General features: G+C 41.8%; 86 protein-coding genes (2 of these 86 running past the window's edge). 43 read left to right on the top strand and 43 right to left on the bottom strand.

The window, feature by feature from the left end; genetic code table 11:
- The 14 genes from F2B13_RS12590 to F2B13_RS12525 all read right to left on the bottom strand — a co-directional run.
- Positions 1-304, bottom strand: the 5' end (the start) of a protein-coding gene (locus F2B13_RS12590) for a phenylacetate--CoA ligase family protein (protein ID WP_149273589.1). 1034 nt of this gene lie to the left of the window's left edge; 304 of the gene's 1338 nt are visible here — the first part of the coding sequence; it begins with the start codon at positions 302-304; its stop codon lies off the left edge, out of view.
- A 161-nt stretch (positions 305-465) separates the two neighbouring features.
- Positions 466-1710 (bottom strand): WcaI family glycosyltransferase, encoded by a 1245-nt coding sequence (locus tag F2B13_RS12585; RefSeq protein ID WP_149273587.1) that lies wholly within the window; start codon positions 1708-1710, stop codon positions 466-468.
- A gap of 9 nt (positions 1711-1719) precedes the next feature.
- Positions 1720-2133: a VanZ family protein gene (locus F2B13_RS12580; RefSeq protein WP_149304358.1), complete on the bottom strand. Its 414-nt coding sequence runs from the start codon at positions 2131-2133 to the stop codon at positions 1720-1722.
- A complete protein-coding gene (locus tag F2B13_RS12575) occupies positions 2130-2684 on the bottom strand; it encodes a WcaF family extracellular polysaccharide biosynthesis acetyltransferase (RefSeq protein WP_149273582.1) in 555 nt (184 codons plus the stop codon). The genes F2B13_RS12580 and F2B13_RS12575 overlap by 4 nt, the downstream gene beginning before the upstream one ends.
- Positions 2674-3882 carry a glycosyltransferase gene (locus F2B13_RS12570; RefSeq protein WP_232625232.1) on the bottom strand — a complete coding sequence of 403 codons (1209 nt, stop codon included), beginning with the start codon at positions 3880-3882 and terminating at the stop codon, positions 2674-2676. Before F2B13_RS12570 ends, F2B13_RS12575 begins: the two co-directional genes overlap by 11 nt.
- Positions 3875-5044 (bottom strand): glycosyltransferase, encoded by a 1170-nt coding sequence (locus F2B13_RS12565; protein WP_149304357.1) that lies wholly within the window; start codon positions 5042-5044, stop codon positions 3875-3877. The genes F2B13_RS12570 and F2B13_RS12565 overlap by 8 nt, the downstream gene beginning before the upstream one ends.
- A 162-nt stretch (positions 5045-5206) precedes the next feature.
- Positions 5207-6535 carry a hypothetical protein gene (locus F2B13_RS12560; protein WP_149273578.1) on the bottom strand — a complete coding sequence of 443 codons (1329 nt, stop codon included), beginning with the start codon at positions 6533-6535 and terminating at the stop codon, positions 5207-5209.
- A 56-nt stretch (positions 6536-6591) separates the two neighbouring features.
- Positions 6592-7737: a glycosyltransferase family 4 protein gene (locus F2B13_RS12555; RefSeq protein WP_149273576.1), complete on the bottom strand. Its 1146-nt coding sequence runs from the start codon at positions 7735-7737 to the stop codon at positions 6592-6594.
- A gap of 129 nt (positions 7738-7866) precedes the next feature.
- On the bottom strand, positions 7867-8901 hold the full coding sequence (locus tag F2B13_RS12550; protein WP_149304356.1) for a glycosyltransferase family 4 protein: 1035 nt from the start codon (positions 8899-8901) through the stop codon (positions 7867-7869).
- A 13-nt stretch (positions 8902-8914) separates the two neighbouring features.
- A complete protein-coding gene (locus F2B13_RS12545; RefSeq protein WP_149304355.1) occupies positions 8915-10042 on the bottom strand; it encodes a polysaccharide pyruvyl transferase family protein in 1128 nt (375 codons plus the stop codon).
- Between the two features lie 196 nt (positions 10043-10238).
- Positions 10239-11780, bottom strand: a complete 1542-nt coding sequence (locus F2B13_RS12540) for an MATE family efflux transporter (RefSeq protein WP_149273570.1) — start codon at positions 11778-11780, stop codon at positions 10239-10241.
- Positions 11781-11848: 68 nt separating this feature from the next.
- Complete coding sequence (locus F2B13_RS12535; protein ID WP_149273567.1) at positions 11849-14290, bottom strand: GumC family protein; 2442 nt, start codon at positions 14288-14290, stop codon at positions 11849-11851.
- Positions 14291-14452: 162 nt separating this feature from the next.
- Entirely contained in the window at positions 14453-15799 is a 1347-nt protein-coding gene (locus F2B13_RS12530) for an exopolysaccharide biosynthesis polyprenyl glycosylphosphotransferase (RefSeq protein ID WP_149304354.1), read from the bottom strand.
- A 594-nt stretch (positions 15800-16393) separates the two neighbouring features.
- Positions 16394-16867, bottom strand: coding sequence for a UpxY family transcription antiterminator (locus F2B13_RS12525; RefSeq protein WP_149273563.1), 474 nt, complete (start codon positions 16865-16867; stop codon positions 16394-16396).
- Between the two features lie 731 nt (positions 16868-17598).
- Between F2B13_RS12525 and F2B13_RS12520 the strand changes: the two genes are divergently transcribed.
- The 14 genes from F2B13_RS12520 to F2B13_RS12460 all read left to right on the top strand — a co-directional run bounded on the left by F2B13_RS12520 (position 17599) and on the right by F2B13_RS12460 (position 35962).
- Positions 17599-19431, top strand: coding sequence for a glycoside hydrolase family 2 protein (locus F2B13_RS12520; protein WP_198440123.1), 1833 nt, complete (start codon positions 17599-17601; stop codon positions 19429-19431).
- 81 nt (positions 19432-19512) lie between these two features.
- Positions 19513-21591 carry a beta-L-arabinofuranosidase domain-containing protein gene (locus tag F2B13_RS12515; protein ID WP_149304465.1) on the top strand — a complete coding sequence of 693 codons (2079 nt, stop codon included), beginning with the start codon at positions 19513-19515 and terminating at the stop codon, positions 21589-21591.
- Positions 21592-21651: 60 nt separating this feature from the next.
- A complete protein-coding gene (locus tag F2B13_RS12510) occupies positions 21652-22782 on the top strand; it encodes a glycoside hydrolase family 43 protein (protein WP_232625231.1) in 1131 nt (376 codons plus the stop codon).
- 82 nt (positions 22783-22864) lie between these two features.
- Positions 22865-23056, top strand: coding sequence for a DUF3823 domain-containing protein (locus F2B13_RS20815; RefSeq protein ID WP_198440121.1), 192 nt, complete (start codon positions 22865-22867; stop codon positions 23054-23056).
- A gap of 206 nt (positions 23057-23262) precedes the next feature.
- A complete protein-coding gene (locus F2B13_RS12505; protein WP_149304353.1) occupies positions 23263-24414 on the top strand; it encodes a glycoside hydrolase family 43 protein in 1152 nt (383 codons plus the stop codon).
- A gap of 27 nt (positions 24415-24441) precedes the next feature.
- Positions 24442-25530, top strand: coding sequence for a cellulase family glycosylhydrolase (locus tag F2B13_RS12500; RefSeq protein WP_149304352.1), 1089 nt, complete (start codon positions 24442-24444; stop codon positions 25528-25530).
- Between the two features lie 22 nt (positions 25531-25552).
- The gene (locus F2B13_RS12495) at positions 25553-27256 is read left to right on the top strand and encodes an arylsulfatase (protein WP_232625230.1); all 1704 of its coding nucleotides are present in this window, start codon (positions 25553-25555) and stop codon (positions 27254-27256) included.
- 190 nt (positions 27257-27446) lie between these two features.
- Complete coding sequence (locus tag F2B13_RS12490) at positions 27447-27692, top strand: hypothetical protein (protein ID WP_149273550.1); 246 nt, start codon at positions 27447-27449, stop codon at positions 27690-27692.
- Positions 27693-27873: 181 nt separating this feature from the next.
- The gene (locus F2B13_RS12485; protein ID WP_149304350.1) at positions 27874-29142 is read left to right on the top strand and encodes a Tm-1-like ATP-binding domain-containing protein; all 1269 of its coding nucleotides are present in this window, start codon (positions 27874-27876) and stop codon (positions 29140-29142) included.
- A gap of 60 nt (positions 29143-29202) precedes the next feature.
- On the top strand, positions 29203-30063 hold the full coding sequence (locus F2B13_RS12480) for a phosphoenolpyruvate hydrolase family protein (RefSeq protein WP_149304349.1): 861 nt from the start codon (positions 29203-29205) through the stop codon (positions 30061-30063).
- Between the two features lie 12 nt (positions 30064-30075).
- Positions 30076-30483 (top strand): cupin domain-containing protein, encoded by a 408-nt coding sequence (locus tag F2B13_RS12475; protein ID WP_149304348.1) that lies wholly within the window; start codon positions 30076-30078, stop codon positions 30481-30483.
- Between the two features lie 72 nt (positions 30484-30555).
- Positions 30556-33261, top strand: coding sequence for a PVC-type heme-binding CxxCH protein (locus tag F2B13_RS12470; RefSeq protein ID WP_198440120.1), 2706 nt, complete (start codon positions 30556-30558; stop codon positions 33259-33261).
- 29 nt (positions 33262-33290) lie between these two features.
- Positions 33291-34049, top strand: coding sequence for a ThuA domain-containing protein (locus tag F2B13_RS12465; protein WP_149304346.1), 759 nt, complete (start codon positions 33291-33293; stop codon positions 34047-34049).
- Positions 34050-34549: 500 nt separating this feature from the next.
- Positions 34550-35962: a purple acid phosphatase family protein gene (locus F2B13_RS12460; protein ID WP_149304345.1), complete on the top strand. Its 1413-nt coding sequence runs from the start codon at positions 34550-34552 to the stop codon at positions 35960-35962.
- A gap of 16 nt (positions 35963-35978) precedes the next feature.
- Here F2B13_RS12460 and F2B13_RS12455 read toward each other — a convergent pair whose 3' ends face one another.
- Both F2B13_RS12455 and F2B13_RS12450 read right to left on the bottom strand, forming a co-directional pair.
- The gene (locus F2B13_RS12455) at positions 35979-36866 is read right to left on the bottom strand and encodes a 3-keto-disaccharide hydrolase (RefSeq protein WP_149304344.1); all 888 of its coding nucleotides are present in this window, start codon (positions 36864-36866) and stop codon (positions 35979-35981) included.
- Between the two features lie 98 nt (positions 36867-36964).
- Positions 36965-39610, bottom strand: a complete 2646-nt coding sequence (locus F2B13_RS12450; RefSeq protein ID WP_149304343.1) for an MGH1-like glycoside hydrolase domain-containing protein — start codon at positions 39608-39610, stop codon at positions 36965-36967.
- A 526-nt stretch (positions 39611-40136) separates the two neighbouring features.
- Between F2B13_RS12450 and F2B13_RS12445 the strand changes: the two genes are divergently transcribed.
- Both F2B13_RS12445 and F2B13_RS12440 read left to right on the top strand, forming a co-directional pair.
- On the top strand, positions 40137-41672 hold the full coding sequence (locus tag F2B13_RS12445) for a serine hydrolase (protein ID WP_149273531.1): 1536 nt from the start codon (positions 40137-40139) through the stop codon (positions 41670-41672).
- Positions 41673-42036: 364 nt separating this feature from the next.
- Positions 42037-43605, top strand: coding sequence for a sulfatase family protein (locus F2B13_RS12440; protein ID WP_149273529.1), 1569 nt, complete (start codon positions 42037-42039; stop codon positions 43603-43605).
- Between the two features lie 7 nt (positions 43606-43612).
- On the opposite strand, the gene F2B13_RS12435 is transcribed toward F2B13_RS12440, so the two are convergent.
- Together F2B13_RS12435 and F2B13_RS12430 are read right to left on the bottom strand one after the other, a co-directional pair.
- The gene (locus tag F2B13_RS12435; protein ID WP_149273527.1) at positions 43613-44263 is read right to left on the bottom strand and encodes a bifunctional 4-hydroxy-2-oxoglutarate aldolase/2-dehydro-3-deoxy-phosphogluconate aldolase; all 651 of its coding nucleotides are present in this window, start codon (positions 44261-44263) and stop codon (positions 43613-43615) included.
- Positions 44253-45203 (bottom strand): 2-dehydro-3-deoxygalactonokinase, encoded by a 951-nt coding sequence (locus F2B13_RS12430; RefSeq protein WP_149273526.1) that lies wholly within the window; start codon positions 45201-45203, stop codon positions 44253-44255. The genes F2B13_RS12435 and F2B13_RS12430 overlap by 11 nt, the downstream gene beginning before the upstream one ends.
- Positions 45204-45364: 161 nt before the next feature.
- Between F2B13_RS12430 and F2B13_RS12425 the strand changes: the two genes are divergently transcribed.
- From F2B13_RS12425 to F2B13_RS12410, 4 genes are all read left to right on the top strand, one after another.
- Positions 45365-46402 (top strand): Kelch repeat-containing protein, encoded by a 1038-nt coding sequence (locus F2B13_RS12425; protein WP_149273525.1) that lies wholly within the window; start codon positions 45365-45367, stop codon positions 46400-46402.
- Positions 46403-46476: 74 nt separating this feature from the next.
- On the top strand, positions 46477-47538 hold the full coding sequence (locus tag F2B13_RS12420) for a pyridoxal-phosphate dependent enzyme (protein WP_149273524.1): 1062 nt from the start codon (positions 46477-46479) through the stop codon (positions 47536-47538).
- Positions 47539-47545: 7 nt separating this feature from the next.
- Entirely contained in the window at positions 47546-48619 is a 1074-nt protein-coding gene (locus tag F2B13_RS12415; protein WP_149304342.1) for a DUF1611 domain-containing protein, read from the top strand.
- Positions 48616-49677, top strand: a complete 1062-nt coding sequence (locus F2B13_RS12410) for a mandelate racemase/muconate lactonizing enzyme family protein (RefSeq protein ID WP_149273522.1) — start codon at positions 48616-48618, stop codon at positions 49675-49677. The genes F2B13_RS12415 and F2B13_RS12410 overlap by 4 nt, the downstream gene beginning before the upstream one ends.
- Positions 49678-49730: 53 nt before the next feature.
- Here the strand turns inward: F2B13_RS12410 and F2B13_RS12405 are convergent, their stop codons facing one another.
- The 3 genes from F2B13_RS12405 to F2B13_RS12395 all read right to left on the bottom strand — a co-directional run bounded on the left by F2B13_RS12405 (position 49731) and on the right by F2B13_RS12395 (position 54835).
- Complete coding sequence (locus tag F2B13_RS12405; protein WP_149304341.1) at positions 49731-52295, bottom strand: zinc-dependent metalloprotease; 2565 nt, start codon at positions 52293-52295, stop codon at positions 49731-49733.
- Between the two features lie 327 nt (positions 52296-52622).
- Positions 52623-54020, bottom strand: coding sequence for an AGE family epimerase/isomerase (locus F2B13_RS12400; RefSeq protein ID WP_149304340.1), 1398 nt, complete (start codon positions 54018-54020; stop codon positions 52623-52625).
- Between the two features lie 59 nt (positions 54021-54079).
- Positions 54080-54835, bottom strand: a complete 756-nt coding sequence (locus F2B13_RS12395; protein ID WP_232622880.1) for a sulfite exporter TauE/SafE family protein — start codon at positions 54833-54835, stop codon at positions 54080-54082.
- Positions 54836-54915: 80 nt separating this feature from the next.
- Here F2B13_RS12395 and F2B13_RS12390 point away from each other — a divergent pair, with 80 nt between their 5' ends.
- The 3 genes from F2B13_RS12390 to F2B13_RS12380 all read left to right on the top strand — a co-directional run bounded on the left by F2B13_RS12390 (position 54916) and on the right by F2B13_RS12380 (position 61855).
- On the top strand, positions 54916-56724 hold the full coding sequence (locus F2B13_RS12390; RefSeq protein ID WP_149304339.1) for a sodium:solute symporter family protein: 1809 nt from the start codon (positions 54916-54918) through the stop codon (positions 56722-56724).
- 117 nt (positions 56725-56841) lie between these two features.
- Entirely contained in the window at positions 56842-60639 is a 3798-nt protein-coding gene (locus F2B13_RS12385) for a transglutaminase domain-containing protein (RefSeq protein WP_149304338.1), read from the top strand.
- Positions 60640-60766: 127 nt separating this feature from the next.
- Positions 60767-61855, top strand: a complete 1089-nt coding sequence (locus tag F2B13_RS12380) for an acyltransferase family protein (RefSeq protein ID WP_149273517.1) — start codon at positions 60767-60769, stop codon at positions 61853-61855.
- 20 nt (positions 61856-61875) lie between these two features.
- On the opposite strand, the gene F2B13_RS12375 is transcribed toward F2B13_RS12380, so the two are convergent.
- On the bottom strand, positions 61876-62478 hold the full coding sequence (locus F2B13_RS12375; RefSeq protein WP_149273515.1) for a riboflavin synthase: 603 nt from the start codon (positions 62476-62478) through the stop codon (positions 61876-61878).
- A 95-nt stretch (positions 62479-62573) separates the two neighbouring features.
- On the opposite strand from F2B13_RS12375, the gene pdxA reads away from it, so the two are divergent.
- The 9 genes from pdxA (at position 62574) to F2B13_RS20475 (ending at position 70027) form a co-directional block, all read left to right on the top strand.
- Positions 62574-63620 (top strand): 4-hydroxythreonine-4-phosphate dehydrogenase PdxA, encoded by a 1047-nt coding sequence (gene pdxA, locus F2B13_RS12370; RefSeq protein WP_149273513.1) that lies wholly within the window; start codon positions 62574-62576, stop codon positions 63618-63620.
- A 598-nt stretch (positions 63621-64218) separates the two neighbouring features.
- Positions 64219-64749 carry a YceD family protein gene (locus F2B13_RS12365; protein ID WP_149273510.1) on the top strand — a complete coding sequence of 177 codons (531 nt, stop codon included), beginning with the start codon at positions 64219-64221 and terminating at the stop codon, positions 64747-64749.
- 8 nt (positions 64750-64757) lie between these two features.
- Positions 64758-64955, top strand: coding sequence for a 50S ribosomal protein L32 (gene rpmF / locus F2B13_RS12360; protein WP_149273508.1), 198 nt, complete (start codon positions 64758-64760; stop codon positions 64953-64955).
- 176 nt (positions 64956-65131) lie between these two features.
- The gene (locus F2B13_RS12355; RefSeq protein WP_149273506.1) at positions 65132-66127 is read left to right on the top strand and encodes a beta-ketoacyl-ACP synthase III; all 996 of its coding nucleotides are present in this window, start codon (positions 65132-65134) and stop codon (positions 66125-66127) included.
- 19 nt (positions 66128-66146) lie between these two features.
- Positions 66147-66632: an acetyl-CoA carboxylase biotin carboxyl carrier protein gene (accB, locus tag F2B13_RS12350; RefSeq protein ID WP_149273504.1), complete on the top strand. Its 486-nt coding sequence runs from the start codon at positions 66147-66149 to the stop codon at positions 66630-66632.
- An 82-nt stretch (positions 66633-66714) separates the two neighbouring features.
- Positions 66715-68067 (top strand): acetyl-CoA carboxylase biotin carboxylase subunit, encoded by a 1353-nt coding sequence (gene accC, locus F2B13_RS12345; RefSeq protein ID WP_149273502.1) that lies wholly within the window; start codon positions 66715-66717, stop codon positions 68065-68067.
- 41 nt (positions 68068-68108) lie between these two features.
- Complete coding sequence (locus F2B13_RS12340) at positions 68109-69221, top strand: NAD(P)/FAD-dependent oxidoreductase (protein WP_149273500.1); 1113 nt, start codon at positions 68109-68111, stop codon at positions 69219-69221.
- A gap of 66 nt (positions 69222-69287) precedes the next feature.
- Positions 69288-69746 (top strand): 3-oxoacyl-ACP synthase, encoded by a 459-nt coding sequence (locus tag F2B13_RS12335; RefSeq protein ID WP_149273498.1) that lies wholly within the window; start codon positions 69288-69290, stop codon positions 69744-69746.
- A gap of 119 nt (positions 69747-69865) precedes the next feature.
- Entirely contained in the window at positions 69866-70027 is a 162-nt protein-coding gene (locus F2B13_RS20475; RefSeq protein ID WP_198439689.1) for a hypothetical protein, read from the top strand.
- Positions 70028-70142: 115 nt separating this feature from the next.
- Here the strand turns inward: F2B13_RS20475 and pyk are convergent, their stop codons facing one another.
- The 5 genes from pyk to F2B13_RS12310 form a co-directional block, all read right to left on the bottom strand.
- Positions 70143-71585: a pyruvate kinase gene (gene pyk, locus F2B13_RS12330; protein WP_149273496.1), complete on the bottom strand. Its 1443-nt coding sequence runs from the start codon at positions 71583-71585 to the stop codon at positions 70143-70145.
- Positions 71586-71589: 4 nt separating this feature from the next.
- A complete protein-coding gene (locus F2B13_RS12325) occupies positions 71590-72054 on the bottom strand; it encodes an IPExxxVDY family protein (protein ID WP_149273494.1) in 465 nt (154 codons plus the stop codon).
- 102 nt (positions 72055-72156) lie between these two features.
- Positions 72157-72912, bottom strand: coding sequence for a ribonuclease III (rnc, locus tag F2B13_RS12320; RefSeq protein WP_149304337.1), 756 nt, complete (start codon positions 72910-72912; stop codon positions 72157-72159).
- A gap of 8 nt (positions 72913-72920) precedes the next feature.
- Positions 72921-74171: a beta-ketoacyl-ACP synthase II gene (gene fabF / locus F2B13_RS12315; protein ID WP_149273489.1), complete on the bottom strand. Its 1251-nt coding sequence runs from the start codon at positions 74169-74171 to the stop codon at positions 72921-72923.
- Between the two features lie 115 nt (positions 74172-74286).
- Entirely contained in the window at positions 74287-74520 is a 234-nt protein-coding gene (locus F2B13_RS12310) for an acyl carrier protein (protein ID WP_008269813.1), read from the bottom strand.
- Between the two features lie 159 nt (positions 74521-74679).
- On the opposite strand from F2B13_RS12310, the gene purN reads away from it, so the two are divergent.
- The 4 genes from purN (at position 74680) to F2B13_RS12290 (ending at position 78908) form a co-directional block, all read left to right on the top strand.
- Positions 74680-75243: a phosphoribosylglycinamide formyltransferase gene (gene purN, locus F2B13_RS12305; protein ID WP_149273487.1), complete on the top strand. Its 564-nt coding sequence runs from the start codon at positions 74680-74682 to the stop codon at positions 75241-75243.
- A gap of 5 nt (positions 75244-75248) precedes the next feature.
- A complete protein-coding gene (locus tag F2B13_RS12300; RefSeq protein WP_149273484.1) occupies positions 75249-75884 on the top strand; it encodes a ribonuclease H1 domain-containing protein in 636 nt (211 codons plus the stop codon).
- Positions 75885-76005: 121 nt separating this feature from the next.
- Positions 76006-76932: a PfkB family carbohydrate kinase gene (locus F2B13_RS12295; protein WP_149273482.1), complete on the top strand. Its 927-nt coding sequence runs from the start codon at positions 76006-76008 to the stop codon at positions 76930-76932.
- Between the two features lie 77 nt (positions 76933-77009).
- A complete protein-coding gene (locus F2B13_RS12290; RefSeq protein WP_149273479.1) occupies positions 77010-78908 on the top strand; it encodes an amidophosphoribosyltransferase in 1899 nt (632 codons plus the stop codon).
- A 1194-nt stretch (positions 78909-80102) separates the two neighbouring features.
- Here F2B13_RS12290 and F2B13_RS12285 read toward each other — a convergent pair.
- On the bottom strand, positions 80103-80711 hold the full coding sequence (locus tag F2B13_RS12285; RefSeq protein WP_149273477.1) for a superoxide dismutase: 609 nt from the start codon (positions 80709-80711) through the stop codon (positions 80103-80105).
- 75 nt (positions 80712-80786) lie between these two features.
- Here F2B13_RS12285 and F2B13_RS12280 point away from each other — a divergent pair, with 75 nt between their 5' ends.
- Positions 80787-83939, top strand: coding sequence for a UvrD-helicase domain-containing protein (locus F2B13_RS12280; protein WP_232625229.1), 3153 nt, complete (start codon positions 80787-80789; stop codon positions 83937-83939).
- Here the strand turns inward: F2B13_RS12280 and F2B13_RS20470 are convergent.
- A complete protein-coding gene (locus tag F2B13_RS20470; RefSeq protein ID WP_198439688.1) occupies positions 83936-84088 on the bottom strand; it encodes a hypothetical protein in 153 nt (50 codons plus the stop codon). The two genes, F2B13_RS12280 and F2B13_RS20470, sit on opposite strands and share 4 nt — an antisense overlap.
- Positions 84089-84209: 121 nt before the next feature.
- Between F2B13_RS20470 and kbl the strand changes: the two genes are divergently transcribed.
- From kbl to F2B13_RS12265, 3 genes are all read left to right on the top strand, one after another.
- On the top strand, positions 84210-85403 hold the full coding sequence (kbl, locus tag F2B13_RS12275; RefSeq protein ID WP_149273475.1) for a glycine C-acetyltransferase: 1194 nt from the start codon (positions 84210-84212) through the stop codon (positions 85401-85403).
- 113 nt (positions 85404-85516) lie between these two features.
- Entirely contained in the window at positions 85517-86857 is a 1341-nt protein-coding gene (locus F2B13_RS12270; protein ID WP_149273473.1) for an OmpA family protein, read from the top strand.
- Between the two features lie 68 nt (positions 86858-86925).
- Positions 86926-89673, top strand: a complete 2748-nt coding sequence (locus F2B13_RS12265) for a PD-(D/E)XK nuclease family protein (RefSeq protein ID WP_149304336.1) — start codon at positions 86926-86928, stop codon at positions 89671-89673.
- Between the two features lie 15 nt (positions 89674-89688).
- Here F2B13_RS12265 and F2B13_RS12260 read toward each other — a convergent pair whose 3' ends face one another.
- From F2B13_RS12260 to F2B13_RS12210, 11 genes are all read right to left on the bottom strand, one after another.
- Entirely contained in the window at positions 89689-90402 is a 714-nt protein-coding gene (locus F2B13_RS12260; RefSeq protein WP_149273469.1) for an SDR family oxidoreductase, read from the bottom strand.
- Between the two features lie 168 nt (positions 90403-90570).
- Entirely contained in the window at positions 90571-92337 is a 1767-nt protein-coding gene (locus F2B13_RS12255) for a RagB/SusD family nutrient uptake outer membrane protein (protein ID WP_149273467.1), read from the bottom strand.
- Positions 92338-92357: 20 nt separating this feature from the next.
- Positions 92358-95351, bottom strand: a complete 2994-nt coding sequence (locus F2B13_RS12250; protein WP_149273465.1) for a SusC/RagA family TonB-linked outer membrane protein — start codon at positions 95349-95351, stop codon at positions 92358-92360.
- Positions 95352-95589: 238 nt separating this feature from the next.
- The gene (locus F2B13_RS12245) at positions 95590-97368 is read right to left on the bottom strand and encodes an alkaline phosphatase (RefSeq protein ID WP_232622878.1); all 1779 of its coding nucleotides are present in this window, start codon (positions 97366-97368) and stop codon (positions 95590-95592) included.
- A gap of 207 nt (positions 97369-97575) precedes the next feature.
- Positions 97576-98667, bottom strand: coding sequence for an alkaline phosphatase family protein (locus F2B13_RS12240; protein WP_149273463.1), 1092 nt, complete (start codon positions 98665-98667; stop codon positions 97576-97578).
- Positions 98664-100262 carry a fibronectin type III domain-containing protein gene (locus F2B13_RS12235; RefSeq protein ID WP_149304335.1) on the bottom strand — a complete coding sequence of 533 codons (1599 nt, stop codon included), beginning with the start codon at positions 100260-100262 and terminating at the stop codon, positions 98664-98666. The genes F2B13_RS12240 and F2B13_RS12235 overlap by 4 nt, the downstream gene beginning before the upstream one ends.
- A 6-nt stretch (positions 100263-100268) precedes the next feature.
- Positions 100269-101642 carry a (R)-1-hydroxy-2-aminoethylphosphonate ammonia-lyase gene (gene pbfA, locus F2B13_RS12230; RefSeq protein ID WP_149304334.1) on the bottom strand — a complete coding sequence of 458 codons (1374 nt, stop codon included), beginning with the start codon at positions 101640-101642 and terminating at the stop codon, positions 100269-100271.
- Positions 101629-102900: a ComEC/Rec2 family competence protein gene (locus tag F2B13_RS12225; protein ID WP_149304333.1), complete on the bottom strand. Its 1272-nt coding sequence runs from the start codon at positions 102898-102900 to the stop codon at positions 101629-101631. The genes pbfA and F2B13_RS12225 overlap by 14 nt, the downstream gene beginning before the upstream one ends.
- Positions 102900-104564, bottom strand: coding sequence for an alkaline phosphatase family protein (locus F2B13_RS12220; RefSeq protein WP_198440119.1), 1665 nt, complete (start codon positions 104562-104564; stop codon positions 102900-102902). The genes F2B13_RS12225 and F2B13_RS12220 overlap by 1 nt, the downstream gene beginning before the upstream one ends.
- On the bottom strand, positions 104554-106107 hold the full coding sequence (locus tag F2B13_RS12215; protein WP_198439686.1) for a SusD/RagB family nutrient-binding outer membrane lipoprotein: 1554 nt from the start codon (positions 106105-106107) through the stop codon (positions 104554-104556). Before F2B13_RS12215 ends, F2B13_RS12220 begins: the two co-directional genes overlap by 11 nt.
- A 29-nt stretch (positions 106108-106136) precedes the next feature.
- Positions 106137-109313 (bottom strand): SusC/RagA family TonB-linked outer membrane protein, encoded by a 3177-nt coding sequence (locus F2B13_RS12210; protein ID WP_149304331.1) that lies wholly within the window; start codon positions 109311-109313, stop codon positions 106137-106139.
- 274 nt (positions 109314-109587) lie between these two features.
- Between F2B13_RS12210 and F2B13_RS12205 the strand changes: the two genes are divergently transcribed.
- Positions 109588-110154: a helix-turn-helix domain-containing protein gene (locus F2B13_RS12205; protein ID WP_149304330.1), complete on the top strand. Its 567-nt coding sequence runs from the start codon at positions 109588-109590 to the stop codon at positions 110152-110154.
- A gap of 50 nt (positions 110155-110204) precedes the next feature.
- Here F2B13_RS12205 and F2B13_RS12200 read toward each other — a convergent pair whose 3' ends face one another.
- From F2B13_RS12200 to F2B13_RS12190, 3 genes are read right to left on the bottom strand one after another with little or no spacing between them, the layout of a single operon-like run.
- Positions 110205-110885: a phosphonatase-like hydrolase gene (locus F2B13_RS12200; protein ID WP_149273446.1), complete on the bottom strand. Its 681-nt coding sequence runs from the start codon at positions 110883-110885 to the stop codon at positions 110205-110207.
- Positions 110878-112041: a TIGR03364 family FAD-dependent oxidoreductase gene (locus tag F2B13_RS12195; RefSeq protein WP_149304329.1), complete on the bottom strand. Its 1164-nt coding sequence runs from the start codon at positions 112039-112041 to the stop codon at positions 110878-110880. The genes F2B13_RS12200 and F2B13_RS12195 overlap by 8 nt, the downstream gene beginning before the upstream one ends.
- The gene (locus F2B13_RS12190) at positions 112038-113327 is read right to left on the bottom strand and encodes a DUF5690 family protein (RefSeq protein WP_149273442.1); all 1290 of its coding nucleotides are present in this window, start codon (positions 113325-113327) and stop codon (positions 112038-112040) included. The genes F2B13_RS12195 and F2B13_RS12190 overlap by 4 nt, the downstream gene beginning before the upstream one ends.
- A gap of 337 nt (positions 113328-113664) precedes the next feature.
- Here F2B13_RS12190 and F2B13_RS12185 point away from each other — a divergent pair, with 337 nt between their 5' ends.
- Both F2B13_RS12185 and F2B13_RS12180 read left to right on the top strand, forming a co-directional pair.
- Positions 113665-114684, top strand: coding sequence for a peptidoglycan bridge formation glycyltransferase FemA/FemB family protein (locus F2B13_RS12185; protein WP_149273440.1), 1020 nt, complete (start codon positions 113665-113667; stop codon positions 114682-114684).
- Between the two features lie 220 nt (positions 114685-114904).
- A protein-coding gene (locus F2B13_RS12180) for a GNAT family N-acetyltransferase (protein WP_149304328.1) crosses the window boundary here: on the top strand, positions 114905-115343 show its 5' end (the start). Its footprint extends 506 nt past the window's final position; 439 of the gene's 945 nt are visible here — the first part of the coding sequence; the start codon lies at positions 114905-114907; the stop codon falls past the right edge of the window.

Here is a 115343-nt window from a genome sequence, read left to right as displayed (position 1 = left end):
CTTTTAAGCGCTCAAAGTTATTGGCCAAATCGTCTCGGGTTACCGGGGGAAGCTTCAGAAAATCTTTTTCGCTGCGAATACGGAAATCCGACCCGAGAGCTTCGTATTTTTTATGATAATATGAAGTGTTTTTATAGGCATGTTTTACAATTCGTTTTCGTCTTTTAAAATTGAGCTTATCTATTTTTTTATATCTCAAATCTTGCTTCGCCTTCAAATGGGATTTAAAAATGCCAGGCCTTAAAATCTTGGTCTTTATATCAAAAACCAGTTTTTTAAAGCTCCAAGTTGTTGGTTTTTCCAAATTAAGAGGTTTAATACTAAGACTGATACTATAATAATTAACTGTAGGTTAGGTCTTTCAAATGTAAAGGGAAACTACAGTTCAATTCATTTTACATCGACGAGATTCATTGTTCTTGGATAAAGAACAAGTATAAAACAATTCTCTATACGCTATACTAGCTATACCAGAACTTTACTGTCTAGATGCTCCATGATTCGGTCAACATTTAGAAATTCTTTTGCATAGTCGTATGCATTCTCCTGTATTTCCGATAGGCTATTGCCCTCTATTAAGCCCGTAATGCCATTAATAAGTTCGTTTTGGTCTTCTGCCTCAACGAGATGTCCCATCCCGTATTTTGAAACTACATCGAACAACTCGGTGCCCTGGTTTGCCGTTATTAGTGCTATGCCGCCCACGGCCAGTATAGTGGTAAGCTTTGAGGGCATTACTAAATCACTTGCATTCTTTTTCTGAATTACGAGATGAACGTCCGCCATATTTAAAAAAAGGTTGAAATTTTCTTTTGGTTGTAGGGGAAAGAATGAAAGATTATGTAAAGCCATTTTCTCCGCCTTCTCCCTGAGAATTTCCTTATAGGGCCCGGAACCACAAACAATAAATTTGACGTTGCGCTTATTTTTCAAGGCTTCGGCTGCAAAAAGAATATTTTCCAACCCCTGTTTGGCACCGATACCTCCGGAATAGAGAATAAGCTTGTCATCGATATCAAAACCAAACTTGGGTTTTATCGAATTCCTATCCTCTAGTGGATAAAAGAACGAGGTGTCTACCCAATTGGGCAAAAATATCACCTCACGATTTGCCTTTTCCGCAATTCTCTTGATCATAGCGTCAGAGATGCTGCTAATAACGTCTGAATGCCTGAATATATAATTTTCTATAGACAATAAAAACGAGACCAATTTTTTTGATTTAATAAGTCCCAGTTCAAGGGCGGCCTCAATCTGAAGGTCTTGTATATGATGTAAATGTTTGGCTTTCTTGACCGTCTTGTATAGTACCCCAAGAAGGCCCGAGAGGAACGTGGGAGACACCGAAATGACAAATTCATATCTTTTCTTAAAAAAAAATACGTTCAACAGAAGTAAGGCGGAAATAAAAAATGTAAAATCGGAAATAATTCGTTTCCGTCCAGTAGGGTTTTCAGGAACGTACATAGGGCATCGATAAATAGTGAGCGAGCCACCATCGTCATACCTCTTTTTTTCCTTGGTAAACCAAAAACGTTTACTGCGATAGGGTTCTTGTATTTGCCACTGTGGATAGTATGGGTACCCCGTGATAACGGTACATTGATGGCCCCTTTTTGCCAACCATTCCATCATTTCTCCGCTGTATTTTCCAATTCCGGTCAATTCAGGGGAAAAGTTATAGCCTAGATATAGTATGCGCTTCACCATATATTTTTTCTAACGAAACAGCCGCAGGAGTTTTAAAAGTACGTAGTTGACAGCAAGGCCTGAAAAACCTCCGATACCGCCCCAAAAGATATCCTTTAGGTCTACATCTCTGCTGGGGATGAAATACTGACCAAGTTCTGCAACAGTTACGACGCCTATTAAGATTGCCCAAGCCATTACAAACTGGAAAAAGGAAGCCTTTCTTATAAGAAGCCAAAAGCCTATAATTGTGCCAAGCCCTAGAAAGGGAACGGCCGTACGAATGGCGCTAAACCGATAGGTATCTGCCCAACTATAGATCCATAAAGGCATAAACGGCAACCCTTTAAGGTTAGGGTCGCTTCTCCAACTCAGACCTAATATCAGTAGGATGCCCAAGATAAAAAGAACCCCGATTAGATATCCGCTTTTGATTTGCTTCATTTCCACCGTGCTTTAGTAGTATTCCCCGGGAATTTCGAAACGACTTTCTTTTCTTCCAGATCTGCTACAACTATTGAACCCACTGTCACCACAGTTTCTTTCCCGATGGTGACGCCGGGGCCTACAAAACAACAGGCACCCACCCAACAACCATCCTCAAGGGTTATTGGCCCATTTCTGTAGGGCATCGAAGGAACCCTATAATCGTGATTGCCCCCACATAAGAAGCTACGTTGCGATATGCATACGTTGTTTCCTATCTTGAGCACTTCGAAATTTAAAAGAAAAACTTCCTCTCCGATCCAAACATGGTCCCCTATCTCAAGTTTCCAAGGAAAGTGAATGTTGACCCTCGGTTTTATGATTACATTTTGGCCTATTTTCGCCCCGAGTTTTCTCAATATAAATACCTTGAGGCTACTTGGATAAGGTAGGGCGGAAAGGAAAAAACACACCTTTAACAAATACCAGAAGGCTTCTTTCATTTTACTCGCTCCGCGTTCAAGGCCTACCTTCGGGTCAAAATCGCCCAATGATACTTTAGAGCTCATGTTCGAATTTTTTTAAATGAGAGTAAAGATTTATTGCCGCTTGTTCAACAGTAAAATGATTTCGATATACCGTGTAGGCATTCTTCTTCATTTCAGCCACTTGAATTTGTGTCAAAAGTGAGAATTGTTGCAACAACGAGATCGTTCCTTCATGGGTGTCCTCGGTAACTATACCCCCGCTACCTTCTGCTATCTCTCTCCAGATGTTGACTTTATTGGAAATAAGAACCGGGCACTTACAAGCCAATGCCTCTGCGACCGCAATCCCAAAATTTTCTTGATGACTCGGTAGCACGAAAGCTTTAGAACCATAGAAGGCCGCCCATTTTGTCATACCTGTGACCATCCCAACGAAAAGAACATTTTTTCTAAGCAGCGTATCGTTTTGAACCATAGCATGAATTGATTGCCCATATTCAGTTTCTAACCCAGGCCCTGCGATCACTAATTTGGGAAAAATACCAGCTTTGCCATTGAAACATTCTGAATAGGCCTTGACTAAGTTTAACAATCCTTTTTTTGGATGAATTCGACTTAGGAACAACAAATACTCTTCATCGGCGGAAAGGCCATTTTTATTTCTGAACTGTTCGACATTCACACTTTTTTCCAAAGGGGGTGAAGGAATACCGTATCCAACATTAAGTTCCTTTCTGGGGCGATACCCCTTAAAGGTTTCCCTGGCGAGTAATAACTCTTCTTGACAGGTAAATAGGATCGCATCGGCAGCGCGTACCGTCTTTTTTTCGATAAGCTCCCAAAATATCAAGTTTCTCATCGCCTTGAGTTTTCGTTCCGGGGCTTTCTGAAAATAGGGGTCGAGCATACCGTGGGGCATGATATAAAACTTCGGAACTTTCAGGTTTTTAGTGCTGAGGTGCTCTATAGCCTTTCGAACGGCATACCCATAATATTGCCAGAGGCCATGAACGATTACTACATCATATTTCGATAAGTTTTTTTTGAGCCAACGGCTTAATTTAGGAGAATAACCCCAAGGGCCCTTTCCGGGGCCTGCTTTATGAATTCGAAATTCATCGTCACTGGGCCAACTGACGTTTTCGCCATCTACGGAAACAACCTCGTTAATTGCGCCCATGGCTCTGAGTGCCGGTATGGAATTTCGAATACCTTGGCATGGGCCGCCGTAGGCAGGATCCATACTTTCAATTACCCTAAGTATTCTTAAATCACTCATATTTTAGATGGTATGCTTCGAGGTAAAACTCATGTAATCTTGAGATAGTTTTGGCACTGTCGAACCTTTTAACATTTTCCAAGCCTTCTTGTTTGATATAATCTATTTCTTGAGGACTCTTTTTAAAGAAAAGCTCCACCTCGTCGGAGGCTTTCCGGGCCCAAGCATCTATAGTATCGAATTCCTTGGTATTTTTAATGTACAGGGCTGCTTTACCACCAACCTCGTTCATCGGCGCTTCGTTAGTGGTGATAACGGGACAACCACAGGCCATTGCTTCAGCTATTGGCCAACCAAATCCTTCGGCTAACGAAGGAAAGAGAAATAGGCTAGCTCCCTGATATGCAAACTTTACCATTTCATCTTCCAGACCAGGGCAGAAAATTATATCCGATCTAAATTTTGATTCGTTTTGAACACGAAATACTTCCGTATTTGGAGGTGTTCCGATGAGCACCAGAGGTAATTCGAGGTTGGAGGTTTCTCTCCATTTCGAATAAATTTTAATGACCCCCTTCCGGTTTTTATAGAACTGGTTTCCGCCTACATGTAAAATATATCCCTTGTCAAGCGAAAAACCAATTTGATTGCCCAGTTCTTTACGGGCTTTCAACGTGTCCCCTACCTGAAATAGAGCGTTAATACCGTTGTAAACATAGGTGTTGATGGTGGCATTCTTGTGTAATATGTCGCTAAGTTCTCGCTGTGTATTTTTCGAAACCGAAACGAAATTTTCACCCTTTGAGAAACCCTTTAAGATTAGTTTTTGATAAATTTTCCCCGTGAGGCCCACTTTATTGTCACTGATTTGCCCCTTGGCCGATTTCAAGGCCAAGAAATCGTGGCAGTGAATAAGATGGGCTTTGTTTCGAATCAAAGGTACCCAAAGGCCCAATGCTTGGTCAGAGACAATATATAAGCGCTTATCGGTCGTAAAATTTGTTTTAAAAAAAAGCCAAATGGAAAAAATAACGTATTGATCTATATAACCAAGCCATTTTTTCATAATACCCGTAACCGGAATTTTACTGAGCACGGGTCTCGGCCTCCATATTTCGACATCATGCCCTTGACCCTTCATTCCCGAGGCCAAATAATGGGCAAACCTCGGCATGCTAAAACTACCAAAGAATAAAGGATGTGATAGTATTGCTATTTTCATGATGGATACTTCAGCGTTTATTTTTTACTTTCAATAACATCGCAGTCCCGTATTGAGCCATAGTTTAGCAGGCCTAACAGACACCACGGTTACAAAAATGAAAAGGAGTGATCAAAAAATGGGTCATTTTCAAAACCGTTGTGACTATCGAATGCTTACTTATCATGAGGTGGGCCTATCTTTAAAACTTTTTATGAGGGCATAAGCCATTCCAATAATGAAAATTCCAAAACCTAGAATCGTCGGCTGCCACCATTGAGACTGAATCAAATTAACGAGTCCTACGCTCAATAATAGCCAAGCAAGAATTTCACCTCGTTTCAAGATATAAAAACTACCCAAAACCAATCTGCCCGCGAGAATGACCCTTATAAGAATCATTGCCGTACCAAGGAACATTCCTAATTCAGCAACAATACGATTCCACTCGAACTCCGCCAAGAGAAACGACCTTTCTCCTCGTATCAATTTACTGCCCACGTTGGTCCCCATACCTAGGCCGTAACCCCAGAATGGCACGTCGTCAGACGAGGTGTAGGCCCTAAACATATAACCAAAAACCCTGTCGATCAATGAATTTGAGACCCCTCCTTCTGCCTTACTGGCCGACTCAAGTCTTGCGGAAAAAACTTCAATCGCCACTTGGAAAAAATCAAACTGGAGCAAGATAACAAAAGCTACGGCCAGGCCTACGACAATAAAAAAAATATTCAAAAACTGTTTAGGATTGAATATAAGGCTGGATAAATAGAAAAGAACGGTAAGGCAAACAGAATAAAATAGTGTGCGACTAATAGATAGCGGAATGGCTACCAACAAAGCGATGGTGGCCAAAACCAGGATCACCCGATTCAATTTAGGTTTCATAGCCCAAAAATAGACTACAAAAATTGCCACTAGGCTAAAAAACAAGGTGTTGCCTACCTGAAACGAGAAGGTGCCAGGCGGCCGGAAGTAGCCCAAGGCGCCTTGAAAGCCTTCTGTTTCCTCACCTCCCAAGCCCAAGTTGACCCAAGCCGATTGAGGACTATAAAATTGAGCAGCAATCAATATTACCATGGGAATGGAAAGCCACAAGATAAATCTCCCGAAGCGAATTACATCCGCTCTATCCAAGACTTTGCCCATGACAAAAATCAACGGAAAATGAATTAATGTGATCCTGGCACCGAACAAGGCTACCCAGATATTTCCATGCCCAACCAATAAAGCGGTAATAAAGGCTATGATAGTTACCGTTGTCATGGAGATAATAAAGTAGTTATTGCGGAGAAGATTATATTTCCATGCTTTATAGACTAGCCAAATGGCCACAGGATCCCTGACTATTAATAGCGGATCCGACAGCCCGGGAAGCACCCACTTTCTAAGGGCCCCTTCGAAAATCAAAAGAATGAAATATAGCCATATCCCGTATTTCAGGTAATCAATTTTAATATTACCGGAAATATCTAAACTCGCATTCTGATTTGGTGAGATGTATTTTCTCAATAAATTTAATATCACCTATACCGCGTTTACTACTGTTAGTTCAAACTACAAAATTGTTACTTCTTGAAAACCCAGAGCCATTTTTGCTTAAAATTCGCGTAATCAATTTTTAGATCTTTTATGGATGCCTTGGCGTTGATTCCGTGCAGCTCAATACGTTCAGGCTTTTCCAAATAGTACAAAATGCCTTTCACGATATTTGCCGAGGTAGAACTTTCACAAACATAACCATTGACACCGTGTTCGATCAGCTCTGGCATACCTCCAGACCTGAAAATTATGGAGGGGGTACTGTATTTTTTCGCCTCGACTATCACGTTTCCCAAGGGTTCTTCTTTCATCGATGGTGTAACCAATATATCGATATGCTCGAAGAAGGTCTTAACATTGTCAATACTGCCCAAGAACACTATTTTATCTTCAAGATTATTCTCGATAACCAATTTTATTAGCATTTCGGAAAATTCTTTTGAATAGTTTAGGTCACCGGCCAAATAGAAGCGCGCCTTTTTTTTATCCTTCAATACGTTGACCGCAGCCTCTATAAAGAGATGCACTCCTTTATCCGCGATTATTTGACCTAAATATCCTATAGATATAGTCTGGTCATCAATCATTTTTTCACTAAGGCGGTCACTACTTTTTTGACGACTTGGCGGATAATTATAGATAACGATATCATTTGAACTGTCTCTACCCGTTACCTCGACCGTACTCTTGATAAATTCAGAGATATACACGAATTTTTCGGTCTTTTTGAGCACGATGTTTTTCCAAATCCAAGAGTTTACTTGGTAATTACTTAATTTAGGGTAAGCGGGCTGGTCCCCTATTCTATAAACCACTTTACTGGAGGAAAAGTAAACAGGAAGGGCAATATCATAGAAAATCCTTTCATCGTTCAGAAAGATAAAGTCTGGCCTAAACTTAAGAATTGTGTAGAGTAATTTTAGGTTCAGCGATAGACTCCTGAGAATATAGTTTATATATTTAAATTTTTTTTGGTTACGATCGGGGAACCGTACTTCGATGGTATCAAAATCTTGGAGGTATCTCTTGAGCTCATCCGAAGCCTCTGCATTCATTAAAACCTTGAGCGAAGCAGAAGCATGATTTTTCAAAAGATTGTAAACTTCAATATTCGACCTTTCCTTTCCGTAAAAATGTTTCGAACCGAGGATACACAGAATTTTTTTGGACATTATATCGTTTTCTTCCGGTTATTTTTGTTTAGGTACGTAAAGCAGGGCACAAAAGATTTTACAAGCGGTTCTTTTTGGTGCTGAGCCGATTCCTCATTGATTTTCAGGTTTTTACGTACGGGCCAGAAACTAATCGGCAATCTCCTGATACAGCTTGGCCAATCGGTCTATAATCACTTCCTTGTCGTGAAATTCTTCGACATAGTTTTTCATTTGGAGGCCCCATTCATCAAATACCTTTGGAGATATCTTTTTTAGAGCAACGGCCTTTTCGATGGTTTGGGTCAATATTTTTTTATGTTCTTTTTCATTGGAATAGGTATAATTTAAAAGAGCACTTTTGTCCTTTATGTCATTGATTGTACCGATATTTGGACAAATCACACTCTTGCCATAAGAAAAGCTTAACATCACAGCACCAGAGTTTAACACACTATCCATTTTATACGGTAATATGACCAGATCGCAATCGTACAAATATTCGATCAGCTCATTATTTTCAATAAACCTTAGATCATGCTCAATGTTCGGGACATTCGAAATCTTATCCCGTATTTCTTCTGCATACTCCTTGTTTTTCGGCTTTCCAACGATTAGTAACCTTACGTCTTTGCCAATGGTTTCAACAGAATCGATAAGTAACTCCAGGTTCTTGTAAGGCCTGACGAGGCCTACGAACAATAGCTTTAAAACGGGATCCTTTGGTTTCGTCACATCTCGATCATGAATAGACCCGTACATGTCGATATAGGCGGGGTGGGGCAGATAGAACGTTTTTTCGGCTATCCTTCTTCCCTTTTTCGCTAATATCTTTTTTGTATCCCAGGAGTGTATGATAATCTTATCGGCCAAAAAAATCAATAAATTAGTAAAAACCCGTTGTAAAAAAGGGTGTGCATTCTCGTGTGGTTCTTTATTGTGCATAGTCCAAAGAACTTTCTTCCCCAAGATCTTGTACACGATCAATTTTGTACTCTTATTCAAAAAGTTCAATAAACTTCCGATGTTCTCATACCAATTTAGGTGAATGATCTTCACCTCAAGAAAGTTTGACAAAAACCCCGAAAGTGGTAGAACCTCGAATTTTCTTTTTTTCAGACCATTAATGATCATGTCAATATATATGTTCTCTCCACCACTGATAGGATGATAAACAATCTTCATTTCTTCCTGTATATTACCGTGTCAGAATTTTAAAAAAATCGTCGGTTTTGGACTTCCAGTTTTCGATTTTTCCGTTAACCTCTCTCCAATCAATTCTATCGAACAGTAAAGAATTCAAATTTTTCTCGTCGAACTCATGGCTAATTCTACCACTGAGCCCTACCTTTTCCAATAAACTGATAACCCTTTCGTTCATACCTGCCTTGCTGCCAGTATTGGGCAACACGACGAAGTTCTTATTGAAAAGAATACTAAAGAGGGTGCCATGAAAGGAATTGGTAATAACAAAATCAGCATCAGAAAGCGTATGGATCCAATCTGGTATAGATGGATATGCATTGCCTGAGAAATCGTTATTGGCCGACACGTGAAAAACTTCAACGTCCTCCAAATTATTCGCGAAATCGATATATGACTCCCTCTCATTAATAGGACTATTCCCTAATGTATACAGAAAAAGCCTTTTATCTGCTTTTTTTTCTTCGGCTTTGCCGTTTGGAAATAAGTTCAACCAATCTTGTTTCTTGAAAAGCATGGTAGGATCAGGAACCCATATCGCCGATGGATACCCTAAAGTTTTGCAAATATTTAAACCACTTTTTTCGCGTACACCAACTGCGTCAAAATTATGGATGTGCTCATTGAACAGTTGCTCGGTCTCCAGTGGTAATTCCTTCATTCCGAAACTGGCCGCATAGGCGATACGCTTAGTAGTTGCATCGCCGAAGCCTAAAAGAAATGCCTCGCAGGACACTGAGAAGGAATTATTCCATACTTGATCACTTCCGCATATGTAGACATCAGCCTTTGGGGGGTTGGCATTAAGCTCCTCCAATGAATCATAGGTAATGTCCGAGAAATTTATATGAGTTTTCCGAAAGGAATCAAAATGCCGGTCAATTTTAGGCTTTGAGTCCGTTCTCGATTTTAAACTGGGGAATCTTGCTTCAAGAAACTTTTTTAAGTTGAAATTTTTGATGCGTTCTGTCAACGTTCTATGTTGAACGGATGCAATGCGCCTGTATTTGATTAAGAAGACTTCATTTCCCATATTCTGTAGATAGGTCTGAAGTGCAAAAGCCTGTAATTGTTGTCCGTAATTATCTTGACTTTCCCAAAAGGTTAATATTCCAATTCTCATGTTAAGACTTGATTAGTTTTTGAAAATATTTATTGTACCTACTTTAGTGCAACTCACTACCGAATTTTTTTGGTTTTTTGATGTGCTTTGACCATCTCATCTATTTTGGATAGAGCATTGAAGTGGTTTCCTTCCATGCCTTTTTAAAGAGGATACGTTATTTGTGACACCCCATATTCCAAATTCAAGCTTTACACTACGTCTTGTTTTGCCTCTTGTATATTTTATTCTTCGCTAACGTCAAAAATTGATGTACAAAAACCTTTTCATCCTCACATAGACCGAGTAAATATATACTCCCTGCTAAAATAATAGCGGATGCTATTCCCGTTAACAGAAACCGCAAACCAAAATCAAGGTTCGTTGTAATGAGATAACAACAAATTACGGACAGGAGTACGGGAAGGATTTCCCTTGCAAAAACCCGCTCTAGGTAGGTTCTTATGGTAAGCCCGGCAATTATTCTTGCAAAATATAACCTTAGAACTACGGCGACAACCTCAATGCTTAGGTAGCTAATGAAAACGGATTGAGGAGCATATCCCAACTTGAGGAATACATAGGCTAGCGGCAAAGTCAATAGGATAATACCACCGACCACAGATTGATACAGTTTGATTCGGCCAGTTGCCTGAAGCGCAGATTGAAGACCAATGGTCAACTGGTTAAGGAGGATCGACAACAAAATCAGCTGCGTAAAAATAACGGTGTAATCTGGAACCTCTTTTAACCACAATTCAAGAATTTCAGTCATTTCAAAAATAGCGGGAATAACGATAAGAGCGACTAAAAAGAAACCGAACTTACTAGCCATCATGGACAAACGCAACATTCTATCTCGATTACCAGAACCTTCACTTTTCATTATTTGAGGGTTCATGGCCCGTAGTAAAGTCGCCGAAAAAAAATTCATTTGGGCCGCTACTTGGTTCGCAATACCGTATGCTGCGTTGATCGCAGCCCCAAAGTATAGATTAAGAAGAATGGCCAATCCCTGGTTTCTGCCTAAACCGCAAAGAGATCCGAAAAGATTCCAACCGGCAAATGAGGTCAATTGCTTCACCTGCACTTTGTCAACTTTAAAGAAACCTTGAAGAGTACATTCGTCGAATTTTCTAAAACAATACCCCATATACAGAAGAAGGATTAAAAGGGCCAGAATTGCCGTTAACCATCCGTAAATGATTAGTCTATTGTCCACCAAAGAAATCAGTACAAAAGCAATTGCAAGTTTCAACAGGGATTCCAAAATATTGATGATTGCAACGACTATCATGTTTTCGTGGGCTATTAAAGAACCCATAAACGGTACATTTACCATGCTGAAAAATAGGGAAAATAACATGGTGCGGTATACGATCTTGGCAGCATATATCCGATTATCGGGGATATTTAAGAACTGTTCGAACAAGAAAGACTCAAGCGAAGCCAAAACCAAAACCAAGAACAGCCCTCCGACAAGGTGTATCAACAAACTATTTGTAAAAACAGACCTTTGGCTTTCTATATCGTTTTTGCCCTGATGGAAAGAGAGAAATCTTTGAGTCGAAGTGGCCATTGCATTTTTTAGGAACGCCAGCATTGCAATGACCCCTCCTACGAGTTGAAAGATACCATAGTCCGTACTTCCTAAGGCCTGTAAAATTAATCGGGTAGAATATAAGGAAACCCCGATGGTTAACACCATCCTACCATAGAGGATGGCTGTGTTGATGATAACCCTGTTTGCTGGTGTCATAAGGTAGGCTGTTCGAGCGGGGGCTTAATTTAATCGTTTCGTTTTGTATGAGCGTAACGGATGATTAATTAACCGGATTTACCAAGCCTCTTCTTTATTGATAGTGCCAGTCGATCAAAAAATGGTTTCACCATAATTGAAAAATCCCGGATTATTTTTTTACTGTTTTTAAGAATTTCTTTTCGAACTGACGCATAGTCTATGTTGTTTTCATCATAGCTATATCCATATGCTTTCCCTGAGGAGGTATCGTTGAAAAGGGCCATAGTGTTTTTTAATTTGCCATTTTGATGGATATTCCTAAGCGTCTTAAGGTGCTCTTTCTTTGTCATATCCTGCCGAACAACGTATATGGTACTATCGATATACTCATTTAGTGCGAACGCATCCGAGACACTTCCGATGGGTGCGGTATCTATGATGATCCGGTCAAAGTTGTTTTTTAATACTTCCATCAAATCTGCGATGCGTTTACTAAGCATTAGATTTCCAACCTGTGGTATCGTTGTACCTGAACCGACCAAATAGAGGTTCTTGATACTTGGATGCGGGGTTACGATCTGATTTAGACTGGTATCCTTTTCAAGTATGAAGTCGGTAATGCCCGGTTCATCTGGTAAACCAAGGTTTTGAAGAAGTTTGGGCTGTCTTAAATCAAAAGAAAGAAGCGCTACCTTTTCACCAAAGGAAGCCAAGGAAGCGGCCAAATTGGCGGCAATGAAGGTCTTGCCTTCTCCTTTAATCGTTGAGGTTACTAAAAGCGTTTGGTTTTTATCTGTTTTTTTGAGGTATTCTAAATTATAACGCATCAGCCTGAACAGCTCCGCTGTTGGGCTCCTTTTTTGGTGTGTAGTTACAATGGGACTTTTTTCTGTGCTATTTGCAATTTCCCCTAAAATAGGTGCGGCCGTAAGTTGATTAAGCTCTTCAAGAGAAGAAACCTTATTGTTCATTACTTCTTTCCCAAAAATGGTGGCAAAGGGGATAAAAAGGCCAAGTAGCAGCCCTCCTAAATAAAGGGCAATCTTATTGGGGCTTACCGGCCGCATATTAGCTTTTGGTAGACTTATTATTCGAGTTGATGAAACCGGAGCCGCTAATGAAAGCACTTCTTCTTCCCTTTTTTGCAAAAGATAAAGATAAAGTCCCTCTTTGGTATTCTGTTCACGGCTAATATCAAGAAGTTCCCTTTCCATGGCGGGCACCCTGGCAATTTGTGCATCATATTTATTGGCATTGGCCTGCAAATTACCTTGAGTGATCCTCAGGCCGTTCTTCGCGCTGCGCACGTTTTCAAGAATGGCCACACTTAAGTCTTCCAAGGTTTGGTTCAAATTGATAATTAGGGGATTGCTACTCGATGCTGATTGTAAAAGTTGCTTCTTCTTTTGTAAAGTCTGGTTATATTCCTCGATCATTCGAATCAGTGATGGGTCGTTTGCGCTCAAAGCACCCGGGATAGGGGTATTAAGATCCCCGTTTTTCATGTATTGCTCAATAGATTCAATGACATTGATCTGTGTTTGATATTCGGCTATTTTTTTCTTGTAATCATTGGCCTGTTCGATATATAGGTTTGCGTTACTCCTAACGTCGGTCAAATCATTACGTGACTTGAACTTTTCGACCGATTTTTCAACACCGCTTATTTCGCCCGAAAGGAGTTTTAAGCGCTCATCTATCATCTTAATCGTATTTTCGGCTAGTTCGTTTTCATATGAAATCATTTCCTCTACATAGGTTTCAATCAATGCCGAGACCACGTCTTCTCCTTTATTTTTATTGGAGCAGATAAAAGAAATATTCAAGAGGCCTCCATTCTTGTCCGTAAGCTCCACCGTCAAATTATCTAAAAATTGTTTTATCACCGCATCCTTATTTTTAACAATAAAGTAGAGCGGCTTTCCGTTGTCGACATATTTTGTGTCGGGCCTTTTTGTTACGGTAAAGGTTCCGAACGATTCCTGTACTAAATCTCCAAAGGCATATTCTGCTCGATAATCCTTGCCGCCATCAGTACTTGTCCTAAGTTCGTAACAATTGGAATCAAGGATTTCTATGTAGATGGGAAGGTCATAAATTGACCCTGAAGCCGTTTCATCGATTAAGACCCGAATAGGAGAATCTATGCCATAAACTTCTACGTCTCGGATGCTCCCCTCAATGTAGAAATTGATATTTAGGGAACGCTCTGAGATAACTTTTTCCATTATTCCGGTGGACCTCAGTATACCCATTTCATCTTCTACACTATGGGAATTCTTTATCAGACCAAGATTTTTCAAATTATTGGCTTCAAGTGATCCTTGCCCGGCATTTTTGTCCTTCACCAAAATTGTACTATTAATTTGGTACTGGGTCACTGACCAATACCTGATATAAAGGAACACAGCGCTCAAGCAGATAAATAAAGTTATAATGAATAAGCGCCAATATTTGAGGTAATTTGAGATTACCGTTCTAAGGTTTTTCTCCTCAAGTTCACCTGAATTTCTAGTGGAATCAAACATAAATTACAGAATAAGTGAATTGTATCGCTCTCCAAAAATAAGAATATGGTCTATGAGTTGCGGTATAAATCAGAGAGCATATACAGTATAAATTAATTTGAGACGGGTTTCCCATACGAGCAATTTTGACTTTGAAATTTTCATGGAGAGGATTTGAAACTTTTAATAGGCTTTTTCCTCTCCAGCAAAAACGTTGTGTATCGTGCGATAAATTATTCTCAAGTCTAGGGGCAGAGACCATTTCTCTACATAAAAAATATCAAAACGTGAGCGATTAATTATGTCTTTAGGTTTCATGATCTCTCCACGACAACCACTAATTTGAGCCAACCCTGTTATGCCCGGCTTCACAAAATGCCTTACTAAATATTTGTCGACCGAATTCTCATAATCATTGGTATGCAACTCCATATGCGGACGTGGGCCTACCACACTCATATCACCTAAAAATACATTGAAAAATTGAGGAAGTTCATCGATACTCGTCTTTCTTATGAACTTCCCTATTTTCGTTATTCTTTTATCATTTTTTGACGCCATCTTAAAATCGGAATCGGCGTTTTGTGCCATAGACCTAAATTTATAACACCAGAAGACTTTTTTCTTAAAACCATGTCTTCTTTGTCTAAAAAAAAGAGGGCCTGGAGATTCCATTTTAATTAAAAAAAATAGAAGAGGGGTTAACCATGATAAAATCAACACAATCACCAAGAAAGAGAAGGCAATATCGAATGCCCGCTTAAGTATTTTAGAGTATTCCGCATCTAAGGGAACCCTTCGCAGGTTCAAAACCGGAATGCTATCATACATTTCAAGAGACATCGAAGGGGTAAATACTTCTTTATTATCTGGAATTAGCTTCAACTTGATCAGGTTATTGTCGGCAAAATCAATCAACTTTCTGAGTTCGGTAAAGGAAAACTTTGAGACCAAACAGTAAACCTCGTTGATATCGTTTTTCAATATATAATCAAAACAATTGGAGATTTCGCCTAAATAGGTAGGGCTTACAGATGCTTTATTGTCAAAAAAACCTTTGTAACGATAACCAAGATAAGGGTCGTCAAATACTTTTCTGATTTTTTTTAGGTTCTTATCCCTGCCAATCGCGACCACATTGACATAATTTCCACCCATAAAACGGTATTTGCGTATAGACCAGTAAAAGAGTATTCGATATAACGTAAGCAAGCCATATATAATCAGTAATATTCTAATATGAAGCCCTACGTCTACTGCCATTCCTGCCCCTAGTCCGAAAATGGCAAAATAGGCCAATCCGAAGAGGGTATATACATTGAACATTTTATGGACATTTGTAAAAAAATGTTCTTTTCTTCCCGTCGGATAGAATTTAAGAGCACTAGTTATTAAGAGCCAAGAGAAAGAATAGTAAACCGCATTTAACTTTTCGAGATAGGTCTCTGGGGTCAATATGTAAAGGGCTATGTTGATGATGCACAGATGAATTACGACCGACAGAGGTATAATAAGCGACGATTTTTTCATGCTTGGTTTTCTTTGCGATTCATAGTTTCTAGCAAATAAGGCAGTGTGTTGATAGTGTCGGAAATGTTATGGCTTGTAGGTATTTCATAAACAGGATTGCCTCTATTGTTTTGGAAATCTCAAAGTGGTATGGTGTTGTTTTTCCAACGGGATTGATTTTAGTACAGGTCTTGCTAAATAGACAGACTTTACCTTAAACCATAGAAGACATTTTTCGCCATTTTTCATAGCTCCGCCGCTTGAGTCCCAAACCCAGGTTTATATTTTGGGGATGCTATACGCCATCCGACAACCCTAATTAAAGGGATGGACGGTTTTTAATAAGTCCAAAATCATTTAAAAGGCCTTATTAAAATTCAAAGGAACGTAATCTTTAACTCCCAAAAAAGCCCAGCTCGTGCTATAGTCGAATTCTTAATTTATCGAACTGTGAAAATGCTAAAATTAGTCTTGTTTCGTTATTTGAAACGCGAAAAAGAGCATGGTGAAACATAAATTTGGTAGTAGGTAAGCCCCATAATTATAGAGAATTGAATTAACACTTCATTAACGTTTTTGGCTTTACTTTATGACTGCTTAACTTTCTTGATGGAATTACAGCACATCTTTAATTTTGGCCGTTACAATAATGCCCAGTGGCTTTAGTATCATACTTAAGCGTTTACTACTTATTTCTTTGACTACGACTTTTTGATTTATCAAGGGCCCTTTTTTTATTTTGATTTCTTTTCCGGGAACGAGTCGTGAAAGCTCTAGGGTATCGATACGATCATCTTGGAGCCACTGTCGAATGGTCTGTATTTCTTCATCACGGACAACGGCAGGTTGGCCTAGCCAAAAGAGATAGCGAACAATACCAGGTACATCAAAGACCACTTGGCGATCTGTAGATGGAAGTCGAACAAACACATAGGATTTAAAGAGGGGGAGTTCTACTTTTTTTTTGCGATCGCTCCACTGCCGAATTTCGGTAATCATTGGGCAGAATACTTCCACCCCTATATTCTTGAGATTTTGAGCAACCTTTTTTTCTTGCTTAGGCTTTACATATAGTACATACCAAGTCATTTGGCAAAATACAGTTTTATCCGATGTATTTTTGTCAATTTCGTTTATATAAGGGAACAACACTTTTTCTAGGAGGTAAAAATCCAAAATTTAAACAAAAAGAGCGTATGCAATACATTTATTTCTTAGCGCAAAATATTATGAATTAAAACCTCATGTCAGTTTCTATCTCGTTTAAACAAGAAATTTTTATTTTCAAGGTAATCTAAATATTCGCCAAATAGAAACGACTTACAAGATGCTATTGGTGTAGAATGGTTAGGGAAGGTAACTGTGTAGCCTTTAAAATACTCGAAAAAGCGCCATACGATTATCACATATAACTTCTCAAATTCAGTGATAGGGCCCCTCAGTACCACCTAAGTGGTTCAAATAGCTTATTAAACTTCCTTATCACTGTTCATATATTCCGAGGAGGTCATTTCAAATTGCTTTTGAAAGTTTTTAACTAATTGTTGCGACCTTGTCGCCAACCTCTTGAATTCCATAGTTGGCTTGATTTAATAACTTGCCATATGTTTAATTGCCCAATATGAAGTAGTTTATAGGGTTAAAATTTGAAACTTCTTTGATTTCTGATACAACTAGCTTAAAGTTTTGCTAAGAATGGCATGAATGAACGATTAATTATTTAAATCTGAGTTTTGTGTCAAAATGGAGCGCAGTAAAGAATACATTTAAGGTTAATATTATTATTTTGGCAGTTCCGATTTTAAAATAAACTTAGTAAAATGAGCCAAATTCCTTTGAACAAAAACATCCTTATTGCCCTTCTAACAGTTTTTATGGGCACGAATATACTGGCCCAATGGGAACCTGCCGGCGACAAAATTAAGACCGAATGGGCCGAAAAGATATCCCCTGAAAATGTATGGCAAGAATACCCAAGACCGCTAATGGAAAGGCCGGATTGGAAGAACTTAAACGGACTTTGGGACTATGTCATCCAATCCAAAGGGAAGGCTGCCCCGGCCTCGTATACGTATAAGATTTTAGTTCCCTTTGCCGTGGAGTCGAGTTTGTCGGGTGTAATGCAAGAAGTTGGTGCTAATCAGGAGCTATGGTATAACACAGTTTTTGAGGTTCCGAGGGATTGGGAAGGAAAAAGCATACTGTTACATTTTGGGGCTGTGGATTGGAAGGCAGATATCTGGATGAACGACATAAAAATAGGCTCCCATAAGGGGGGATACACGCCATTCTCCTTTGATATTACTCCTTTCTTGAGTGAGAACCCGAAACAGAAACTCACTGTGAAAGTCTGGGACCCTACTAGTGATGGTCCCCAACCTAGGGGCAAGCAGGTGAATGACCCCAAGGGCATCTGGTACACCCCTGTAACGGGTATATGGCAGACCGTTTGGCTCGAACCTGTGGCAAAAAAACGTATTGTCAACCTACAAACGGTACCTGACATAGACGATGGTGTGCTAAAGATTACGACTGAAGTGCATGGGGCAGAATATGGCGATATTATTGAGGTTACCGCTTTTGATGGAACTTTGGCCGTAGCCACGGCCAAGGCGGTCGTGGGTGAGCAAATTGTTCTTCCCATAAAGAACGCAAAACTTTGGTCTCCCAAATCCCCTTTCCTGTATGATCTTAAAGTAAGCCTTCGCAGCAAGAACGTAATTTCCGATGAGGTAAAAAGTTATTTCGGTATGCGAAAGATTGGCATGAAAAAAGATGAGTATGGTATCGTTCGCATGCAACTCAATAATGAAAACTATTTTCAGTTTGGGCCGCTCGATCAAGGCTGGTGGCCAGACGGCCTCTATACCGCCCCAAGCGATGAGGCGTTACAATATGATATTATTAAAACCAAAGAGCTCGGGTTTAACATGATTCGTAAACATGTAAAGGTTGAACCGGCTCGTTGGTATACCCACTGTGACCGTTTGGGAATTTTGGTTTGGCAAGATATGCCAAGCGGGGATGAAGGCCCGCAATGGCAAAACCACAGCTATTTCAACGGGACCGAGTTTAAGAGGACACCGGAATCGGAACATATCTTTAGAACGGAATGGAAAGGTATTATGCACTTTCTGTACTCACATCCCAGCATCGTGGTCTGGGTACCCTTCAACGAGGCATGGGGGCAGTTCAAAACTGAGGAAATCACCGAATGGACTAAAACGTACGACCCTAGCCGTCTGGTGAATTCAGCAAGTGGCGGTAATTTTTACAGAACTGGGGATATTGTCGATTTACATAATTATCCTGGTCCGAAAATGTATCTGTACGATGCACAAAGAGTTAATGTCCTAGGAGAGTATGGAGGCATAGGGCTTCCACTTAAAAACCACTTGTGGAGACCTGACGATAATTGGGGGTATGTGAAATTTAAAAACTCAAAGGAAACCACTGCGGAATACGTGAAGTACGCGAAGGAACTCAAAAACTTGGTCAAAGCTGGTTTTTCGGCAGCAGTTTATACTCAAACCACGGATGTCGAGGGAGAGGTCAACGGTTTTATGACCTATGACCGTAAAGTCGATAAGATGGACATCCAAGAGGTAAAAAAAGCAAATCAGGAAGTTATTAATATGCTAAAGTCGAAATAGTGCCTTGTGTTAGCTCAACCAAACATAACCAAGGCTAGAACCAGAATAGGTTTCGCATTTATAATCCTTCTGCTGATTATAATGTCTTCTTGTAGGCAGGGCAGAGTAGATATTTCAAAAAAAGACGGTGTCGCATCCAATTATCTACAGAACAGACAACCACTGCGACCCTTGCCCTATCTTGAGTTGCCTTTAGGGGCGATTGCACCAAAAAGCTGGTTGAAAGAACAGCTTGAACGCATGGCGAGTGGAATGACGGGAAATCTAGATGATATTTACCCGGAAGTGGTCGGGGAGAGCAATGGATGGTTGGGAGGCGATGGAGATGGTTGGGAAAGAGGGCCATATTGGATCGACGGCCTGTTGCCATTAGCCTATATTTTAGATGACAAAGATTTGAAGGCCAAGGTCAGGCCATGGATTGAATGGACCTTGACACACCAAACCAAGGAGGGTTACATCGGCCCTATCCCTTTTAAAAACGAACCAGAGCCGATAGCTGGGTTACAAAGGGGGCAGCGAAAAGATTGGTGGCCTAAAATGGTTATGCTGAAAATATTGCAACAATACTACAACGCGACCGAAGACCATAGGGTCATCGAGGTGCTCACCAAATATTTCAAATATCAATTGCGGGAACTTCCGAAGCGACCCTTGGACGACCTTACCTTTTGGGCCAATAGAAGGGGTGCCGACAACTTGCAGGTTATCTACTGGCTTTACAACATTACGGGGGACGGATTTTTGTTGGAGTTGGGTGATATAGTACATCAGCAGACTTTTCCTTGGACTAGTGTTTTTTTGAACGGGAACAAAGGGAAAAATGATTCGGTGGCACCCTATGGTTACTTTCGAATAAAAAAATATCCTTTTGATTCCAGCGAAATACAAAATACAAACCTCTCCCAAATAGGGGGTATCCATACGGTCAATTTTGCACAAGGACTTAAACAACCTGGCATACGCTATCAAAGAGAGCCTGATGAAAGGTACATAAGGGCGGTCAAAAAAGCATTGGCCGATATCAAAGAGTTTCATGGCCAACCCCAGGGAATGTATGGTGGTGATGAGCCCCTGCACGGAACAAATCCTGTGCAAGGGGTAGAATTCTGTTCCGTTTCCGAAGCGATGTTTTCGTTGGAGAGCCTTTTGAAAATTACCGGGGATACGGGCTTTGCGGATATACTGGAGCGAATAGCCTACAACGCTTTACCGGCGCAGGCCTCCGATGATTTTTTGTCGCGACAATACTTTCAAGCGGCCAACCAAGTCGAACTTTCCGATCGTTTGGAAACTTCGTATGAGACCAAAGGCCATAAAGGGACTGATTTCGTTTTCGGTACCCTAACCGGATATCCGTGTTGCACTACGAATATGCACCAGTCGTGGCCCAAATACGTGCAAAATCTATTTTATGCCACCGCAGATGGTGGAGCAGCGGCCTTACTTTATGCCCCAAGTGAGGCCAAGTTAAAGGTCGCGGAGGAGGTAGAGTTGACAATTAGAGAAACTACTGGTTTTCCTTTTGAGGAGGAGATTCATTTTGAATTCGAACTGTCCCAATCGGCTACTTTTCCTTTTCACCTTCGCATACCGGAATGGACGGAGGACCCAAAGGTTACGATCAATGGTCTTCTAGAAGAAGGGACCATCAACGATAATATTCTTGTTTTGAATAGGCAGTGGAGTGATGGGGATACTCTAACCCTAACCCTGCCCATGAAGGTGTCGGCTTCGAAATGGCATAAGGGAGCAACCAGCATTGAAAGAGGACCGTTGGTTTATGCCTTGAAAATTAAGGGCGAAGAAAAAAGAAAAAATAGAAACGATGGATACGGACCGTTTACGGAAATCTATCCTTTGGAAGATTGGAATTATGCGCTTTTGGCTTCAGAGCTAGCACAGCTGCCAAAAGCAGCAAAGATTACGCGCAACGAATGGGAAGGAAGTTACCCCTGGAATTTGAACAATGCACCTATTGAAATAAGGATTAAAGCCCAAAAATTGCCCGAATGGCAGTTGACCAAGGGAGCACCCATTGTGTTGAATGACCAATATATGATCAAGGATGAACCTTCGAAACGGCAGATTGAAGAGATTGTTTTGATACCCTACGGATGTACGACACTGCGCATTACCGAATTTCCCATTATTGAATAAAATACTTGCGGCTTACAGCAATACGAAAACTATGGATTCCATAGTGATGACCTTAAAGAGATGATAAAAAGCACGAAAGAGATAGGCCCCATATTTTTGGGCCTTGTGGTTCTATTGACCAGTTGTAAGGAGTTTAAAACTTCAAAGGAACAGCAATCCATGATTGCCGAAGAAGCCGAGCCATTAGCGGGCACGTTTACAAATCCATTACTTGACAGCGGGGCAGATCCATGGACAATTTATCACCAAGGCAACTACTACTATATAAAATCAGGAGATAGGGCAATCACCCTGATGAGAACCCCGGATATCACGGATTTAAGAAACGCGGAGCAAAAGGTGATATGGAGAGCTCCTGATTCTGGAGACCACTCAAAGAACATTTGGGCTCCCGAAATTCATTACATTAACGATAATTGGTATATATATGTCGCTGCGGACGATGGCGATAACAGAAACCATAGAATGTTCGTTCTCGAAAACACTGAGCGTAACCCCTTCGAAGGCACTTTTAGGATGAAGTCAAAGTTAAAGACCGATGCAGGCGATAATTGGGCAATCGACGGAAGTATTTTCAGGCATAGAAAACAATTTTATTTTATTTGGTCGGGTTGGGAACAACCCAAACTAGAGGGGGGTGAAGAGACCCAGAACATTTATATCGCAAAGATGTCCAATCCTTGGACCGTGTCTTCTGACCGGGTGCTGTTGAGCACCCCTGAATTTGATTGGGAGCGTAATTGGAGCTACCCCGGCGTTTGGCGACCGGATGCTCCAGTCTATGTAAACGAAGGGCCACAGACATTGCCCCATGGTGATAAGCTTCACATCGTGTACTCCGCAAGTGGCTGTTGGACCCCATACTATGCGCTGGGATTACTTACCATGAACATGGATTCAGATCCTATGAACAAGAATTCATGGACTAAAGCGAAGGAGCCCCTCTTTCGACAATCGGAGGAAAATAGAGTTTTCGGAACAGGCCACAGCTCTTTTTTTAAAAGTCCGGACGGAACTGAAGATTGGATACTCTACCATGCCAATGACACCCCAACCGATGGTTGTGGCGGTAAACGTTCTCCGCGGGCGCAGCGCATCAGTTGGACAGCGAACGATATGCCGGTTTTAGGCGAGCCCTATCCTACCTCAAGAAGGCTACGCAAGCCTTCGGGCACTAAAGTTCAAAATTAGCTGCAAATAATAGTGTCCTTTCAGTATACTAATGAAGGCGTTCCGACCTGAGGTTTCGTTGTGACTTGAAATTACGAAACGAATGGAAATGGAGCATTACCTTTATAAAGTTCGATACCAAAGACATCTCAAACCTTATAAATATTGGCCTTTGTTTAGAGAAACCTACCGACGCAAATTTTCAGGACAAAATTATATTTTTGCGAGAATTGGTGTTAAGGTTGAAAGTATCGAAGGCATGATATACACGCAAGTGGAAAGAATAATTTTCTGATTCAATTTGAAACGGCTGAATAAAAAAAGGCAATGAAATTTATTGATTTATATTTAGGTGCAGGAAAGTAAGACTGAGTTTGTTAGAGTTAGTTTCATTGAGTATTACCGGGTTTTTCGATAAAGAAATCCGATAATTTTTGTTATTCATGACGAATTAATGCTTAAACTCGAAATTATTTAGCAAAATCCATACCTGTTGATGCAATGGAAAAATTAAGGACTATAGCACTATATGCAATTTTATCAGGCGTTTTTCTTTTGTGCGCATGCAAAAACAGGAAAAAACAAATCCAGAAAGAGAGAAGTGAGACCACCCACCTCACCTATACCAACCCTCTCGATGTTGAATTTGGCGACCCGTACATTCTGAACGATGGCCAAGGAATGTATTATATGTATGGCACAGGAGGTGTCAAAGATGGCTTTGCAACCTATTCTTCCCAAAACTTGGTAGATTGGAAGTTCGAAGGTCAGGTCTATCAAGGAAATACCAAAGATTCGTGGAATCTTAAGAATTTCTGGGCACCGGAAGTGTATAAAATCGATTCTAAATATTATTTGTTTTATAGTGCGGACAGAAAAAATAATCCCACAAATGAATTAGAGACTTTTGCCATTGGGGTAGCGGTTTCAGATAGTCCGAAAGGGCCATTTACCGATATTAAGAACGAGCCGCTCTTCGATCCTGGCTATCCGATTATAGATGCCAACGTATTCCAAGATGACGATGGGAAATATTATCTTTATTACTCCCGCGCTTGTTACAAACATCCTGTAGAGAGCGAAATTGCCGATTGGGCCAGAGATGAGGAAATTTACGATGAGATCGAAGAGAGTTGGGTGTATGGAGTGGAGCTGGCCTCTAATTTTACCGAGGTAGTGGGTGACCCTGTCCTGGTTTTAAGACCCCCACTTAAAATGGATGATAAAAACGCGGAATGGGAAAGTCGATCTGTGACTTCAAAGGAAATCAATAGAAGATGGACCGAGGGATCATTCACGTTCAAGAGAAATGGCACCTATTATATTATGTATTCTGCGAACCACTATGCGGGGCCCAATTATGCCGTTGGCTATGCCACCGCCGAAGATCCCTTAGGCCCTTTCACCAAAGCGGAAAACAATCCCGTCCTCGAAAAAAATAGCGATGAGGGCGGAAAGGTTACCGGAACCGGCCATAATATGGTACTCTTTCTAGAAAATGGAAGAAAGATGTATGCCGTATACCACGGAAGAACTACGGAAACAGGGAATAACCGAGTGGTATTTTTAGATGAAATGGAAATTTTGGAAAATGGTACGTTGGTGGTAAAAGGTCCGACTACGACCCCTGTACCCCATCCATTGGCCGAATAGAAAAATACACCAGAACAGTATAGAGAAATGAAGCATAAGAAAATGGTTTGGACCCTCATGGTCGTATTGGTTTCTACGGCCGTGTTAAAGGCCCAAACAGATGTATTGGATAAAAACAAATGGACCAAAGAAAAAGCGCATCAATGGTATGACCAGCACGATTGGATGACAGGGGCCAATTTTAATCCGAGCACCGCGATCAACCAATTGGAAATGTGGCAAGAAGGCACCTTCGACCCAGAGACTATGGACCGTGAGTTGGGGTTTGCGGAAGGTATTGGCTTCAATACCATGCGTGTCTATTTACATAGCCTTGCCTACAAATCGGATCCTGAAGGGTTTAAAAAACGCATGCATACTTATTTAACTATTGCCGACAAACACGGAATAAAGACGATGTTTGTGTTTTTCGATGATGTCTGGGGCAAAACACCCAAAGCCGGTAAGCAACCGGAGCCGGTTATCGGGACGCACAATTCGGGTTGGGTACAAGATCCTGGTGACCCTGCCTATAAAAACGAAGAGAACTACCCTGCTCTGGAAACCTATGTAAAAGATATATTGAAAACCTTTGCCGATGACAACCGAGTGCTCATGTGGGACCTTTATAATGAGCCTGGCAATACGGGTAAATTGACAAGTTCAATGCCGTTATTAAAAAAAGTCTTTCAATGGGCCAGGGAAGTAAACCCGACACAACCTTTAACAGCGGGTTTGTGGCGCTGGGATTTTCAAGAGCTCAATACTTTTCAAGCTCTTAATTCCGATATACTGACCTATCATCACTATGAAGATGCGGAAAAACATCAGCACGTCATCAATCTGTTAAAAACACATGGTAGGCCCATGATTTGTACAGAATATATGGCAAGAACGAATAACAGTCGATTTTCCAATATCATGCCATTGTTGAAAAAGGAAAATATTGGCGCTATCAATTGGGGGCTTGTCGCTGGTAAAACAAATACAAAGTACGCCTGGAATACACCTATTAAAGATGGCAGTGAGCCCATAGAATGGTTTCACGAAGTTTTTCGCAAAGACGGTACACCTTATCGTCAAGATGAGGTGAATCTGATCAAAAAATTGAACGAAGAACCCAACCCGAAGAACTAAAAGTTGAAACTTGAATACCCCTGTGACCAAAACAGTTATATTTTTCGTCATTGCAGCGCTCTTTTTGGGCTTTGGCCTTCATTCCGCACATCGAGAAACTGGAATCAACCAAAAGCCAAAAGGGAAGGGTTTTGATCCAAAGCCAAACATCATCATTATCATGGCAGATGATTTGGGCTTTTCCGATTTGGGCTGCTATGGTGGAGAAATCGACACCCCAAACCTAGACAGGTTGGCTTTGAACGGGGTCCGTAGCAATGCGTTTTATAATACATCCCGTTGTTGCCCGACGCGGGCATCTTTATTGACAGGCCTATATCCACATCAGGCGGGATTGGGGCGAATGACCATGGACGCAGGCCTACCAGGTTATCGCGGTAGTCTTCAACCCAATACTGTAACCTTGGCAGAGGTATTAAAAAAGCAGGGTTACCAAACGGGCATGGTAGGTAAATGGCATGTTTCTGAAACAGTCGACCTGGGAGGGGAGAAACAATTGAAATGGCTTTCCCATCAGGAAGAGAACGGCCCTTTTTCGAATTTGGATTCTTATCCTACCGCTAGGGGGTTCGATAAATATTATGGGAACCTCTGGGGGGTAGTCGATTATTTTGATCCCTTTAGCTTGGTCAATGGTACGGAACAGGTGAAGGACGTACCTGACGACTATTATCATACCAAAGCTATCTGTGATTCTGCCGTGGCTTATGTAGAACAGTTCTCGAGAAAGAGAAATCCTTTCTTTTTATATGTGGCCCATTGTGCACCCCATTGGCCTTTACAGGCACCGGAAGATGCGGTTCAAAAATACATGAAGGTTTACCAAAAAGGATGGAAAGCCATACGACGGGATAGGTATGAACGTCTTATCAATAAGGGAATTATTTCGAGAGAGACCGAACTACCTGACTTTATGTTTCCTAATAAAGAATGGAATACCAATCCGGATAAGGATTGGGATGCCCGTGCCATGGCAGTGCATGCGGCGATGGTCGATTTGTTGGATAAGTCGGTAGGCAAGCTTTTAGATGAACTTGAATCGAGTGGCGAGCTTGATAATACCTTGATTTTGTTTCTGTCCGACAATGGGGCGAGTGCCGAGCGACCTTCAAAATACGGACCAGGTTTCGATAGGGCAGGAAGTACACGTAATGGAGAGATGGTTAGTTTTCCTGTTGATAAAGAGGCATTACCAGGCCCGCAAACAGTGGTTTCGGGTATTGGCCCTACTTGGGCCCATACCGTGAATACCCCTTTTAGGTACTGGAAAGCACGGGTCTTTGAGGGAGGAATTAATACCCCCTTCATCGCCTTTTGGCCTAGGGGAATAAAGGAAAAGGGAGCAGTAAGGGAACTTCCGGCCCATGTAACCGACATAATGGCAACCTGTATCGATGTTGCGGGAGGGAAGTATCCTACTACCTTTAAAGGCCATGCCATTACACCTTCTCCAGGAAAAAGCATAATGCCTATCTTAAACGGTACAGCAAGGAGCGGTACACAAGCCACTTTTTTTTGGGAACATTTTGGTGCCAAGGCACTGAGAAAAGCAAATTGGAAATTGGTAAAGCTAGATGGACAAAGTCCTTGGGAACTATATGATCTTGCTGTCGATAAAACTGAAATTCATGATGTAGCAATGAAAAATAAGGAGTTGGTGAAACAATTACAGGAAGAATGGGAGCGTCTGGCCCATACCTATCAAGTGTACCCGGCTCCGAATTGATGAGGAGACAAAAGAATTTTTACAAATGCAACAATCACAAGGGATATCGTGTCTCTTACTCGTAATCACGCACACGGGGCTCTCACAGAAAGGGACATCCTATAGTTCGGACTGTACCTTTCTAGCCGACCTGACTATTTTCTCGGCAGCTGGTAGGTATTAATTGTAAGGAACTACCGGCAACCCAAAAATGGAATGGGATACGGGCTTCTTGGTCTATACGTCGCAAGATTTAAAGAATTGGCCAGTCACTGAGGGACCGACCGTTCTAAAACATAAGGGATTATATTATTTGATATATTCGGCGAACGATTTCAGAAATCCTGACTACCCTTTTGGTTTCGTCACGAGGCAAGCCAATTGGGCCTTGGAAGAATTTGGCAGACAGTCCATTCATTTCCCGAGAAGTTTTGGGGAAAGAGGGCTCTGGGCATAGGGATGTTATAACTGATAAAAAAGACGGTATGTACTATATTGCACACCCATTTTAATAACGGCATGGTACAGCCAAGGCGAACGGCCATTGTTAAAATACACTTTGTAAACAAGGGAAAAGATTACGACGGATTAACCATAGATAAAGACTCGTTCCGTTTTTTAAATCGGACAAAATAAAAATGAAAAACCCATCCAAAAAGCCGAAACGAAGAACAACCATTGCACCTCGTGTGGTGATGATAGGTTGTTTTGATACCAAAGCAGAGGATTTTGAATATTTATATCAAAGCTTGCTCAGCAATGGGGTTGAAGTAATTGCTGTTAATACTGGAGTTCTGGGGACGACCCAATTATTTCCCGTTACTTTTGAGGCAGAACAGGTTGCAATGGCAGGCGGCCAAAAGTTATCGGTACTCCGAGAAAAAAAAGATCGAGGCCACGCATTGGAGGTGATGGGGAAGGGTGCCTCTAAAATCGTTGCAGACCTAGAGCAGAATGATAAAGTGGACGGAATAATCGGAATGGGCGGCGGTGGCGGTACATTTGTAGCCATCAAGGCAATGTGCGCCTTATCCTTTGGTATCCCTAAACTATGTCTAAGCACCTTGGCCACAAAAGATCTCTCCGGGAAAATAGGGGATAAAGATATCACTTTGGTTCCCACAATCGTGGATGTGGCAGGTTTGAATCACATGAGCAGGGTCTTGATGAGCCAGTCTGCCGGGGCGATCTGTGGAATGATATCCGCAAAAATTAGAGGAAATACCGATGTCAAAGGAAGTGTCGCGATCAGCGTTTTCGGCAACACCTCTATTAGTGCCGATAGATGCAGTAAGCTTTTAAAATCGGAAGGGTATGATGTCTTATCTTTTCACGCGGTAGGTACTGGGGGTATGACTATGGAATCCTTGATTTCCGATGGGGTGTTCGATGCGGTTTTGGATCTGACCACCACCGAACTGGCCGATGACCTTTGCGGAGGCATTTGCAGTGCCGGACCTTCCCGTTTGACGGCTGCCGGTGCATCCGGACTACCACAGGTGGTAGTGCCCGGATGTCTCGACATGGTCAATTTCGGGTCTTTAGACTCGGTTCCCGAGAAATACAGAAGGCGGAAGTTATTCAGCTGGGCACCCGATGTCACTTTGATGCGTACCAATAAAGAAGAGAACCGGATTCTAGGAAAAAGAATGGCAGAAAAACTGAACGCTGCCAAGGGTCCTGTTTGTTTGGTCTTCCCATTGGGAGGACTTTCAAAAATAGGAGGAGAGGGTGAAATTTTCCATGACCCTGAAACCGATCGGGTTCTCTTTGAAGCGATTCGTAAGAACGTGGTCCGTGCGATTAAAATTATTGAGGTAGAGGCCAACATCAACACTCCCTATTTCGGGGATAAGGTGTCGAAAGAACTACTGACTCTTATCGAGCAAAGAAAAACAACACAGTAATTGTCAAAATCTAAAGTATACATTACGTACTATATTCATAAACCATAAAATAAGAACAATATGCCAAATAAGTGGACAGGTAAGGGAAACCCCTATACGAAGCAGGAAGTCAGGGATCGGTTGCAAAAAGTGGTCGATAGCAACAAAGCTATAATCGCTGCAGGTGCTGGAACGGGAATTAGTGCAAAATTCATCGAAAAAGGCGGGGCCGATCTGATCATTATTTACAATTCGGGCCGTTTTAGAATGTCGGGCCATGGGTCTACCGCCGGAATGATGGCCTACGGAGACGCCAATGCGGTCGCCATGGAGATTGGGGAGTTCGAAGTCCTTCCGATCGTGGAGGAAGTGCCCGTAATCTGCGGTGTGCACGGTAGCGACCCGCGTCGCAGGATGTGGCACTTTTTGGGGCAGGTGAAAGATATGGGCTTTTCCGGGGTGAATAATTTCCCCACACATTCGATTATCGACGGCCATTTTAGGAACGTGCTCGAAGAAACGGGTATGAGCTTCAAGAAGGAAGTGGCCATGGTCGACCTGGCAACGCGAATGGATCTCTTTTCGATTGTGTACGTGGCCAAACCTGAAGAGGCGGTACAAATGGCGGATGCGGGCGCCGACGCCGTTATCGCCCACGTGGGCACCACGGTAGGGGGATCGATCGGGGTCACCAATGCATCGGTATCCATGGATGCCGCACTGGAACGTACCCAGGCGATTATCGATGCCGTTAAAAAGGCCAACAAAAATACTTTTTTCCTGGCGCATGGAGGACCGATCAATACTCCTGACGACGTGCGCTATGCCTTGGAACATACCGATGGGCTACACGGATTCGTAGGGGCCTCCTCCTTGGAGCGGATGGGCGTCGAACAGTCATTGACGAACCTCACCAAGGAATTCAAGTCGATAACCCTCTAAAATCCACCAGCAATGCCAGAGCAATGGAAATTCAGCAAGGAAAAGGATCTGATGTTCGAACAGGCGTTTGGTAGGGACCACTATTGGCATTACCATCCTGACACAATCGAAGGGGTCCGCTCCTATATGGTCAAAGTGGTGGTGCCCGAAGGTAAGGGGCACGATTTCCACAGGCATCCCGAAATGCACGAGATCCTTTACATCCTGAAAGGAAGGGCCGAACAATGGATCGAAGGTGAAATGCAATATCTGGAGGAAGGTGACTCGATCTACATCGATGCCGATGTGGTGCACGGCACCTTCAATGCAGGCGAGGGGCCGCTCGAGTTTTTGGCCGTGCTCTCCCCTCCTGAGGGTTGGGCGGCCGGCACCCTCGATGTGAGCGACGAGGAGCCCTATGCCAGCTACCGATCGAAATAGGATGTAGGTGAGCGATAACAGATTGGGTAGCGGGCCGAGGAACGTTGCCGAGAAATGCAAAAAGATATAAAGATGAAAAAAATGAAAACCGATGTTCTGACCGTGCTTTGCGGAACGCTTTTTTTTATGGCCTGTACAGGAACGAAGCAGCCACCGCCCCCGTTGACCTATTCGGGCGATGAACCTAGGGTGCAGGACCCCTTGTCGCCCGAGGATTCCCAAAGACATATCCAGCTTCCCGAAGGCTTTAGCGCACATCTGTTCGCGGCCGAGCCAAATATCATCAATCCCATCGCCTTTACCTGGGATGAGAGGGGAAGGCTCTGGGTGGTACAATCAAAGGATTACCCACACGACCTGGCCAATGATGTGGGCGGTGACCGCATTACCATTTGTGAGGATACCGATGGCGATGGCAAGGCCGATATTTTCACCGATTTCGCGACCGAACAAAGTCTATCGACCGGTATAGTCTTGGTTAAGGGCGGTGCTATAGTATCCCAGGCACCGGAAATGGTTTTTTTGGAAGACACCGATGGCGATGACAAAATGGACAAGCGTACGGTGCTCTTTGACGGCTTCGGCACATTCGACACCCATGCAGGGCCCTCCAGCCTCCGTTACGGGATCGACAACGCCCTTTGGGGGGCCGTCGGCTATTCGGGCTTTGAGAACGATTTCGACGGGAACCCCGTAAAATTCGAAAGGGGGGTCTACCGTTTCGGCAAGGACGGTTCCTTTCTTGAGCCGGTGGGCCAGTTCGACAACAATACATGGGGGATGGGGTATAATGAGAATTTCGAGATTTTCGGTTCGACGGCCAACAACAACCACGCCTGTTATGTGGGTATTCCCTTGAAACACTATGCTTATTTGGAAAAGAGGCCCGAATGGGCGCTCAACGCAGACTTTATACAGGGGCATTATGAAATTTCCCCGGTCGGCACCGTTCCCTTGCAACAGGTTGACGTCAGGGGGGGCTATACCGCGGCGGCGGGCGCTAATTTTTATACGGCCCGGAACTACCCGGAAGCGTACCGCAACCAAATGTACGTCTGCGAGCCCACTGGCCATCTGGTGCATATCGCAAAGATCGTCACGGACGGAGCGGGCTATAAGGAAGTCGATGGGGGCAATATTTTTGCTAGTACCGATGCGTGGACGGCCCCGGTCTTCGCCGAGACCGGCCCCGATGGCAACTTATGGGTAGCCGATTGGTACAATGCGGTCATCCAACACAATCCCGATAAGCGGGGGATGGAAAATCAAATCTGGAACGCCGACAAAGGTGAGGGTAACGCCCATATCAACCCCTTGCGGGATTATGGCCACGGACGTATCTATATCGTTAAATACGATGATAGGGACGATTCTGAAATTACCAGACTGGATCGGAACGACAACGAGGCGTTACTTGAGGCGCTGCAGAGTGATAACCTCTTCTGGAGGATAACCGCCCAGCGACTAATCGTGGAAGAACATAAAGAGGAGCTGAGGCCCAATTTGCTCAGTCTGGCGGTGAACGGAGAAAACACTGACGGGAATGGCCTTAACGCACCGGCGTTGCATGCCCTTTGGACGCTGGACGGACTGGGCGCCTTCGATGGGCAGAACGAAGTCCACGAGACCCTGGTCAGAGGCCTAGAGAGCGAAAGTTTCGCCGTGAAACGTGCAGCCATGGCCCTGCTTCCAGAGACGACCTTGGGGAGCGAGACATTGGTCGAGTCCGGTCTATTGGCCCATAATAACCCACAGATTAGGCTGGCCGCCATTGTTAGGGCTAGCGAACTACCGGAATCGGCCGGCCTCTATACAGAAATGGAAAAGGTGTTGGCCGACCCCGACGTTATCTCCGATAAATGGCTTAAGTCGGCAGCGAAAATGTACTTCAGGGAGCTTAATTACGAAACTATTGACGAAGCATCCGTGGAGATGGTCATCCCTTCGGCCCAGGAGGGGAAATCCGTGTGGCATTACACCGAGAATGAACCACGAGAAGATTGGACGACAGCAGGTTTTGACGACACAGCGTGGGAAACGGGTGAAGGTATGTTTGGGGGCAAGAATATTGAGGAGGCCAAGACCCAATGGACTACCAAAGAGCTATGGTTGAGAAAAGAAGTTCAAATCGGTGAAGCCATAGATGAACCCGTTCTTAAAATAGCACACGATGATGACTATGAGATCTTTATCAACGGTCAGCAGCTTATGGCGGAGGCCGGTTCGAGCGGACGAGTGTATAAGTACATACGGCTTGACAAAGAAAAAGGCAAACTTTTTAAAACAGGGAAAAATGTGATAGCGGTGCGCTGTGTGAATACCGGAGGAGACCAATATGTTGATGTGGGCATAGGAAAAGTAGGTGATGTCAAAGCAGATATTGTTTTTGATATTAAAACGGTGCCACAGGAAATGGCATTCGATAAAACGGTTCTAAGGGCGAAAGCGGGACAAACCATCGAAATCAGATTGGAGAACAAAGATCAGATGCCCCATAATTTGGTGGTCATTTCGCCTGGAACCCTTGATGTTTTTGGTCCATTGGTCGATAAATTCGTAGCCACACCCGAAGCCGAAAAAATGGATTATGTGCCAAAATCCCGATACGTGTTGAAGGCTACAACGATGTTGGATCCGAACGAGAGCGAATCGATTATACTGACACTACCGGACGAGCCCGGCACATACCCGTTTGTTTGTACGTTTCCCGGGCATTGGCGGTTTATGCAAGGTGAAATTATAGTAACCGCACCCGATTCGTCCGATATAGAGGCTTAAAAAGTAACTGAAATAGATAAAAACACAAAATGAAAAGAAACATAATTGTATTGATTGTATTAGGTACATGCCTAGGCTGTAAGACCCAGAACCTACCCAACTCCTATACTACGGATAAATCGGCAGGACATTTTATTTCGCAAGACAAACAAGCGACAAAGATTGCTATTACTGGTGGAGGGGGCTCCCATGATTTTTTGAAATTTTTCGGAATTGCAGATGGTGAGCTGTTAAGCGAGAGCGGACAGCATACTGTCATTTACACTGAGGACGTAAAAGAAATCGGCGATTTAGTTCCCGTCGTTGATATCTTAATGTTGACCAATAACCAACCCTTGGGCGACGAGGTCAAGAAGACCATCTTCGAAGAAGTCGATCAGGGCCGATTGAATTTATTGATCAATCATCCAAGTACATGGTATAACTGGGAAGATTGGCCACAATACAATCGAGAACTTGTCGGTGGAGGTTCAAGGTCGCACGAAGCCTTGCAGGAGTTTGAGGTTATAGTTTCCAAACCTGATCATCCCATAATGAAAGGCGTTCCGAAAACATTTCGAATCGTCGATGAGCTCTACCGATGGGAGAGGGATCCCCAAGGTACCGATATCGAGGTGTTAGCGGTTGGCAAAGGCTTGGAGTCGGGGGAAGAATTTCCTGTGGTGTGGGTGGTCAAACATCCTAAAGCGACCATCGTAGGCAACACATTGGGTCATGATGAACGGGCCCATGATCTTCAAGCCTATCGGACGATTCTTAAAAATAGCCTCGAATGGGTAAAAAACTAACGAAGGTATTTTGGCCCTCCATTTCAAGGATCCTGTAATTTCAAGAAGTCAGTTTAATGAAAAAAGCGTTGGTTATAATATTCTTGTTTTTTGCCTTTTTGGTACGGGGGCAGATAGAAGTCCTATTGCCTAAAAATCTGAACGAAAATGATACCGAGATACGTATAGATACAGGTCGACTTGCAATTGCTTGGCCTGTGGATGGGACGAGGGTCCTAAGCTAATCTTGAATCTATGGCAAGAGGAATTATTATTCAAAGATATAACAGAGGTTTTCATGAAGACCTTAAGATTAAAACCATTAAAAGTGCACCAAAGCGTTCATTTTCAGTATTTCAGCACTTGATTTTTGGGACTTTCTTGAGATTGCAATTAATTACGTGATTCCGTGCTTCATGCTATGGATTGAGATTTTTTATTGGAATAACCCTGCAATGTTGTTTTTGATTGAAGTAAACAATAGCTTTGAATGCATTAAATATTCTACACTATAATATACTATGTTCAGACACAGCTTATACTATACCCTATTTTTGGTTATTTCAATTTTTACTTTTGGTAGAGCACAAGAAGAATCCCACACACATTCGCATTACGTTCCGAATCATTCCCATTACGCTGAGCATGATTCCCTTGTGCCGCATAAATTGCTTTTTCCCTCGAAGACGCCCGACAGGGTCATTGCGAATTTAACGGTGGATCCGGCCCATAGTTTTGCCGTTAATTGGCGTACGGAACAACAGGTTGACAATGGCGAGGTGCAGATTGCAATGGCAACCGACGGTCCAGAATTTTTACTTGACGGTGTACGTACCATAAAAGCGACTTCGGAAAAGTTTGAAAACCAGAACCGAAGAGAACCCTTGGTAAAAGCGACGTACCATTCAGCTTTGGTTACTGGCCTCCAACCACATACGACATATGTATATCGGGTAGGGAGTGGAGCGAACGATGATAGTTATTGGAGCGAGTGGTTTCAATATACTACCGCCTATACCGATATGGAAAAGCCTTTTAGCTTCATCTATTTTGGCGATGCCCAAAATAATGTCAAATCGATGTGGTCAAGGGTTATTCGAAATTCGTACAGACAGTTTCCTGAGGTAAATTTTATGCTCCATGCGGGGGATTTGATTAATGACCGGGATGCAAACCTCGAATGGGGCGAGTGGTTTTATGCGGGAAGTTTTATACATGCCACAGTACCTAGTGTAATGACCCCGGGAAATCATGAGTACCGTGATGGTGTATTGTCTGCTTTATGGAGACCCCAGTTTACATTGCCTGAAAATGGCCCAATTGAGGCGTTGAAGGAAACGTGCTACGCTTTAGAGTACCAAGACATGAAGTTGATTTCCATAGACGCAGAAGGCTTTGATGAAAGCAAGGAAGCCCGCGTGGCCCAAACCCAATGGTTGGATTCGGTGCTAAATGCGAACACAAAGAAATGGACTGCTATAACCATGCATTATCCGATCTATTCGACCGCCGTAGGAAGAGATAATAAAGAGCTTAGGGAAGCCCTGAAACCCTTAATTGACAAGTACAAGGTAGATTTGGTACTGCAAGGACACGACCATACCTATGCCAGAGGGTATATTGAAAACGAAGGTAAAGGCCTTACCAAGGTTAATGACGCTGGTACCGTGTATGCAGTATCGGTAAGCGGCCCCAAAATGTATGAATCACAGGACCAAGAATGGATGGTTCGCAGGGGAGAATATACCCAGCTTTTTCAAATCATAACAGTTTCGAAGGACAAGATAACATATGGGGCGTATACGCCTTTAGGAACTCTTTACGATGCTTTTGAACTTATTAAGAAGGGCGGTAAAAATGGTAAAAAGAAATTGATTAACAAGGTTCCTAAAACCCCGGTTCGTTTACGAAAAGATTTTATTAACCCGGAATGAGGGTGCGTTTGAAAGCTTAATACACGCAAGTAGTATTGTCGGCTTTAACGTAATACGATTTGTAGTTTTTCGCTTCTTTGTCCATACATCCACAGAGGTTCAATAGTTCTATGGACTTAAAGTCGATAGGATGCGTCTCCGCCTGTATGGATATGTACCCCTCTTTGACCGGTTTTCCTTCTTCATATACAGCTTCTTGATAACCACCTACATTGCCCCCGCCAATGGTTGGATTTCGATATTCCATAACGACCTTGTCCTCTAAAATATGTTGAATAAGGGAGTCGCCGAGCACAAGGGCCTCAACTTCGACCCACTGATCGCCTGGATAAGTCTTTGATGTAGAATTTATACAATGGGGGGTGAACAACGTATCACCAAGCACCACATTTGTTCCTGGGGTACATAAATTGGCGTTCGTTCGTTCGTGTTCACCATCTCCGCCCAATAATTGAAGTTCAAGTGAAATCGGAAAATCTTGGTCTAGGCCTAAAGTTTTGGGGTCTTGACAATGTAGCATCAAACCATTGTTTCGAAAGGCCCACCCTGGTCCGTTGGTTTGTTGATCGCCCACAAAACGATAAACAGCTTTAAGGCGATAGTAGGAGAACTTTTTGTTGTAATAAAGATGTCCAAAATCTTCTTTAAAAGTATCTTTTTTGGCGTAGCGAACGCTCAGAAGGCTGTCTTTGACTTGAAACCGATTTTTATAGTTTTCCCCTAATTTATAACCCGCAAACTTTGGGGTCCATTGATTCATGTTAGATCCGTCAAATAAGGTAATCCATTCTTCTTTTTCGCTAGTGTCGTTAGAGGGCTGCTTGCACGCTTTTAATAAAAAGGCGGTTACAAGTATAAATGCGGCCACGCGGGCCCCAGAAAATATTTTTGTGGATGGTTTCATGGCGAACTAAAATTTCCAGAAAGATACACATAATTGCGTATTCTCGAAGCTTTGTAGCAATCACGAAGAAGGCAATGAATCATCAACGTCAGTATAGATTATTTTTTCTCTGCCTCCTCTTCATTTTCCTCTTGGATTTCCATGATAAGGTTGGCGATCAAGGCAGTCCATCCTGTTTGATGCGAGGCTCCTAATCCTTTTCCGGTATCGCCATCAAAAAATTCGTAAAAAAGATGTTGGTTTCTAAAATGTTCGTCTTTTGTAAAAAGGTTGTTGGGGTCATCTGAATGATATTGAAATTTACCCTCGTCGTTACGTTCAAAAAGGGTAATGAGTCTCTTGCTCAGTTCATGGGCAATTTCTTTGAGGTTCATTTTAATTCCCGAACCCGTAGGAAATTCGTAAACGTATGTAGGGCCATAATACCTGTAATATTTACGAAGAGATTGAATAATCATGTAATTCAGGGGCATCCAAATAGGTCCCCGCCAATTCGAGTTTCCACCGAACATGCTTGAACTGCTCTCTCCGGGTTCATATTGAATTCTATGGTGCCCGTGATATTCGAAAACGAAAGGATGTTCTTTGTGATGTTTGGAAAGGGACCGAATACCGAAATCCGACAAAAATTCGTTCTCGTCCAAAAGCCTTTTTAAAAGATGTTCCAGCCGAAATCCCCGCATAATGGAAAAGAGGTATTTTCCATGGGGATTGGCCTCTTCGATACGTGAGATCAACGAAGCAAGATCGGGTCGGGTCCTTACAATTTCGGCGGCCCTGATTTTGAATTCCTTTAACTGCTCAAAAAGATCTTTATGTATAATTTCGACTGCGAACATTGGTATAATCCCAACGAGGGAACGCACCTTTAACCTATCGGTCATACCACTTGACATTTCTACGACATCGTAATAAAAATTGTCCTCATCGTCCCAAAGGGAGATGTCTTTTTTTCCGATGTGGTGCATGGCCCAAGCGATGTTCAAAAAATGTCTGAAAAATTTGGCCGCTGCTTCCTCATAAGCTCCGTTCGTTTTTGCCAATTCCAAAGACATGCGTAGCATATTAAGTGTAAACATGGCCATCCAACTGGTGGCATCTGCCTGCTGCATTCTGGTTATACCTGGGGGCATATGGTTTCTGTCAAAGACCCCAATGTTATCAAGACCTAAAAATCCACCTTCAAAAAGATCGGTGCCATGCTTATCTTTCTGGTTGACCCACCAAGTGAAATTGATAAGTAGTTTTTGGAACGCCTTTTCCAAAAAAGCATTGTCACCTACCCCACTACATTTCTTGTCTTTTTGATATACCGTCCAAACCGCCCATGAATGTACGGGTGGGTTAACATCGCTGAAGTTCCATTCGTAAGCGGGGATTTGACCATTGGGATGCATATAATTTTCGCGAAGTACCAGTAATAATTGCTCTTTGGCGAAATATGGGTCAATCTCGGCAAATGAAGCGGTATGAAATGCGAGGTCCCATGCTGCATACCAAGGGTACTCCCATTTATCAGGCATGGAGATGACATGGCGATTGGTCAGATGTTGCCAACTATGATTTCGCGGACTATAGCGATATGGAGATGGTTCACCCGGCCCGCCAAAAAGCCATTTGAAAACGTCATAGTAATAGAATTGCTTCGTCCATAGTAAGCCTGAAAATGCACGTTTGGCTATGGTTCTATGGGCTTCGGGCATACTTTCGTATAGCGTTTCGTTGTAAAATGCTTCGCATTCCTTGATTCGGTTGTCGAATATTTCGTCAAAATCGGTAAAGGGCGTCGGTAATTTTTTCTTGCTAAGACGTACCTTTATTGTTTTTTCTTGGCCTGCCTTTAATCTGAACTTATGCCATACAGCGAATTTTGACCCTTTTTTATCAGGATTGACACTTGGTTTATGGTCAATGACAAAATCATTGATACCGTCTTTGACGTAATCCACTTCGTTGGCAACATTATAAATGCGTTCGTTGTTGGTTTCGTTTTCACAAAAAAGCTGTTGGCCTTTTTGATGGTATAGGTAGTACCGTCCGTTTCTAGTACTTCGAGATAGTACACAATCATCGGCGATAGCGCTCATTGAAGGCCTTGAAAACCGCTTGTTATGTTTCCAAAAATTTCGAAACCAAAGATGGGGTAGCACATGGATCATGGACGATTTAGACCCTCGATTGACAATGGTGACCCTCATAAGAATGTCATCTACATCTGCCTTGGCATATTCGATATAGCAATCGAAATAGGCATTATTCTTAAAGGCATTGGTATCTAATAATTCATATTCAGGTTCTTCGCGGCTACGTTGGTTCTTCTCGACCAGCATTTCATAAGGAAACGCCCTATGGGGATATTTATAGAGGTATTTGCAATACGAATGTGTAGGTGAAGACACTTGATGAAAATAGAGATCCTTAACATCCTCTCCGTGATTGCCCTGATTATTGGTAAGTCCGAACAAGCGCTCTTTCAAGATGGGGTCTTTTCCATTCCAAAAGGCAGGGGCAAGACACAAGATTTCCCTTGCGTCGCAGAAGCCCGCGATACCTTCTTCACCCCATCGGTACGCATTGCTACGGGCTTTTTCATGATCGACAAAATCCCAAGCTTGTCCATGTGTACTATAATCTTCCCGAACGGTTCCCCATTGTCTTTCCGCTAAATAGGGGCCCCATTTTTTCCAATTTTTGTAATTTTTGGATACCGCTAATCGCTGTGCTTCTATCCCGTTTTGAACCATTTACTGTTTTTTATTTGGGTATACGCCTTCTTTACGGAGTATAATGTTTAAGCTAATAAACCTTAAAAGTACATCTTAATTTTATCGCTACTATAGACTCTCTTCACCCTTTAATTTGTTTTGTCAAATTCCAAAAGGGGACCTATAAATATTGACAAATAAGGAGTTGACACACTGTAAAACTGCAAATATTTCATCGATATAATCCTATTAAGTTTTGGGGATTCCCCCAATGTACCTTGTCTTGTTTATAAAAAAAGAGGCGAGATCTTGTAGAAACTTCAAACCGATTTCAAAGCGCTCAAACTATCTCTTTTTCGGAACACTGGCACACTTTTTCCGACCTTATTGTGCTGAAAACCTAGTTTGAGGTCGGTCGGGTTCTTAAATTACGGGTTTATTTTCTTCTTAATCATTTATAGGGCTCCGGCACCCTTATCAAAGTTTGCGGCACTGATTTTTTGTACATTTACTAGGTGCCCACTTGGCCTTCCATATGGAATGGAAATACTTAATTGGCTACATTATGAAGAACGCTATACTACTTATCTGCTCCTTCCTGCTGCTGTCAGTAGAAACTTTTTCACAAAAGAAATTGAATGTCGATTTCGACGCCCTTGACCGCTATTATGTTCAAATGGTCAAGGATTGGGACGTTCCCAGTGCTGTTATAGGAATCGTAAAGGATGGAGAATTGGTTTTTACCGGTAATTACGGGGTGTTGGAGGTTGGTAAAAACGAAAAACCCAACGCGCATACCTTGTATGCCATAGCCTCTAATTCAAAGGCATTTACCTCGGCCCTGATAGGTATGTTGGTACAGGAAGGAAAGTTAGATTGGAATGATAAGGTAAAAAAGTACCTGCCCTATTTCGCAATGTACGATTCTTGGGTAAGCGACCATATGACCATTAGGGATATTTTGAGTCATCGAAGTGGTTTGGGTACGTTCAGTGGAGATAATATTTGGTATAAAGCCGATTTCTCCACTAAGGAAATCGTCAAAAGAATTAAATATGTGCCCCAGGCTTATGAGTTTAGGGCCGGCTATGGGTATTCGAATCTTATGTACATTACCGCAGGAGAATTGATCGAATCCATCACAGGGAAAAGCTGGGCTGAAAATGTGAGGGAACGTATTCTGATTCCTCTTCAAATGGACCGAACGCTGACCTCCATCAAAAACCTTTCCCAGAAAGGGAATTATGCTTCGCCGCATATCCGAAGGAACGATAAAAATGAAGTTATTCCTTGGGTAAATTGGGATAATGTGGCTTCCACTGGAGGGCTGATATCAAGCGTCGAGGATCTTTCAAAATGGATGATTTTCAATTTGAATAATGGTATTCTTGAAGGAGACACCTTATTGACCACAAGCACTAGAAATATGGTATGGACCCCACATAATAATCACCTAATAGACCATACATCTTCAAATGATTTCAACAGACATTTCAGCGCTTACGGGTTAGGTTGGGGTCTGAGTGATTATCATTGTAGACTGAAAGTAGGGCATACAGGCGGATATGATGGTATGATTACCGCACTTACACTTATTCCAGACGAGAATCTCGGTGTGATAGTGTTGACCAATGGCCCAAATAGCCCGATAATGGCTGCCACCTATTATGCCATAGATACTTTTCTGGGAATTGAAACCAAAGATTGGTCGGCTGACCTGTTAAAAAGATATCATAAAGCCGCGCGAGAAGATACACGTGTCGCCGACCGTAGGGCTAAAAGAGCGCTTAATACGAATCCCATTATCTCCCCCCAAAATTTTATCGGGAAGTATATGTCGAATATGTGCGGAGAAATTGAAATAATTGAGGAAAAAGGTCAATTGCGTTTGACCTTTGAGCACTATCCATTACTATCCGCAACACTTACCCATTGGCATTATGACGTTTGGGAAATTCATTGGGATTTTCCGCAGGCATGGTTTGATTTTGGTACCATAAAAATTAATTCAGACAGTGATTTGAAGGTCACCGGTTTTGATTTTGATGTGCCCAATGACGATTTCTTTTTTGAGGAAATTAGGCCCTATAAGAGAGAATAGGATTTTATTGGAATACGAGGACACATTTGAGACGCTATGGCAGATAAGAACAATGTCTTTTGGCACATGACAGCGGTTACTTATGTGCTGGAATTCTAACAGCCTTGCTGAACCTTAACCTTCAAAATTGCGGTATTCAAAAGGTAGCTTGTGCAATCCGAAACGCCGTTATTGGTACAGGAAAGTAAAAATAAACCAGGGAAAGTTAGCCCGTATACATTCATTTTCTATTCGGGCCTACGGTCATTGCAATCTTGGCCGCCTTTGCAAATTAGGATTAAGTTTTGTAAAAGATAATTTTCAGTTAGATTTGAAAAACGAACGCCCTAAATGGAAGTTCAGGAAAAAATTGTCAACAAGCATCATGAAAAAACATCAATCACTCCATTTATACTTTCTCTGTTTTGTCCTATGTATATTGACTTCGTGTCAAAACGGTAAAAAATCGAAAGAGGCCGTAGCCGATAATGATACTAAAAAACCCAATATCGTTATTATTTATGCCGATGATTTAGGGTATGGCGAACTTGGAGCTTATGGGGCCACGGAACTTAAGACTCCAAATCTTGACAAGTTGGCCAATGGTGGGGTTCGGTTTATCAACGGTTATGCTTCATCGGCTACTTGTACCCCGAGTCGCTATGCCTTGCTTACAGGTGTTTATCCATGGCGTAATAAAAACGCAAAAATATTACCTGGCACGGCTCCATTGATTATCGATACGTCACAAATCACCATACCGAAAATCCTAAAGAATCAAGGATACTTCACGGGTATTGTGGGCAAATGGCATTTAGGCCTTGGTAACGGTAATGTAGATTGGAACCAAAAGATAACACCTGGCCCGAATGAGGTTGGCTTTGATTATAGTCATATACTGGCCGCTACGCAAGACCGAGTGCCGACAGTTTATATTGAGAATGGCCATGTGGTCAATTTAGATCCGGCGGACCCCATTCAGGTTGACTATAGCAATAATTTTCCAGGGGAACCTACAGGGAAAGACAATCCGGAGCTTTTGAAAATGAAATGGCACCACGGGCATAATAACAGTATTGTGAATGGTATTCCGAGAATAGGATTCATGAAAGGGGGCGAGGCGGCCAAATGGGTCGATGAAGATATGGCCGATTATTTTTTGAACGAAGCTCAAGAATATATTAGGCAACATAAGGACGAACCTTTTTTTCTTTACTATGCGTTACAACAACCTCATGTGCCGCGCACACCACATCCCAGGTTTGTAGGGTCTTCCGGAATGGGTCCGCGAGGCGATGTAATCGTAGAGGCAGATTGGTGTGTCGGAGAGTTCGTAAAAACATTGCAAAATGAGGGCATTTTGGAAAATACTTTGATTATTTTTTCGAGTGATAACGGGCCTGTTCTCAATGATGGTTATTACGACGATGCCGTTGAAAAATTGGGAGACCATAACCCGAAAGGGCCGCTTCGAGGTGGAAAATACAGTTTGTTCGATGCGGGCACAAGGGTTCCTTTCTTTGCATATTGGAAAGGTCAAATAGAACCCATGGTTTCGAACGCCCTGATATCACAGCTAGACCTGCTATCTTCTTTGGCTGAATTGGTCGGAAGTAGCGCAAGGGGCGATGACAGCCAGCCTCTGACCAACGTACTATTGGGGGAAAGTGAAAATGGCCGTGATGCGCTAGTACTCGAAGCCACTTCAAGAACAGCTTTCCGAAAAGGAAATTGGGTGCTCATACCCCCTTATAAGGGGCCTGCCTTATTAGAGTCGGTTAACATCGAAGTGGGAAATTCTGATCAATATCAGCTGTACGACCTTAGCAAAGATCTTGGTCAAACCAATAACCTGGCGAAAGAAAACCCAGAAAGGCTGCAAGAGCTGATTGAAGATTTTGAGGCCATCAGGGGTAAAGATTACGGAGGTATTGAGCAAATTGAGCTAAAATAATGCCATTCTATGGCACACAAAATTGCCGTATCTCGTCTTTGAGGCTTTTGAAGTGTTGCTCCAATCCTTCAAAATTTCTTTGGGTTATTAGATCTTTGTCAAATAAGGAACTTCCCATTCCGACACCGAAAGCACCGAACTCGAAAAAAGATTTGATATTGGCATGTGAAACCCCACCGGTCGGTACTACTTTAACCATATCCAAAGGAGCCATCACTTCTTTTATGAATTTAGGGCCAAGTTGTGTAGCGGGAAAAATTTTAACCGCAGAGGCCCCAAGGGACCATGCCTTATAAATTTCTGTAGGGGTATAAGCCCCTGGGAAAATAGGAATTTTGGCTTTTACGGCTTTTTTGATAACTTCTTCGTTCAAAATCGGGGTAACGATAAATTGAGCTCCTGAGGCAATGGCTTTGTCGAAATCACGGAGTGTACAAACGGTACCCGCACCGATATTTAAGTCAGGAAAAGATGACCGTAAATCCTCAATCATGCGCGTAACACCTTTAGTATTCATAGTTACCTCCAAGGTGTAAAAACCCGCATTGATGTAGGCTTGCGCCAACGGTTTGACGATTTCACTATCAAACCCTCTAATGATTCCTATTATTGGTGTTTTTTCATAGTTTTTCCATGAAAATTGAGCGTTATCCTGCATGCTGTCGTAGTATTTTTTTTTGGCCCCCAAGTAAGCCCATTAGTACATGTTCTTCATCGAATAACACCAATTTTTCAGGGGCTATAAGTGATTCAAGCGCCATTTTATATAAAGGATATACCGCCCTTGGAGCCGCCAGAAAGAGATGTTCCTGTAAGTTTTTTAAATAGCACAACTCGTCGCCTATGAGTAGGCCGCTCAAGAAATAATAATTCTCTGTTTTACTTCCATGTGCTACGACGTCTTTCGCACGTATCATGAGTAGGCTCGACGAGAGCTTGTTCTCAAAGCCCAGCGCTAACCCTTCTCTAAAGGCTCTTTCCTCTACTACACTCAAAGTGCAAAATTCGATAGAGTTCGCCAAAATACTTTTTTGGCTCAACACTTCGAAGAGTTCTCCGGTCATATAATTTCGCATGGTATGAAACTGACCATTTTTGTAGGTAAGATGTTTCGAATGGGTACCGGGCAAGATCAGGGTGCCCGGTCCATAAGCGTCCATATAATCGGTTAGTCCTATCGCTTGTACTTCTTCGCCCCGCATCATGCCTGTTTCGCTTTTTATTCCAGATATGAGCAACATCTGCTGCTTATCCCTAAGTTTTCGGATTTCCCAAGTAAGTGCAGTGCCCTCCGAATCAAAGGGCATAGATGAATAGTCGAGCTCGCAAAGTCCAATGCTTGAGGTACCCATACCCGATAAAACTACCATGTGATGTCTATGTGTTGGGGATAGGGAATTGAGCTGATCAAGAAGGTATGCCCTATAGAACTCTTTTTGGTTCAGCTCATTTTGGGACTTATACCTACTATAAACGGACTTGACGCCTTGATCCGTGGCGCGCTCCTCCATCACTTGCAATGACTGTGTATGCACAACACGCAACCGAAAGTTGGTGGTACCCCAATCGCAACTGATAAAATATGAAGGAAGCGTCATACCAATTTAAGGGCTTTAATATTTTTTAGTATTCTTTAGAAACAAAAATAGTATGTTACGGAACAATAAAGATTACTTAGTTTCATAGTTTACAATGTGGAATTAAACTACTTTTAAAAACGATACGTACATACTTTAATCCGTAGGATAATTGTAAAAATATGAAAACTTTTATTTGGAGATGGTGTTGTTTTTTGTGTCTTGTCTCCTGCACAGGAGACGGTGAAGATGGAAATATAGCTTCGCCTGAAGTGCCCGATCCTCCGATAACAAATGAAACGTCCGAACTAAAATGGCAATGGGTTACATCAAGTGATGGAAGTGAACTAATTGCACGGCACGAAGCGGCCTTCGTGGCTGTCGGCAGCAAGTTCTTCTTATTAGGGGGGCGGGGTGTGCGCTCGGTTAGTATATTCGATGTCGATACGGCCATTTGGTCCGAGGGGTCAAAGCCACCCATAGAAATACACCATTTTCAGCCCGTTGTTTACGATGATAAAATTTATATCATCGGGGGTATGACCGGCCCTTTTCCGAATGAAGTGCCTTTAGACAAAATTTACATATATGAACCGGCCACCGATACTTGGTCGGTTGGCGATGAAATTCCAGAGGAACGAAGGAGGGGCTCGACCGGTAATGTTCTTCACAATGGAAAAATTTATATATCATGTGGCATCAAGAACGGACATATTGGCGACCATAAAACGTGGCTTGACCGGTATGATCCTTTAACGGGCGAATGGGAGATTTTGTCGGATGCACCACGATCACGCGACCACTTTCAAGCCGTTTTGGCCGATGACAAAATAGTTCTAGCAGGTGGAAGAAATACAGGTAAGGTACCTGAAGATGTTTTTGCAGCGACGATTCCTGAAGTAGAGGTTTACGATATTGCGAGCGACACCTGGACCACCTTATCCAATGATATTCCAACGGAACGGGCAGGAACGGCAGCCCTCTTATTTGATGAAATGATTATAATCGCCGGAGGAGAATCTCCGGTGCAAGACAGGGCACATGATGAGGTAGAGGCGTTAGATTTGACCACTCAGCAGTGGAAAATACTTCCAAATCTTATGGAAGGCCGCCATGGTACTGGACTTGTTCTGTACGATGATGAACTTTATATTGCTTCGGGGAGTGGAAATCGAGGGGGGTCTCCCGAACTTTCCAGTATGGAAAAGTATGGAGAATAAGTTTAGGGAGCTTCTAATGTTCTTCAAAACAAAGGCAAAAACCAACTATTTTTAAGTCGGTAATCCAAGGGAGTATGAATCTAAAAGATGGTGTCAAAACCGCAGGTAATAAGGTGTCCTCCGAAACTCGAAAATTGAGCGAGTTTGTAAAGGACACGTCCAAATCTTTGGTCGATAGGTTAGAATCATACGAAGACATTATAAATTTTGAGGTGGGAGACACAGGGCTTACCAGGGCAAAGTCCTTAGAACGTGAATTTGATTTCCGTCAACTTTATATTAAATATGAAGGAGACAACCCAACGGGAACGCAAAAAGACCGCATCGCTTTTGCACAGGTCTATGATGCCCTTCGAAGAGAGTTTGACACGGTGTCCCTTGCGACCTGTGGAAATTATGGGGTAGCGGTGGCCTTGGCGTCCCAATTGGCTGGTATGCATTGCAGAATATATATTCCGGAAACGTATCATACCGATCGAATAGTTGAGATGGAAGTGTTGGAAGCCCATATTATCCGGCTACCCGGTAGTTATGAAGATGTAGTCATTGCAAGTAGTGCCTTGGCGAAAAAAAATGATTGGTACGATGCCAATCCTGGCGGGGCGAATACCCCGTTGCAAATTACCGCCTATTCCCAAATTGCCTCGGAGATATACGAGGATCTCGGGGATGCTCCAAAATATTGTGCCATTCCTGTTTCTAATGGTACTTTGCTCGCAGGAGTGTATAGGGGTTTCGTAAGTTTGTACAAAAGAGGAAAGACATCACGTATTCCCAAGATGATAGGGGCATCTTCTTCCCGAAAAAATCCTATAGTACAGTCTTTTATATTGGGCCTCGATCATTGTAAAGACCTAGACCCTAACCATATTAAGGAGACCAAGTACAATGAACCGTTGATCAACTGGCATAGTTTCGATGGTGAAGAAGCTCTGTTCGCGCTTAGGGAATCGGAGGGGGAGGCCTTTAATATTAGTGATAAAAAGTTAAAAGAGATGACCGCACTGTTGGTAAAAAAAGAAGGATTTCGAATTCTTCCGGCGGCTACGGCAGGCCTCATCGCACTTTTGGAACTTGACGAAAAATTGAATTTTGAACCGGACAGATTTGTTGCGGTTTTAACGGCAAAGAATTAATAGTAAAATGAAAAAATCAATTGATGGAAAGGCACTGGTCTACTGCGAGGGTGCTTTTAATACACCCAACGGTAAAACGGCCCATGGCTTGGTACGCTTTACGGAACGTTACGACATCGTCGGGGTGTTAGATAAAAAATATGCCGGGCAAGATGCGGGCAAGGTTCTAGATGGAATACCTAACGGCATTCCTGTTTTTGACGATTTCGAAAGGGCCTGCGAAAGCCTTGAAAAATCGGGTAACCTGCCCCAATCGTTAGTAATTGGGCTGGCTCCGGACGGTGGGCGTCTGCCCGAGATAGCAAAGGCCACTATAAAAAAGGCATTGAAAATGGGCTTGAACGTAGATAGCGGTCTTCATGATTTTTTGACCAATGATTCCGAACTAATGCAAGTTGCACGCGAAAACAATTGCCGTATTCGGGATATCCGGAAAACACCGGATCGCGATAAACTTCACTTTTTTACAGGGGAAATTGAAAAGGTCGATTGTCTAAAGCTTGCGGTCTTGGGAACGGATTCTGCACTAGGTAAGCGTACTACAGCGTGGTTGCTTGTACATGGCTTTAGGGATAAAGGATTTACGGCGGAAATGATAGGTACAGGACAGACCGCTTGGATGCAGGGGGCCAAGTATAGTATGATCATGGATAGTTGTATCAATGATTTTGTGTCAGGTGAAATTGAACATGCCGTGGTAGGAGCCTATAAGAATGAGCATCCGGACGTTATCGTTATCGAGGGGCAAGGCAGTCTCATGAACCCGGCCTATCCTGGGGGTTTTGAGATTCTTGCAGCCGGAAGACCTGATTACGTGATCCTGCAGCATGCCCCTAAACGCCTCGAATATGATGGTTTCCCTGGTTATAGATTGCATTCCTTGAAAGAACAGATTACGGCCATAGAGGTGATATCCGGGAAGCAGGTGATCGCCATAACCATCAATCATGAAAACATGGAAGATGAGGAAATTCTTGAATCGTGCAAGCAGATCACCTTGGAGACGAAATTACCTGCATTTGATGTGCTAAAATATGGAGCCGATGATTTAGTCGCGGTTTTGAAGGAGAAAATCAAATGAAGATACATCACATCGCCTATGAACGTCTTGATTTGAAATTGTCAAACCCTTACTCAATCGCCTACGAAACTATTGATGATACGGTCAATTTCATTCTTAAGGTTGAGACAGACACGCACTATGTAGGTTATGGGTGTGCAGCGCCCGATAATATAGTAACGGGAGAGGACCCGAAAGACGTCGCACGCGCCCTTGAAGATATCATTATACCCTATCTAAAGGGCAAAGACCCTTTCACCTATGCCCATATCCTTAAAGAACTAAAATTGGCCCTGGGCAAAAAATCATCTGCACTGAATATGGTCGATATGGTTTTGCATGACCTTATTTCGAAAAAGGCCGATGTACCGCTCTATAAGTTTTTAGGAGGCCATCGTAAAAGTATACCTACGAGTATTACGATAGGCATACTTTCGGTGGAAGATACCTTGCGACAAGCCAAAGAATTTTGGAATCAAGGATTTACCATTTTAAAGATAAAGGGCGGCAATGACTTGCGAGAAGATATTGAAAAAATGGAACGGTTGCATGAGGTATTACCGGAAGCAACCTTAAGATTTGATGGCAATCAAGGGTATTCGGTCGCAGATTCTGTGGCATTTGTGAAAGCGACTGGGCGAATAGGCATCGAGATTTTTGAACAGCCCACCAAATTGGAGAAGGAAGAGCGGCTCGGGGAGGTAACCGATCAAGTGGATGTTCCGGTCATGGCCGACGAAAGTATAAAAACTTTGACAGATGTTTTCCGTCTGGCCCAAAACGAGCGGGTCGATATGGTAAATATCAAACTTATGAAAGTTGGGGGCATCTTTGAGGGGATGCATATTAATTCAGTAGCCAAGTCGGCCGGAATCGAATCTATGGTGGGCTGTAACGATGAATGCGCATTGGGCATTTCTGCCGGACTTCATTTTGCGCTTTCTCGACCCAATATAAAATACGCCGATTTAGATGGTCATTTAGATATCATCGACGATCCGTTTCAGGGCCTTTTTAAACTAAAAGGTGGGGTATTGTATCCGACAGAAGCCCCTGGACTGGGAAAGATTGATTTTTGATTTCTTGTATGCAAAGTCTGTTGCTATCCTTTGTCCTACATGGATTTCAAGGTTTACTTTTCACCTTCTTCTTGAATAGAGACGTCCCGTCGGAAGGGTATAAATAATGGGTCGACATCTTGGGTTTCACCAACAACGGCTTCGATTTCCCTCTTTAAGTAATTCAAGTGTGCAATGGTCAGTCTATCTGTCATTACGGGGAGGGTTCTTTTTATCTTTCCCTGCAACGTTAACAAATTGTCAAGGGCCAGCGATCGAACGTCCGTATTCGAGGTAAACCCCTCTGAAAGCTTGGCCAAGATGCCTTCGACCAAACCTTCTGCTTCATCGGGTTTGTAAAGGGTAATAAGGTTAGCTACATATGATTTTTGAAGCTTTCGGCGATAGGCCGTGGTTTGATAAAAAACGTTCATATCTCCCCAGACCAATTGGCTGAGATCGTCCATATATTCCTCCGGCATATAGGGGTCCTCATCTTCATATCGTTCGGCAATGAAAGTCATTCGACTCAACCTGCTGCCACCTAGTAGGTTCAGCATGACACTTTCCATGGTCTTGGTGACCGACTCCTTGGATTGGGGAGACTGTATCGCATTTAATATTTCGTTTCGCAGAAGCCATTTGGGTTCTTTAAAGATGTAGTTGTTCAAGAACAGCAAAGCCTGCTTTTGACGCTGTTTGTCAACGGGGCGGTATACCTCGCCTTCTTCGCCCATGGTTTTTGGGGTTACATAGATGCCCCCTATATTTTTAGCCACGTGGAATATGTAATCGCTATACTGCCCCACTAAACCTTTATACACGTCATCAAGGTTGTCATAATCATCGCTGTTTCGATGTCGCGTCCATTTTTTCAGGAAGGGGGCTATGCGTTGTAGATTCAAGATACCATACATGCTGGCTTCCATGGCATCGTCTCCCAAATCTTCGGTCTGTGACCTCGGATCAAAATCGCGTCCTTCACCACCAAACCAAAGCCTTGAATTAGCGGCTATGCTATCGACTACCATTTCGCTTAGAAACTCTTTCTCTTCGACCAAGGTCATTTCCTTAGGGTATTTTGCATATCCCCATTGTATGGCCCATTTATCATAGTCTCCGATGCGGGGCATCAAATACTTTGTAGGAATACTATCTTCAGGTTGGGCTACATAGTTGAATCTGGCATAGTCCATTATAGAGCTTGTGTGTCCATTCTTTTTGAGCCATTCGGCGTCGCGTAGTTTCTCTACCGGTGTTGCTGAACTGGCTCCCATATTGTGGCGAAGCCCCAAAGTGTGACCTACTTCATGCGAGGCCACGAAACGGATGAGGTTACCCATGAGTTCGGTGTCATATACCATCTTTCGGGCTCGTTCATCGACGGCCCCTGCCTGTACCAAATACCAATTGTGTAAAAGACTCATTAAATTGTGGTACCAACCGATATGGCTTTCGAGTATTTCACCACTCCGGGGATCCACAATGTTCGGACCATAGGCATTCTTAAATGGCGAAGCAAAATAGCGAAGCACTGAAAACCTCGAGTCTTCTAAACTCATCAGTTTATTATTTTCTGGCCACTCCTTTCCGATAATGGCATTTTTGAAACCCGCCTGTTCGAATGCGATTTGCCAGTCGTTAATGCCTTGTATCAAATAAGGCCTCCATTTCTTCGGAGTTGCCGGATCGATATAATAGACTATGGGTTTCTCTGGTTCGACCAATTCACCGTTTTTCCATTTCTCGTAGTCTTCGGGCCTTGGCTCTAAACGCCATCTGTGTATATAGGTGTTTCTATCAACTTTTTGTTGGTCGTCGCCGTATTCAAGATACGAACTGGCAAAAAAACCGACACGTTTGTCGTAGAGCCTCTTACGCATCGGAACTTTCGGCAAGAGGATGAAGGAATTGTTTATTTCTAAAGTAACCACCCCGGCAAGTATGGCTGCCGGCAGCTCTTTGCGCTTATCGCTACCTGATTTGGCCTTGTACGTCTTTACCGTTTTGATTTCGGTGTTGATCGGAAACGAATTGATTTCCTTAATATATGACTTATCCTTTTCCAAAGAAAGCAACTTATAGTCATCCTTTTGCTCAGGCCCGAGTGCTAATAAGGGATTTTCTCCATTGATGAAATTGGTAACTTCGATCAAATAAGAATTTTTTTTATCGTTCACCGCCCTGATATCAAAAGCCTCTAGGATAGGCGTAATATTAGAATTGTTGACCGCCTTCGAAATGGCGTCATCTTCATTGGCCGCACTGACCAGGGTAGAAATACGTAAAAAAAGATTGTTTGACGGCCCTTTTTCAAAAATGACGGTATTTTCCGATATTTTCTCGCCTCCGTAATTTATGGCCCCCGAAGGCGTCTTTATGAAACGGGTCACGACCAACATTTCACGGTTCAATAAGCTATCAGGTATTTCAAAATAATATTTTTCCCCGACCTTATGGATATCGAAGAGTCCTCTTTTCGTTAGGGCTTCGTCGGTGATAATTCGATCATAGGTTTTAGAACTATTGATCTCATGACTTTCAGCTTTTCCCTTTTTAGCCGACTTACCGGCAAGACCTATGGTGCCACAAGAGCCAGTTATTAGCAACAATCCTAAAATTATGAAATAACGCGTCATCTATTTTTTACTTCTTTTAACTCAATATTTCACCCCATCTCCTCTGCACACAAGTAGACATGGCAATGGTAATCAAAGAATCGGTTTTCTGGATGAATGCCCCCACCACTTATATACGTAGCGAACGCTTTAAATTACGGTTTAGTATAATGTAGGCAAGGCCTAGGTTGCTTTTAACAGAATATTTTCAATACTAAAGAATGTTTTTAACAATTGCTATTATGATATACGTACAAAACCCTCTTTTCGGTCAAGACCTACTCAGCAAGATACAATTCTGATCGATGGAAGTCAATATATACCTAATTAATGATAGCGGCCAGACCCTCATAGATGGTCATTGGTCAAAGGAAAATCACTTCTCAACATGCGTATTACATTGATAAGTGAACGAATATTGTGGTAATTTACCTTCCAAATATGGGCCTTGGCATCTTTTTTTGCTGAGGGGTCGGTGTCTAGCCCTTCGTGGTACCAGCCTTTATAAGTGTGGTCTATCATGTAGGTGTCAAGATACTCCCATTGCTTTCTGAAGAGGCTATCATATCTCATTTCTTCTGGATAAAGCTGTGCCATAAGCAAAAGGGAATTCAACGCCTCTGCCTCCGTCCACCATACCTTACTCTTGTTTACTATGTTCCTTTCATTAGCACTCCAATAATACCCGCCATCATAAAAACCTCCAACCTGATGATCCCAACCCCATTCAAGGGAATGGTCTATCATTTTTTTAGCTTTTCTTAAGGTGATTGAATCGTTAGGCACCCCCAACACATGTGATGCCTCTAATAAGAGAAAGGCGGTTTCAACATCATGGCCGAACGATACATGGTCTAGATAAAAATGTGAAGACCTGTATGTCTCGGAAGAATCCCTAAGCGAGACTGGGGTCCAATCTCTTTCCAAATGCAAGGTCAAATAGCCTTTATCCGTGGTAATTGTGTCTCGGATTAGCACCAATAGTTCTTCTAAACGTGTTTTCACCAAATCTGAAGGCCATACGTCATAGAGTGCGGTAAGGCTTTCCAAAAGGTGAATGGAAGAATTTTGGTCTTTCCAGTTTTTGCGAATAAAGTTCTCATAGTTTTTACTATTATCGGTTACGTCGAGCATCCAAGATCCATCTTGTTGAAGCACGTCGAAGTAGCCGCCATACACCGAATCATGGGCATGCTCCTCTAGCCAATCAAAGGTTTTTTTAGCCAAATGTAATGCCGCTGAATCCTTCGAAACCTTGTAATAGGTGGCTAGCCCATAAATGGCGAAGGAATTGCCATAGGCACTTTTGCCTTTAGAAAGTATGCGCAACGAGTCACCTTCGATACCAAGTAAAGTAAAAAACCCTCCATTATCCTCGTCCCACATGTGGTTTCTAAGAAATTGAACCCCGTGTGATGCTATTTTCTCATATTTTTCGCTCTTGTAAAATGAAGCAAGGGTCGCGGCCGTCCAAATATGTCTTGCCTGGCTGACCAACATTTTTTGCTGCTTGCCCTCTTTTTCCCATTTGTAACTGAAATCGGACCAAAACCCCCCGTGAACGGTATCGATGGCTTTAGGATACCAAATGTCAACGAGATCTTGTAGGGAGGCTTCAATGGGATGAAGTAATGGGTCGGTTTTTTCAGTTCTTGGGACCTCTTTTTCGTTACAGCTACAAAGGCTTGCCAAAAAAATGTAAATTCCGAATCTAAAAAGGGAAACGAAGTGAAATGAAAGCCTCATGAGCAAGGACCTATCCGTTTTTATAAAACTACGTATTATTTTTGAAGTGGACGGCTTTCTTATTTAATCAGGATCATAACGGCACCCAAAGCCGTCAAAACCAATATCATTTTACGATAGAAATCTTCCCGGATCAGTTTTACCAACCGAAAACCTACGAATATACCGATAATGATACCCGGTATAAGTTTCAAATCAAAAAGCAGAGTCTCTATGGTAACGGTTTCCCATACAAAGATGTGAAAAGGCATTTTTAGAAGGTTGATGATCAGAAAGAGCCAAGCCGCAGTGCCAATGAACTCGTTTTTAGGCACGCGCATGGCTAAAAAATAGATGTTGCTAAAGGCACCTCCTAGGTTGCCGATCATTGTGGTAATGCCCGCAATAGTACCTACCAGTCCTGCAAAGGCCCAATGGGTAGGTACATTTTTTGATTTTCTCCGATCCCACCAGTACATCATGACCACGCTTACCAAGATAATGATGGCCATGGCTATTTTAAAGATAAATTCATTAAGGTCATTTCCAATAAAGACCCCAATCAAGATACCCACTATTATCCATGGCAGAAAACGTGCGATATACCACCAGTTGGCGTGCCTGTTGTAATAGATTACAGCAAAAATATCACCTACCACTAATAAAGGAACTACAATACCGGTAGAAGCCTTGGCGTCAAATGCAAGGGCCATCAAGGTAACGTTAACGATTGCTATGCCTTTAATACCGGCCTTGGAGAGGCCAATGACCAAAGCGGCGGTAAAGGCCAAGGCCCAAGCGGTCATGGAAATGTCAAAAGTCGTTGCCAAATGCAAGAGAGTTGTGTGTTGAGAGAATGTAAAAGTATCCTAAAAAATAATATCTTTACCCAATAACCGCAAACCAATACTTTCTTATGGAACTTTCTACCCTTGACTATGGCTTCATCATTGTATTTTTTTCGATAGTCCTGGGTATTGGGATTTATGTGTCCAAAAAATCCGGTAAGGATTCTTCCGAATTTTTCCTTTCGGGCCGAACAATGCCTTGGTGGTTGTTGGGTCTTTCAATGGTAGCTACAACTTTCTCTACCGACACCCCAAACCTTGTAACCGATATAGTACGGACCAACGGGGTTTCTGGTAACTGGGTGTGGTGGGCATTTTTGATTACGGGCTTATTGACGGTTTTTGTGTATGCCAAACTTTGGCGCCGTTCTAATGTCAATACGGATCTTGAATTCTATGAGATGCGCTACGGAGGTAAACCAGCGAGCTTTTTAAGAAAGTTCAGGGCGGTTTACCTAGGAGCTTTGTTCAATATTATCACCATGGCTTCCGTAACTTTGGCCGCGATTAAAATTGGGGGCATCATGTTGGATTTGGAGCCTTGGGAAACTGTGGTTGGCGCAGGCCTTATAACCGTTACTTTTAGTGCCTTGGGAGGTTTTAAAGGGGTGGTTTATACCGATTTCTTATTGTTTTTCGTCGCTATGTCGGGGGCCATTGGTGCGGCCTATTATTTAGTAAATATTCCAGAGGTTGGTGGTATCGATGCTTTAATGGCCCATGATATCGTTAAAACCAAGTTGGATATTCTTCCTGATTTCAGCAGTAAAAATGCCCTTATCATGCTTTTTATTATCCCGTTGGCCGTACAGTGGTGGAGTTCGTGGTATCCTGGTGCCGAACCAGGCGGGGGCGGATACATTGCCCAGCGTATGTTGGCCTCTAAGAACGAGAATCATGCCATCGGGGCGACCTTCTTTTTTAATATCATGCATTATGCCCTGCGTCCTTGGCCATGGATCTTGGTAGCTTTGGCTTCTCTTGTGGTATTCCCCGATGTGGCAAGCATTCAAGAAGCTTTCCCGAATATAGCAGAGAGTAAATTAGGTCAAGATTTGGCTTATTCTGCCATGTTGACGAAATTGCCCAGTGGTCTCTTAGGTGTCGTATTGGCATCTTTGATTGCGGCTTATATGAGTACGATTTCTACCCAATTGAACTGGGGGTCTTCCTATATCGTATTCGATTTCTACAAGCAACAGATTAATCCGAAGGCTACTGAAAAGCAAATGGTTGCAGTGGGACGGATTTCGACGATTCTTTTAATGGTTTTAAGTGCGATTTTAGCATTGGCTTTGGAGAATGCACTCCAAATATTCGAGATTCTGCTCACATTCGGGGCAGGAACGGGACTAATATTTATTTTACGCTGGTTTTGGTGGCGAATCAATGCATGGAGCGAGATTGCCGCCATGTTTGCCTCCGGTGTTATTTCCATTGTACTCAAGACGACATCTTTGGGACCCTTCCTCTTTGCAGAGGGCACAGGCGTTTTTCCCGATTGGAGTGAATATTTGTTCGTGGTATTGATCACCACTGTAATTTGGCTGGCCGCAACCTACCTGACACAGCCAGAGTCGAAAGAAACGCTTCGTTCTTTTTACAAGAAGATACAGCCCGGTGGTCCAGGATGGGCCAAAGTGGTCAATGAGGCAAATGCCGATGGCGTTCAGATCGCAAATAATGAAAAATGGAGCGTTCCCCAAGGAATCACGGCCATGTTACTGGGTTGTGTGCTTATTTATTCCATCATGTTCTCTACAGGCTATTGGATTTATGGTAGAACGACGCAAGCCTTAATTTTAACCATTATAGCGGCCGTATCTGCATTTTTGCTCATAAAAGCTTGGAATAGAATGAAAGGCAACCTTCTCTAACATAGTTGTCTGCCAAAACGGTTGTTGCCGTCTACATAAAATTAAGACTAAAAATACCATGATCAGGTTTATGACGTTATGATGTAACCAAATCGTAACCAAAAACGTTCCTGCTTCATGAGATGTGCTGCTGTTTTCCTAATTTTTGTATTCTGTAATTTTTCTACAATATCTGCTCAGGAAAACCAAGCTGTGGCCTCTTATTGGCAACAACTATTCAATAATCAGAGGGAAGATGCTATTAGTGAGTTTGAGGTTCAAAAAAAGAATAGTCTATCCGACCTGTTGACACATGAAGTCCTAAAGGTTGAAAACGGAGTGTTCTCCAACCCCGAAGGATTTATCAATACGATCAGCAGCTATCCTGATTTCGAATATTATCTCTATGCCCTATGGAACCAAAGTTTCTTTTTTAACACCTACCTCACAAGTGGTTTTAATGGCAAAAGCTCAAAGAATATTGAAGACATTGACTTAGACCGGATCAAAAACACCACTGTTAAGGAATCTTTGCGCTATTTAAAGTCGGTCGTTGCCCAGCATCATGGAGATTGGAACCGTTATTTTGAGTTAAATGCTGAAGTGCCATCGATTAAGGCATGGCAGTACTGTGGAAGTTTCGAAAATCTTAACGGTAGTGGTCTGGCCACCGAATACGGACCGGAGAAAAATCCCATTTCGAAATCCGATTTCAATGCCAACAGCAACGGTTTTATCAACTGGTATACTCCTAAGGGTAGAAATAAAGAGGCCTATCAATATTATTCAAACCATTCAGAATATGGGGGAAGCGTCAACTATGCACAAACCTTCGTACATAACAAGGTCAAAAGGAAGGCCGTACTGCGTCTAGGAAGTTCATCCCTGCTTAAAGTTTGGGTCAACGACATTTTGGTTTTTGAAAACAACAACGATGGTATTACCGATTTAGATGCCTATAGTGTTGAGATTAATCTTCCTCAGGGAAACAATCGCCTGTTGGTTAAAAGTGCCGATAAAACCGGGCTGGCCTATTTTATCGTGCGATTGACCGATAGGGCAGGTCTTCCCTTAGCGGATTTGCAGTATACCGAGCGCTATTCCGAATACCGAAATAGTTCCTTGGCCGAACTGTCACCTAAAATTTTGACCCATCCTGTAGAATCCTTTTTTCTCAGAAAAATCGACGAAGAGCCCAATAATTTTTTCAATACGTTCTGTCTTTTGAATACATATCTGAGAAACTCAAAATACACTCAGGCAAAGGCACTATTACAACCTTTTCTGAAGAAGTACCCCAACAGTTCATTTTTGAGAAAGTATCTTATTGAATGTTACACCAAAGAAAAAGATTTTACTTCAGCCCAAGAACTTCAAAAGAATATTGAACAAGATGACAAACGTTATTTTCTTTCTTATGTCTATCGTCTTCAAGATACACAAAAGCTTTTTAAACTGCCGGTGTCTGAGTTCGAGAAATTCGTGCATGAGTTTTCGGAATCGACCGATATGGATATTATGAAGACCTCCGCACAATTGTTGCTGCATTTGAGAAAGGAAGATAAAACTGCCGTAAATCGCGACTTACATAGAATTATTAGCGAACATGGAGATCAGTTGAACATACTGAAAATATATTTGAATCTGTTCTCTACTTACCTTAACGAAGATGAAAAGGCCATTGCGGTACTGGAAGACATCAATACCCGCTATTTCGATTATGGAGCCCTTAAGTCATTGGCTAATTTTTATGACAAGCAAGGTAAGAAAGACAAGGTTCTCGCTTTATTCGAAGACTCCTATGCCCAGATACCTTACGATAATATTCTTTTATCAGATTATATAAGCTACTTGCATCACTATAAAAAATACCAAGAATCATTACCCTACCTCGAGAGATTTTTGGAGAATTACCCGTATTCTGCAGTAGGTATGGAATATAGAGGGACTGCTCTGGAGCAATTAAAAGAAAAAAAAGAAGCCTTGAAATGGTTTCGTAAATCACTGAAACACAACGGTTCGAACGTAGTGTTACGCAAAAAAATCGATGACCTTTCGAACGAGAGCGACTATTTTGAAGCAATGGCCACTCCCGACATGTACAGTTTCATCGTTTCGAACCGGGGAAAGGACATCCCGAACCACTATGGCTATAATTATTTGCTGGAAGAAAATCTTCTACAATTGTATCCCGAGGGAGGGGGTAAGACGCGTACGCGATATGTTGTAGAAATTACATCGGATGGTGGAATCGAATCATTAAAAGAGGTCAACTTGGGATTAAATGGTAATTATCATATTTCTAAATCAGAAATCGTTAAACCCGATAAGAAAATAGTGCCAGCTTCGAGAAGTGGGTCGAATGTGGTTTTCAATGGCCTTGAAATAGGAGATGTCATTCATATTGACTATGAGACCAACTTTACCAACAGTGGAAGGTTTTACAAAGACCATGTTGATTATTTTCAATTTGACTCTTATCATCCTACTGCCAAGAATAGGCTACAGGTGCTAGTACCCAAAGAAACCCCATTTCATTTTGCGGTTTTGAACGGAACGATTGATCATAAAGAAACCGAAAAGGGAGATTATGTACTTCACAAATGGGAGACGGTAGGTAACCAAGGAATGTCTCCACAGGAAAACTATATGCCCAGCTTGAGCGATGTGGCGAAATACGTGCATATTAGCACTATTGAGTCATGGGACGACATTGCCAAATGGTATTCCGATCTGGTTCGCCCACAAATGCTCGTCAATTCCGATGTTAATGAAGCCTATAAGGCGATATTTCCGAACGGTGCTTCCGGGTATTCCGAAGAGGAGAAGGCTTCCCGTATTTATTACTATATCATGGAGAACTTCAGCTACAGCCACGTCGGTTTTCGTCAAAGCGGTTACGTTCCTCAGAAACCTTCGACAACGATTAAATCAAGGCTAGGTGATTGTAAGGATTTTTCGACCTTGTATGTAACCTTGACCCACATGGCAGGGCTTAAATCTCATTTGGTTTTGGTGCTTACATCCGATTATGGTGAGCGGTCTATGGTGCTGCCAAATCAAGATTTCAATCACTGCATCGCCAAAGTGTTCATAAACGGAAGAGCCCAATATCTTGAACTAACGGATAATAATATGCCCTACAGAGCTTTACCTACTTCGCTTGAGAGCGCTACAGCCCTGGATATACCCAATCAGTGGGTCGGCGATGTTAAAAAGGGCGTTTACAAATTGTCCGATATCGAGCGTACACCAACGGTATTGGAAAGCCATATGAGCTATATCTTGGGTGAAAATCAACATCGATTACAGATCGAATCGATTCTAAGAGGGAGTATTAATACGCATTATGCGAGTATTTTAAAGGAAAGAAATTATGAGGTCATTAAAAAGAAACTCACAGAGGATTTCCAAGGCAGAATTACCGAAGATTTCACCTTAGATAGTATTCATGGCATTGAATACGATCTTCGATCTCCTGTTATCAAGTATATTTCCGACCTCACGATAAACGAGCATATCGATAAGATTGGAAATATGAACGTTTTACGAATTCCCGCCGTGAACAATGCATACAATAATGCGATTATAGCTGACGATGACCGTACCTATCCAATCGACTACCTTCTATATGAAAATACGGATATCTATAGGTCTAGTTATGTGATTAAACTTAGAAATAATCAACATTTTGTGGAGGTTCCTGAAAGCGCCGATTATAGTTTTAAGGAACATCGATTCCATATTGAATATGTACTCTCCGAAGCCAACGAGTTACATGTCAAAATTGAAGCACATACTTCAAAGGAACGAATTGCGCCAGAGGAATACAGGGCGTTTAAACAGTATGTGAAATCTGTACTTGATGCAAAGCAGCAACTTATCGGGTTCAAAAGGGTGGAGGGTTCCGATGAAGTACTATCCGGCAGGAAGTAGGTTGCATTCTTATATGGTTAAAGCGTATATTTGGCTCGTAGATGAGCTCTGGCGCTATGGTGGAGATTGCCTAGGGATTGATTAAAGATGCCATTTACTTTTCTGACCATCCATTAAATATGACCCTATGAAAGACCGTATTCTTTCCGTTGATATTTTCAGGGGAATGACTATTGTATTGATGATACTCGTAAATACTCCGGGTACTTGGAGTGCTATTTATTCTCCGTTACGCCATGCCGAATGGCATGGCTACACCCCTACGGATTTGGTGTTCCCGTTCTTTCTTTTTATTGTAGGAACTTCGATAGTATTTGCCTATCAAAATAAGACTATCAATACCGCAACCTACAGAAAGATTACCGTCAGAGCGTTGAAGCTTATCGGTCTAGGTCTTTTTTTAGGGGCTTTCACCTTGTCATTTCCCTTTTTTAAGGATTTTGAAGAAATACGTTTTCCAGGGGTGCTACAACGTATCGGGGTTGTCTTCTTTTTTGCTTCCCTACTTTTTATTCATTTAAATTGGAAAACATTGATCGGGGTCGCCGTTTTTTTATTGGTGGGCTATTGGCTAGTAATGAACTTTGTGCCTGTAAACGGCGTGGCTTCTACCCTCGATAGGGCACCGAATAACCTTGCTAACTATCTAGATGTCCATATTTTTGGAACCCATAATTATAAGGAAGATTACGATCCCGAAGGCTTTCTTAGTACGTTTCCCGCAATCGCTACTTCGTTACTAGGTATTTTCACTGGGCTTATCCTCACTTCGAAACAGCCAAAAAAGGCAACCATCATTATGGGCCTTGGCGGCACTTTTCTTATTTTGGGATATTTCTGGGATCTGGTATTCCCTATAAACAAAGCATTGTGGACTAGTAGTTTTGTTTTGGTCACGGCTGGATGGGCCAATCTTATCCTGGCGCTTATCTATTATTTGACCGATGTCGCCGGCATCAAGTTCGGCGCTATCTTTAGGTATGCCGGGGCCAACGCCATTATTCTCTACTTTTTGTCGAGTTTTATGAGTAAGATTTTAGGTAGGATAAAGGTCAATGAAGATACCTCCTTACATGGTTGGTTGTTCCAAACCTTCTATGTACACGATTTCATATCCCTACAATTGTCCTCCTTACTCTATGGCCTATCCGTCGTCGCCTTCTACTGCATTTTGGCGTACGTATTGTATCAACGTAAGATTTTTATAAAAGTTTAGACTTGATATAGGGCATGCTACTATTCCTTCAACGGTAGGTGAGAGGAAAAAAGTTTAGCTACATATTTGCCGATAACATCAAACTCTAGGTTTACCACGGTACCTTTCTTATATCCATTGAATCTCGTGTGTTCATAGGTATAGGGTATTATGGCGACACTAAAGGCAGAAGTCGCCGAGTCGACTACGGTCAAACTGGTGCCGTCAATGGTTATCGAACCTTTTTCAATGGTAGGATTTCCCTTGAAACCATCGTACTCGAAAGAAAACACCCAACTCCCATCTCTTTCTTCTATATCGGTGCAAACCCCTGTCTGGTCTACATGGCCTTGTACAATATGACCATCTAATCTTGCCCCGAGAATCATGGCCCTTTCAAGGTTCACCTTTTCACCGATCTTCAACATACCAAGATTTGTTTTCTTCAAAGTCTCTTCTATTGCCGTAACTATATAGGCATTGTCGTTTAAACCTACGACCGTCAAACAAACTCCATTATGAGCAATGCTTTGGTCAATTTTGAGTTCATGGGTCAGGGTAGATTGTATGGTGATTTGTAGATTTTCACCCTCTTTTTTCAAGTCTTGCACTTCGCCCAAAGTTTCGATAATACCCGTAAACATGTTCCGTTGAAATTAAGTAATTTTGTGTCTTACGCCGAGTTGGATCGGTGGTGACTTGAATCAGTTTTGAACCGAGCACAAAGATAAAGAATATCATGAAGGAAGAGGGAAAAATCAGATTGGGGATTTCTATTGGGGATTTGAACGGAATTGGCTGTGAAGTTGTTCTTAAGACGTTCGAAGATGCGCGTATGCTCGATTTTTGTACCCCGATAATTTTTGCATCGAACAAGACCATAGCATTTCAAAAGAATAAGCTTGACATTGACCTCAAATATCATGGGGTTCAAGAGGCCTCAAGTGCAATCGACGGTAAAATAAATGTAGTCAATGTTTGGAAAGAAGTACCGAAAATAGAGTTCGGGGAGGCAACGGAAGAATCGGGAAAATACGCACTTAAGTCATTGAAAGCTGCCGTAGCGGCACTTAAAGACGACAAAATAGACGTTTTAGTGACCGCACCGATCAACAAGAACAATATTCAATCCGAAGAATTTAAATTTCCGGGTCATACAGATTTTCTCGCTAAGGAACTTGGAGGGGAAAGCTTAATGTTTATGGTGACTGAGGGGCTCAAAATCGGTTTACTGACAGACCATGTGGCCATAAAGGATGTCCCCGAAAAGATCAATCCAATTTTAATTCGGGAAAAGGTCAGGACCGTGGAGAAGTCATTAAAAATGGATTTTGGTATTCGCGCCCCTAAAGTGGCTTTATTAGGGATTAATCCCCATAGCGGTGACAATGGGGTGATTGGGAAAGAAGACGATGAGGTATTGAAGCCTGTAATCAGAGAAATGTCAGATGCGGGGCACTTGGTGTTCGGGCCGTATTCGGCAGATAGTTTTTTCGGTTCCGATACCTATAAAAGTTTTGATGCGGTACTTGCGGCCTATCACGATCAAGGCCTGATTCCTTTTAAAACAATATCTTTCGGTAACGGTGTCAATTTCACAGCAGGCCTTTCAAAAGTGCGTACTTCACCAGATCATGGAACGGCGTACGAAATTGCAGGTAAGGGCAAGGCCGATCACAGCTCTTTTAAGGAGGCCGTATTTAGGGCCATCTCAATTTTTAGAAATCGCACCGAATATCAAGAATTGACCGAATCGTCTCTTCAGAAGCAGCGGGTAAGACGCTGACTGATCGGAGTTAAAAAGAAATTGAAAAAGGGCGTATTGTTCAGAATACCATGTATAGCCCCATACGTCATGGGGTTGGGCCTTTCTTCCATCCAAGAGTGGTTTTTGAGGTTAGGGTCACCTGCTACCTGCCCTGCCAAAAAGATCAAAATTTCTCAATAGTTCTTCTTGCTTCTATCAGTATGTCCTCCAAAATTTAAAAAGCACATTTCGTAGGAAGGCAAAGGCGCAGTGGTATATCTATCATCATCTATTGATGCTGATGTTCGAAATTCCAATATTTTCCTTGAATAATCTTATAAAGTTGTACGCGAGTTTGTGTGCATTGAGGTTTTCTGTTCGTCAATGCGGCTATATCTTATAAGCCAATTGCACCAAAAATGGTCTTTTTATTTCTTTCATTGCAAAGTAGACGGGTATCGGTTATGCAAGTGCATAGAGTACTTAATTTTTGAAGGCACAAAATAGTAGTAGCCGCTACAGGAAAACCGGGGTGTAAATTAATGCTTCAAATCTTATATCTGTTTGGCAATTACCAAAATAATGGTATCTTTGCACCCGCCTTTGTGGGGTGGTGTATAAATTAGTGTTTGAAATAATGAAGCAAAAGGAGTTTATTATTCCTTTCTCGGGATTACGGCAAGGAAAACACAAATTTGAATATACTATTAATGTGCAGTTCTTTGAAGCTTTTGGATATGAAGAGTTCAATGGAGCGGATATAGCCTTGGAAGTATTTTTGATGAAGTCGGGCACCATGCTCGAATTTGAAATGAAAGCTCGAGGTTTTGTGAATGTTGACTGTGATTTGACGAGCGAGCCCTTTGATCAACCAATTTCGGCGTCTTTGGATTTAGTGGTCAAATTTGGGGAGGAATTCAATGACGAGGATGATGAAATATTAGTACTTCCCCATGGGGAACATCAAGTCAATATTTCCCAATACGTATATGAAATGCTTGTTTTGGCAGTACCACAGAAAAGAGTGCATCCTGGAGTTCTAGATGGTACATTAGAGTCGGAGGCCCTTAAAAAGTTGGATGAACTTAGACCAAAGACTGAAAAAGAAAATATAAAAGAGAATGATCCCCGATGGGACGAATTAAAAAAACTGTTAACGGATAAATAAAGGAATAGATGGCACATCCTAAAAGAAAAATATCGAAAACCAGAAGGGACAAAAGAAGAACCCATTATAAGGCAGTTGCACCCACTTTGGCAACAGACCCGACCACAGGTGAAATGCATTTGTTTCATAGGGCCCACTGGCACGAAGGCAAGTTGTACTATAAGGGCCAGGTTTTAGTTGACAAGACGGAAGAAACCGAAGCCTAGAAAATCACGGTATATTGAAAGTAATTTACTCCCGTTTCTATATTCGGGAGTTTTTTGTGGCATATATCCAAAATTTCAAAAACAGCTTGTTTTTAAAGAGGAATTCACAAAAATTGTTTAATTTTCAGCAATTTTGAGGCACTTTCGAGGGTTTTTGACACCAAATCGACTTTAGGATGAGTAAAATAACAGCAGCGATTACAGCTGTAGGGGGATACGTTCCAAAATTTGTACTGACCAACAAAATGTTGGAAGACATGGTAGAGACGAATGACGAGTGGATCTTGAGTAGAACCGGAATAAAGGAACGACGAATACTAAAACCTGAAGAGGGTGAAGGAAGCAGTTACTTGGCGATAAAAGCGGCTCAGAATCTTTTAGAGAAGAGAAATATTAATGCCGAGGAAATTGATTTGGTCATTGTTGCCACGGCAACCCCTGATAGTATGGTAGCCTCTACAGCGGCTTTCGTCGCCTCGGAAATCGGGGCTATTAATGCATTTGCATATGACCTGTTAGCGGCCTGTTCAAGTTTTCTTTTTGGTATGTCGACCGCCGCTAGCTATATACAATCCGGTAAGTACAAAAAGGTATTGTTAATAGGGGCCGATAAAATGTCTTCCATTATCGACTATACCGATCGAACGACGTGCATAATTTTTGGGGATGGGGCTGGAGCCGTATTATTTGAGCCTAATACTGAAGGTTTAGGTCTTCAAGATGAATACCTTAGGGCAGATGGCTCTGGAAGAAAGTATTTGGGCATGGATGCAGGGGGGTCTTTGATGCCAGCCTCTGAAGAAACCGTCAAGAACAGAAAGCATTATATTTACCAAGATGGCAAAACGGTATTCAAGTTCGCCGTTTCGAATATGGCCGATGTGGCCGAACGCATAATGAAGCGGAATAATCTTGACCATACCGATGTGTCTTGGTTGGTGCCCCACCAGGCCAATAAGAGGATTATTGATGCGACGGCGAACAGAATGGGTCTAGACAATACTAAGGTTTTGATGAACATTGAGCGATATGGTAATACCACATCGGCTACCTTGCCTTTATTACTGTCTGATTTCGAGAAGCAGCTTAAGAAAGGAGATAATCTTGTTTTTGCTGCCTTCGGGGGCGGTTTTACATGGGGCTCTATTTATCTTAAATGGGCCTATAACTAACTAATCTAAATCAAATTCCATGGATATTAAAGAAATTCAAAGTCTGATCAAATTTGTGGCAAAATCGGGTGCTAGCGAAGTTAAGCTAGAAATGGAAGACCTGAAAATTACGATACGTACAGGCTCCCATGAACAAGGGGCTGAAAAGACCTACGTTCAGCAAATCCCAATGGCACAGGCTCCCGCACAGCCGTCACAGGTGCAAACTCCGGTCGAAACACAGGCCCCTGCCCAGAAAGAAGAGAAAAAAGACGATGATTCAAAATATATCACTATCAAATCTCCCATAATCGGAACGTTCTACAGAAAACCCTCACCTGACAAAAGTGCTTTTGTCGAAGTGGGAACTACTATCGCTAAGGGAGATGTGCTTTGCGTAATAGAAGCGATGAAACTTTTTAACGATATCGAATCTGAGGTTTCTGGTAAGATAGTTAAGATATTAGTCGATGATTCTTCTCCGGTAGAGTTTGATCAACCTTTATTTTTGGTAGATCCGTCTTAATTATTAAACTGCGAACGCCGAATAACAAGATTCCCTGTTCATATAGGAGTTGGCTGTTCGGAGTTTGGAATCCTATACTGTTATGTTCAAAAAAATACTGATTGCAAATAGGGGCGAAATCGCTTTGCGGGTTATAAGAACCTGTAAAGAGATGGGGATAAAAACCGTTGCGGTATATTCAAAAGCCGATGAAGAGAGTCTGCATGTCCGGTTTGCCGATGAGGCCGTCTGTATTGGTCCGGCACCTAGTAGTGAATCCTATCTTAAGATTCCCAATATTATTGCAGCTGCAGAGATTACCAACGCAGATGCCATACACCCCGGTTATGGATTTCTTTCCGAGAATTCGAAATTTTCGAAAATCTGTGCGGAACATGAGATAAAGTTTATAGGTGCATCCGGTGAGCAGATCGACCGAATGGGAGACAAGGCTACTGCCAAAGCAACGATGAAGGAAGCAGGCGTGCCTACTATACCCGGTTCCGAGGGGTTATTAAAGGATGTTGCCGATGCAAAGAAGGTGGCCAAAAAAATGGGCTATCCCGTCATGATAAAGGCCACCGCTGGTGGAGGCGGAAAAGGAATGAGGGCCGTGTGGAAAGAAGAACAGATGGAAGAGCTTTTCGATAGTGCCGTAAAGGAAGCCACCGCAGCTTTTGGTAATGGGGGCATGTACATGGAAAAGTTGATTGAAGAACCTCGTCATATCGAAATACAGGTTGTTGGAGATCAGTATGGCAAAGCTTGCCATTTATCTGAAAGGGATTGTTCGATTCAGCGACGCCACCAGAAATTGACGGAAGAGACCCCCTCTCCTTTCATGACCGACAAATTGCGTGACGCAATGGGAAAGGCTGCTGTTAAAGCTGCAGAATATATAAAGTATGAAGGGGCCGGAACCATTGAGTTTTTGGTCGATAAACATCGAAATTTCTACTTTATGGAAATGAACACCCGTATTCAGGTCGAACACCCGATTACGGAACAGGTTATCGATTATGATTTGATCCGCGAGCAGATTCTAGTGGCCGGTGGGGTTCCCATATCCGGAAAGAATTATATTCCTAAGTTACATTCAATAGAGTGCCGCATAAATGCCGAGGATCCTTATAATAACTTTAGGCCGTCACCGGGCAGAATTACGACCTTGCATACGCCTGGAGGCCATGGGGTTCGTATGGATACCCACGTTTATAGTGGTTATAGTATACCGCCGAACTACGATTCGATGATCGCCAAACTTATTACTACCGCACAAACTCGCGAAGAAGCCATAAATAAGATGAAACGAGCTCTCGACGAGTTTGTAATAGAAGGTATAAAGACCACCATACCTTTCCATCGCCAGCTAATGGAACATCCCGATTATCTTGCGGGAAACTACACCACTAAATTCATGGAAGACTTTAAGATGAAGCCTCAACCTGAAGAGTAAAAACCGGCCCCGATATCAATCGGGGCTTTTTATACCTGCCAATGAGTTTTAGCTATTGGGAATATAGGACCTGGCTCTCCCATATTGATTTTTTGATCGTGGGCAGTGGTATTGTGGGTCTTAGTTGCGCACATCGATTGAGGGAACGGTTTCCTAAGGCAAAGATTCTTATCCTTGAAAAAGGGATATTGCCTAAGGGTGCAAGTACAAAAAATGCCGGTTTTGCCTGCTTTGGAAGTATTTCTGAAATCTTGGCTGACTTAAGACTGCATTCTGAAGAACAAGTGCAAGAGCTCGTCAAAAAAAGATGGGAAGGAATACAACGCCTCAGGGCCACTTTAGGGGATAGAACAATCGATTTTAAAAAACTAGGAGGGCATGAGTTGTTTTTGGACGGGCAGGAAGAATTATATCAGGAATGTCTGGACAGACTTTCCGAAGTGAACCAATTACTACGCCCAGTTTTCAATACGGACGCCTTTAGATCTCGTCCGAATAGTTACGGATTTAAGGGAATACGGAAAAATTATATTTCCCATGAATTGGAAGGACAGCTAGACACCGGAAAAATGATGCTGTCACTTTTACAACTCGTTCTGGAGAGCGGCATCTTGGTTCTTAACGGCGTTGCCGTCGAAACTTTTAGCGATAACCGAACTTCTGTGGAGGTGAAGACCAACCACTTTGAATGCAAGGCAAAGAAAATGATTATTGCTACGAATGGTTTTGCGAGCCAATGGATAGACATGGATATAAAACCGGCCAGGGCCCAAGTGCTAGTGACAAAACCTATCAAGAACCTTCATATTAGAGGCACCTTTCATTTGAACGAAGGCTACTATTATTTTAGGGATATCGATAATCGCATATTGTTCGGAGGGGGTAGAAACCTTGATTTTAATGCAGAGGAAACCACTGAATTTGGAGAGACCAAACTGGTTCAAGATGAATTGGAAAGGCTACTGCAAGAACTTATTTTGCCAGGAAGGCCACATGAAATCGAAAGAAAATGGAGTGGGATTATGGGGGTGGGGCGTCAGAAAACCCCTATCGTCACCCAGCTTTCGGATGCTGTGTATTGTGGAGTTCGTTTGGGTGGAATGGGGATTGCTATCGGGAGCACAATAGGCAACGAAATAGCCGATTTGGTGTAGCGGTATGGAATCTAGTCGAAAAAGGTGACCCATCCTAAAATTAGGAACGGTTTTGAACAATAGGAAATGAAAGGCATAGAAATAAAACGCGCACTTTACGAGTTCTGCAAGAGTTTTGCCGACCTCAGAATCGACCGAATTAGAAATAACTTAGGTACAATTCAAGAAGCATTGGCCTCAGAAACAAAAAGCAGTGCAGGTGATAAGCATGAGACGGGACGAGCGATGTTGCATCTAGAATATGAAAAACTTGGCCAACAACTAGATGAGGCTGAAAAAATGAGGATGGTATTATACAGAATAAACATCGGCATCAGAAAAGAAAAAGCAGGTTTGGGTAGTTGGGTGAAAACATCTAAAGGAGATTATTTTTTGGCTATTTCGGCAGGCCCGTACACGTTTCGACAGACTTCGGTCTATTGTATCTCGGTAAATGCACCTATCGGACAATTAGTATTGGGTAAGTCAGCGGGAGATACAATAAACCATAGGGGACAAGAAATCAAAATCTTACAAATAGAATAGAAAAGGATACTCCAATAAAACTAGACTGAGGCTACGATGAAAATAAGAGTTAGGCAAGAGGCAATAAAAAGGCACTTCTAAAGTTTTAATCTAGGTATTAACCCCAAATCTTTAAAACTATGAAAACCTTTTTATCAAAATTGTTTATTTTATTTTTTGTTTCGATGGTTGCCTTATCCTGTAGCGTAAAGTCCGAATTGGAAGATATTGCAGATGAACTGGAAAAAGAGAACAATGCCGATGCCAGAACGGAAACGATTAAATTGGAAGAGAACCAATAACATTTCTCTTATATTATAAGAACTTAAAAAGAGCCTAAAAGGGCTCTTTTTTGTTTCATCTACAGTAAGTCTTTGAAATTTGGGGTAATTTCCCTAGAAGACTTTTTATGGGGTATTAAAAATTACAACTTTCGATTTCCGTAACCCGAAGGGTGTTCACCATTCCCTTTTCTTTTATTGGCATGGCCGCCAGGCTGATCAACATGTCGCCCTCATCCAAGAACCCTTTTTGACAAGCAATTCTGTTCACATCATCAATGGTCTCATCGGTAGAAACGTAGCGGTCGTAAAAGAAGGCCTTTACCCCCCATAATAAATTTAATTGGGTAAGTATACGTTGGTTATTGGTAAAAACCAATATATGCGCCTTAGGGCGCCAGGCAGAAATCTGAAACGCGGTGTACCCGCTATTGGTTAGCGTAGAGATGGCTTTTGCATTAATTTCGTTGGCCATAGTCGCTGCGTGGTAACATACCGATTTTGTAATATACCTCTTGGTACGTATATGCGGAGGGTCATGCGGAACTTTTATTAAGTCTGAACCTTCCACACTTTCAAGAATACTGGACATTTTTTGTATCACCTGTACCGGGTAATTACCGACAGAAGTTTCTCCTGAAAGCATTACCGCATCGGCCCCATCCATAACAGAATTGGCTACATCGTTTACTTCGGCACGGGTCGGAGTAAGGCTTGTAATCATAGTTTCCATCATTTGGGTGGCAATAATTACGGGAATCCGTGCTTTTTTTGCACGAAGAACCAAGTGCTTTTGTATTAATGGGACTTCATGGGCAGGTACTTCGACCCCTAAATCGCCTCGGGCCACCATTAAACCGTCACAATAGGCCACAATTTTGTCAATATTTTCAACGGCCTCCGGTTTTTCGATTTTTGCGATAATAGGAATCTTATGTTCTGAATGTTCGCTGATGATATTTTGAAGATCGATAAGATCTTGGCTAAATCGAACAAAGGAAAGCGCTATCCAATCGACATTTTGCGAAATGGCAAAAACGGCGTCCTTTATATCCTTTTCGGTCAGAGCTGGCAACGAAATATTTGTATTCGGTAAATTGACACCTTTCTTTGATTTTAGGGGGCCACCTTGTATTACTTTTGTTTTCACCTCTTCTTTGCCATCGCTTGAAACCACTTCAAAAATGAGTTTCCCATCATCTAGAAGAATTCGCTCACCAGATTTCACATCTTGAGGAAAAGTTTGGTAATTCATATATACCCTTTCGTTCGTTCCCTCGAAAGGTTTTCCGGTGACGAATGTAATTTCATCCCCAGGCGCTACCACTACTTCCCCGGCCATAACGCCTACCCTTAATTTCGGGCCTTGAAGGTCGGCCAATATTGTTGTATAGGTACCCAATTCCTTATTTAGTTCGCGGATGATTTCAATACGCTCTGCCACGTCTTCGTAATTGGCGTGTGAAAAATTTATGCGGAAGACATCTACTCCGGCAGAGATCATATCTCTCAGCACTTCTTTCTGGCTAGTGGCGGGCCCTAGTGTTGCCACTATCTTTGTCTTTTTTTTGCTTAGCATTTGGTTAAAAGATTAAGTTTTTTTTAGACTTTAGTTTGTGATATTGTACATCATAGACCGTAATTACTTTAGGTATGGCAAGTAGTTTCTTTACCAGGTTTGGTGATATGACAAAATCATCCTGTTCGATCTTTAGAAAATAGTCGACCTCTCGATGTTCTGGAACCACATGAAAAGGAGTGAAAGAAGGTTCATCTTTAAAGAATCCGTCTCTTTCCAAAGTATCTTCTTTGACACCATTGTTGGCAAAAAATGTCCAGTAGCCACCATTGGCTTCATCATTCCACTCGAAAATGGGTATGGTTACCTCCTCTGAAATATCCAAATCTTTTCGGCATCTTTTAAAATTTGATTTTAAATGAAGATTAAGGGCATAGGCCATGGCATAATCTTGAAGACTGCTGTGAATGGCAATCAAACCAAAGGAATCTTCATGAAAATCCACCGAAATTTTATGTATTGATAGCATAGGCGGACAAAGTGTCAAATATAAGATTAATAGCTAACAACGCCTAAGTCAAATGAGGCTAAACCTCATTTTTGATTTGATCCATGAATATTTCTATTATAATTATAGGTGCCCATTGGGTAAAGACCGGTTCATTTTATTCTGTAAAGCAAAAAACGCCCGTTTCGAGGCTTTTTCTTCGGCTTTCTTTTTAGACGTAGCGCGAGCCTTGGCCATGACTTTATTACCAATCGTCAATTTCACGGCGAAATGCTTCAGAGCGTCATTTCCAGTATCTTCATAGACGTCGTAATCAAAAGTTTTCTTTTGCTTTTGGCACCATTCTATGACCAAGCTTTTATAGCTTATAACCTTGCCCTCGAGTTGCTCTATATCCACATAGGGTTCGATCACTCTATGATTAATGAATTTTTCACAGTATTTATAGCCTCGGTCGAGATATACAGCACCCACTAATGCTTCAAAGACATTACCATGTATGTTTTCGCCAAAATGCGATTTCGGAATACGACTTTTGACAAAGTTAATGAGACCAAGGCCTTTACCCAGCTCGTTCAAATGTTTTCGGCTTACAATTTTTGATCGCATCTTGGTAAGATAGCCTTCATCACCTTCAGGAACTACATTATATAGGTGTAGTGAGATAATTGTACCGAGCATTGAATCACCTAAAAACTCCAGCCGTTCATAGTTCATAGGGTTGCCTTTTTGGTCTTTTTCGTTGACTGAACGATGTAAAAAGGCCTTTTCGTATATACTTATATTTTTAGGCTTAAAACCAAGGATTTTTTTTATTCCTAAAAAAAAATCCCCATCCTTTTTCGAATGGGAATTAAATATATTGGAAGGAAAACCCATTGGGATTATTAGCTAATTTTTTTAAAAATCACACAGGCATTGTGTCCCCCGAACCCGAAGGTATTGCTCAACGCTACATTGACTTCCCTTTTCTGGGCTTTGTTTAGGGTAAGGTTGAGTTTTGGATCGATATTTTCATCGACAGTAGTGTGATTGATCGTTGGTGGTACTACATTATGCTGCATGGCAAGTATAGAGGCTATGGCTTCTATGGCACCTGCGGCCCCTAGTAAATGACCGGTCATCGATTTTGTCGAATTGATATTGATGTTTGGGGCATGGTCACCAAAAACTTCTGTAATTGCCTTTAGTTCGGCAACATCTCCAAGAGGTGTTGAGGTGCCATGTGTGTTGATGGCATCGACATCCTCAGGTTTAAGATTGGCATCGCGAAGACAGTTTTGCATAACCCGAACCACACCTATGCCATCAGGATGAGGGGCAGTCATGTGGTATGCATCGCTTGAAAGTCCGCCTCCGGCTACTTCGGCATATATTTTGGCCCCTCTGGCCTTGGCATGCTCATATTCCTCTAAAATTAAAGCTCCAGCTCCTTCTCCTAATACAAAACCGTCACGAGTGGCATCAAAAGGTCTTGATGCAGTTTCTGGAGTTTCATTTCGGGTAGAAAGTGCATGCATAGCACCGAAACCTCCCATACCGGCAATGGTCACGGCAGCCTCGCTACCACCGGTAACTATAACATCACAATGACCTAAACGTATATAGGTGAGTGCATCGATTATGGCATTGGCAGATGAGGCACAGGCTGAAACGGTAGTATAGTTAGGCCCCATGAATCCATGTTTAATGGAGATATGACCAGGAGCTATATCTGCTATCATTTTTGGAATGAAAAAAGGGTTGAAACGAGGAGTGCCATCCCCTTGGGCAAAATTCATTACTTCGTTCTGAAACGTTTCAAGTCCCCCTATTCCTGCCCCCCAAATAACTCCAACACGAAATTTATCGAGCTTTTCAACTTCCAATCCAGAATCTTTGATAGCCTCATCAGATGAAACAAGGGCATACTGGGCAAATCGATCTAATTTGCGCGCCTCCTTTCGGTCGAAGAAATCCTCGGCATTGTAGTTTTTAAGTTCACAAGCAAATTTGACCTTAAATTTTTCGGTGTCGTAATATGTAACCGGCGCAGAACCACTTTTACCGTTCTTCAGACCTTCCCAATATTCCTCAATATTATTACCTATAGGGGTGAGAGCACCCAACCCGGTAACTACAACTCGCTTTAATTGCATTGAACCTGATTTTTGGTTTTATCGTTAAGCCAAGCGTAAATTAAAAAAAATTATCCATGCGATAGAGTTACCACATGGATAATTTTCAATCTTGTTCAAGAAATAATCATAAAGATTACTTCGCTTCTTCTATATAACTTATGGCCTGACCAACCGTTGCGATATTCTCTGCTTGATCGTCGGGGATTTGAATGTCAAATTCTTTTTCGAATTCCATGATTAACTCAACGGTATCCAATGAATCTGCCCCTAGGTCGTTAGTAAAGCTAGCTTCCGTTACCACTTCGTTCTCATCAACACCTAATTTATCAACGATGATAGCCTTTACTCTTGATGCAATGTCTGACATAATATTCTTGGTTTTAAAATTTTAAATTGTTGGCAAAAATAAAAAACTTTGGTTTAATAACACTATTTCCCGTTAAAATGTACGGTAATTTAAGAAATTTAAAAACAGGAATAGTAATTTAGCCACAAATATTTTTACCCTAAAAAGTGTCTTCGTCCTATGAAAAAAATAGTGCTTCTTGCCTCTGGTTCGGGCTCCAATGTGGAAAATATAGCACGTTATTTTCAAGATAAGGAGCAAGTAAAAATAACTGCTGTATTGTCCAATAGAAGGGATGCCAAGGTATTGGATAGGTGTAATAGATTAGGCATTAACGGCCTATATTTTAATAGGAACTCTTTTTATAAGAGCGATGTTGTTCAGGACATCTTGATGGCCTTGAAACCGGACCTTATTATATTGGCCGGTTTTCTATGGAAAATGCCGGAGAAAATGATACGGAGCTTTCCCGATAAAATTATTAACATTCACCCCGCTTTATTACCAAAATATGGTGGAAAAGGCATGTATGGTGACAAGGTGCATCAAGCGGTGCGCGATAGTGGCGATTTAGAAACGGGTATTACTATTCATTATGTAAATGAGAATTACGACGAGGGAACGATTATTCACCAAGCGAAAACAGCAGTATCTACCGAAGACACTGTAGAAACGATTGCCCAAAAGGTACATGCTCTTGAATACGAATATTTCCCTAAGATTATTGAACAGCTCTTAGCGTAGGAATAATGGCAAAGAATCAAAAGTTTTATACCGTTTGGAAAGGCAAACGCCCTGGAATTTATAATTCATGGTCGGATTGTAAAGCGGCCATAGCGGGTTACAAAGGCGCCCAGTATAAATCGTTTGCTACTTTCACCGAGGCCAAAAAGGCCTACAATGGCAATTATGAGGAATATAGGGGTAAAAAAAAGGGCGAAACGCCACTAACGCCGGAGCAACTCTTAAAATTTGGCACCCCGAATTATCATTCCATCGCCGTGGATGCCGCGTCTAGTGGAAATCCCGGGGTGATGGAGTACCAAGGGGTAGATACCAAAAGCGCTAAAAAACTCTTTCGGCAGGGTCCCTTTGCCCAAGGCACTAATAATATTGGTGAGTTTTTAGCCATTGTTCACGGACTAGCCTTTTTAAAACAAAAAAATAGCGATCGTATTATCTATACCGATTCAAGAACAGCTATGAGTTGGGTGCGTAAAAAGAAATGTAATACAAAACTGAAGGAAACGGTACAAAACAAGCCCCTTTTCGACCTTATTCGAAGGGCTGTTACATGGTTGCAGACTAACTCGTACACCACCCCTATTGTAAAATGGGAAACCAAGGCCTGGGGAGAAATACCTGCTGATTTTGGACGTAAGTAAGGCTAGAAATCGTGTTTTTTGAATGCTAAATGGCCAACTTCAATAAATTTTTGAATTTGATTAAAATCGCTCTCGCCCATGGACAACCAAAAGCGTATATTTGCACCAAAGAAAAAGTTGCATGGGCAAGCTTCTTATTGTAGGCACAGTAGCCTTTGATGAAATTGAAACCCCTTTTGGAAAAACCGATAGGATTTTAGGAGGTGCTGCAACCTTTATCGGTTTGGCGGCTTCACAGTTTGATATAGAATCGGCTATAGTTTCGGTCGTAGGTGATGACATGCCCCAAGACTATCTAGACCTTTTGGTTAAGAAGAATATAGATATTTCAGGCATTGAGGTGGTTCGTGGCGGGAAAACCTTCTACTGGAAGGGTAAATACCACAACGATTTGAATTCTCGGGAGACATTGGTTACCGAACTGAATACCCTATCAGACTTCAAACCTGTGGTTCCCACAGAGTTTAAAGATGCGGATGTCGTGATGCTCGGAAATTTACACCCTGAGATTCAAATGAGTGTGATCGAACAAATGAATCAGCGGCCAAAGTTCATAATTTTAGATACTATGAATTTTTGGATGGACCATGCCCTTACCGAGCTGATCAATGTAATTGAGCACGTCGATGTGTTAACGATCAATGATGAAGAAGCCCGTCAACTTACGGAGGAATATTCGTTGGTAAAGGCAGCAGAGGAAATTCATAAAATGGGCCCTGAGTACGTGGTCATTAAAAAAGGAGAACACGGAGCGCTCTTGTTTCATAAAGAACAGATTTTTTTCGCTCCTGCATTACCTTTAGAGGAAGTCTTTGACCCCACAGGTGCGGGAGACACTTTTGCGGGCGGATTCGCTGGATATTTAGCGGCGTCCGACAACATGTCTTTTAACAATCTTAAGAGTGCTGTGATACACGGGTCTAACTTGGCCTCGTTTTGCGTAGAACGTTTTGGAACTAAAAGAATGGAAAGCTTGAAAAAAGAAGAATTGGAAAAAAGGCTTCATCAATTCAAGGCTTTGACACAGTTTGATATAGAATTAACATAAACCTGCCCCAGATTTAGGGGCTTTTTTGTCATAGATGACCTAGGTCTTTATTGAAAACACCCGAAGAACATTAACAAATGAGCGACGCTATTAAACACGAATGTGGCATTTCTGTAATTCGATTGCTGAAACCGCTTGAATATTATAAGGAAAAGTATGGTACCGCCTTTTACGGGGTGAACAAAATGTACCTGATGATGGAAAAGCAACATAACCGGGGGCAGGATGGTGCCGGTTTTGCCAGTATCAAACTAGATGTCGCCCCTGGCGAGCGCTACATGAGCCGAGTACGTTCAATAGCTCAACAGCCTATTCAAGACATCTTTGCACAAATCAACGATCGCATAAATTTGGCGCTGGAAGAGAATCCTGGAGAAGTGGATAACGTTGCCTGGCAGAAAAAAAATATTCCCTATATCGCGGAGGTTCTTTTAGGCCATGTCCGTTACGGTACCTTTGGCAAGAACAGCATTGAAAGTGTACACCCATTTCTCAGGCAAAACAATTGGATGCATAGAAACCTAATTGTTGCCGGAAATTTCAATATGACGAATGTACACGAGCTTTTTGATAATTTGATCCAACTAGGGCAACATCCGAAGGAAATGGCCGATACCGTTACGGTCATGGAGAAAATCGGACATTTCTTAGACGATGCCGTAGCCAAACTCTACAAACAAATTAAAAAGGAAGGGTATACCAAACAGGAAGCCTCTCCTTTAATTGCCGATAGGTTAAAGGTGCATAAAATTTTAAGACGTGCGGCTAAAAACTGGGATGGTGGATATGCGATGGCCGGCCTTTTAGGTCATGGTGATGCTTTTGTATTGAGAGACCCCGTGGGAATCAGGCCTGCATATTATTACAAAGATGATGAAGTAGTGGTAGTGGCCTCTGAGCGACCAGCCATACAGACTGTTTTCAATGTTCCCTTTGAAGAGGTAGTGGAGCTAGAACCCGGCCACGCCATCATAATTAAAAAGGACGGCAATACGTCGATTAGACAGATACTTGAGCCTTTAGAAAGAAAAGCATGCTCATTTGAGCGTATTTATTTCTCGAGGGGAAGCGATAAGGAAATCTATGAAGAACGAAAACATTTAGGGAAATTATTGTTTCCCCAGATATTAAAGTCTATAGATTACGATTTAAAGAACACCGTTTTTTCGTATATCCCCAATACCGCTGAAACTTCGTTTTTTGGCATGGTAAAAGAGGCGCAGAACTATCTCAACAAAAGAAAGGAAGAACAAATCCTTTCCATTGGAACCAAAATAACGAGCGAGGAGCTTCATGCAATTCTCGAAGTACGCCCCCGTATCGAAAAGGTAGCGATCAAGGATGCTAAACTTAGGACTTTCATCACCCAAGATAGTAGCCGAGACGATTTGGTAGCCCACGTTTATGACATTTCGTACGGTTCGGTAAAGAAGGGTGATAATCTGGTAATTATAGACGACAGTATTGTTAGAGGTACAACTTTGAAGAAAAGCATTCTGAAAATTTTGGACAGATTATCTCCCAAGAAAATTGTTGTGGTATCATCTGCCCCGCAGATAAGGTACCCTGATTGTTATGGAATAGACATGGCAAAACTTGAGGATTTTGTAGCGTTTAAAGCTGCATTGGCCTTGCATCAAGAGCGATTGACCATGAACGTAGTCGATAATATTTATGACAAATGCTTAGAGCAGGTCAATTCGAATGATAAGGATGTGGTGAATTATGTAAAGGAGTTCTATGCTCCCTTTACAGCGCAGGAAATATCCCATAAGATTGGTGAACTTTTGAGTCCTGAAAATATCAAGGCAGAAGTACAGATTATTTATCAGACTATTGAGAACTTACATCAGGCCTGTCCTAAAAATTTAGGAGATTGGTATTTTACCGGGAAATACCCGACACCTGGTGGAAACCGGGTGGTAAATAAGGCCTTTATTAACTTCTATGAGGGTAAAAACGAACGCGCCTATTGACGGTTTTATCGACGAAATGCAATAAAATGCACAATTCATCGATAATTCAAGTCTTTTAACGGCTTTTTGGTTTGTTACAAAATTTCCAAACATATTTTTGAGCTTGCCATAGCATAAGTAGGTTAAGTTCATGGTAAGATTTGGGGCAAAAAAGGTGGAGACTTCTCCACCTTTTTTATTTTCCGACTTTAATGGAAAAGATTTTAATCACGCCAGGCCTCCAGATACAGTTCCCAAACACATTTAAATGTTCTCTTTTCTTGGAAGAGTATGCCTTATAGTGCTTTTTGCCTTATTTATATGCCGTTTGACAAAAAGCTTTCTACACGCCCCCACTTCAGTCTATATTTGGAGAACCATAGCATAAGTAGGTTAAGTTCATGGTAAGATTTGGGGAAAAGGGGGGAGCACTGCTCCCCCCTTTTATTTTGCAAATTTGACAACATTGACAAAGGAAAATTCGTACCGCATTCGTGCTTAACCCAGTTTCTTCGACCGACAATTTTCCATAGTTACTTTCAGGCCTTCGTTATCTCGTAATATCAAACTGAAGCAAATGGTACTTGAGTTCTAAACTAAGTAATAGCCTTGTGCTATGCTATTTGTATGCTTTTTCCTTCCTTTATATAAGGCAATACTCGATGAAATGCATTTCATCTAGGGATATGTTCGTTTGTCTAAAACCTTTGATAGATGAACTACTTTCGACCTATATTTGGAGAACCATAGCATAAGTAGGTTAAGTTCATGGTAAGATTTGGGGAAAAGGTGGAGCACTGCTCCACCTTTTTATTTTAATAATAAAAATGTTCCTGATGGCCCTATGCTCTGAACCCTAGCATTCTTCTGAACTAATTTTGTTTTGTACTACTTTACTTTCCTTTTTTCAAGAAAAAAACCCTTAATTTTTCTTTTTTATTTCACGTAATACCAGTAATTTAGCGTTGCCATAGCATAAGTAGGTTAAGTTTATGGTAAGATTTGGGACGAAAAGGGTGGAGACTTCTCCACCCTTTTCAATTTATTGTAGGTACAATTTCGATATTTTGGCTAAGAATATAAGAATAGTAGCGAACTGAATTTTATATGAACAATCAGGCCGTATTGCTGATAGATGCATAGAAGCTTGTTGAAAAAAAAGCCCCGAGGATATTCATATCCTCGGGGCTTTTTAATTAGGTAATGTATGGAGGCCTATTTGTTCGCTTTATAAAGTTCGGAGACCTTTTCCCAATTGATAACATTGAAGAACGCCTCGATGTATTCAGGTCTCTTATTTTGATAATTCAGGTAATACGCATGTTCCCAAACGTCGAGACCCAGAATAGGTTGTCCCCCGCAACCTGTATCGGGCATTATAGGGTTGTCTTGATTAGGAGTAGAGCAAATTTCAACTTTACCTCCTTTATGTACACATAACCAGGCCCAGCCCGAACCAAAGCGTGAACCGGCGGCACTACTGAATTTATCTTTAAAGCCTTCAAAAGAGCCAAAGGCGCTGTTGATAGCATCAGCCAGGGCACCTGAAGGTTCTCCTCCTCCGCTTGGGGACATTATTTCCCAAAAAAGAGAGTGATTATAGAATCCTCCGCCGTTGTTTCTTACTGCCGTATTCGACATGTCCAGATTTTTAAGAATGTCATCGATGGATTTACTGGCCAAATCCGTACCCTCAATGGCTGAGTTCAACTTGGTCGTATATCCGTTGTGATGTTTGGTATGGTGTATCTCCATAGTCCTTGCATCAATATGTGGTTCCAAAGCATCGTATGCATAAGGAAGTTTTGGTAAATCAAAAGCCATTTTATAATTGTTTTTAGATTAATATTTCAGTGTTCTGAAAAGTACGTTTTTTAACATTTAAAATGCCTTAATAAATTGTTAAGAACTCTTATAGAATCCGTATTTTGCATAAAAAAGCACTTGCAAGAAGCTCCTTTTAAAATATACAACGCTTCGGCCGGATCTGGAAAGACTCATACCCTTACCAAAGAATACCTTAAAATAGTTCTTTCTTCACAAAATCAATTCAAAAAAATATTGGCCATAACCTTTACCAACAAAGCGGTCAATGAAATGAAATCCCGTATTCTGAAAACACTTTTTGAATTCGGGAAGGTTTCTGATTTCTCAACCGCACCTTTGTTGTTTGATGAAATTGCAGAAGAACTCCACCTTGAACATGAGACTTTAAAGTTGCGAGCGAAGAGAACCCTTAAAGCGATTCTTCATAATTATGCTTTTTTTGATATTTCTACTATTGACAAATTCACGCATAGGCTCATTAGAACGTTTGCCAGGGATCTTCAGCTGCCCCAGAATTTTGAAGTGGTATTGGATACAGACCTTTTATTGGAAGAGGCCGTTGCCAGACTCGTTGAAAAGGCGGGATCCGATAAAAAACTGACCCAAGTATTAATTGATTTTGCACTTGAGAAAATCGATGATGATAAAAGTTGGGATATCACCTACGACCTAACCAATTTTGGAAGATTGCTGTTCAGGGAAAACGATTTTCCCCACCTCGAAAAATTGAAGGATAAGAATATTGACGACTTTATAACCCTGAAAGATATCCTTGCAAAGCGGATCGAGGCCAAAAAGCAAAACTTAGTTTCGGTGGCGCAACAAATTTTGAATAAGATCGCTGAAAAGGGACTCGTATTCTCCGATTTTAAAGCAGGTTACTTTCCAAAGTTTATGGCTAAAATCGCGCAGAAGGATTTAAATATTAATTTTAACGCCGCTTGGAAACAGAACTTTGTCAATACAGGCCTGTATACCAAGTCTACTTCTGAAAACATCAAATTAGAGCTTGACCTTCTTTTTCCGATTTTTTCAAAGGCACTTGAAACCATAAGACAAGATTTTTACCAATTATCCTTATTGAAGAATGCCTATGGCAACTTAGTTCCCCTAACGGTTCTGAACGCCATTCAACAAGAGGTAAAAGCATTGTTGTCCGAACGTGATCAACTGTCGATATCTGAATTCAATGGAATTATTTCGAAAGAAGTAAGCAATCAACCAGCACCCTTTATATATGAGCGCTTAGGGGAGAAATACCGTCACTATTTTATTGATGAATTTCAGGATACTTCTTCCATGCAATGGAACAATTTGGTGCCCCTGGTTGCCAATGCCCTAGAAAGTGAAGACTTACAAGGTAAAAGAGGTTCTTTGTTTTTGGTCGGTGATGCTAAGCAGGCGATCTATCGCTGGCGCGGAGGCAGGGCGGAACAGTTTCTCAATTTGATTACCAAAGATGCCAACCCCTTTGTTGTAGTTCCTGAGACACGGTCATTGCCCAAAAACTTCCGGAGCCACGAGGAAATTATAAAGTTCAACAATGAGTTCTTTAGAATTACAAGCCCTCTTTTAAACGATTCCCGATACAGCAGCCTTTTTGTCGATGGCAGCAATCAAGGGTATAATGAAAAAAAAGGGGGGGTGGTTCAGCTCTCATTTATTGAAGGAAGTGAGAGAGAAGATCGAGATGAACAGTATTGCCATGAAGCCTTAAGAATAATCAAGTCGGTATCCAAAAGGAACTATGGCTATGACGATATTTGTATTTTGGTTAGGGGCAATAAAGAGGGTGTTTTGCTAGCCGAGTATTTGACCCAAAACCAAATTCCAACGATTTCTTCTGAAAGTCTTTTACTAAAAAGTAGTGATAAGGTTGGATTTTTGGTTAGTATTCTTGAGTATGCGATAAACCCACAGCCAGAAAAAGGGTACGAGATACTTTATTATTTATCATTGAACATCGAAAATCAACACCAGTTTATTTTTGAAAATCTCAATGGTGTAGAAAAGTATCTTATAGACGCTTATGAACTCAGTCTTGATACGGTGAGACGCTCGTCCGTATATGATACGGCCGAGGAGATGATCAAGAAGTTCAACCTCGTACCCGATTCCGATGCCTATATCACCTATTTCATGGATTTTATTCTCGAAGTGGAACAAAGGGAAGGTGTGGCAATACAGGTCTTTTTATCTCATTGGGACAAAAAAAAGGACAGGCTTGGGATAACCGCTCCTGATACTATAGATGCCGTGCGTATAATGACCATTCATAAGTCAAAGGGCTTGGAGTTTCCTATCGTAATATTCCCGTTTGCCAATGAACATATATATAGAGGTAAGGATAAAAAAATGTGGTTACCAGTAGATCCTAATGATTTCAACGGTTTCGACGAGATTCTTTTGAACGAGAAGAAGGAAGTGCTCGAATATGGCCAAATCGCTGCTGAACTCTATGCCGAGGAGGAGTATAAGATGGAGCTCGATGCGTTTAATTTGCTTTACGTTGCGCTTACCCGAGCAGAAAAGGCACTCTTTGTAATCAGTGAGAAAGATCTTACTTCCAATGGCGAGCATAAGAAAGAATTCTATTCGGGCCTGTTCATAGAATACCTAAAGGAAAAGAAATTATGGAACCAAAATGAGACTGTTTATACCATGGGTCACTTGATGTCAAATAAGGAAGTTGTTACCAAACGCCAGCATGAAACCGTGCATTTTGGATATACATATAAGCACAGGTCAGAATTTAAAATTTTGACCAAGGCAGGAATGCTGTGGGATACGGCCCGTGGCAAAGCCTTGTCAAAAGGTAACCTATTACATTACGTTTTGGGTTTAGTTGAAACGGAGGGTGATATTGAAGACGCCCTAAATATCGTGGTGCGTAGAGGTGATATTTTAGAAGAGGATATCAACGAAATTAAGAACGCGGTGGATAAAATCGTAAATCATCCCGACCTGCATAAATATTTTGAAGAGGGAAATATCATCAGGAACGAGGCTGATATGGTTACCAAAGAGGGTAATGTAATTCGTCCGGACAGAATAATTTTCAGACAGGGTCAAGTTAGCTTGATTGATTATAAGACCGGTAAGAGTGATCCCAAATATGTGCACCAACTATATACCTATAGTGACGCGCTTATAGAAATGGGCTATAAAGTTGAACAAAGAATATTGGTATATATCAATGACAACGTAAGCGTAAAGTATGTCTAGGCCTTCTTAAGCGTTCCTTTTTTTGATTCTTTTCTTTTTTCTCGAAAATATTTATAACCTAGATAGGCAAATTGAGCCCCTACAAGTACTAAAGTATACTTGCGGCTTCTTACCAAAGCCGCTGCAATTCCGAATATTTTGGGTGTCATTGTTTTGATGTTTTAATCGCTTAATTTAGCATTTTCCTACTTTTACATTAATCGTAAAGAATAAAAGTAGTGTCTTATAAAAATTCTTTGCTTCCTAATATTATTTTAACTCAAGGCATATATGTACGGAAAGATTAAAGATCACTTAAAAAATGAATTGGCCCAGATAAAGGAAGATGGCCTTTATAAGGAAGAGCGCATAATAATCACCCCGCAAGATGCGATTATAAAAATTTCGACAGGCGAGGAGGTCATAAATTTTTGTGCTAACAACTATTTGGGTCTATCATCCCATCCGGCTGTCATTCAGGCGGCGAAAGACACACTTGATAGTCATGGCTTTGGCATGTCGTCGGTACGTTTTATTTGCGGCACTCAAGATATTCACAAAACACTGGAGCAAAAAATTGCAGATTTTTATGGTACAGAAGATACCATATTATATGCTGCGGCTTTTGACGCGAACGGAGGTGTTTTTGAACCCTTGTTAACAGCTGAAGACGCGATAATATCAGATGCACTGAACCATGCTTCGATCATCGATGGGGTGCGCTTGTGCAAAGCCAAACGATATCGATATGCCAATGGCGATGTCAAAGACCTTGAAGAACAATTGCAAAAGGCAGATGCGGACCATGCTCGATTTAAGATTATCGTCACCGATGGAGTATTCTCGATGGATGGATTATTGGCGCCTTTAGATCAAATTTGTAATCTGGCAGAAAAGTACGACGCACTGGTAATGATCGATGAATGTCATGCAACGGGATTCATAGGTAAGACCGGAAGAGGCACTTTGGAAGAAAAGGAAGTTATGGGGCGCGTAGATATTATCACGGGAACACTGGGCAAAGCGCTTGGTGGTGCAATGGGCGGCTACACCACTGGCAAAAAGGAGGTCATTGAAATGTTACGGCAGCGCTCAAGGCCTTATTTGTTTTCAAATTCTTTGGCCCCGGCCATCGTCGGAGCCTCGATAAAGGTTTTTGAATTGTTGGAAAGTGATACGACACTTCGAGACAAGCTTGAAAAAAACACGGAATATTTTAAATCCGGTATGAAGGAAGCCGGTTTTGATATTATCGACGGAGAGTCTGCCATTGTACCTGTCATGCTTTATGATGCAAAGGTGGCGCAAGAAATGGCAAATCGATTATTGAAGAAAGGAATCTATGTCATCGGCTTCTTCTACCCTGTCGTACCAAAAGGCAAGGCACGGATTCGCGTTCAATTATCCGCCGCCCACGAAAAGGAGCATTTGAACCGGGCAATCGATGCTTTTATCGAGGTTGGAAAGGCCATGAAAATCGTTTAAAGGCATTATTTATTCTATATATTGCGTTAAAAAAAATGCAAAATTGATTTTGTTAATAATATTTAACAACTTACATTTGCAGCTAATAAACACTTAAACTTAAAAATTTGAACATGAAACATCTTAGCAAATTATTAGTTGTTGCCCTTCTTGTTATAGGCGTAAACAACATACAGGCTCAAGACGAAAATAACCCTTGGCAGGTTAGTTTTGGGGTTAACGCCATAGATACCTATCCAACTGGTGATGATGGTGGTTTTGGTAGTCAACTTTTTAACGCCACTGACCACTGGAACATTCTTCCTTCTATCTCTTACATTGGTGTCTCTAAATCAGTAGGTGGTGGATTTTCTGTCGGAGCTAGAGGTTCTTTGAACAAAATCAGCAAAGTGGGTGATGTGAGTGTTGATGACCTTTCTCATTATGCTATAGATGGTACAGTTAAATATAATTTCTTAAAGGAAACCGTTATTGATCCTTTCGTCGAAGTAGGTGGAGGTTATACTTGGGTTGATGAAATCGGAGCAGGTACTCTTAACGGAGGTGTAGGTATTAACTTTTGGTTTAGCGACAATATTGGTCTAACCGTACAGACTGCTTACAAACATGCTTTCGAAGATTACGGTGTTAAGCACTGGCAACATATGGCCGGTCTTGCTGTTAAGTTCGGCGGTACTGATACGGATGGTGACGGTATCTATGACAAAGACGATGCTTGTCCAGAAGTAGCTGGTTTAGAGGCTTTCAATGGTTGTCCTGATGCTGATGGTGATGGTATAGAAGACAGCAAAGATGCTTGTCCAAACGAAGCTGGTTCAAAAGAAATGAACGGTTGTCCTGATGCTGACGGTGATGGTGTTGCCGATAAAGATGATAAATGTCCAAACGAAGCTGGTCTTGCCAGCCTTGCAGGTTGCCCAGATGCTGATGGCGATGGTGTAGCTGATGGAGATGATTCTTGTCCTAATGAGGCAGGTCCTGCTGAAAATAAAGGATGCCCATGGCCAGATTCAGATGGTGACGGTGTATTGGACAAGGATGATAAGTGTCCTGACGTTGCTGGTACTGTGGCCAACGAAGGTTGTCCTGAAGTAACTGAGGAAGTTCAGAAGCAATTGAATGAATATGCTAGAACAATCTTGTTCGACACTGGTAAGTCTTCTATCAAAGCAGAATCTACTTCTGTAATGGTGGATATTATTCAGATTTTGAACGAATATCCTAACGCTAAGTTTACGGTTGAAGGTCACACTGACAGTGTTGGTAGTGAAAAATTGAACCAGAGCCTTTCTGAGTCTAGAGCACTTTCAGTAAAAGAGTTCTTGGTAGATAAAGGAATAGAGGAGTTCAGATTGTCAGCTGTTGGTTATGGAGAATCTAAGCCAATTGCTTCCAATAACACTAGAGCCGGTAGAGCTGAAAACAGAAGAGTTGAGATTAACTTAGTTAAGTAGTACTAGTTTTTTCAACGAAATAAAGCTAAAAGCCCTGACATTTGTCAGGGCTTTTTTATTTTTAAAGTATGCAGAATTTTTTAGAGGAGGTAGTCAAAGAAGTTTGGCCGAAATACGGGTCACTTGAAGATATCATTTTTATTCTGCCTAGTAAGCGCGCTGGAGTTTTCTTAAAAAGAGCGATTGCAAACAATACCCATCGAACAATATTCTTACCTGAAATTTTCAGTATAGAGCATTTTATTGAAAAGATTTCGGGCATTTCGTACGCAAACAGTACACAACAATTGTTTAACCTGTATCAGGCGTATGTCGATACTAACTCTACAGAAGCTGAAAGTTTTTTCAAGTTTTCAAAGTGGAGTCTAACCTTACTTCACGATTTCAATGAAATTGATAGGTATCTTGTATCGGCCAGCCAGCTCTTTTCTAACCTTGCTGCTATTCAAGAAATAAACCATTGGTCTTTTCAGAGTAAAAAGACCAAAATGATGGAGAATTATCTGGAGTTTTGGAATAGTCTAGAAGTACTTTACCATCGTTTCAATACGCTTCTTTTAGATCAAGGTCTGGGACATCAGGGTCTAGTATATCGAAAGGCCTGTGAAGAAATTGACACTTATCTAAAGAATTTCAAGGGCAAGACCTTTATTTTTGCGGGGTTTAATGCTTTAAATACGGCCGAAAGCCAGATATTTCAACATATATTGTCTACTTGTAGTGCCGAAATATATTGGGATATTGACCGATATTTTTTGGACGACGATATTCATGATGCGGGTTATTTTATTCGACAACACCGAAGGGATTGGCACTACTTGCAAGAATATGGTCTAAAGGGGCCTAGCTCAAATTATACCAAAAGAAAAAAAATAGAACTGATAGGTATTCCTAAAAATGTGTCACAAGCAAAGTTTACGGGTGAGATTCTCGCCAATATTCAAAAACAACAGCCTGAAACTTTAAAAAGTACAGCAATCATTCTTGGAGATGAAGCTTTATTAAATCCCCTTTTAAATGCGGTTCCCGAAAGTATTTCGAGTATAAACATTACGATGGGATATCCTTTGGCTAAAAGTCAATTAGCCACCTTTTTTGAACTTTATGTAGAACTTTACACCTCAAAACCGCAGAATGGTTGGTATTTTCAAGCTATTTTACATATTCTGTCACACCCCTACATACATTTATTACTGAAGGACTCTGATGAAAATACAATATCTAATATAGAAGAGGCCATTAAAAAAAAGAATTGGGTGTATGTTACGGCCGACCAATTGAAAGAGCTGGCGACGGATAATGAAATGGCTTCCCTTTTATTTATGGAAAGCACGCCTACGCCAAAGAAGTTTATCACAACATGTCTCAGGCTTATAGAAAGACTAAAGTTGAAATTTCAAGAGGGTAGCGATGATTTAGGGCTTGAACATTTGTATCGCTTTTATGGTCTGTTCAACCAATTATTGAATATTATAGATAGGTATACTTTCATTACCGACTTAAGATCTTTTCAGAGTTTGTACAGCGAATTATTAGCAACCGAGACCTTGGATTTTCAAGGAGAACCTATTGAAGGCCTTCAAATAATGGGAATGCTCGAAAGTCGTAATCTTGATTTCGAAACTGTCATCATTACATCGGTCAATGAGGGGATACTCCCCTCGGGAAAATCGAACAACTCCTTTATTCCACTTGATATCAAACGTAACATCGGTCTTCCTACCTATAAGGAGAAAGATGCTATTTACACCTATCACTTCTATAGATTGTTACAGCGTGCCAAAAATATCTACATACTCTACAACACAGAACCTGATGTACTTGAGGGAGGTGAACCTAGCCGGCTTATCAATCAATTACTTACCGATGAGAAGCGACAAGGCGATATTATACATTATGTGGCATCGCCAAGTATTGAACCCTCAAAAAACGTTCTAAGATCGATAAATAAGGATGCAGGATTAGTCGATTTAATTCGAAAACATGCGAGCAATGGATTTTCACCTTCATCGCTGAGCAATTATATTAGAGCCCCCCTTGATTTTTACAAACTTAATTTATTGGGCATTGATGAAAAGGAAGAGGTAGAGGAGACTGTGGCGGCCAATACATTTGGGACTATAGTTCATGATACCCTCGAAGAGCTATACAGTCCCTTTTTAGGACAATACCTTACTGAAAAAGGCCTCTTAGAAGTAAAGACCAATATTAAAGATTTGGTGAGACATCATTTCACTAAAAATTACTTAGATGGCGATATATCAAAAGGGAAGAATCTCATCGCTTATAATGTAGTAGCTAGGTACGTTGAGCATTTCATCGATCTTGAAATTGATGAAGTAAGCAAGCAGCGTATCAAGATTCTAGCCCTAGAGAAAAACCTTCGAATTCCCCTGTCCATACCAGAAGTAGATTTTCCAATTTTTTTAAAAGGAAAACTTGATCGGATCGACGAGGTCGACGGAACTTTGAGAATTATTGATTATAAAACGGGAGCGGTAGAAAGGCGACATGTCGAAATAGTCGATTGGTCGGAAATTGCTATCAACTACGACTATAGTAAAGCTTTTCAGTTACTATGCTATTCCTTAATGTACAATTTTGATCATCCAACAGATAAAATAGAAGCCGGCATATTTTCTTTTAAGAAGTTAAGCTCAGGGCTCTTAAAATTTGCTACGAAGGAAAAAAAAGGGAATAGCAGTAAACAAACAAGTATTACTGCAGATACCCTGAAATTTTTCGAGGTAGAACTAAATAGGTTGATTCGAGAAATCTGTAATCCCGAAATTCCTATTCAGGAGAAAGAATCCTAAGCATTAAGTTCGGAATTATTTTTTATCGGGTCTCGACGGTCGAACTTCTATTTTGCTAGGGAGGGTCCTAGGATGCATTTTTAGCAAATCGATGACAAGTTCACCAATATCCTCAGGCTGAATTTTCCATGCATCGCTTTCGCTGGGTTCATTTCCTGCAAAATGTGTAGCAACGGAGCCTGGCATGATCGTGGATACTTTGATATCGTATTTCCTAAGATCTAGCATGGCGGCCTGTGTAAAACCTACAACGCCAAATTTGGTCGCATTATAACCAGCTCCTGATGCAAAAAAATTGGTTCCGGCCAAACTGGCCAATGTCATATAATAGCCTTTTGATTTTTTCAAGGCATCAACAGAAGCTTTGAGCGTATGGAAAACTCCGTTGAGATTGGTGTCTATCATTTGATGCCATTGGCTTTCTGAAAGCTCGTCTACGGGTGCGAAATGGCCCACTCCAGCGTTGGCAAGTACTACATCTAGTTGTCCCCATTTTTCGAGTATGGCCCCAATGGCCCGCTCTTCATCTCCGTGGTCTGTTACATCGGATTCAAGGGCAAGAACTTGGTCTTTTGTTCCCAGATGTTCAGATGCCTGCTGCACCGTTTTTAAGGTTCTTCCACTGATGGCCACCTTCATACCATTTTCAACTAGTTTTTTCGCTACGCCCAATCCTATTCCTTTTGAACCACCTGTGATATATGCTACTTTATTTTTCAAATCTTTCATTACTCTATTGTTACAGTTTCTACTCAAAATACCACCTTAAGCCATTAAATAAAAGTGTAAAGCGTTATTCTTTTCTTAAAACGTTCCTAAGTCATGGAAGCTAGCAAAACAAAAAAGTTGGGCGGTTTAAAAAACCGCCCAACTTGTCAATCAAATACCTATAAAATACTAGTAACCTTGATTCTGCTCTAGGAAACCGTCGATACCCGAAGCGGCATCCACCGCGCTTTGTGGAATAGGGAACAAACGATGGTTTACGTCTGTGTCCGTCTTTTCTGTCCATGAATCTTCGTATTTGCCAAAGCGGATTTGATCTGTTCTTCTTAAACCTTCCCAATAAAACTCAAAACCCCTTTCACGAAACATGATATCCAAATCAATTTCTGTCAAAGCCGCTGGTGTTTGATCGGCCCTGGCATTTCTTGAAGTCCTTACCATATTTACATCAGTCAGCGCACCAGCAGCATCTCCCTTACGCAACTTGGCCTCTGCACGCATGAAATATATTTCTGCTAAGCGCATCAATACCAAATCTACACTGCTATAATTGTTTCCGTTGGGGGAAGTATGGCTGAACTGGTATTTAGAAAAACGGTATCCTGCATGGTGCAAAGACCCTTCATTGGTGAAATCTATTTGTAAGGTGTGATCTACATATCCAGAATCTCTGTCAGGTCCATTACCTTTTGTTTGTAGTAAGGGGTAAATTCTTAAAGAACCATCATCACATTTCACCAAATCGCCATCCCCTCGGCGTGGTCCCCATTGAATGCCTCGTAAGATCCCTCTATCCATTTCAAATTCTTCAGCCTCCACACAATAGTAACTATTTTCGGTTTCCGTTTCCACTAAAGGTTCGCGATTTGCCAAGTCTATGAGTTGTTCTTCGGGCACCAATGTATTTCTTTTATAGAAACGCGCATCGGCTTCAGCAGGGTCTACATCGCCATAAGCATCCACCCATGTTTGGTAAAAGTCAGGGGTTACTCCCGGGCCATCGGTACCATCTGCTGTATTGTCCGGATAGAATTCAGGTCTGGCAATCATTGCACCTGCAATTGACCAATAAGCCCAACGACTATGCTCTCTTTGAAGCACACCTCTTTGGTCTAGGGCAAAAATGAGCTCGGCATTATCATTGTTATTGTCATTGAAAAGCTCAAAATACTCCGGAGACAGCTCATAGCTACCTGAGTTTATGATATCATTGGTATAGGCAATGACCTTATCCATATCCTCATCGGTAAAATTGGGACTGCCATAAGGATCCCTGTATACTGCGGCATTAAGATATAATCTGGCCAAAAATCCTTTGACGGCATCTTGGGTAATACGTCCTGGTCCATGGCTATTATTAATTACATCAACCACTGATAGCAGCTCACTTTCAATATAGGCGAACGCTTCCTCCGTTCGGAGTACTTCTGAAAGGTCTTCGGGCGATTCCTTTTTAAACACTACTCCCCAACTGTCTAACATCAACATGTTCAAATAGGCCCTAAGAGCCTTCATTTCATATAGTGCTCCTGTGGCTTCATCGTTGCCCGCCTCCGAAAGAGGAGTTAATACTTCAATGGCCGAAAGGGTCCTAGAGATATTAATGGACACCTGATTCCAACCAGAAGTGACCAAGTCGTTGCTGGGTGTAAAATTATGTTGATGGGCGGCAAGAAACTTACCTCCATCATACCAGTCTGTACCACCACGATAGGGCAATATGGCTTCATCAGAGGCAATTTCCTGCAGTCCAAAGTAATTGGTGTGCCTCCAAGTCCAGGAAATATAGCCGTAGGCAGGAGCAATAGCTCCATTTATGGCGTCTGCTTCCGCTCCGAATTCGGTTTCATCTATTCGCTCTTCTGTTAAATCGGTACAGCTAAGGCCCAAAAGCCCAAACAGCACCATAAATACTCCTATTTTAGTTTTATTTTTCATCTTGTTGAACAATTTTTTAATTAGAATGATACGTTTAGGCCAAACATAAATGTTCTGGCAGTAGGATACCGATATCTGTCAATGCCAAATGTTTGTATTTGGTCTATTTCGCTTCCTGTATTTACTTCGGGATCATAGCCGGAGTAATCAGTAATGGTAAATAGGTTTTGCCCAGTAATGTTAAAACGGATATTGTTAACTAAATTTTCTAAGCCAATTCTAGATGGGTCAAGTGTATAGCCTAAGCTTGCATTGTTAAGCCTAAGGAAACTACCATCTTCTAAGTAGCGGGTAGACACATCGTTAGAATTTGTTGGGCTCTCGTTAGGATAGGCAATGGCAAAATCGGTGGTGTTCAAGTTATTGACCAACTGTCCTTTGTTAAAATTAGACATGGCAGTGTGGTTGAATATTTTATTTCCTGAAACACCATTAAAATTAAATCCTAATTCAAAATTCTTATAGTTAAGGTTTAAATAGAAAGCGTATAATATATCTGGCAGGGCACTGCCGGGTACTATACGGTCATTGTCCAGGGATACCCCATCTTCCACTACATCCCTAAACTGGTTAACACCATCATCTCCAATCCCTATAAAATCTTTCATGTAAAACGCACCGATGGGCTCATTGTTGATATAACCATTAATCGTGGCACCGGTTTGGCCCGATCCTTGGGCAGCACCTGAAGTGATTACAGAATAAATGGACTCTTCCACTACATTATCTATAAAGGACACGTTTCCACCAATATTATAGGTGAAGTCCTCGTTAAGGTAGCCCCTATAATCCAAAGCGATCTCATACCCTACGTTTTTTATTTTCATATTGGGGAAGTTGGTCCAATATTTCTCTGTAGGGTTTATCGGGTCAGGGTTGGTAGCATATAGAATAACATCACTCGTGACCTTGTTGAAGTAATCCAGGGTTCCTGTTAAGCTACCTCCTAAAAACCCAAAATCAAGTCCTATATTGGTTTGTGAAACCACTTCCCACTTTAAGTCCGGATTGGAGGTGCGTACGGCAATGGTCCCGTAGGGATAATCGTCTAATGTGGTTTCCGTGCCATCCAATGGATAGGTGTCATTATCACTTTTGGAGTCATTATAACTGGCATAACTAGCTTTACTGGCAATACCGTTCTGGTTACCTGTCTGGCCCCAAGAGACACGTAATTTCAGGTTGCTGAAAAAATTATTGTCCGCCAAAAAATATTCCTTATCAATATTCCATCCCAAAGCGACCGAAGGGAAATATCCGTACTTATTATTGGCACCAAACCTTGAAGAACCATCGGCCCTTAAGGTTCCCGTAAACAAATATTTATCGGCATATGAATAATTTAATCTCCCAAAATAGGATTGTAGTTCATCTATTGTGGCCGTAGACTGCAGGGTAGTGGCCGTAACCTCTGTACTTGACTGGTCTTGGTACCTGGGCTCTATTCCGTTATTCGCAAATCCCCCTTGAAAATCAATATTCTTCCTTTCAAATTTTGTCTCTTGGTACGAATGTCCAGCCAATAGCGTTACATTATGCTTTCCCAAATCTAATTTATAGGTTAAGGTATTTTCTATCAAGTAATTGCTATTTTCGGTAGATATGGTATTTAGGGTTCCCATAAAAAGCCCTTCGCCCAAGGTGTAAGGCTTGTTTTGTATGTCTCGGTTGGTTAGTGCATAGTCTACTCCTACATTCACTTTATAGGTCAACCCTTTTATTATCTCCAAAGAAGGGGTGATGTTTGCTAATATACGGTTGCTTCTGGCTTCGTCCAAGTAGATATCGTTACGTTGCAACGGGTTTAAAATTAATCCGTTGGCACCCTCTAGAACGGAAATATTACCATTACTGTCATATGCGGGTGAGGTGGGGTTCAACTGCAGCATATCTACTATAGTAGGTGTAATGTTAGGTCTTTCATTTATGGTTTTGGAAGCGGTTAGGTTAAAGTCTACGTTCAACTTACCGTCAAAGGCCTTCTGGTTCAATTTTACACGACCCGAATATCTTTCGAGATCACTATTATAGAAAATACCTTCTTGGTCTGAAACGCCTCCGGACACAAAATATGAAAACTTCTCACTTACCCCTCCACTCATGGATAAATTGACGTTTTTGGTTATCCCGGTTCGGGTCAATTCATCTTGCCAATCTGTGTTGCCGCCCTGATCATTCAAGGTTCCGCCGACAGCGGTTACTTGTCGCCTAAATTCGTCCGCACTGAACACATCCATCTTTTTGGCGATGGACGACATGGCAGTGGATACTGATAAGTTCATTTCAGCCTTTCCTGCCTTTCCCTTTTTGGTGGTAATCATAATTACCCCGTTTGCGGCACGTGCACCATAGATGGCCGTGGCTGAAGCATCCTTTAAGACATCCATTGATGCAATATCTTGAGGGTTTATAAAGTTCAAAGGATTTGTCCCCATGCCAATATCATTATTGCTGATTACAAAGCCGTCTATTACATATAGGGGCGCCGTTCCAGACCTAAGACTTCCTACCCCACGAATAATAACATTTTGCGAAGCTCCAGGCTCTCCACTGACATTGGTAATATTAACACCCGATACTTTTCCCTGTAACAATTGCCCTGGGTTTGTGACCACACCTTGGTTAAAATCTTCACTATCAACGGAGGCAATGGAGCCTGTTACATCTGATTTTTTCTGTGTACCATAACCTACAACGACCACATCTTCCAACTGGGTGGCATCTTCCGCGAGTTGTACCGTAATATTTGTCTCGCCAGCAAGGGATACTTCTTTGGTGGCGTAGCCCAGATACGAAACTACGAGAACAACGTTGGTGTTATCGACTTGCAGGCTAAAATTGCCATCGAAGTCGGTCGTTGCCCCATTTGTAGTACCCTTTTCAACCACCGTCGCTCCTGGTAGTGGAATATTCTGAATGTCGGTAACCGTACCGGTTACTGTGGTTTGTGCCCATGCTATAGACGTCAGCCCAAAAAAGCTGCCAATGAGCAATAGAAATCTTAAGTTTTTCATAGAGTTTAGTTTAAATTGGTAATTAGGCAATGAATGTACAGAAATTTAATAAAAATATTACTATTTGTAATTTGTTTTGAGTATATGTAACCTATTTAGACCTTCAAAGAAGAATTTAAGGAAGGGCAAAAATAGAAAACAAATGATTGGAGCAAGGTTAGCTTAAATTTATGGTTGTTTTAAGTGTATGCACTTTTTGAAAGCGCCTTGTTAGGCGAAGGTTAAAAAGTGAGGGTTCTTACTTGACCCCCAGTACCTTTGAAATTTTATGAAACACCTCATTGTTTTCATACACTCCTTGAAACGTATTTGATTGAGGACCATAGGCAAAAATGGGTACCATGGTGCCGGTGTGGTCATGGGTCGTAAAATCACCCTCGATAGTGTTGTTTTCTAAATTTCCCTGTGGAATGGTCAGACCCCCTGTCTCATGATCGGCGGTGATGATTACTAAGGTTTGCGGGTTCTTGTCCGCAAATTCAATTACTTTCGAAACCGCTTTGTCAAAGCTGATTCCTTCGGATATGACTCCGTCGATTTCATTTTCATGCCCATAAGAGTCGATCTTGGCTCCTTCTACCATTAAAAAGAATGGTCGGTTTTTTTGGGACAAGAATTGAAGGGCCTCCTGAGTAGCATTTGCCAGTACACCGCTATTGCTTTCCTTGGCCGTGGTATTCGCTATGAAAAATCCAACTTTATTTTCTTTTGAGTTTCCAATTTCTTTAAGGTTTGGAAGCAATGAAAAACCAGCAAAGTTGGATTGTTCTTTGGCTTGACCGTTTGAAATAAACAGAGAAAGGTCACTTTTCGAAAGATCGTTTAAAATATCTTCAGTCTGTGACCGATCTTTTTGATGTGCGAAAAAAGCCGAAGGGGTAGCTCCTGATATCTCGTCCGTCGTTACGATGCCCGAAACAAACCCTTTTTTAGACAACAATTCGGTTATATTCTCAATGGGTTTTCCATTTACGTCCACACCAATGGCCCTGTTCCGAGTTTTCTTACCCGTTGAAATTGCGGTTCCTGCCCCAGCAGAATCCGTGGTGAAATCATCTGCCGATTGAGTTTTTAAAAATCCGATATCCTTTAGTTGAGTCAACGTAAGTTCGCCTTTGTTGGCTAAAGCGGCCGCGGAGATTTGGGTAAGCCCATTGCCGTCGCCAATCATAAGGATAATGTTTTTAACCTTCTGATTTTGTTCTGAAGCGCTGAAGGTAGGCCGGTAAACTTTCGAAAAAACCTTGTTGCCGTATTCTCGATCATGGAGAGTTTTTGTGTATGAAACACACTCGAAAGGCATGTCGGTATTGATGAAATCTACGCCAAGCTTAACAAATGCTTTCCATGAAGTCTTTGAATCAGGAGTAGCCCAGAAACGAAAAGGTTTGCCAATGGCATGTGCCTTTTCTATGACGGATGATACTTTATTGTAGTCCTCAGCTGTGAGCCGTCCTTTCCCGTTCCAAGTTGAAAAGTTCTTGAAGCTCAGACTTACGAGTGCAATTTTATTTCTTGTTTTAGAGTCCGTAACTGGATCTAAGCTTTGATAGTCAAAAAAAATATAATCCGGATAATTCGTATAATCTTCGATTTTGGGTCTATTGCCTGATATAACAATATTTATATATTTCTTTGAAATGATTGCGGGGTACTTTTTTAAAACTTCGGTAATCGCTTCTAAGGTAGGGTATGCCTCAGATTTGATATCGATAAGAAGTTGAAAGGGCCTTTCAAAGACAAAGTCCATTTCTATATTTCTTTGCAGGGGTTCAAGATATAGGCTTTCCAAGGTTCGCCCGTTTACGATTTCAGCTTTGGTATGGGCCACCATTAGTTTGTCATCTTTCAAAAAGACGTCGGCCTCGACGGAAGAAGCACCAGCGGCAACTGCCGCATAAAAAGGAATATCTTGAAGGTAATCATTGTGGGAATGTACACGAAAACTTGGATCTTCCTGTGGGAATGCCATTTTAATGGCAAACAACAGGCATACGTATAAAGTCAATTTCTTCATAGGTGTTATTTTGTACGGGAGGACCAATTTAATATATTTTGACGGCACGTGTACCTGGAAACAGCAAAAACCGGCGACAATTCGACACCGGTTTTTCCTAAACTAACTCAAACTAGACTAACTCAAATAATCATGACGCTAAATTCGTGTTTCCATTTTTGTGTGGGGTTAACTAATCATGAAACTATCGTTAGTAAAACCTATACTTTATTTTTTTCCGAGTTGAAGTGTTTTTCCCGGCATGGATGTTGTATCCATTGGGAGTTTCAATACATCCAAAATAGTTGGGGCGATTTGATTGCTGAACAGTTGTTCGTTCTCTGTCACTTCACCACGGGGAGAAACTCCTTTTCCGAAGGCGATCAACCACACTTGATCGGCGCCCTTAATGTTACCTCCATGACTTTTCCAGGTTTCCAACGGGTTTGTACCGCGACCATGATCCGTTGAAATGATGAAAAGGGTGCTGTTGCGATAAAAGGGATCGTTTTGAGTAAACTGCCATAATTCCTTGATTAAAGTATCTGTTGTATGGGCTGAGGCCAGATATGCATCATATTCCCCGTCATGTGCGAAATCGTCGGTTTCCCCGTATGAAATGTATATAAACTCGGGATGGTTCTTCTTTAGCTCTTCCATGGCATAATAGTGGGTGAAAGCATCCATTCTAACGGTACTCCACGGACTTGGGACTTTGGGTTGTAATTTGTTCAAGAATTTTTCATTGACCGTCAAATCAGCACCCTTGGCCAATTCAAATCCCGCATTGACGGGCACTCCTGAACGCTCTTCGTTTATAATGAAAGGGAAAACATCCCAACTGCCAAAAGCGGCCACTTGGTTGACATAACGGGGGTCACGATTCGCAATTTCGAGTATAGTTGTATTGGGGTTGGGAATTTTGTCATTACTTGTAATGTTCTTATCGTCTGCCTTTCCTGTCAAAATCTCGTTATAACCGGGGTAGGAAAACCACATTTTATTGGTTAAGTTGACGTTGCTTCCCAAATTTCTATTGCCGTGCAATTGACCTATTTTCGAAACTTCTTGCCACAAAAAAGGCATAAGGGCCTCTCGTCTCTTTTCAGGGGTATTCCGCCAAAAATTTTTCTTGAGGGCCGTTGTATCGTGAACAAAATCAGTATTGGAAACCAGTAGAGGGTCGGCCCCGGAAAAGAGTTCCTGCCATCGAAAACCATCTAAGGTTATCAATACCACTTTCGTGTTATTTTCTTGGGCGTTCGTCGCGCTACAAAGGCACAGTAAGATTATAAAATAAAAGGCTTTACAATTATTCATTTGGATAGGGTTTTAAAAGATGAAATTGTTGACCAGTCGCTCCAGTTGAGGTATTGATCACGATAACGTACACGCCAGTAATAGGTTTTGTTCGGTTCTAGGTTTGCCGTCTTTTCATCGCTAAGGTCATCATTTTTTTGTCGATTTTCCATGTAATACCAGTTTTCGAACTGTTTCCAGCTATCGTAGATGGGTTTACTAAAATCTTTTGTCGACGAAATCTGCCAGTTTGAGGCCGCGTGAAAAGCATCGGCCATATTGCCTTTGAAATGACCGGCCTTTAGAACGATGTTGTTGAATTTGATTTCTTGATTTTTGACAGGCTCAATGGGGATTGGTGCGTCGGGTATGCTGTTGTTTTTCCAAATGGTAATGCTATCGGTAATTTCATTGTTCTTTGGGTTTATATTGTTACCGCGACTGATTCTTTTCAGTGTAAACTTGGGGTTGCTCCGATCACCGCTGACCTCCACCATTACAAAGCCGTATTCGTCTTGGGTCACCGTAAATTCATCATAGTCCTTTCCTTCGAATTCGCCCCAATTATCAATTGCGCCCCCGGCACTGGCAACATTTACCCAAAGATGTTTATGGTCTTTTGATTGTCCTCGTGAATACCCATGGGTATGTCCAAAAAAGTGAATGCTGGGCTTATTGGTTTTGTTGGTGAAATCTTCCAATAGATCGACCAATTTTCCAGTAAAGTCTTCTTCACCTGGAATCCATAGTTCAGATTTATAGGGGTGATGTAACTGCGCGAAGACAAAATCGATTTTGGGATCTTTTTCGGTTTTGGCCAAAACATCTTTCAACCACTCCAATTGCTGTCTCAAATCGCGGTACCCGTCGTTAGAATCTAGACCAATAATGCGTGTGTTCCCGTAATCTTTGTACCACCAGTGCTCGGCATAGGCGGGCGTTCCGTTCTTCGGAAGACTGAAATATTTAAAATAGAATTGGGTATTGCGCTCATGATTACCCAGCACAGGATAAACCGGTACTTGTGAAAAGAGCGGGTGGGAAGGTTTAAAGAAATGGCCGTTCCAATGATCATAATTGCTTCCGCTTGATACAAGGTCACCAGGAATCATCACCAAGGCGAGGTTGTCAGGTAGTGCACCTCCAAATTCTTTTTCAAGGTAGCTTAATATACCCTGTTGTAGGATTTCTCCAAATTTTTCGGGATGCTGCGAATCAATTTGCATATCGCTCATAGCTATCATATTGAACGATTCTTCATCTTCGGCAAACGGTGGTGTTTTGAATTGATAGATATCAGAACGCAAATTGCCGGTCTTGACCCTGTAGTAATAGACCGTGAATCGCTCTAGACCCTCTAATGTTACTTCATGAACCCGGGATTCTGAAAAGTTGATGTCAAAGGCACTTCCGGAAGATTTTTTTCCTAATTTCTGTGTTTTGCCCCATTCTACGGTGCTTTCCTCACCCGAAGAGGTTTCCCACATAATGGTTATTGCACTTGGCGAAGCATTCTGAAGATAAGGTTGTACTACAAATTTGGAGTCGCTTTTCTGGGCGTAACCTATGGTGATAAAAAATAGGCTAACTATCCCACTTAACTTTTTGATATTCATTTTGATCTAATTGGTTTGATTTTGTATGGTGGATAAGGCATTGTCGAGAATATGCATGGCCGATTCAAGTTCTTTCCTGGTAATGGTCAGAGCAGGGGCCAGTTGCAACACATTGCCTGCCGATACCTTAAAACTTAGTCCATTTTTTAAACAGTCATACATCACTTTTTCGGCTTCAAGTACAGCTTTTTCTTTGGTTTTTCTGTCTTTTACTAATTCAACGCCCCATAATAGGCCCAAGCCTCGAATATCACCGATGCAGGGGTACTTTTTTTGCAATTGACTCATAGCGGAACACATATACGCTTCATCTTCCTTGACCTTTCCAAGAATATTTTCTTCTTCGATAATTTCTAGAGTGGTCAATGCCGCGATCGATCCTAAAGGACTTTTTTCATGGGTATAATGTCCCAAAGAGATACTGCCAAAGCGATTGTATTCATCACGGGTTACAATAGCCGCTTGTGGTATGATACCACCGCCAAGGCCTTTGCCCAAACAAAGAATATCGGGTTCTATACCAAAGTGCTCAAAAGCGAACATTTTTCCAGTTCTACCCATAGCTATGGGTATTTCATCAAGTATCAACAGTACGCCGTATGTATCGCACAATCTTCGAGCTTCTTTCCAAAATGATTTTGAAGGGATTTGAACATCCGTGTTCCTGACAGTTTCGGCTAAAAAAGCTCCGATATCACCTTCTTTGGAAAAAACATATTCCAAATGTTCCAAACATTTATTTTCATTGCCTTCGAATATGCCGCGGTAGGTTATAGGGGGTGGAATGCGCTCTACGCCAGGGATAAGAGGCCCCATATGCTCCCTGAACACAGCTTCGCCACCTACACTTATGGCATCTAAAGAAGCTCCGTGAAATGAGTCCCAGAAGGAAACCACTTTGAAATTTCCGGTAACCGCCCGGGCTAATTTTAGGGCTATACCCACAGCCGAACTACCGTTGGGGGTCAATAGGGTACGATTCAGGTCGGCGGGCATTAGGGAGGCCAGTTTTTCCGCAAAATTAATGGCTACCTCATTGGTATATCGTCTTGTCGAGAAAGTAAGCGATTGTAGTTGCTCCGTTAATCGTGCTACCAACTTAGGATGTGAAAAACCCAATTGATGTACGTTGTTCCCATGAAAATCGAGGTATTTTTTGCCCACGACATTTTCAATATAGGAGCCGTGGCATGTTTTTAATACATCGAGACATGGGGTTGAGAGCGATTGATGTAGAAAATAACGGGCATCTTTTTCAAGAAGTTCCTTGGCCTCATTACTCACCGCTTCATTCAACCACTTTTCTCTTTCCGGGGTAAAATTGATATCACCTTCGGTACGTTTGTTAATTCCTATGTCTTGAGTGTTATCGTGCTGCATATGGCCCATGTTTTGAAAGAATTTCCCTTTTTTCGGAAGTATCGTCCAAGATAAAGATTTCATAGCTTTCACCTCCCTCGTCTACCCGTAAAACGATATGCCCGTTTTGACTTTTATATTGGTCGAGCCTATCACCGATTACATCTTTAGTTCCCTGTAACATAATGGTCGAAAAGAGGTCTCTTTCACCGGGATATAGGGCGGTCGAAGTCATTCTTCTTAATACCTCTTCCCCAGGATGATCGGCAGTCCAGTTTTGTTGTATCCAAACCCTTGGTCGCAAAGTTCGAACATAAAAGGGACTTTGAGAATCACGGTTGCCGTGATGGTTAAGGACTGCAACATCTACAGGCCCGATAACAGGAGCCGCATGGGCCTCTAAAGAATTGATATCGCTTGCACCTAATGCGGTCATCCCCGAAATATCGCCTCCGGTGAAGTAATTGAACGGACCATAATCTATGCGAATACAGTTGCTTAATGGGTTCTCTCCAGGATAGTCACCCTCTTCAAACAGGGAGAATACGTCGCCATCTTTATATCCCGTATAAATTTTTCCATTGGAGGCGATGTTCAAGACTGAAAATTCGGGATATTTTTTTGGGGCCGTATTCAAAGCGATTTGATTGCTTACACCTACTTTGAGGGCTTCATTTTTCAATCCAGATTCTTTTTGTTGAAATGCAATAAATTTCCAATATTCACGCAACGACGCTATCATGCCATATTTGTCTGACGAGAAACGTGGTTGTGCCTGTACCTTCGAATTTTTAAGATTCAGCGGATAGTCAAAACCGCGATCAATCAACTTTTTTATGGAAATATGGGTGCCAACCTCCATTATGCCGGTCAATTGATAGCCGCCTTCAGCAATTTGCCTCAGAGAATCGGCTTCTCCAAAATGGTCGTCATGGTAATGGGTAATCAAGGCATAATCTAACTGTCTCTTTCGGTTTTTTGGAAAAAACTGGTCGATATAGTCTACAATCCATTCAGGAGCCGATTTAGTGCGGTTAGGCATCATTTCGGCATTCCTCCTTGAGGTTGTTCGGGGGTGGGTCTCCGACATATCCCCGGCATCAACGAGCAGGGTGGTACCATCGGGAAAGATCATGAAGGCCGCATCACCACGCCCGGTATTGATGTGGTGAATATCAAGCATTCCTTCTTCCCAAGGGGGCAATTGTTGTGCTTTTAGCGAAAAAGAGATGATAAAGAGAGTCGATATATAGAAAAACAGTATTTTTTTCTGGTTCATTATCTCATTTTGGTCGTTAACATAGTCGTAGGCAAAATCTGTTTCGGTAGACCGTCAGCTTCTATGAATATGTCCAACCAACCATCACCGCCTCCGTTAAACCAAAGCACCTCTAAATCATGTTCACCTGCCTTCAGTTCAATGGTTCCGCCGTTTTCCTGAACACCGTGATCGCCATCGTTGTCTACAACCACTTGTTCATTGATTATTAACTTGCTACCATCGTCGGAACGGGTGTAAAAAGTATAGCGCCCTGATTTTTCAATTTTAATTTTGGTAGAGAACCGCACTGCTGTATTTCTTTTAATTTTATCCTTCAGTTCATCGGAGGTAATCTCAAAAACACGTCCGGTTAAGTCTGGTTTTTTATTATCAAGTTCCGGAATAAAAGATAATTGATCTAGATAAAATAGTTCAAAGCTAATAGGTTTTTCCGCAGTGCTTGGTTTTATTCTAAGAAAGGCCTCGGCAACCAAGCTTCTGATGTTATCGCCGATGAAAACGGCACTTTTGACCACTGTATTCCCGTCGACTTCGAAAGGGCCGTTGTAGGGTTCTGATATTTTCGATGGAAAGCTGCCATCAGTGGTATATCTTATTTTACCCGAGGTGTTCGGATTCTTTATTTTTACCGTCGCGGAAGTTGTAAAAAGGCCCCCGGCTTTTTTATAACCATCTGCCTCGGGAAGTATTATGGGCTGTTTTAACTGTTCCAAAATAGGATAGTCATCAGAAACTTCTAACCCTTCAAAAGCTGATGTAACAGGTTTTCCGATCCAGGCAACCGGTGTTTTGATGCCAAGGGCGAATGCGACCGTAGCCGCATTGTCATATTGATATACAGGGTATTCGATTTTGTGGCCTTTCTTTATCGATTTACCCCAAATGATGAACGGAATTTCAATTTCTTGGAGGGATTCACCACCATGGCCCTTGCCCATGCCCCCGTGATCAGCACTGACTATGACCAATGAGCTATCGCCTATTCCTGAAGTCTCAATGGCTTGCATCACCAGTTTTAAAAGTGCATCGGCTTTTTCTACGGACTTATAATATTCGGGCGATCCATGGCCAAACTCATGGCCTGCGTGATCGACATGATCAAAATGAATAAAGGTAAAATGGGCTTGCTTATCTTTGAGGTATTGGCTAGCCATACTTGCTGTTTCATCTTCCGTCTTTGGATTTCTGTCAAAGTCTACTGCATTCTTTTCGAATAGTCGACCGAAACCTGACCAATGATAAATAGCCCCAATTTCTGCGTTCTGTATTTGATGGTCGATGAGACGAAATATAGTAGGGAACAGAAAATCTTCACCTTGAGTAACTGCGGGCAGGGTGAAGTTGTCACGTTCCCATGCATTGGAGGTAATACCGTGCTGTTCGGGTCCTGCGCCCATAATCATAGAGGCCCAATTCGAACTTGAGCTTGTGGGTAGTACGGCCCTAGCGTGTAGGGTAGAAGCACCATCACGCATCAATTCGTCAAACATGGGGGTTTGCGCATTTTGCAGTCCGTCTGGGCTAAGGCCATCAAAACCAACAACAATGACATGTTCGATACCCATACCCTTTGGTCCTTGGGCATTACTAAAAAGCGACCATAGCACAGTTAAGGCTATGGTCAAAATCAAAGAGTAATGAAAGCGGAACTTAGTCAACATCCCACCAAAGTTTGGTATTGATGTTATCTGCGCCCATTCTTGAAACAGCGGCTTCATAATTCGCTTCGTTGGTCGCCTTTACCGAATTCGGATATTGAAAGCGAACGGGTACTTGTCCCCCATTTACGGCGTCAGGACCGGGAACTACTTCCGGCGATCCGGTGCGTCTCCAATCTGACCAGCCTTCAAATCCGGTATAAAAGAGTGAAATCCATTTTTGCAAATATATTTTTTCTAAAATTTCATCCGAGGAACCTGTAAGTGCCACAGCGGGCTGGGCCAAATAGGCGTCTAAATCGGTTTCTTGCATTGCGGTGGCAATTTCAGTCCACCCTCCTGCGGAAACTCTATCCGTATAGTATTCGAAGGAGGCACGAATCCCATTTTGATAGTATTCCTCCGTAGTCCCTACAGATATCCAGCCCTTCTCGCGAGCCTCGGCCAAAATAAACTGTAATTCTGAATAACTCATAATTATGGTCTGTGCGGCGGTGGGCGATGCTTGTTCCGGATTACAGGCACGGCAAGCGATTAGAATACCCAAGCGAGAGATAAAGTTTGAACCCGATTCATCTGGGTTGCCACTGGGGCTATACCCTAAAGCGGCTTCATCGTCTAAACCGTTGGGCATACCTACATAATCATCAAAATTATCGGAGTAGATTCCTTTACCGGAGGCAGAGGTGGGCTGAGCAAATACAACCAATCGCGTATCGTTCAAAGCTTTCAGGCGTGTCTCCAATGTTAAGCTCAGGCGAACTTCGTCAAAACTACCCGAACGGGTATCGTATTTAGACTGTGGATTATCAGAATTCCATTGTACCACAGCCATATCGGCATTGCTCTCGAAAATCGGATAGGTTGCTGGGTCACTCGCTATTTGTGTCATACCTGCTACCGCCTTGGCGTTGTCAACATCGCTGATTCGCATCAACAAACGAAGGCGCAAAGAATTAGCGAATTTTTGCCACTTGACGATGTCGCCTCCATAAAAAATGTCTCCTGATATATTGGCTTGACCGGCGAGTACGGTATTCGCTGTCTCCAAATCTTCAAGTATTCCATTATAGATAGTTTGCTGAGGGTCGAAAGCCGGGGTTACGTTGCCATCGCTTATACCCTGGGTAGCTTCGGTGTACGGTACATCACCATACGCATCGGTTACGTAAGACATTATCCACGACTTCATAATTAGGGCGACGCCGTAATAGTTTTGTGCCTCTGGATTATCCCTTGTATCCCGAATGATGTTTTCGACATCGCGTAGCGATGCATAGGCGTCATTGTAGGGTGTCCCAGACGGAGACCAGTTGTATATATCCCCACTTGTAAATTGTAGTCGGGCCCCATATTGTACGACCGTGAAACCCTCTTCCCATCCTTCATTACCCCATTCATAGGCCATTTCACGTTGAATTCCAGGAAGTAGGAGTTCTGGCTGGGCCGATGCCGGGAAATTAGGGTTTACGTTTATAGTGTCAAATTCATCGGTGCATCCAAGCATCATGAATATCAGTGCTGAAACAAAAGCTATTTTTTTCATTTTATTTAGAATTTTCATTTGGCTTGCCATTAAAAATCGACTTGTAGGTTAAAGGTAAAAAGGCGTGTACTTGGGTAAGACATGTTTTCAATACCTGGTTGAAGAGTTCCTCCCGATACCCCGACTACTTCTGGGTCAAAATGCGGGTTGTCCGTCCATAGCAAGAGATTTCTGCCTGTTACCGAAAATCGAGCGTTGGTTATGGGTAGATTATCGGTGATTTTCTTAGGCAATGAATACCCTAAAGTAACCTCTCGGAGTTTGGTATATGAGGCATCATATTTGGCAGCTTCGACATTATCACGTTCATAATACCTGTTATTAAAGGTTCGGGCATCGACATTCGTTGTATTCGGGGAGTAGACCGGATTCTCTGCAGTGCCGGTATTTACAACCCCCTCGGCTACAATACCGTTTTCCCTTCCTTCTAAAGTTTCCATCAACTGACCCGATGTGCTACCAATAGTCTTGGTACGAGAGATTACAATACCACCTTGTCTTGTGTCTAGTAAAAACCCGAGATCTATATTTTTATATCGGAAAGTGTTCTGCATGCCTAATGTAAAGTCCGGCGCATAATCGCCTTGATAGACGAGGTCATCGGTTCGAATCGGTATACCTTGCTGATTTATAATTTTTTGCCCGAAGAATTCGCTATTAGGGTCTTCCACACGTTGAAACCCTCTACCATAAATAGCACTTATCGAACCTCCTTCACGGGCCTGTATGAAGGCGCCGTTTCTTTCGGTCAAAGAAAAATTAACACCTCCCAAGTCCTTTACTTCGCTATTGTTCGCTGAAAAATTGAAGGTGGTGTTCCATCTAAAATTATCGCTAAGAACAGGCACCACATTGACAATGGCCTCAAAACCATAGTTGCGAACCTCCCCAGCATTGATGAGCTGACTAGAATAGCCACTGGAAATATCGGTATCGATGTTAATGATCTGGTTTCTCGTACTGCTATCGTAATAGGTGAGGTCAAAGTTCAAACGACTCTGAAAGAACCGCAAGTCAAGACCAAACTCATAGGAAGATGTAATTTCGGGTTTTAATTCAGCATTGGGAATCAATGCCGATTCCGTCAATATAGGAGTCGAACCATCAAAAGGGGTCTCGTTTCTATAAAAACTTCTCAATCTATAAGGGTCGGTGTCGTTCCCGACCTCGGCATAGGCCGCCCTAACCTTGGCGAAGGAGACCCATTCGGGCATATTAAAAATATCGCTTGCAATGGCGCTAAGTGTTGCCGATGGATAAAAGTACGAGTTGTTATCTTGGGGTAACGTACTTGACCAATCGTTTCGTCCGGTCAAGTCAAGAAAAAGCATACCGTCATAAGCGAAACGTGCGAAGCCGTAAATACTGTTTATTCTTTTTTCAAAATTGTTGGTATTGACTTGTACCGCTTGTCTCGAGTTATTGAAGGAATAGACCCCCGGGTTTATCAGTTGCGGGGCAACGCTCTTAGTAAAGTCTTGTTTTTGTCGTAGTTGGTTACCGCCCGCGGATATATTTACATTCCATTTTTCATTAAAGGTCTTATCATAACTTAAAAGAAAATCGGTGTTGCTTTCTTCAAAGAAGATATTGTCTTCTTGATAGGTGCCAAACGGAAACCGCTGTGTGCTAAATGCTCTTTTTCTCGGTCTAAAATCCCTGTAGAAATCACGGCCGCTTCGAAGTAAAAGCTTCCAATTCTCGCTGATATCGTAGTTGATACTTACATTTCCGAATATACGATCCTTGTCCTGTGCGTTGGTATTCTCGTACATCGTAAAGAAAGGGTTGTCGTGGTAGTTGTAGTTGTAATTAAACTGCTGTCTTCCTTCTAGGCCCGGTTGCCAGTAATCCCTTAAATTATTGGTATTCAGTTGACGACCGTACCATATGAACAGATACATAATACTTTCGGTACCGTAGCTTACAGAAGGTCTATTCTCGCTATCGGTTTTTACATAGTTCACGTTTGCATTGACCGTCACCTTGTCGGTTAGATTAAGACTTCCGGTAAGGCTAAAGGTGTTTCTTTTAAGATCGGTATTAGGCAATGTTCCTTCTTGATCCAAATTTTGATAGGAAAACCTCATATTGCCCATTTCACCAGATTTAGATATGGCAATACTGTTGGTAAGGGTCATACCGGTTTCAAAGAAATCTTTAGTGTTGTCAGGAGCTGATACCCAGGGCGTTGGGGTAATCGGCGCATCACTGACATAAATGTCTCCCCCACGGGTTCCGTCCGTTCTTGGAGAATCAAATTGTGGAATCAACAGACCAGTGTCAAGTGGAGGGCCCCAGCTCTCGTCAACCCCATCTGCGATACCTGAACCGCTACCATCGACGAACTCAAACTGTTGGTTATTTCCCTGACCATATCGATTTTGCCAATCAGGCAACATCATAACATTCTCAACGGTTACCCCGGTATTGAATGAAACACCAAGTCGGCCGCTTCTTGATTTCCCTTTTTTGGTAGTAATAATAATTGCTCCATTAGCAGCCCTGGCACCGTAAAGAGCCGCTGCGGCAGGTCCTTTTAGAACGTTCATGGATTCGATGTCTTGAGGGTTGATTTCAGCAGCACCGTTTCCGTAATCCACATCTTGGGTTCCAGAACCGTTCGAACCTACTATTTCATTACTGATGGGGGTACCATCTACAATGAAGAGGGGCGAGTTGCCGTTAATGTTCAATGACGCATCACCTCGAATAGACACCCTGGCCGAGCCTCCCAACCCAGAAGGGCTATTGGTTATTTGTAGACCTGCCACCTTTCCGGAAATACCGTTCAATAGATTGGGCTCTCGAGCATTTACGACCTCTTCGTTATCCAACTCTTGAGAAGCATACCCCAATGATTTTTTTTCCCTTTCGATGCCCAAGGCCGTGACGACAACCTCATCAAGCTGTTGGGAATCAGGTTGTAAGGTAATGATGCCCGAGGTCTGCCCTGAAGTATTGAACTCCTGAGTGATGTAACCTATATAGGATACTACCAAAATTTCACTTTCTGATGGCAATTCTATTTCGAAATTACCGTCAAAATCGGTGGCAACACCGGTTGAGCTTCCCTTAATAACTACGGAAGCACCGGGTAAAGGAACGTTGTTCTCATCGAATACCGATCCTGTAAAGGTGGTTTGAGAGGTGGCGACGATACTTGCCAACAGGGCAAATACCATAAGAAGTAGTGTTCTTTTCATTTTTTAGTATTTGTAAACTTTTCTTAAATCTTTGCAAACAAATATCATATCTGTTTGTAAACTCAAAGTACTATATATATTATTTTAATGCAACATTTAGTCAAAATACTTTATGAAATTGTTAACTTTTTTTATTTACAAATATTCAAATGTAGATTTTTAGTATATTATAATTTTATAGGCATGTAATTTTTTATTTCTTAAACGGCTTATACTTTTTCTCATACGTATAAGTTACTTATAGCATCAATATTATCTCATTGATTTCTTTAATATGGAAGATTATCTTATCGGTATCGGAAAACGAATCAAGGAAATTCGAAGGAAGGGTGGTAAAACAATAAATGAAATTGCCATTGGTGCCGATGTCACAGGTGGTTTGATCTCTAGGATCGAAAATGGCCGTACCATTCCATCACTACCCGTACTCTTGAAAATCATAGCTACTTTAGAAGTGGAGGTTATTGAGTTTTTCAATGGGATGCCCAAGGTAAATGGTTCAAATTATATTCTTTCTCGAAAAGAAGAGTATTCCACCATAGAAAAGGAAGATGAAGCCGTTGGATTTTCTTATACCTATATTTTTGGAAAGCAACTGTCTACCCTTGGATTTGAAACTGTCTTGCTTAAAGTGGCTCCCGGTTCGGAACGTGGGAAGGTTACTACGGATGCCTATGAGTTTAAATATATGTTATCTGGGGAATGCTCGTATATCATCGGGGAGGAAGAGGTGTTGCTTAAAGAAGGCGATTCCATTTTCTTTGATGGTCGAATTCCGCATGTTCCTATTAACAAAAGTTCTGTGGCTTCGACCATGTTGGTGACATACTTCTTTATTTAAAGGGTTTAGAGCCGGAATCAAACATTACTCAAATATTAATCGAGCGATTATTATGTAGTGATATACCTGGTAAGTTCGGTCAACGAGGTAAGCACATAGGTCGGGTCGGCCGATTGCAACTGATCTGCGGTATGAGCGCCCGTAGTGACCCCTATTGTAACTCCACATCCGGCATTTTTTCCCTCTTCGATATCTATGATGGAGTCTCCTGCCTTTAATACATTAGCAGCGTTCCCTACCTGTAAGAGTTCCATTGCCCTGTGGATCATCGCAGGATGGGGGCGCCCTTTGCTCACGTCGTCTGCCGTAATCAAAGCATCGTAGTGGATACCTTCTACCCAGTTCATTTTTTTTAGCAATAGGTTGGCTATTTTACTATTATACCCCGTATTGAGTGCGACTTTGATACCGCTCGATCGGAGATGGGACAATGTTTCTTCCACACCCTCGAAGGAGGAGACCTGAAGTGTTTCATAGGCCTGGTCCAAAAGTTGCTTGAAATCCTCAAAAATGGGTTCTGAGGGTTCAGTGCTCGAATCGACATCGATGGCTTTTAAAATATCCTTTATGGCCTGATGTTTTTCCTTACCGGCGCCGTGTTCAAGAACGAAAGCCAAGGTAAGGTCATACCCCTTTTTATTGATGGCTTTTTGAAGTGTTTTGTACACAACATTATCTTCGTTTACTACAGTGCCGGCCATATCGAAAACCGCAAGATCTATATTATACATGTTCTAAGTTAAAAATTGAATTAATGTTTTGTTTTGCGAATCCAGCGCTTCCCGTCATACCCTTGCCTCCAATACCAGTTACGATATGTATATCCCGATCAACCGTGTGTTGAAAAATGTCGCTATTTTTACATTGGGCATAAAGTCCGTACCAGCGACTTTGAATCTCATAGGTGGGAAGATCAAATATTTTCTTGGCTTCCTCGATAATAAAGTTGTCAATATCCATATTTAAATCCATTCCCAGATCATCGATTTTACCGGCAGGGGCATATTCATGTGAGTCTCCAAGGATAATGGAGCCGTCGAGAGCTTGTTTGAATAAAACATGGACGCCCCATCGGTTTTGAAAAGCATTCTGGTCTTCCCTTTCTTTGATTTTGGGGTAAGAAGTGCATTCTTTGAAGGCTTCATATCTTCGAATCGACAAACCGGTCAAAACAGAGCTTGGCAGACGATAATTTGGTTGTGGTTTAGTCTGCATCATCTGTAATTTAGAGACCACCAAATCGCTTTCGGCGAATAATTTAGGGTAAAGGGTTTTAAAGTTATGGCCGTTACAGATTATGACCTTTGAACTAGAAAGCAAAAGATGCTGCGAAGTATAAACTTGAACACCATTTTTTAACGTATCACATTCTAGTGCGGTCTGGTTCATGTAGATATGAAGGCCAAGCTCTTTGAGGTAGCCGTGCAACTTGTTGATCATTATACGTGGCTCGACTTTCACTTCTTCCGGAAAATATAATCCCGCCTTAACATAATCGTTACGCAGCCCTACATATCTCGTTAAACACTCAGCTTTAGTGAGAAGTTCAGAAGGATATGCATTCTTGATATTGATATCGCGCAATTCTTCCAACAACTGCACCTCTTCCGCATTTGAAGCAATGTAGATGCTCCCTTCTTGCTGTACCGAAATATCAAACTTCTTTTGTATTTTTTTATAGATGCGTAGGCTTTCACGTCCGTATTTCTGCCACTTGGAGTCCATTCCAGAAGGAACTACCTGTCCAAAATTCCGAACAGTGGCCCCTTGTGGCTTTCCATCTTTTTCCAAAAGGGCAACTTTAAGACCCTTTTTAATGGCATGATACGCATGAAAGGTTCCCAAAACGCCACCACCCACTACAATCAAGTCGTATTCATTGTTCATATGTCTACCATATAAAGTTCGTTTTCTAGTTCTTCACGGTCTTTTTTGTATTTTCTTCTAAAATAGAATAATGATATTATCGATATCGAACAGCCGATGACTGAAATTATATAAGAACCCTCAATAAAAAATTGCAACCACGAAATGGTGCTCTGCCCAAAATTTTTATACAGTAAGACGGCCATGCTTCCAAGATACCCAAATGCATCGGCAATATAGATCAAGTACCCTGCATTGCCCTTAATGCGAAAGGTCGCAATCATTCGGTCAAAAAAGATGCAATTAAAAGGGACATAGCAAGTATAGAGCCCAAGGCCTACTAAAATCATCCAAAATGCCGGGCCGATTATCGCGGTTTGAAACAACAAGGTGCTAATACCTACTAAGATTGCTCCGAATATCAGCATAAAGTGATAAGAAATAAAAGCCTTGTAATTGTTTTTAACAAAAGCGAAAAGAGCTATGGACAGTAGAACAATAATGGCTATAGGGATTTCCGATAGGGTATAAATGGCCGCATCGTTCTCATATCCTACAGCATCCCATATCTCTCTTGAAAAATTGTCGCGGAAATCACGCATTGCAGTCAAACACACATAAAAGAAAACTAAAATTACGATAGGAAGGAAAAAGTTGGCCAATACTTTTTTACGGTCCTCCCTGCTCATGGGAAGCCGCTCTTTTCGAAGTCGCTTATCTTCTCCGGTCGGAGGAGGTACCTTTTCGAGAAGAAGCGCAAAACCCATAAAAGGCAGTATGAAAAACGCGCCCGTGACCGCTGGCATCCACAGTTCCGATACCCCCATGGAGTTCATTACCATGAGCCCTGCCGATTTGACTACACCGCTAGAGACAATGAAGCTTGAACAAAGAATAACGCCCAATATTTCGGTGAACTTACGTCCTTCGATATATGAAAAGACCACGCCCCATACCATACCAAGAGACAAACCGTTGACCAACATTAAAGCAATATTATAAGGAGAGGGAACCAAGCCGAACAATACAAGACTGAGTTCGGCAGTCGCGATCATTACCAAAAGATAAGGGAGGCGACTTTTACTTTTGAGTTCGGAAATCAACTTGATACCAATAAATTTAGAGAGCATATAGCCAATGACCTGGGTAATGATCAGCACAATTTTGTAATCTATGCCTATAAAGAAGAGATTTTCATAGGTCGCTACTGTAAAAGGCTTTCTAAAGGCATACATGCAGAAATAGGTGCCGAAAGCTGCCAGCGAACCATGGGCCAAAAACCGAATATCTTTTTGACTAATTTTCAAATTCTTTCTTAAGAGTTTACAAATAGTAAAAAATAGATTTACAATATTCGTTATTTTTTTACTATTTGTAACTTTTTGAGCGTTAAGAAATGCTTACCATGTAATTATTTAATCTTAAATTTTCCTTTTTAGGGGGTCTTTAAACCATTAATAACAACCAGTGGGCGATGTTATTTAAGATAGGTTTCGCTTCATGCTATCCACGGATTTACCAAGGACATGAATTAATTAACAACTTAAACGGGAAATAAAGCCATTTGTCCATTTTTCATTCGGACACTACAAATTATTCTTAATTTTCGGTCACCAAAAGAATTTAACCTAATACACCCAAACCATGATTTTTGAGATTACTTCCCGCAAGGAATGGATGGACATTTTGGAGTCGGTTGACACTTATGACGTGTATCACACGTACGACTATCATCAGTTATCCCTTAAAGAGTTCGAGAGGGCTATTTTAATGGTATATGTAGAAAATGACGCTTTGGTAGGCATTCCGTTGATAATAAGACCTATCCCCGACACAAATCTTTTTGACGCCACTTCTGTCTATGGATATCCAGGTCCTGTTTCCGCAGGCATAACCTCGGACTTTGACGCTTCGAAAATGGCCAAGCAGGTCCACTCATATTTAAGGGAGAATAATATAGTTACCGTGTTCTCGAGGCTTAATCCGTATATCCACAATCAATCCCTTATTTTAGGAGAAATGGGGTCAATAAATATTGCCGGTCCGATTGTAGGTATTGATCTTACCCTGAATATTACACAACAACGTGAGCGCTTTTCGAGACGTTTGAAGACACAGTTGAACAAGGCAGAGCGAAATATAATAGTTAGGGAGGGTAATGGAATGGAAGACCTTGCCTTATTCCATGAAATTTATACCGAGTCTATGGATCGACTCAACGCGGTCGACTGCTACTATTTTCCGCTTCAATATTTTATAGATTTGTTCGATTCCGACCAAATAAATGCAAAGCTCCTGTTAGCAGAATGCAAAACTACAGGGCAGGTCATGGCCGGAAGCATCTTCACCCTATCGAAAGATATAGTACAATACCATTTAAGTGGAACTTATAATGAGTTTTTAGATGCCATGCCGTCAAAACTTCTTATCGACTACATGCGAAAGCATTGCAGCAATAAGAGCTTTCTACACCTCAACCTCGGAGGCGGTCTTGGATCGAATACCGATGGACTTTTCCGATTTAAAAAATCATTTTCACCTTCGTTGAGATCCTTTACTTTATGGAGCTACATTGTCAATAAGAAGGCTTACAAGAAACTGGTAAAGAAACACAAAGCGAAAAACCTTTCCGATACCCTCTTATTTCCAGAGTATCGAAGATAATGGATTAACCTTATCATTGAGGCATCCGGAATCGGTAAAATCGTGTACATACAGTTTATAAAATCGGTAGTATCTTTAGTGTTAATTTATACCCACGTGTATGCAGCTAATTGGGTATTCTCATAAAGTATAAAAGTTTTTGAGGGTAAAGATTTTCAAAGTCAAAATCCCAATTCGGCCGTGAATTTTCAAGAGCCCCCACTATATTCATAAAGGTTTTATGGAATTTGACAAGAAATATCGTTTCTTCTTTGACCTCTTTATGCGAGGTACGGTATCCCCCTTCTATGCCAATAGGGTAGGAAATGTACTTACCGACGAAGTAGTTTTTAGTAGTGAGGAAACACCTCTTGCCTTTGAAAATGTAAAAATTTCAACAGTTTGGGACGTTCCTGAGTATCTCGAGGTGTCACTAAAGGAAAGACCCGAGCAGGTTAGGGTGTCTAAAATCAGACAATATAAGGGGTATTTGATCGATCTATCAAAATTTAAAAAGGTAGAAGATTACCTGACCGATCAACTGAGTTCAAGAAACAGAAAGAAATTAAGATCGAAGAAGAGAAAGCTCGAATCAGAATGTAGTATTCGATATGTTTTTTACCATGGTCAAATTGAAAAAGATGAGTATCAACGCCTTTTCTCCGAGTTGTACGATATGC

It is taken from the genome of Pareuzebyella sediminis (genome assembly GCF_008367235.1).
GTDB classification, from domain to species: Bacteria; Bacteroidota; Bacteroidia; order Flavobacteriales; family Flavobacteriaceae; genus Pareuzebyella; species Pareuzebyella sediminis.
This window is presented reverse-complemented; position numbering and strand designations above follow the sequence as displayed.

Excerpts from the sequence above, each read along its gene's own strand:
- F2B13_RS12585 (WP_149273587.1), bottom strand. The coding sequence starts at position 1,710 with ATGGTGAAGCGCATACTATATCTAGGCTATAACTTTTCCCCTGAATTG.
- F2B13_RS12580 (WP_149304358.1), bottom strand. The coding sequence starts at position 2,133 with ATGAAGCAAATCAAAAGCGGATATCTAATCGGGGTTCTTTTTATCTTG.
- F2B13_RS12575 (WP_149273582.1), bottom strand. The coding sequence starts at position 2,684 with ATGAGCTCTAAAGTATCATTGGGCGATTTTGACCCGAAGGTAGGCCTT.
- F2B13_RS12570 (WP_232625232.1), bottom strand. The coding sequence starts at position 3,882 with ATGAGTGATTTAAGAATACTTAGGGTAATTGAAAGTATGGATCCTGCC.
- F2B13_RS12565 (WP_149304357.1), bottom strand. The coding sequence starts at position 5,044 with ATGAAAATAGCAATACTATCACATCCTTTATTCTTTGGTAGTTTTAGC.
- F2B13_RS12555 (WP_149273576.1), bottom strand. The coding sequence starts at position 7,737 with ATGTCCAAAAAAATTCTGTGTATCCTCGGTTCGAAACATTTTTACGGA.
- F2B13_RS12550 (WP_149304356.1), bottom strand. The coding sequence starts at position 8,901 with ATGAAGATTGTTTATCATCCTATCAGTGGTGGAGAGAACATATATATT.
- F2B13_RS12545 (WP_149304355.1), bottom strand. The coding sequence starts at position 10,042 with ATGAGAATTGGAATATTAACCTTTTGGGAAAGTCAAGATAATTACGGA.
- F2B13_RS12540 (WP_149273570.1), bottom strand. The coding sequence starts at position 11,780 with ATGACACCAGCAAACAGGGTTATCATCAACACAGCCATCCTCTATGGT.
- F2B13_RS12535 (WP_149273567.1), bottom strand. The coding sequence starts at position 14,290 with ATGTTTGATTCCACTAGAAATTCAGGTGAACTTGAGGAGAAAAACCTT.
- F2B13_RS12530 (WP_149304354.1), bottom strand. The coding sequence starts at position 15,799 with ATGAAAAAATCGTCGCTTATTATACCTCTGTCGGTCGTAATTCATCTG.
- F2B13_RS12525 (WP_149273563.1), bottom strand. The coding sequence starts at position 16,867 with ATGACTTGGTATGTACTATATGTAAAGCCTAAGCAAGAAAAAAAGGTT.
- F2B13_RS12520 (WP_198440123.1), top strand. The coding sequence starts at position 17,599 with ATGAGCCAAATTCCTTTGAACAAAAACATCCTTATTGCCCTTCTAACA.
- F2B13_RS12515 (WP_149304465.1), top strand. The coding sequence starts at position 19,513 with ATGTCTTCTTGTAGGCAGGGCAGAGTAGATATTTCAAAAAAAGACGGT.
- F2B13_RS12510 (WP_232625231.1), top strand. The coding sequence starts at position 21,652 with ATGATAAAAAGCACGAAAGAGATAGGCCCCATATTTTTGGGCCTTGTG.
- F2B13_RS20815 (WP_198440121.1), top strand. The coding sequence starts at position 22,865 with ATGGAAATGGAGCATTACCTTTATAAAGTTCGATACCAAAGACATCTC.
- F2B13_RS12505 (WP_149304353.1), top strand. The coding sequence starts at position 23,263 with ATGGAAAAATTAAGGACTATAGCACTATATGCAATTTTATCAGGCGTT.
- F2B13_RS12500 (WP_149304352.1), top strand. The coding sequence starts at position 24,442 with ATGAAGCATAAGAAAATGGTTTGGACCCTCATGGTCGTATTGGTTTCT.
- F2B13_RS12490 (WP_149273550.1), top strand. The coding sequence starts at position 27,447 with ATGGAATGGGATACGGGCTTCTTGGTCTATACGTCGCAAGATTTAAAG.
- F2B13_RS12485 (WP_149304350.1), top strand. The coding sequence starts at position 27,874 with ATGAAAAACCCATCCAAAAAGCCGAAACGAAGAACAACCATTGCACCT.
- F2B13_RS12480 (WP_149304349.1), top strand. The coding sequence starts at position 29,203 with ATGCCAAATAAGTGGACAGGTAAGGGAAACCCCTATACGAAGCAGGAA.
- F2B13_RS12475 (WP_149304348.1), top strand. The coding sequence starts at position 30,076 with ATGCCAGAGCAATGGAAATTCAGCAAGGAAAAGGATCTGATGTTCGAA.
- F2B13_RS12470 (WP_198440120.1), top strand. The coding sequence starts at position 30,556 with ATGAAAAAAATGAAAACCGATGTTCTGACCGTGCTTTGCGGAACGCTT.
- F2B13_RS12465 (WP_149304346.1), top strand. The coding sequence starts at position 33,291 with ATGAAAAGAAACATAATTGTATTGATTGTATTAGGTACATGCCTAGGC.
- F2B13_RS12460 (WP_149304345.1), top strand. The coding sequence starts at position 34,550 with ATGTTCAGACACAGCTTATACTATACCCTATTTTTGGTTATTTCAATT.
- F2B13_RS12455 (WP_149304344.1), bottom strand. The coding sequence starts at position 36,866 with ATGAAACCATCCACAAAAATATTTTCTGGGGCCCGCGTGGCCGCATTT.
- F2B13_RS12450 (WP_149304343.1), bottom strand. The coding sequence starts at position 39,610 with ATGGTTCAAAACGGGATAGAAGCACAGCGATTAGCGGTATCCAAAAAT.
- F2B13_RS12445 (WP_149273531.1), top strand. The coding sequence starts at position 40,137 with ATGAAGAACGCTATACTACTTATCTGCTCCTTCCTGCTGCTGTCAGTA.
- F2B13_RS12440 (WP_149273529.1), top strand. The coding sequence starts at position 42,037 with ATGAAAAAACATCAATCACTCCATTTATACTTTCTCTGTTTTGTCCTA.
- F2B13_RS12435 (WP_149273527.1), bottom strand. The coding sequence starts at position 44,263 with ATGCAGGATAACGCTCAATTTTCATGGAAAAACTATGAAAAAACACCA.
- F2B13_RS12430 (WP_149273526.1), bottom strand. The coding sequence starts at position 45,203 with ATGACGCTTCCTTCATATTTTATCAGTTGCGATTGGGGTACCACCAAC.
- F2B13_RS12425 (WP_149273525.1), top strand. The coding sequence starts at position 45,365 with ATGAAAACTTTTATTTGGAGATGGTGTTGTTTTTTGTGTCTTGTCTCC.
- F2B13_RS12420 (WP_149273524.1), top strand. The coding sequence starts at position 46,477 with ATGAATCTAAAAGATGGTGTCAAAACCGCAGGTAATAAGGTGTCCTCC.
- F2B13_RS12415 (WP_149304342.1), top strand. The coding sequence starts at position 47,546 with ATGAAAAAATCAATTGATGGAAAGGCACTGGTCTACTGCGAGGGTGCT.
- F2B13_RS12410 (WP_149273522.1), top strand. The coding sequence starts at position 48,616 with ATGAAGATACATCACATCGCCTATGAACGTCTTGATTTGAAATTGTCA.
- F2B13_RS12405 (WP_149304341.1), bottom strand. The coding sequence starts at position 52,295 with ATGACGCGTTATTTCATAATTTTAGGATTGTTGCTAATAACTGGCTCT.
- F2B13_RS12400 (WP_149304340.1), bottom strand. The coding sequence starts at position 54,020 with ATGAGGCTTTCATTTCACTTCGTTTCCCTTTTTAGATTCGGAATTTAC.
- F2B13_RS12390 (WP_149304339.1), top strand. The coding sequence starts at position 54,916 with ATGGAACTTTCTACCCTTGACTATGGCTTCATCATTGTATTTTTTTCG.
- F2B13_RS12385 (WP_149304338.1), top strand. The coding sequence starts at position 56,842 with ATGAGATGTGCTGCTGTTTTCCTAATTTTTGTATTCTGTAATTTTTCT.
- F2B13_RS12380 (WP_149273517.1), top strand. The coding sequence starts at position 60,767 with ATGAAAGACCGTATTCTTTCCGTTGATATTTTCAGGGGAATGACTATT.
- F2B13_RS12375 (WP_149273515.1), bottom strand. The coding sequence starts at position 62,478 with ATGTTTACGGGTATTATCGAAACTTTGGGCGAAGTGCAAGACTTGAAA.
- pdxA (WP_149273513.1), top strand. The coding sequence starts at position 62,574 with ATGAAGGAAGAGGGAAAAATCAGATTGGGGATTTCTATTGGGGATTTG.
- F2B13_RS12365 (WP_149273510.1), top strand. The coding sequence starts at position 64,219 with ATGAAGCAAAAGGAGTTTATTATTCCTTTCTCGGGATTACGGCAAGGA.
- rpmF (WP_149273508.1), top strand. The coding sequence starts at position 64,758 with ATGGCACATCCTAAAAGAAAAATATCGAAAACCAGAAGGGACAAAAGA.
- F2B13_RS12355 (WP_149273506.1), top strand. The coding sequence starts at position 65,132 with ATGAGTAAAATAACAGCAGCGATTACAGCTGTAGGGGGATACGTTCCA.
- accB (WP_149273504.1), top strand. The coding sequence starts at position 66,147 with ATGGATATTAAAGAAATTCAAAGTCTGATCAAATTTGTGGCAAAATCG.
- accC (WP_149273502.1), top strand. The coding sequence starts at position 66,715 with ATGTTCAAAAAAATACTGATTGCAAATAGGGGCGAAATCGCTTTGCGG.
- F2B13_RS12340 (WP_149273500.1), top strand. The coding sequence starts at position 68,109 with ATGAGTTTTAGCTATTGGGAATATAGGACCTGGCTCTCCCATATTGAT.
- F2B13_RS12335 (WP_149273498.1), top strand. The coding sequence starts at position 69,288 with ATGAAAGGCATAGAAATAAAACGCGCACTTTACGAGTTCTGCAAGAGT.
- F2B13_RS20475 (WP_198439689.1), top strand. The coding sequence starts at position 69,866 with ATGAAAACCTTTTTATCAAAATTGTTTATTTTATTTTTTGTTTCGATG.
- pyk (WP_149273496.1), bottom strand. The coding sequence starts at position 71,585 with ATGCTAAGCAAAAAAAAGACAAAGATAGTGGCAACACTAGGGCCCGCC.
- F2B13_RS12325 (WP_149273494.1), bottom strand. The coding sequence starts at position 72,054 with ATGCTATCAATACATAAAATTTCGGTGGATTTTCATGAAGATTCCTTT.
- rnc (WP_149304337.1), bottom strand. The coding sequence starts at position 72,912 with ATGGGTTTTCCTTCCAATATATTTAATTCCCATTCGAAAAAGGATGGG.
- fabF (WP_149273489.1), bottom strand. The coding sequence starts at position 74,171 with ATGCAATTAAAGCGAGTTGTAGTTACCGGGTTGGGTGCTCTCACCCCT.
- F2B13_RS12310 (WP_008269813.1), bottom strand. The coding sequence starts at position 74,520 with ATGTCAGACATTGCATCAAGAGTAAAGGCTATCATCGTTGATAAATTA.
- purN (WP_149273487.1), top strand. The coding sequence starts at position 74,680 with ATGAAAAAAATAGTGCTTCTTGCCTCTGGTTCGGGCTCCAATGTGGAA.
- F2B13_RS12300 (WP_149273484.1), top strand. The coding sequence starts at position 75,249 with ATGGCAAAGAATCAAAAGTTTTATACCGTTTGGAAAGGCAAACGCCCT.
- F2B13_RS12295 (WP_149273482.1), top strand. The coding sequence starts at position 76,006 with ATGGGCAAGCTTCTTATTGTAGGCACAGTAGCCTTTGATGAAATTGAA.
- F2B13_RS12290 (WP_149273479.1), top strand. The coding sequence starts at position 77,010 with ATGAGCGACGCTATTAAACACGAATGTGGCATTTCTGTAATTCGATTG.
- F2B13_RS12285 (WP_149273477.1), bottom strand. The coding sequence starts at position 80,711 with ATGGCTTTTGATTTACCAAAACTTCCTTATGCATACGATGCTTTGGAA.
- F2B13_RS20470 (WP_198439688.1), bottom strand. The coding sequence starts at position 84,088 with ATGACACCCAAAATATTCGGAATTGCAGCGGCTTTGGTAAGAAGCCGC.
- kbl (WP_149273475.1), top strand. The coding sequence starts at position 84,210 with ATGTACGGAAAGATTAAAGATCACTTAAAAAATGAATTGGCCCAGATA.
- F2B13_RS12270 (WP_149273473.1), top strand. The coding sequence starts at position 85,517 with ATGAAACATCTTAGCAAATTATTAGTTGTTGCCCTTCTTGTTATAGGC.
- F2B13_RS12265 (WP_149304336.1), top strand. The coding sequence starts at position 86,926 with ATGCAGAATTTTTTAGAGGAGGTAGTCAAAGAAGTTTGGCCGAAATAC.
- F2B13_RS12260 (WP_149273469.1), bottom strand. The coding sequence starts at position 90,402 with ATGAAAGATTTGAAAAATAAAGTAGCATATATCACAGGTGGTTCAAAA.
- F2B13_RS12255 (WP_149273467.1), bottom strand. The coding sequence starts at position 92,337 with ATGAAAAATAAAACTAAAATAGGAGTATTTATGGTGCTGTTTGGGCTT.
- F2B13_RS12250 (WP_149273465.1), bottom strand. The coding sequence starts at position 95,351 with ATGAAAAACTTAAGATTTCTATTGCTCATTGGCAGCTTTTTTGGGCTG.
- F2B13_RS12245 (WP_232622878.1), bottom strand. The coding sequence starts at position 97,368 with ATGAAGAAATTGACTTTATACGTATGCCTGTTGTTTGCCATTAAAATG.
- F2B13_RS12240 (WP_149273463.1), bottom strand. The coding sequence starts at position 98,667 with ATGAATAATTGTAAAGCCTTTTATTTTATAATCTTACTGTGCCTTTGT.
- F2B13_RS12235 (WP_149304335.1), bottom strand. The coding sequence starts at position 100,262 with ATGAATATCAAAAAGTTAAGTGGGATAGTTAGCCTATTTTTTATCACC.
- pbfA (WP_149304334.1), bottom strand. The coding sequence starts at position 101,642 with ATGCAGCACGATAACACTCAAGACATAGGAATTAACAAACGTACCGAA.
- F2B13_RS12225 (WP_149304333.1), bottom strand. The coding sequence starts at position 102,900 with ATGAACCAGAAAAAAATACTGTTTTTCTATATATCGACTCTCTTTATC.
- F2B13_RS12220 (WP_198440119.1), bottom strand. The coding sequence starts at position 104,564 with ATGTTGACTAAGTTCCGCTTTCATTACTCTTTGATTTTGACCATAGCC.
- F2B13_RS12215 (WP_198439686.1), bottom strand. The coding sequence starts at position 106,107 with ATGAAAAAAATAGCTTTTGTTTCAGCACTGATATTCATGATGCTTGGA.
- F2B13_RS12210 (WP_149304331.1), bottom strand. The coding sequence starts at position 109,313 with ATGAAAAGAACACTACTTCTTATGGTATTTGCCCTGTTGGCAAGTATC.
- F2B13_RS12205 (WP_149304330.1), top strand. The coding sequence starts at position 109,588 with ATGGAAGATTATCTTATCGGTATCGGAAAACGAATCAAGGAAATTCGA.
- F2B13_RS12200 (WP_149273446.1), bottom strand. The coding sequence starts at position 110,885 with ATGTATAATATAGATCTTGCGGTTTTCGATATGGCCGGCACTGTAGTA.
- F2B13_RS12195 (WP_149304329.1), bottom strand. The coding sequence starts at position 112,041 with ATGAACAATGAATACGACTTGATTGTAGTGGGTGGTGGCGTTTTGGGA.
- F2B13_RS12185 (WP_149273440.1), top strand. The coding sequence starts at position 113,665 with ATGATTTTTGAGATTACTTCCCGCAAGGAATGGATGGACATTTTGGAG.